This window comes from Micromonospora sp. NPDC023869, from assembly GCF_055559695.1.
On the sequence record NZ_JBVHKD010000006.1, the window covers coordinates 293,664 to 409,006 of the forward strand.

Annotated in this window: 98 protein-coding genes (1 of these 98 only partly in view); 27 read left to right on the forward strand and 71 right to left on the reverse strand. The window is 71.8% G+C overall.

The window, feature by feature from the left end; all coding sequences use genetic code 11:
* Window positions 1-131: 131 nt before the first annotated feature.
* The 6 genes from ACZ31C_RS19220 to ACZ31C_RS19245 form a co-directional block, all read right to left on the reverse strand.
* Complete coding sequence (locus ACZ31C_RS19220) at window positions 132-2,525, reverse strand: RICIN domain-containing protein (protein WP_465796443.1); 2,394 nt, start codon at window positions 2,523-2,525, stop codon at window positions 132-134.
* Between the two features lie 75 nt (window positions 2,526-2,600).
* Window positions 2,601-3,452, reverse strand: a complete 852-nt coding sequence (locus tag ACZ31C_RS19225) for a sugar phosphate isomerase/epimerase family protein (protein ID WP_465796444.1) — start codon at window positions 3,450-3,452, stop codon at window positions 2,601-2,603.
* Window positions 3,453-3,458: 6 nt separating this feature from the next.
* Window positions 3,459-4,643, reverse strand: coding sequence for a substrate-binding domain-containing protein (locus ACZ31C_RS19230; RefSeq protein WP_465796445.1), 1,185 nt, complete (start codon window positions 4,641-4,643; stop codon window positions 3,459-3,461).
* 11 nt (window positions 4,644-4,654) lie between these two features.
* A complete protein-coding gene (locus ACZ31C_RS19235; RefSeq protein WP_465796446.1) occupies window positions 4,655-5,638 on the reverse strand; it encodes an ABC transporter permease in 984 nt (327 codons plus the stop codon).
* Complete coding sequence (locus ACZ31C_RS19240; RefSeq protein WP_465796447.1) at window positions 5,635-6,609, reverse strand: ABC transporter permease; 975 nt, start codon at window positions 6,607-6,609, stop codon at window positions 5,635-5,637. The genes ACZ31C_RS19235 and ACZ31C_RS19240 overlap by 4 nt, the downstream gene beginning before the upstream one ends.
* Complete coding sequence (locus ACZ31C_RS19245; RefSeq protein ID WP_465796448.1) at window positions 6,606-8,117, reverse strand: sugar ABC transporter ATP-binding protein; 1,512 nt, start codon at window positions 8,115-8,117, stop codon at window positions 6,606-6,608. The genes ACZ31C_RS19240 and ACZ31C_RS19245 overlap by 4 nt, the downstream gene beginning before the upstream one ends.
* A 437-nt stretch (window positions 8,118-8,554) precedes the next feature.
* Between ACZ31C_RS19245 and ACZ31C_RS19250 the strand changes: the two genes are divergently transcribed.
* Window positions 8,555-12,100, forward strand: a complete 3,546-nt coding sequence (locus ACZ31C_RS19250) for a ThuA domain-containing protein (RefSeq protein ID WP_465796449.1) — start codon at window positions 8,555-8,557, stop codon at window positions 12,098-12,100.
* 210 nt (window positions 12,101-12,310) lie between these two features.
* On the opposite strand, the gene ACZ31C_RS19255 is transcribed toward ACZ31C_RS19250, so the two are convergent.
* Genes ACZ31C_RS19255 through ACZ31C_RS19270 form a run of 4 tightly spaced genes read right to left on the reverse strand, consistent with a single transcriptional unit; the run spans window position 12,311 to window position 16,640 of the window.
* The gene (locus ACZ31C_RS19255; RefSeq protein WP_465796450.1) at window positions 12,311-13,573 is read right to left on the reverse strand and encodes a mandelate racemase/muconate lactonizing enzyme family protein; all 1,263 of its coding nucleotides are present in this window, start codon (window positions 13,571-13,573) and stop codon (window positions 12,311-12,313) included.
* Window position 13,574: 1 nt separating this feature from the next.
* Entirely contained in the window at window positions 13,575-14,402 is an 828-nt protein-coding gene (locus tag ACZ31C_RS19260) for a carbohydrate ABC transporter permease (protein WP_131054886.1), read from the reverse strand.
* A complete protein-coding gene (locus ACZ31C_RS19265) occupies window positions 14,402-15,367 on the reverse strand; it encodes a carbohydrate ABC transporter permease (protein WP_465796451.1) in 966 nt (321 codons plus the stop codon). The genes ACZ31C_RS19260 and ACZ31C_RS19265 overlap by 1 nt, the downstream gene beginning before the upstream one ends.
* Window positions 15,368-15,371: 4 nt before the next feature.
* Entirely contained in the window at window positions 15,372-16,640 is a 1,269-nt protein-coding gene (locus ACZ31C_RS19270) for an ABC transporter substrate-binding protein (RefSeq protein ID WP_465796452.1), read from the reverse strand.
* Between the two features lie 146 nt (window positions 16,641-16,786).
* Between ACZ31C_RS19270 and ACZ31C_RS19275 the strand changes: the two genes are divergently transcribed.
* Window positions 16,787-17,557: a FadR/GntR family transcriptional regulator gene (locus tag ACZ31C_RS19275; RefSeq protein WP_465796453.1), complete on the forward strand. Its 771-nt coding sequence runs from the start codon at window positions 16,787-16,789 to the stop codon at window positions 17,555-17,557.
* An 85-nt stretch (window positions 17,558-17,642) separates the two neighbouring features.
* Here ACZ31C_RS19275 and ACZ31C_RS19280 read toward each other — a convergent pair whose 3' ends face one another.
* The gene (locus tag ACZ31C_RS19280; protein WP_465796454.1) at window positions 17,643-19,034 is read right to left on the reverse strand and encodes an RICIN domain-containing protein; all 1,392 of its coding nucleotides are present in this window, start codon (window positions 19,032-19,034) and stop codon (window positions 17,643-17,645) included.
* 308 nt (window positions 19,035-19,342) lie between these two features.
* Here ACZ31C_RS19280 and ACZ31C_RS19285 point away from each other — a divergent pair, with 308 nt between their 5' ends.
* Window positions 19,343-19,804, forward strand: coding sequence for a GNAT family N-acetyltransferase (locus ACZ31C_RS19285; protein WP_465796455.1), 462 nt, complete (start codon window positions 19,343-19,345; stop codon window positions 19,802-19,804).
* Window positions 19,805-20,273: 469 nt separating this feature from the next.
* Here ACZ31C_RS19285 and ACZ31C_RS19290 read toward each other — a convergent pair whose 3' ends face one another.
* The 3 genes from ACZ31C_RS19290 to ACZ31C_RS19300 all read right to left on the reverse strand — a co-directional run bounded on the left by ACZ31C_RS19290 (window position 20,274) and on the right by ACZ31C_RS19300 (window position 22,945).
* Window positions 20,274-21,464, reverse strand: a complete 1,191-nt coding sequence (locus ACZ31C_RS19290; protein WP_465796456.1) for a helix-turn-helix domain-containing protein — start codon at window positions 21,462-21,464, stop codon at window positions 20,274-20,276.
* Window positions 21,454-21,612 (reverse strand): hypothetical protein, encoded by a 159-nt coding sequence (locus tag ACZ31C_RS19295; protein WP_254876825.1) that lies wholly within the window; start codon window positions 21,610-21,612, stop codon window positions 21,454-21,456. The genes ACZ31C_RS19290 and ACZ31C_RS19295 overlap by 11 nt, the downstream gene beginning before the upstream one ends.
* A 187-nt stretch (window positions 21,613-21,799) precedes the next feature.
* A complete protein-coding gene (locus ACZ31C_RS19300; protein ID WP_465796544.1) occupies window positions 21,800-22,945 on the reverse strand; it encodes a helix-turn-helix domain-containing protein in 1,146 nt (381 codons plus the stop codon).
* Between the two features lie 461 nt (window positions 22,946-23,406).
* Here ACZ31C_RS19300 and ACZ31C_RS19305 point away from each other — a divergent pair, with 461 nt between their 5' ends.
* Entirely contained in the window at window positions 23,407-24,357 is a 951-nt protein-coding gene (locus ACZ31C_RS19305; protein ID WP_465796457.1) for a hypothetical protein, read from the forward strand.
* A 227-nt stretch (window positions 24,358-24,584) separates the two neighbouring features.
* On the opposite strand, the gene ACZ31C_RS19310 is transcribed toward ACZ31C_RS19305, so the two are convergent.
* The 4 genes from ACZ31C_RS19310 to ACZ31C_RS19325 all read right to left on the reverse strand — a co-directional run bounded on the left by ACZ31C_RS19310 (window position 24,585) and on the right by ACZ31C_RS19325 (window position 28,551).
* Entirely contained in the window at window positions 24,585-25,037 is a 453-nt protein-coding gene (locus tag ACZ31C_RS19310; RefSeq protein ID WP_465796458.1) for a hypothetical protein, read from the reverse strand.
* A gap of 639 nt (window positions 25,038-25,676) precedes the next feature.
* A protein-coding gene (locus ACZ31C_RS19315; RefSeq protein WP_465796459.1) for an IS3 family transposase occupies window positions 25,677-26,845 on the reverse strand; the annotation gives its coding sequence in 2 pieces (ribosomal slippage) (window positions 25,677-26,558 and window positions 26,561-26,845; 1,167 coding nt in all).
* Window positions 26,846-26,926: 81 nt separating this feature from the next.
* Window positions 26,927-27,844: a hypothetical protein gene (locus ACZ31C_RS19320; protein ID WP_465796460.1), complete on the reverse strand. Its 918-nt coding sequence runs from the start codon at window positions 27,842-27,844 to the stop codon at window positions 26,927-26,929.
* Complete coding sequence (locus ACZ31C_RS19325) at window positions 27,841-28,551, reverse strand: TauD/TfdA family dioxygenase (RefSeq protein ID WP_465796461.1); 711 nt, start codon at window positions 28,549-28,551, stop codon at window positions 27,841-27,843. The genes ACZ31C_RS19320 and ACZ31C_RS19325 overlap by 4 nt, the downstream gene beginning before the upstream one ends.
* A gap of 1,459 nt (window positions 28,552-30,010) precedes the next feature.
* On the opposite strand from ACZ31C_RS19325, the gene ACZ31C_RS19330 reads away from it, so the two are divergent.
* From ACZ31C_RS19330 to ACZ31C_RS19380, 11 genes are read left to right on the forward strand one after another with little or no spacing between them, the layout of a single operon-like run.
* On the forward strand, window positions 30,011-31,309 hold the full coding sequence (locus tag ACZ31C_RS19330; RefSeq protein ID WP_465796462.1) for an ATP-grasp domain-containing protein: 1,299 nt from the start codon (window positions 30,011-30,013) through the stop codon (window positions 31,307-31,309).
* Window positions 31,306-32,133 (forward strand): Rossmann-like domain-containing protein, encoded by an 828-nt coding sequence (locus ACZ31C_RS19335; RefSeq protein WP_465796463.1) that lies wholly within the window; start codon window positions 31,306-31,308, stop codon window positions 32,131-32,133. Before ACZ31C_RS19330 ends, ACZ31C_RS19335 begins: the two co-directional genes overlap by 4 nt.
* Window positions 32,130-33,185 carry a PLP-dependent cysteine synthase family protein gene (locus ACZ31C_RS19340; RefSeq protein WP_465796464.1) on the forward strand — a complete coding sequence of 352 codons (1,056 nt, stop codon included), beginning with the start codon at window positions 32,130-32,132 and terminating at the stop codon, window positions 33,183-33,185. The genes ACZ31C_RS19335 and ACZ31C_RS19340 overlap by 4 nt, the downstream gene beginning before the upstream one ends.
* On the forward strand, window positions 33,182-34,210 hold the full coding sequence (locus tag ACZ31C_RS19345; RefSeq protein ID WP_465796465.1) for a dipeptide epimerase: 1,029 nt from the start codon (window positions 33,182-33,184) through the stop codon (window positions 34,208-34,210). Before ACZ31C_RS19340 ends, ACZ31C_RS19345 begins: the two co-directional genes overlap by 4 nt.
* Window positions 34,207-35,511 carry an MFS transporter gene (locus ACZ31C_RS19350; protein ID WP_465796466.1) on the forward strand — a complete coding sequence of 435 codons (1,305 nt, stop codon included), beginning with the start codon at window positions 34,207-34,209 and terminating at the stop codon, window positions 35,509-35,511. The genes ACZ31C_RS19345 and ACZ31C_RS19350 overlap by 4 nt, the downstream gene beginning before the upstream one ends.
* Before the next feature lie 29 nt (window positions 35,512-35,540).
* Window positions 35,541-37,088 carry an ABC transporter substrate-binding protein gene (locus ACZ31C_RS19355; RefSeq protein ID WP_465796467.1) on the forward strand — a complete coding sequence of 516 codons (1,548 nt, stop codon included), beginning with the start codon at window positions 35,541-35,543 and terminating at the stop codon, window positions 37,086-37,088.
* Entirely contained in the window at window positions 37,085-38,029 is a 945-nt protein-coding gene (locus tag ACZ31C_RS19360; RefSeq protein ID WP_465796468.1) for an ABC transporter permease, read from the forward strand. Before ACZ31C_RS19355 ends, ACZ31C_RS19360 begins: the two co-directional genes overlap by 4 nt.
* Window positions 38,026-38,859 carry an ABC transporter permease subunit gene (locus ACZ31C_RS19365; RefSeq protein WP_465796469.1) on the forward strand — a complete coding sequence of 278 codons (834 nt, stop codon included), beginning with the start codon at window positions 38,026-38,028 and terminating at the stop codon, window positions 38,857-38,859. Before ACZ31C_RS19360 ends, ACZ31C_RS19365 begins: the two co-directional genes overlap by 4 nt.
* On the forward strand, window positions 38,856-40,436 hold the full coding sequence (locus ACZ31C_RS19370) for an ABC transporter ATP-binding protein (RefSeq protein WP_465796470.1): 1,581 nt from the start codon (window positions 38,856-38,858) through the stop codon (window positions 40,434-40,436). The genes ACZ31C_RS19365 and ACZ31C_RS19370 overlap by 4 nt, the downstream gene beginning before the upstream one ends.
* On the forward strand, window positions 40,433-41,056 hold the full coding sequence (locus tag ACZ31C_RS19375) for a GNAT family N-acetyltransferase (protein ID WP_465796471.1): 624 nt from the start codon (window positions 40,433-40,435) through the stop codon (window positions 41,054-41,056). The genes ACZ31C_RS19370 and ACZ31C_RS19375 overlap by 4 nt, the downstream gene beginning before the upstream one ends.
* Window positions 41,057-41,107: 51 nt before the next feature.
* Window positions 41,108-41,752 (forward strand): helix-turn-helix domain-containing protein, encoded by a 645-nt coding sequence (locus ACZ31C_RS19380; protein ID WP_465796472.1) that lies wholly within the window; start codon window positions 41,108-41,110, stop codon window positions 41,750-41,752.
* A gap of 54 nt (window positions 41,753-41,806) precedes the next feature.
* On the opposite strand, the gene ACZ31C_RS19385 is transcribed toward ACZ31C_RS19380, so the two are convergent.
* Genes ACZ31C_RS19385 through ACZ31C_RS19445 form a run of 13 tightly spaced genes read right to left on the reverse strand, consistent with a single transcriptional unit; the run spans window position 41,807 to window position 57,904 of the window.
* Entirely contained in the window at window positions 41,807-42,901 is a 1,095-nt protein-coding gene (locus ACZ31C_RS19385) for an alpha/beta hydrolase family protein (RefSeq protein ID WP_465796473.1), read from the reverse strand.
* An 11-nt stretch (window positions 42,902-42,912) separates the two neighbouring features.
* Complete coding sequence (locus tag ACZ31C_RS19390; RefSeq protein ID WP_465796474.1) at window positions 42,913-43,911, reverse strand: LLM class flavin-dependent oxidoreductase; 999 nt, start codon at window positions 43,909-43,911, stop codon at window positions 42,913-42,915.
* Window positions 43,911-44,240: a TIGR04076 family protein gene (locus tag ACZ31C_RS19395; RefSeq protein ID WP_465796475.1), complete on the reverse strand. Its 330-nt coding sequence runs from the start codon at window positions 44,238-44,240 to the stop codon at window positions 43,911-43,913. Before ACZ31C_RS19395 ends, ACZ31C_RS19390 begins: the two co-directional genes overlap by 1 nt.
* On the reverse strand, window positions 44,237-45,241 hold the full coding sequence (locus ACZ31C_RS19400) for a zinc-binding dehydrogenase (protein WP_465796476.1): 1,005 nt from the start codon (window positions 45,239-45,241) through the stop codon (window positions 44,237-44,239). The genes ACZ31C_RS19395 and ACZ31C_RS19400 overlap by 4 nt, the downstream gene beginning before the upstream one ends.
* Window positions 45,238-45,651: a nuclear transport factor 2 family protein gene (locus ACZ31C_RS19405; RefSeq protein ID WP_465796477.1), complete on the reverse strand. Its 414-nt coding sequence runs from the start codon at window positions 45,649-45,651 to the stop codon at window positions 45,238-45,240. Before ACZ31C_RS19405 ends, ACZ31C_RS19400 begins: the two co-directional genes overlap by 4 nt.
* Window positions 45,648-46,895, reverse strand: a complete 1,248-nt coding sequence (locus tag ACZ31C_RS19410; protein WP_465796478.1) for an amidohydrolase family protein — start codon at window positions 46,893-46,895, stop codon at window positions 45,648-45,650. Before ACZ31C_RS19410 ends, ACZ31C_RS19405 begins: the two co-directional genes overlap by 4 nt.
* Window positions 46,892-48,562 carry a hydantoinase B/oxoprolinase family protein gene (locus ACZ31C_RS19415; protein WP_465796479.1) on the reverse strand — a complete coding sequence of 557 codons (1,671 nt, stop codon included), beginning with the start codon at window positions 48,560-48,562 and terminating at the stop codon, window positions 46,892-46,894. Before ACZ31C_RS19415 ends, ACZ31C_RS19410 begins: the two co-directional genes overlap by 4 nt.
* On the reverse strand, window positions 48,555-50,249 hold the full coding sequence (locus ACZ31C_RS19420) for a hydantoinase B/oxoprolinase family protein (protein WP_465796480.1): 1,695 nt from the start codon (window positions 50,247-50,249) through the stop codon (window positions 48,555-48,557). Before ACZ31C_RS19420 ends, ACZ31C_RS19415 begins: the two co-directional genes overlap by 8 nt.
* Window positions 50,246-52,297: a hydantoinase/oxoprolinase family protein gene (locus ACZ31C_RS19425; RefSeq protein ID WP_465796481.1), complete on the reverse strand. Its 2,052-nt coding sequence runs from the start codon at window positions 52,295-52,297 to the stop codon at window positions 50,246-50,248. Before ACZ31C_RS19425 ends, ACZ31C_RS19420 begins: the two co-directional genes overlap by 4 nt.
* Window positions 52,294-54,333: a dipeptide ABC transporter ATP-binding protein gene (locus tag ACZ31C_RS19430; protein ID WP_465796482.1), complete on the reverse strand. Its 2,040-nt coding sequence runs from the start codon at window positions 54,331-54,333 to the stop codon at window positions 52,294-52,296. The genes ACZ31C_RS19425 and ACZ31C_RS19430 overlap by 4 nt, the downstream gene beginning before the upstream one ends.
* Before the next feature lie 2 nt (window positions 54,334-54,335).
* Window positions 54,336-55,220, reverse strand: coding sequence for an ABC transporter permease (locus tag ACZ31C_RS19435; protein ID WP_131054862.1), 885 nt, complete (start codon window positions 55,218-55,220; stop codon window positions 54,336-54,338).
* The gene (locus ACZ31C_RS19440) at window positions 55,220-56,230 is read right to left on the reverse strand and encodes an ABC transporter permease (protein ID WP_465796483.1); all 1,011 of its coding nucleotides are present in this window, start codon (window positions 56,228-56,230) and stop codon (window positions 55,220-55,222) included. The genes ACZ31C_RS19435 and ACZ31C_RS19440 overlap by 1 nt, the downstream gene beginning before the upstream one ends.
* Window positions 56,231-56,248: 18 nt before the next feature.
* Window positions 56,249-57,904: an ABC transporter substrate-binding protein gene (locus tag ACZ31C_RS19445; RefSeq protein WP_465796484.1), complete on the reverse strand. Its 1,656-nt coding sequence runs from the start codon at window positions 57,902-57,904 to the stop codon at window positions 56,249-56,251.
* 312 nt (window positions 57,905-58,216) lie between these two features.
* On the opposite strand from ACZ31C_RS19445, the gene ACZ31C_RS19450 reads away from it, so the two are divergent.
* On the forward strand, window positions 58,217-59,332 hold the full coding sequence (locus tag ACZ31C_RS19450) for an alkene reductase (protein ID WP_465796485.1): 1,116 nt from the start codon (window positions 58,217-58,219) through the stop codon (window positions 59,330-59,332).
* The gene (locus ACZ31C_RS19455) at window positions 59,302-59,607 is read left to right on the forward strand and encodes an antibiotic biosynthesis monooxygenase family protein (RefSeq protein ID WP_131054866.1); all 306 of its coding nucleotides are present in this window, start codon (window positions 59,302-59,304) and stop codon (window positions 59,605-59,607) included. The genes ACZ31C_RS19450 and ACZ31C_RS19455 overlap by 31 nt, the downstream gene beginning before the upstream one ends.
* A 49-nt stretch (window positions 59,608-59,656) precedes the next feature.
* Here ACZ31C_RS19455 and ACZ31C_RS19460 read toward each other — a convergent pair whose 3' ends face one another.
* Together ACZ31C_RS19460 and ACZ31C_RS19465 are read right to left on the reverse strand one after the other, a co-directional pair.
* Complete coding sequence (locus ACZ31C_RS19460; RefSeq protein ID WP_465796486.1) at window positions 59,657-60,445, reverse strand: SDR family NAD(P)-dependent oxidoreductase; 789 nt, start codon at window positions 60,443-60,445, stop codon at window positions 59,657-59,659.
* Window positions 60,446-60,470: 25 nt separating this feature from the next.
* Window positions 60,471-61,391 carry a zinc-binding dehydrogenase gene (locus ACZ31C_RS19465; RefSeq protein ID WP_465796487.1) on the reverse strand — a complete coding sequence of 307 codons (921 nt, stop codon included), beginning with the start codon at window positions 61,389-61,391 and terminating at the stop codon, window positions 60,471-60,473.
* A gap of 198 nt (window positions 61,392-61,589) precedes the next feature.
* Between ACZ31C_RS19465 and ACZ31C_RS19470 the strand changes: the two genes are divergently transcribed.
* The gene (locus ACZ31C_RS19470) at window positions 61,590-62,972 is read left to right on the forward strand and encodes an AfsR/SARP family transcriptional regulator (protein ID WP_465796488.1); all 1,383 of its coding nucleotides are present in this window, start codon (window positions 61,590-61,592) and stop codon (window positions 62,970-62,972) included.
* On the opposite strand, the gene ACZ31C_RS19475 is transcribed toward ACZ31C_RS19470, so the two are convergent.
* The 3 genes from ACZ31C_RS19475 to ACZ31C_RS19485 form a co-directional block, all read right to left on the reverse strand.
* Window positions 62,949-64,562: an FAD-dependent oxidoreductase gene (locus ACZ31C_RS19475; RefSeq protein ID WP_465796489.1), complete on the reverse strand. Its 1,614-nt coding sequence runs from the start codon at window positions 64,560-64,562 to the stop codon at window positions 62,949-62,951. The two genes, ACZ31C_RS19470 and ACZ31C_RS19475, sit on opposite strands and share 24 nt — an antisense overlap.
* On the reverse strand, window positions 64,559-65,536 hold the full coding sequence (locus tag ACZ31C_RS19480) for a quinone oxidoreductase family protein (RefSeq protein WP_465796490.1): 978 nt from the start codon (window positions 65,534-65,536) through the stop codon (window positions 64,559-64,561). The genes ACZ31C_RS19475 and ACZ31C_RS19480 overlap by 4 nt, the downstream gene beginning before the upstream one ends.
* A 94-nt stretch (window positions 65,537-65,630) precedes the next feature.
* Window positions 65,631-67,127, reverse strand: a complete 1,497-nt coding sequence (locus tag ACZ31C_RS19485; RefSeq protein ID WP_465796491.1) for a DHA2 family efflux MFS transporter permease subunit — start codon at window positions 67,125-67,127, stop codon at window positions 65,631-65,633.
* 199 nt (window positions 67,128-67,326) lie between these two features.
* On the opposite strand from ACZ31C_RS19485, the gene ACZ31C_RS19490 reads away from it, so the two are divergent.
* The 5 genes from ACZ31C_RS19490 (at window position 67,327) to ACZ31C_RS19510 (ending at window position 74,245) form a co-directional block, all read left to right on the forward strand.
* Entirely contained in the window at window positions 67,327-67,785 is a 459-nt protein-coding gene (locus ACZ31C_RS19490) for a MarR family winged helix-turn-helix transcriptional regulator (RefSeq protein WP_396750823.1), read from the forward strand.
* A 16-nt stretch (window positions 67,786-67,801) separates the two neighbouring features.
* Window positions 67,802-68,833: an LLM class flavin-dependent oxidoreductase gene (locus tag ACZ31C_RS19495; RefSeq protein ID WP_465796492.1), complete on the forward strand. Its 1,032-nt coding sequence runs from the start codon at window positions 67,802-67,804 to the stop codon at window positions 68,831-68,833.
* Between the two features lie 77 nt (window positions 68,834-68,910).
* The gene (locus ACZ31C_RS19500) at window positions 68,911-72,003 is read left to right on the forward strand and encodes an AfsR/SARP family transcriptional regulator (RefSeq protein WP_465796493.1); all 3,093 of its coding nucleotides are present in this window, start codon (window positions 68,911-68,913) and stop codon (window positions 72,001-72,003) included.
* A 42-nt stretch (window positions 72,004-72,045) separates the two neighbouring features.
* Window positions 72,046-73,209: an amidohydrolase family protein gene (locus ACZ31C_RS19505; protein WP_465796494.1), complete on the forward strand. Its 1,164-nt coding sequence runs from the start codon at window positions 72,046-72,048 to the stop codon at window positions 73,207-73,209.
* A gap of 85 nt (window positions 73,210-73,294) precedes the next feature.
* Complete coding sequence (locus tag ACZ31C_RS19510; protein WP_465796495.1) at window positions 73,295-74,245, forward strand: aromatase/cyclase; 951 nt, start codon at window positions 73,295-73,297, stop codon at window positions 74,243-74,245.
* Between the two features lie 46 nt (window positions 74,246-74,291).
* On the opposite strand, the gene ACZ31C_RS19515 is transcribed toward ACZ31C_RS19510, so the two are convergent.
* From ACZ31C_RS19515 to ACZ31C_RS19530, 4 genes are read right to left on the reverse strand one after another with little or no spacing between them, the layout of a single operon-like run.
* Window positions 74,292-74,555, reverse strand: a complete 264-nt coding sequence (locus tag ACZ31C_RS19515; RefSeq protein WP_465796496.1) for an acyl carrier protein — start codon at window positions 74,553-74,555, stop codon at window positions 74,292-74,294.
* Window positions 74,556-74,586: 31 nt separating this feature from the next.
* Window positions 74,587-75,798: a ketosynthase chain-length factor gene (locus ACZ31C_RS19520; protein WP_465796497.1), complete on the reverse strand. Its 1,212-nt coding sequence runs from the start codon at window positions 75,796-75,798 to the stop codon at window positions 74,587-74,589.
* Window positions 75,795-77,063, reverse strand: a complete 1,269-nt coding sequence (locus ACZ31C_RS19525; RefSeq protein ID WP_465796498.1) for a beta-ketoacyl-[acyl-carrier-protein] synthase family protein — start codon at window positions 77,061-77,063, stop codon at window positions 75,795-75,797. Before ACZ31C_RS19525 ends, ACZ31C_RS19520 begins: the two co-directional genes overlap by 4 nt.
* A gap of 23 nt (window positions 77,064-77,086) precedes the next feature.
* Complete coding sequence (locus tag ACZ31C_RS19530; protein WP_465796499.1) at window positions 77,087-78,091, reverse strand: acyltransferase domain-containing protein; 1,005 nt, start codon at window positions 78,089-78,091, stop codon at window positions 77,087-77,089.
* 262 nt (window positions 78,092-78,353) lie between these two features.
* Here ACZ31C_RS19530 and ACZ31C_RS19535 point away from each other — a divergent pair, with 262 nt between their 5' ends.
* On the forward strand, window positions 78,354-79,385 hold the full coding sequence (locus ACZ31C_RS19535; RefSeq protein ID WP_465796500.1) for a ketoacyl-ACP synthase III family protein: 1,032 nt from the start codon (window positions 78,354-78,356) through the stop codon (window positions 79,383-79,385).
* A gap of 13 nt (window positions 79,386-79,398) precedes the next feature.
* Here ACZ31C_RS19535 and ACZ31C_RS19540 read toward each other — a convergent pair whose 3' ends face one another.
* From ACZ31C_RS19540 to ACZ31C_RS19570, 7 genes are all read right to left on the reverse strand, one after another.
* On the reverse strand, window positions 79,399-80,325 hold the full coding sequence (locus ACZ31C_RS19540) for an ABC transporter substrate-binding protein (protein WP_465796501.1): 927 nt from the start codon (window positions 80,323-80,325) through the stop codon (window positions 79,399-79,401).
* Window positions 80,326-80,336: 11 nt separating this feature from the next.
* Entirely contained in the window at window positions 80,337-81,095 is a 759-nt protein-coding gene (locus ACZ31C_RS19545; RefSeq protein ID WP_465796545.1) for an amino acid ABC transporter ATP-binding protein, read from the reverse strand.
* 35 nt (window positions 81,096-81,130) lie between these two features.
* Window positions 81,131-82,048, reverse strand: coding sequence for an amino acid ABC transporter permease (locus ACZ31C_RS19550; RefSeq protein WP_465796502.1), 918 nt, complete (start codon window positions 82,046-82,048; stop codon window positions 81,131-81,133).
* Window positions 82,049-82,057: 9 nt separating this feature from the next.
* Complete coding sequence (locus tag ACZ31C_RS19555; protein ID WP_465796503.1) at window positions 82,058-83,110, reverse strand: LLM class flavin-dependent oxidoreductase; 1,053 nt, start codon at window positions 83,108-83,110, stop codon at window positions 82,058-82,060.
* Window positions 83,107-83,640: a flavin reductase family protein gene (locus tag ACZ31C_RS19560; RefSeq protein ID WP_396753033.1), complete on the reverse strand. Its 534-nt coding sequence runs from the start codon at window positions 83,638-83,640 to the stop codon at window positions 83,107-83,109. The genes ACZ31C_RS19555 and ACZ31C_RS19560 overlap by 4 nt, the downstream gene beginning before the upstream one ends.
* A gap of 67 nt (window positions 83,641-83,707) precedes the next feature.
* A complete protein-coding gene (locus ACZ31C_RS19565; protein WP_465796504.1) occupies window positions 83,708-84,781 on the reverse strand; it encodes a phosphotransferase family protein in 1,074 nt (357 codons plus the stop codon).
* A gap of 14 nt (window positions 84,782-84,795) precedes the next feature.
* Window positions 84,796-85,650 (reverse strand): AfsR/SARP family transcriptional regulator, encoded by an 855-nt coding sequence (locus tag ACZ31C_RS19570; protein WP_465796505.1) that lies wholly within the window; start codon window positions 85,648-85,650, stop codon window positions 84,796-84,798.
* 95 nt (window positions 85,651-85,745) lie between these two features.
* Between ACZ31C_RS19570 and ACZ31C_RS19575 the strand changes: the two genes are divergently transcribed.
* Together ACZ31C_RS19575 and ACZ31C_RS19580 are read left to right on the forward strand one after the other, a co-directional pair.
* Window positions 85,746-86,657 (forward strand): MBL fold metallo-hydrolase, encoded by a 912-nt coding sequence (locus ACZ31C_RS19575; protein ID WP_465796506.1) that lies wholly within the window; start codon window positions 85,746-85,748, stop codon window positions 86,655-86,657.
* Window positions 86,658-86,739: 82 nt separating this feature from the next.
* Window positions 86,740-87,447, forward strand: a complete 708-nt coding sequence (locus ACZ31C_RS19580) for an SDR family NAD(P)-dependent oxidoreductase (RefSeq protein WP_465796507.1) — start codon at window positions 86,740-86,742, stop codon at window positions 87,445-87,447.
* A gap of 46 nt (window positions 87,448-87,493) precedes the next feature.
* On the opposite strand, the gene ACZ31C_RS19585 is transcribed toward ACZ31C_RS19580, so the two are convergent.
* The 17 genes from ACZ31C_RS19585 to ACZ31C_RS19665 all read right to left on the reverse strand — a co-directional run bounded on the left by ACZ31C_RS19585 (window position 87,494) and on the right by ACZ31C_RS19665 (window position 106,716).
* Window positions 87,494-87,946, reverse strand: a complete 453-nt coding sequence (locus tag ACZ31C_RS19585; protein ID WP_465796508.1) for a nuclear transport factor 2 family protein — start codon at window positions 87,944-87,946, stop codon at window positions 87,494-87,496.
* A 35-nt stretch (window positions 87,947-87,981) separates the two neighbouring features.
* A complete protein-coding gene (locus ACZ31C_RS19590) occupies window positions 87,982-88,785 on the reverse strand; it encodes an AfsR/SARP family transcriptional regulator (protein WP_465796509.1) in 804 nt (267 codons plus the stop codon).
* Between the two features lie 202 nt (window positions 88,786-88,987).
* Window positions 88,988-89,740 (reverse strand): ABC transporter ATP-binding protein, encoded by a 753-nt coding sequence (locus ACZ31C_RS19595; RefSeq protein ID WP_465796510.1) that lies wholly within the window; start codon window positions 89,738-89,740, stop codon window positions 88,988-88,990.
* A gap of 3 nt (window positions 89,741-89,743) precedes the next feature.
* Window positions 89,744-91,726, reverse strand: coding sequence for a dipeptide/oligopeptide/nickel ABC transporter permease/ATP-binding protein (locus ACZ31C_RS19600; RefSeq protein WP_465796511.1), 1,983 nt, complete (start codon window positions 91,724-91,726; stop codon window positions 89,744-89,746).
* Entirely contained in the window at window positions 91,723-92,772 is a 1,050-nt protein-coding gene (locus ACZ31C_RS19605) for an ABC transporter permease (protein ID WP_465796512.1), read from the reverse strand. The genes ACZ31C_RS19600 and ACZ31C_RS19605 overlap by 4 nt, the downstream gene beginning before the upstream one ends.
* Complete coding sequence (locus ACZ31C_RS19610) at window positions 92,769-94,325, reverse strand: ABC transporter substrate-binding protein (RefSeq protein ID WP_465796513.1); 1,557 nt, start codon at window positions 94,323-94,325, stop codon at window positions 92,769-92,771. Before ACZ31C_RS19610 ends, ACZ31C_RS19605 begins: the two co-directional genes overlap by 4 nt.
* An 88-nt stretch (window positions 94,326-94,413) precedes the next feature.
* Entirely contained in the window at window positions 94,414-95,622 is a 1,209-nt protein-coding gene (locus tag ACZ31C_RS19615; protein WP_465796514.1) for an MFS transporter, read from the reverse strand.
* Between the two features lie 301 nt (window positions 95,623-95,923).
* Window positions 95,924-96,259: a VOC family protein gene (locus ACZ31C_RS19620; protein ID WP_465796515.1), complete on the reverse strand. Its 336-nt coding sequence runs from the start codon at window positions 96,257-96,259 to the stop codon at window positions 95,924-95,926.
* On the reverse strand, window positions 96,256-97,239 hold the full coding sequence (locus tag ACZ31C_RS19625; protein WP_465796516.1) for an LLM class flavin-dependent oxidoreductase: 984 nt from the start codon (window positions 97,237-97,239) through the stop codon (window positions 96,256-96,258). Before ACZ31C_RS19625 ends, ACZ31C_RS19620 begins: the two co-directional genes overlap by 4 nt.
* Window positions 97,240-97,246: 7 nt before the next feature.
* A complete protein-coding gene (locus ACZ31C_RS19630; RefSeq protein ID WP_449954286.1) occupies window positions 97,247-98,218 on the reverse strand; it encodes an enoyl-CoA hydratase/isomerase family protein in 972 nt (323 codons plus the stop codon).
* Window positions 98,219-98,227: 9 nt separating this feature from the next.
* Window positions 98,228-99,226 carry an LLM class flavin-dependent oxidoreductase gene (locus ACZ31C_RS19635; RefSeq protein WP_465796517.1) on the reverse strand — a complete coding sequence of 333 codons (999 nt, stop codon included), beginning with the start codon at window positions 99,224-99,226 and terminating at the stop codon, window positions 98,228-98,230.
* The gene (locus ACZ31C_RS19640) at window positions 99,226-100,773 is read right to left on the reverse strand and encodes a class I adenylate-forming enzyme family protein (protein WP_465796518.1); all 1,548 of its coding nucleotides are present in this window, start codon (window positions 100,771-100,773) and stop codon (window positions 99,226-99,228) included. Before ACZ31C_RS19640 ends, ACZ31C_RS19635 begins: the two co-directional genes overlap by 1 nt.
* Window positions 100,770-101,774, reverse strand: a complete 1,005-nt coding sequence (locus tag ACZ31C_RS19645) for an LLM class flavin-dependent oxidoreductase (protein ID WP_465796519.1) — start codon at window positions 101,772-101,774, stop codon at window positions 100,770-100,772. The genes ACZ31C_RS19640 and ACZ31C_RS19645 overlap by 4 nt, the downstream gene beginning before the upstream one ends.
* Window positions 101,771-102,871, reverse strand: a complete 1,101-nt coding sequence (locus ACZ31C_RS19650; RefSeq protein WP_465796520.1) for an LLM class flavin-dependent oxidoreductase — start codon at window positions 102,869-102,871, stop codon at window positions 101,771-101,773. Before ACZ31C_RS19650 ends, ACZ31C_RS19645 begins: the two co-directional genes overlap by 4 nt.
* Before the next feature lie 73 nt (window positions 102,872-102,944).
* Window positions 102,945-103,973, reverse strand: coding sequence for an acyl-CoA dehydrogenase family protein (locus ACZ31C_RS19655; RefSeq protein WP_465796521.1), 1,029 nt, complete (start codon window positions 103,971-103,973; stop codon window positions 102,945-102,947).
* Window positions 103,974-103,986: 13 nt separating this feature from the next.
* Window positions 103,987-105,138: an acyl-CoA dehydrogenase family protein gene (locus ACZ31C_RS19660; protein WP_465796522.1), complete on the reverse strand. Its 1,152-nt coding sequence runs from the start codon at window positions 105,136-105,138 to the stop codon at window positions 103,987-103,989.
* A gap of 30 nt (window positions 105,139-105,168) precedes the next feature.
* Window positions 105,169-106,716 carry an AMP-binding protein gene (locus ACZ31C_RS19665; protein ID WP_465796523.1) on the reverse strand — a complete coding sequence of 516 codons (1,548 nt, stop codon included), beginning with the start codon at window positions 106,714-106,716 and terminating at the stop codon, window positions 105,169-105,171.
* A gap of 70 nt (window positions 106,717-106,786) precedes the next feature.
* Between ACZ31C_RS19665 and ACZ31C_RS19670 the strand changes: the two genes are divergently transcribed.
* On the forward strand, window positions 106,787-107,770 hold the full coding sequence (locus ACZ31C_RS19670) for an MBL fold metallo-hydrolase (protein ID WP_465796524.1): 984 nt from the start codon (window positions 106,787-106,789) through the stop codon (window positions 107,768-107,770).
* Window positions 107,771-107,773: 3 nt separating this feature from the next.
* On the opposite strand, the gene ACZ31C_RS19675 is transcribed toward ACZ31C_RS19670, so the two are convergent.
* The 7 genes in view from ACZ31C_RS19675 to ACZ31C_RS19705 are tightly spaced (at most 1 nt apart) and all read right to left on the reverse strand, a layout consistent with a single transcriptional unit that may run on beyond the window.
* Complete coding sequence (locus tag ACZ31C_RS19675) at window positions 107,774-109,330, reverse strand: class I adenylate-forming enzyme family protein (RefSeq protein WP_465796525.1); 1,557 nt, start codon at window positions 109,328-109,330, stop codon at window positions 107,774-107,776.
* On the reverse strand, window positions 109,327-110,850 hold the full coding sequence (locus ACZ31C_RS19680) for a class I adenylate-forming enzyme family protein (RefSeq protein WP_465796526.1): 1,524 nt from the start codon (window positions 110,848-110,850) through the stop codon (window positions 109,327-109,329). The genes ACZ31C_RS19675 and ACZ31C_RS19680 overlap by 4 nt, the downstream gene beginning before the upstream one ends.
* Window positions 110,850-111,344 carry a VOC family protein gene (locus ACZ31C_RS19685; RefSeq protein ID WP_465796527.1) on the reverse strand — a complete coding sequence of 165 codons (495 nt, stop codon included), beginning with the start codon at window positions 111,342-111,344 and terminating at the stop codon, window positions 110,850-110,852. Before ACZ31C_RS19685 ends, ACZ31C_RS19680 begins: the two co-directional genes overlap by 1 nt.
* Before the next feature lies 1 nt (window position 111,345).
* Window positions 111,346-112,269, reverse strand: a complete 924-nt coding sequence (locus tag ACZ31C_RS19690) for an SDR family NAD(P)-dependent oxidoreductase (RefSeq protein ID WP_465796528.1) — start codon at window positions 112,267-112,269, stop codon at window positions 111,346-111,348.
* Complete coding sequence (locus tag ACZ31C_RS19695) at window positions 112,266-113,450, reverse strand: acetyl-CoA acetyltransferase (protein ID WP_465796529.1); 1,185 nt, start codon at window positions 113,448-113,450, stop codon at window positions 112,266-112,268. Before ACZ31C_RS19695 ends, ACZ31C_RS19690 begins: the two co-directional genes overlap by 4 nt.
* A complete protein-coding gene (locus tag ACZ31C_RS19700) occupies window positions 113,440-114,870 on the reverse strand; it encodes a zinc ribbon domain-containing protein (RefSeq protein ID WP_465796530.1) in 1,431 nt (476 codons plus the stop codon). Before ACZ31C_RS19700 ends, ACZ31C_RS19695 begins: the two co-directional genes overlap by 11 nt.
* Window positions 114,861-115,343, reverse strand: the 3' portion of a protein-coding gene (locus tag ACZ31C_RS19705; RefSeq protein WP_465796531.1) for an ABC transporter ATP-binding protein. The gene runs 309 nt beyond the window's last position; the window shows 483 of its 792 coding nt (coding positions 310-792); its start codon lies beyond the right edge, outside the window; its stop codon occupies window positions 114,861-114,863. Before ACZ31C_RS19705 ends, ACZ31C_RS19700 begins: the two co-directional genes overlap by 10 nt.

Below are 115,343 nucleotides of genomic sequence, written 5' to 3' on the forward strand. Positions count from 1 at the left end.
CCCCTTCCCCGCTTTTCCGAGCCTAGTCGTGGCGAGCACAGCCCCCTGGCCGCTGGCCCGGCGGGCATTGGCCGCCCGCCCCCCGCGGGGGGCGGGGGGGCCGGGGGCCGGACCCGTCCCACCCGACGTCTTCAGCTACGCAGGTTCCACTGCTGGTTCGTGCCGCCGTGGCAGGCCCAGAGGTGCACCTTCGTGCCGTTCGCGGTGCCGTTCCCGCTGGCGTCGAGACAGAGCCCGGACTGGGCGCCGGTGATCGTGCCGTTCGGGTTGACCGTCCACTGCTGGTTGACCTGCCCGTTGCAGTCCCAGATGATCGCCAGGGTGCCGTTCGCGGTGCCCTGGCCGGACGCGTCGAGGCACTTGGTGCCGTACACCACGAGTTGCCGGGCGGCGGTGTACGTCCAGCGCTGGTTGGTGCCGCCTAGACAGTCCCAGAGCTGGGCCTGCGTGCCGTTGGTGGTGCTCGATCCGCCGATCTCGAGGCAGCGGCCGGACTGTCCGCCGACCAGTTGGACGTTCTGCTGGCCGCCGCCGCTCTGCGGACCGGCCGCCGCCATCACCGCCTGCGCCCCGGCGGGCCAGTTGTTGTTGCTCACCGTCACGTTGCCGTTGACCACGTTGCCGCGATCGCCGTTGGTGACGTTGCTGCTGCCGTTGGTCGACCAGTTGTTGGTGACGGTGAAGTTGCCCATGTTCTCGGCGTACCAGTAGTTGGCGGTGGCCCAGGTGCCGGTCGACGAGAAGACGTTGTTGCGGGCGGTGAAGTAGCGGGAGCCCTCGTCGAAATAGAGCCCGAAGTGGCCGTTGGTCCGCAGGCAGTAGTTGTCGCTGATCAGTCCGCCCGGATTCGCGGACAGGGTGTAGATGCAGCCGCCGTCGTTCATCTGCTGCATGACGTCGTGCACGTAGTTGCCGACGAGCCGGTTGTTGGACGCGGTGGTGGCGGTGCTGTAGCGCGGCTGGTAGTTGTACAGCCCCCGGTCGGCGTAGTGGTTGCTGCCCCCGGCGTCGTTGGAGCCCCAGCCGTACCCGATCGACATGCCGGTGTACGGCATGTTGTAGACCTCGTTGTACGAGACGGTGGCGTTGGTGACGTAGGTGGTCAGCACCGAGACGATGCCCCGGTACTCGATGCCCAGGTCGTGCAGCCGGTTGTTGCTGATGGTGATGTCCCGGTTGACCATGCGCTGGTCGCTGGGGTGGTGGGCGTCGGCGCGTACGCCACCGACGACGATGCCACCGGCCACGTTGCGGGCGATCTCGGACCGGGTGATGGTGATGTTGCTGGCCCCGAGGCCGACGCCGCTGCCGTGGGCGTTGGCGTCGTTGCCGATCCCGATGGCGGTCTGACCGAGGTTGACGAACGAGGAGTCGCTGAAGGTGACGTTGTTGGCGGCCGAGATCTGCACGGCGGCCGGCATCTGCTGCCAGTTCGGGCGGGTGGCCTCGAACTGCGGGCAGCCGTTGTGGCAGGAGGTGAAGGCGGGCCAGCTCCAGTTGCCGGCGATGTACGCGCCGGTCTGCTGGTCGACGTAGCCCTGGGCGCTGCTGGCACCGAGCCAGCTCGTGCCGGTGACGGTCACCCCGCTGAACGTGATGTGGTGGGCCGGGGCCGCGTACGTGCCGCCGATCTGGATCAGGGACTGCACCGTCGGCAGCTCCACCCGGGCGCTGCTCATGTTCTGCCCGGCCAGCGGGATGTAGGACAGCGCACCGCTTCCCGGGTCCAGATACCACTCCCCCGGCGCGTCCAGGAACTCGTAGGCGTTGCTCAGGTACAGCGGCCCGGCCCGGTGCGGGCTGGTGAAGGTGTCGTACCCGAAGTTGTTGTTGCTCCAGCCGGGTTGCTGCATCCGGATCTGGTTGCCGCTGATGCTCTGCACCGAGACGTACCGGTCGGTGAACGAGTTGACGCTCTCCATCTGGATGCGGCTCTGGTTGGCCAGGTTGTTCAGGTAGCCCAACGCGCTGCTGGTGAACCGCATCCCGGTGCTGTCGGCGGTGAAGTCGGCCCGGTTGACCTGGGTACGCGCCCGGGTCGCCACGGCACCGTCGACGTAGAGCTGCCGGCTGTCCTGCCCGGCGCCGACGTTGGCCCGCCAGATGTTGCGTCCGGCGTCCACGAGGGACCAGCCGGTCACCGCGCGGGCGCCGCTGATCACCGGCCGGGCCGACGGGGCGGCCTGCCACAGCACGCGGTATCCGTTGGTGCCGGAGTCGGCGGCGGTGAAGCGCAGCGGCGCGGTGAGCCGGTAGGTCCCGTCGGCGAGTTGCACCACGATGTCGCCGGACATCGCGCTGTTCAGGGCGCGGACGGCGGTCTGCGCGCCGGTCAACGAACACGGCGCGGCGGCGCTGCACGTGCTGCCGCTGCCCGTCGGCGAGGCGTAGAGGGTGGTGGTGGCCGCGAGGGCCGGGGCGGCGGAGGTGGCCACGACGGTGGCGGTGAGCACGCTGGTGAGCGCCACCGTGGTCACCGCGGCCAGCACCCGTCTGGGTGCGGAGGGACGAGGCGGTCCGGACACGGGAGGTCTCCTTCGGCTGGGACGGGTGGTGGTGTTCGTGCGGCGGTAGTGGCCGTGCGAGGGGTGGTGGCCGGCTCAGCCCAGGAGTCCGCGCAGGTAGGCCAGCCCGTCGAGGGCGAGCCGGTCCGGCGACGGGGCGAGGGGCCGCCAGATGGACGCGGCGGTGGCGATCGTCTCGTTCTCGGCGGTGAACGACTCGATGCAGACCGCGCCCCGGTAGCCGGTGCCCGCCAGCACGGCGAAGAGGCGGGGCCAGTCCAGGTGGTCGCTGCCGGGAGCACCCCGGTTGGTGCCACTGACCTGGACGTGCTTGATGTACGGGCCGGCGACGGCGAGCGCGGCGTACGGGTCGGTCTCCTCGATGTTCATGTGGTACGTGTCGATCATCAGGCCGACGTTCGACGGCAGACCGTCGATCAGGTCCACCGCCTGGTCGATCGTGTTGACCACGCTCGTCTCGTACCGGTTGAGCGCCTCCACTCCGATGGAGACGCCCCGCGTACCGGCGTACTCGGCGACCGGGGCCAGGGCCCGGCGGAAGTCCGCGTAGCAGGCGGCCCGCTCGGCCGCCGTCATCCGCCAGGTCCGGCCCACCGAGGCGTAGACCGGGCCGCCGACGCTCGGCGCGCCGACGGCCGCCGCGCTGTCCACACAGCCCTTCAGGTACGTCACGGTGGCCTCGACCACCCTCGGTGCGGCGTCGACGAGGTCCCGGCCGGGCGGGGTGACCGCGCAGACGCCGGCCGCGCTCAGCCCGTGTGCCGCGAGCAGGTCCCGGGTCCGGACCGGATCCCAGTCCCCGGGCTGCTCGATCGGCAGCTCGACCGTGTCGAAGCCGAAGCCGGCGATCCGGGGCACCAGCTCGGCCAGCGCCGCGTCGTCGACCGGTGAGGTCCACACCCAGGGGTTGACGCCGATCTCGTACACCGGGGCCTACTTCCAGCGCTGGGGGTACCCGGGCAGGTCGGTGCAGCCGCACATCGCGTAGTGCAGCGGCGGCATGTCCGGGTCGAGGTAGCTGTCCAGGTTCTCCTGGGTGATGGTCGGCTGCGGCAGCTTCCACGGGTTGGAGACCTGCTCACCGTCGAGGATCCGCAGGGCGGCGATGATCGGCGTACGCCACTGGTAGGTCGGGTAGGTCGGCGCGATGGCGGTGAGCCCGGCCTCCTTCCACACCTTGAGGAAGTCGAGCTGGTCCTCGCCGTTGATCGGCGGCACCGGCTTGCCGGCGTCCTGGAACGCCTCCACCGCCGCGACGGCGACCGCACCGGCGTCCATCCAGACGCCGTCGATGGTGCCGTACCGCTGGAGGTAGTCGTCGACGATCTTCTTGGTCTTGGCCGGGTCGCCGTCGGTGAACTCGACGCCGACGACGTCGACGCCCGCCTTGTCGAACGCGACCTTCGCCGCCGCCCAGCGCGTCTCCAGCACGTCGACGCCGGGCAGGATGCGCAACGCGAGCAGCTTGCCGCCGGGCTTCATCCGCTGGCTGACGAACTCGGCGCCCACGTGACCGAAGCCGTACCCGCCGATGGGGTTGATGAAGGTCACCGGGCAGTCCGTGTCGACACCACGGTCGAAGACGATCACCGGCAGGCCGGTGCGGCAGGCGGCCTCCACCGCCGGGGTGAGGGTGGCGGTGGTGTTCGGCGAGACGATCAGGGCGTCGCAGTCGCGGCCGAGCAGGTCGTTGATGTCGGCGATCTGCTTCTGGTCCTTGCCCTCGGCCTCCACGTGCACGAACTCGGCGATCCGGTCTCCCTGTGCGGCCACCTCGGCCTGCATGGTCTTGTAGCCGACCTGACGCCAGGGGTTGTTCAGCGCGGCGTTGGAGAAGCAGATCCGGTGGGGCCCGGCCTTCTTGTAGGAGGCGGTGTCCACCATCGCCGGGTCGAGCGCCTGCTCCCACGGTTTGTCCGCCGGGCCGGTCGGCGTGGCCTGCAACAGGGCCAGCTCGGCGTCGTAGGCGGACTGCTCGAAGAAGGAGGACTGTTCGCCGGTGCCGGCCCCGGCGGGCGCGGACGAGGCACCGGACGGGTTCGCGACCGGTTGGTCGGTGGCGCAGCCGGCGAGGGCCAACAGTGTCACCGCGCCGAGCGCGGCCAGAGAGCGTTTCATCGGGATCCCCTTTATCTGGACGTGGAACGTCGGGCCGCGACCGCCACGGCGACCAGGATGATGACGCCCTGGACCGCCGGTCGGAGCGCGCCCGAGATGCCGTAGAAGTTCATGAGCGCGAAGAGCAGTTCGAGGGTGGTGGCGCCGAGCATCGCGCCGACGACCGAGCCCCGGCCGCCACCCAGCGCCACACCGCCGAGGACCACGGCGGTGATGGCACCGAACTCCAGGCCAGCCCCGGCCTGGAAGGAGACCCCGCTGTAGCCGCCGATCAGGATGGCCGCGACCGCCGCCGCGAGGCCGCTGAGGACGAAGGCGGCGGTGCGGGTACGCCACACGCGTACCCCGCTGAGCCCGGCGGTGCGCGGGTTGTCGCCGACGGCGACCAGGATCCGCCCGAAGTCGGCGCGGGTCAGCAGCACCGCCACCGTGGCGACGACCGCGAGGATCACCAGCGCGTACGGGACGCGGCCGAGCAGCGGCACGTCCTCGAAGGCGCGCCGGCCGTACTGCCGGAACTCCTCGGTGAGCCCGCCCTTCGGCGCCCCGTCGGACCAGAGGTAGACCGCGCCGACGAGGATCAGGAACATGCCGAGGGTGGTGACGAACGAGGGCACCCCGAGCCGCGTGGTGACCAGGCCGTTGACCAAGCCGACGAGCGCGCCGCCGACGAGCAGCACCAGCACCACCGGCCAGGTCCGCGTCGGGTCGCTGTCGATCAGCCGGGCGGCCACCACCACCTGCGCGGTGACCAGGGCGCCGACGGAGAGGTCGAACTCGCCGCAGACGATCACGAAGTACTGCCCGGCGGCGAGCAGGATGATCGGCGCCGAGCGCCCGAGGAACGACATCAGCGACGGCGGGCTGAGGAAGTCGGGCTGGCGGACGGTGATCAGGACCAGCAGCACCACCAGGATCGCCAGGATCGGTGCCAGGCCACCGGGTCGGGTCCACTGCGCCGGTCGGAGCCGACGCCGGAGGGTCTGCGTGCTCACCCGGCCGCCTTCCGCATGGTCCGACGGGCGTAGACGGCCACCGCCGCGATGATGATCACGCCCCGGACCACCTGTTTGGCGAACGCGTCGACGGCGAGCTGGTTGAAGACGGCGTCGATGGTGGCGAGCAGCAGCACGCCGCCGACCGTGCCGATCACGCCGCCCCGGCCGCCGGCCAGCGCGGTGCCGCCGATCACCACGGCGGCGATCGACTCCAGGTCGTAGAGGCCCTCCGAGCCGACCCGGGGCGCGCCCGAGCCGAGCCGGCTGGCGAGGTAGATGCCGGCGATCCCGGCGCAGAGCGAGCAGAGCACGTGCGCGGTGACCCGCACCCGGTCGGTGCGTACCCCGGAGAGCCGGGCGACCTCCTCGTCACCGCCGACGGCGAGCAGATGGTGGCCGAACCTGGTCCGGGCGAGCGCGAACCAGGCCGCCCCGGCCACCAGGAGCAGCAGCAGGAAGGCCACCGGCACCGGCCCGACGCGCTGGTAGCCGAGGGTCTGCACGAGGGTCGGTGAGGTGGTGCCGGCCGGGCCGGCGTACCCGTTGTCGAGATATCCCTTGAGCAGCAACCCGACGCCGAGCGTCGCGATGAACGCGTTGATCCGCCCGGCGGTGACGAGCAGGCCGTTGAGCAGCCCGATCCCGGCGCAGACCAGCAGCGTCAGGCCGATCGCGGGCAGCATCGCGCTGTCCCGGCCGGCCATCGTCTCGGCGGCGACCAACGTGCTCAGGCTGACCACGTACGCGACCGACAGGTCGAGCGAGCCGCCGAGGATGACCAGGGTCTGCCCGACGGCGACGAAGCCCAGGCCGGCGGCGACGTGCAGCAGGCTCACCGTGGTCGACTGGTTGACGAGTTGACCGCCGTCGAGCAGGACGACGAGCCAGCCGATGGTGAGGGTGAGGGCCAGGGCCACGAACACCCCGGGCACCGGGCGTCGGGCGGGCAGCAGCGCACGGGTGGTCACGCGGCGGTCTCCCGTACCGTGCCGAGGGCGAGCCCGACCACGTCCTCCTCGCGGCTGCCGGCGGGCAGTTCGCCCACGATCCGGCCGTCGCGCATGACGATGATCCGGTCGCTCATGCCGATCAGCTCGGGCAGGTCGGACGAGATCATCAGCACGGCCGCGCCCTCGGCGGCGAGGCGGCGGACCAGGTCGTGGATCGCCGACTTCGCGCCCACGTCGATGCCTCGGGTGGGTTCGTCGAAGAGCAGGACCCGGGGCTTCAGGGCGAGCCACCGCGCCAGCACGACCTTCTGCTGGTTGCCGCCGGAGAGGAAGCGGATCTCCTGGTGGTCACCGGCGGCGCGGACCTCGACGGCGGCGAGCAGTTCCCGGACCCGGGCGGTACGCACGGCCCGGCCGGAGCGGATCGGGAAGGCGGCGCGGCCGGCGAGCAACGCGTTGTCGAGCACCGACTGGCGGCCGATCGTGCCCTCGCCCTTGCGGTCCTCGGTGACGTAGGCGATCCCGGCCCGCATCGCCGCACGCGGGGAGCGCAACCGGACCGGCCTGCCGTCGAGGCCGACCTCGCCGGTGGTGAACGGGGCGGCCCCGAACAGGGCTCGGGCCAGGGCGGAGCGGCCGGAGCCCTGGAGACCGCCGATGCCGAGCACCTCGCCCGCGCGCAGGTCCAGGTCGATGTCGCGCAGTCTGCGGTTCCCGCCGCGACGCACGGTGAGCCGGACCGCGCCGACGTCGGCCGGGGCGGCGCGCGGCGGGTAGTAGTGCGACAGTTCGCGGCCGACCATGTGCCGGACGAGGTCGTCGGCGCTGGTGTCGGCGGTGTCCGTGGTGGTCACCCGGCGGCCGTCCTTGAGGACGGTGATCCGGTCGGAGAGGTCGAAGACCTCGGCGAGCCGGTGTGAGACATAGAGGATGCCGATGCCCTGTTCCTGGAGCCGGCGCACCAGGGCGTAGAGCAGGGTCACCTCGTGGTCGGCCAGTGCGGCGGTGGGCTCGTCCATGATGATCAGCCGGGCGTCCAGGGCGAGTGCCTTGGCGATCTCGACGACCTGCTGTTGCGCGACGCTGAGCCGCCCCACCGGAGCGTCGGCGGGCAGGACGGTCTCCCCGACCGAGGCCAGGAGCTGCCGGGTGCGTTCGCGCATCCGACGACGGTCGACCAGGCCACGGCGGGTCGGCTCGTGGCCCAGGAACACGTTCTCCGCGACGGTGCGTTCCGGCAGCAGGTTGAACTCCTGGTGGATGATGCCGATGCCGGCCCGTTGGGCGTCGCGGGGGCCGCCGAAGGCGCGCGGCTCGCCGTCGAGTTCGACGGTGCCCGCGTCCGGGGCGTACCCGCCGGAGACGATCTTCATCAGGGTGGACTTGCCGGCACCGTTCTCACCGACGACGGCGTGCACCTCGCCCGCCGCGACGTCGAGCCCCACCCCGTCGAGGACGCGGACGCCGAGGAAGGCCTTGCTGATTCTCCGCAGCGCGAGCAGGGGCGCCGGACGCCGGTCTGACATCGTCGAAGATCCTCACGATCAGTAGCCAAGATCGGGTGCCGTCCGACGCCGGAGATCCTCCAACATGGACGGTCGATACTGTTTTGTCATCCAGATGCGGCACTTCGTGTTGTCGTGCGCAAACTTTCGCTTGACACGACCGAAACATCACACGTATGAAGATAGATGTTCGGGTATGAGTTCGCAATCCCCCGCCCGCCAGGGACTTTCGGGCACCGTCCCGTCGGTGCGGACCGGGAAAGACACACCTGCGCGAGAGCCAGCACCGGCACGGAGACACCGTCCATGGCGTCGTTAACATCCGGCGACATCGATGGACGGTGTGCTCCGGCTCCCCACCCCCACGGGACGGCACCTCAGTCCGACATGACGGTGAGTCACCACCGGAAGCGTTGGCGCGCCACCCGTATCCCCCGCCCGTCCAACGAGGAGACGCCATGCGTCGCACGACATCCATCATCGGAGTGATCGCGGGTCTGTTACTGACCTTCGCGGTCGTGAACCCGGCGGCGGCGGCTCCCGCCTTCCGGGCCCTGGTGTTCACCAAGACCGCCGGTTACCGGCACGACTCCATCCCGGCCGGCGTCACGATGTTCCAGCAGCAGGCGGCGGCCAACAACTTCGAGGTGGTGCACAGCGAGGACTCGGCCGTGTTCACCCCGGCCAACCTCGCCACCTTCGACGTCCTCGTGATGTTCCAGACCTCTGGCATGGTCTGGACCTCGGCCGCCCAGCGTCAGGCGGTGGAGGGTTTCCTCGCCTCCGGCAAGGGCATCGTCGCGGTCCACAACGCCACCGACATGGGCATCGAGGGTGAGTACCCGTGGTGGGACCAGACCGTCAACGGCGGCGCGCACATGCCGGAACACTCCCCCGGCGTCCTGCCCGGCACCGCGATCGTGGCCGACAAGAAGCACCCCTCCACGGCCACCCTGCCGGACCGCTGGAACCGCAGCGAGGAGTGGTACAACTTCGACAAGAACCCGCGCGGTGACGTACACGTGCTGGTCACGGCCGACGAACGGACGTACAACCCCGGTTCCCGGGCGATGGGTCCGGACCACCCGATCTCCTGGTGCCGTGCCGTCGGTGGCGGTCGGGTCTGGGCCACCGCGATGGGCCACGCCATCGAGTCCTACAGCGAGACCCACTTCCGCAACCACGTGCTCGGCGGGGTGAAGTGGGCCGCCGGCAACGAGCCCGGCGACTGTGGCGGCACGGTCTGGGGCAACTTCGAGAAGCGCTCGCTGGACACCAACACCGTCGACCCGATGGCCCTGGCGGTGACCCCCGACGGCCGGGTGATCTACGTCCAGCGCGGCGGCCAGATCAAGATCTTCAAGCCGAGTACGAGCAGCACCGTCACCGCCGGCACGCTCAGCGTCTACACCGGCGGCGAGGACGGCCTCACCGGGCTGGCGCTGGACCCGAACTTCGCCACCAACGGGTACGTCTACCTGTACCACTCCCCCGCCAGCAGCTCCACCGACGTCAACCGGGTCTCCCGCTACACGTTGAGCGGTGACACGTTGAACATGTCCAGCGGGGTCACCGTCATCGACATCCCCGCGTACCGCGACCGCACGTACCCGGAGCCGGGACACACCGGTGGGTACATGGACTTCGGGCCGGACGGCAACCTCTACATCGGCACCGGCGACGACGTGCCGCCGAACCTCGACCCCAACTGGCAGGGCTACGCGCCGCTGGACTGGCGCTCGGGCAAGCACATGCTCGACGCGGCCCGGACCGCCGGCAACACCAACGACCTGCGCGGCAAGCTGCTGCGCATCCGGCCCTCGGCGAGCGGCGGTTACACCATCCCGTCGGGCAACCTCTATCCGCAGGGGACGGCGCAGACCCGGCCCGAGGTCTACGCGATGGGCTTCCGCAACCCGTTCCGCTTCTCCATCGACCCGGCCAACGGCTGGGTCTACCTGGCCGACTACGGGCCCGACCGGAACCCGCCGACCACCAACCGCGGCCCCGAGGGTCTCGTCGAACTGAACGTGATCAAGGCACCGGGCAACTACGGCTGGCCCTTCTGCCACGGCGACAACCAGCCGTACGCGCCGTACAACCCGGACACCGGTGCGGTCGGCGCCAAGTTCAACTGCTCCTCCCCGGTCAACAACTCCCCCAACAACACCGGCCTGACCAGCCTGCGCCCGGTGGTCGCGCCGAACATGTGGTACGGCTACGGCACCTCGACCACCTTCCCGGAGCTGGGCTCCGGCGGCTCGGGACCGATGGGCGGCCCGGTCTACCGCTACAACGCGGCGAACCCGTCGCAGACGAAGTTCCCGCCGTACTACGACGGGGTGCACTTCTTCTATGAGTGGTCGCGCAGCTACCTCAAGGAGGTGCACTTCGACTCGGCGACGGCGGTCACCCGGACCAACGCGTTCCTGCCCAGCACGCGGTTCAACAAGCCGATGGACATGGAGTTCGGCCCGGACGGATCGCTCTACCTGCTGGAGTGGGGCACCAACTTCGGCGGCGGCAACAGCGACTCGGGTCTCTACCGCATCGACTACGTCCAGGGCGGACGATCTCCGATCGCCAAGGCCACCGGCACGCCCACCAGCGGCAACGCCCCGCTGACCGTGCAGTTCTCCAGCGCCGGGTCGGCGGACCCCGACCCCGGTGACACGATCAGCTACCAGTGGACCTTCGGTGACGGCACCACGTCGACGGCGACCAACCCGTCGCACGTCTACACCGCCAACGGCAACTACACCGCCCAGCTCAGGGTCACCGACAGCACCGGCAAGACCGGCTTCGCCAACGTGGCGATCACCGTCGGCAACACCGCTCCGGTGGTCACCATCACCACCCCGGCGCACGGCGGCATGCTCACCTTCGGTGACCGAGTCTCCTACCAGATCAGCGTCTCCGACCCGGGTGGGGCGGCGATCGACTGCGCCAAGGTGATCCTCAACCCGGCGCTGGGGCACGACGACCACGCGCACGAGACCACGGACCTGCCCGGCTGCTCCGGCACCATCCCCACCGACCTGCTCGGTGGGCATCCGGACGGCGCGAACCTGTTCTATGTGCTCAACGCGCGCTACACCGACAACGGCGGGGCGGGCGGGGCCGCGCCGCTGACCGGGCACGCCCAGGTGATCCTCCAGCCCAAGCACAAGCAGGCCGAGTACTACAGCAGCCAGTCCGGCACCCGGGTGGTCGACCAGGCCGGCGCGGAGAGCGGCAAGCGGGTCGGCGACATCTCCAACAACGACTGGGTGGCCTTCACCCCGATGAGCCTCTCCGGCATCAGCACGGTCAGCTACCGGCTGTCGTCACCGTCCGGCGGCGGCACCATCGAGCTGCGGGCCGGCTCCCCCACCGGCACGCTGCTGGCCACCACGCCGGTGCCGGCCACCGGCGGCTGGGACAACTACCAGTCGACGCCCCCGGTGAACGTCACGGCCCTGGCCGGTACGCACACCCTGTACCTGGTCTTCAAGGGCAGCGGCAACAACTGGTTCGACCTCGACTCGCACACGTTCGGCGGTGCGGGGGTCGGTGTCGGCGGCACCGGTGGGGTGGCCGGGCGGACCTGGACCCTCACCGCCCAGCACAGCGGCAAGGTGATGGACGTCAACGGGGTCTCCACCGCCGACGGCGCCCAGATCCACCAGTGGGCCGCCAGCGGTGGGAACAACCAGAAGTGGCAGGCGGTCGACGCCGGCAACGGTGCCGTCACTCTCAAGGCGGTGCACAGCGGCAAGTGCGCGGAGATCGTCGGCTCGTCCACCAGCGCGGGTGCCTTCCTCCAGCAGGCCACCTGCGGCACCGGCAACCAGCAGAAGTTCACCGTCACGGCGACCGGCACCAGCGGCGTCTACACGGTCCGCAGCGTGCTGAGCGGCCTGTGCCTGGACGTCAACGGCGGCGCCACCACCGACGGCGCCCGGCTGGTGCAGTGGACCTGCCACGGCGGCACCAACCAGCAGTGGCGGTTCGGCGCGGCCTGAAGACCGCGACGCTGACCCGCCGATGACAGCGGTCGGGACCGGCCCCCGCACCACGGGAGCCGGTCCCGATCGCCGTGCGCGGACCCGATCAGCGTGCGCGGACCCGGGCGGGTCGCGCGGACCCGGGGCGACGTGCGCGAACCCGGGGTGACGTGCGCGGACCGGGGGCCGCCTGGGCGGCCCTGGACGGCGTGCGCAGACCCGGTCGGGTCAGTGGCCGTCGGACTCGGCAAGCGGTGCCTCGGCCCGCCCGCCGTGGCCGTTCAGGGCGGTGCCGCCGACCGTCGCGCCGGTCGGCAGGTACGCCGTCCGGGCCGGTGCCGGAGTGTCGTACTCCGGCAGCAGCCGCCGTCCCGCCGACACGGGCCGGACGTCGGGCCCCTCGGTGCTGCGGGCCGCCGGACGGCGCACGGAGGCGGTGATCGCCCGTTCGTCGACGCGGACGCCGAGGCCGGGCGCGTCGCCGAGGACGAAGGCACCGTCCTCGACGTGAAGGTCGAGCGTGACGCCGGCAGGTGGACGCAGGTTCTGCAACTCGCTGGTCAGGTGGTTGGGCACCGACGTCGCCGCGTGCAGCAGCCCGACCGGACTGTTGCCGATCGGGCTGACCGGCAGGTCGTGGGCGTGCGCCAGGGCCGACGTGCGCAGGAAGTGGGTGACGCCCCAGACGGCGGCGGCCTGGACGATGTCGACCGCCCCGGCGGCGATCAGCGGGCGGTACTGTTCCAGCCCGGTCAGGTTCTCGCCGGTGGCGACGGAGGCCCGCACGCCCCGGCCGACGGCGGCCAGGCCCTCGGCGTCCCAGCGGCGGACGGGCTCCTCGATCCAGATGAGATCGAGGGTGCGTTCGAGTTCGCCGACGTGGCGGACGGCCTGCTTGCGCGTCCACGCCTCGTTGACGTCGAGCATCAGACCGGGGCGGCGTCCGTGCCCGGCCTCGGTCAGCACCTCCCCGACCAGGCCCAGGCGATGCCGGTCGCGGGCGATGTCCAGACCGCCCTTGAGCTTGGCGGCACGCAGGCCGTGCGCGGCGTACGCGCGGTAGGTGTCGACCAGCTCGTCGTCGGTCAGGCCGATGTCCAGGCCGGAGGCGTACGCGGGCACCCGCCGGTCGCGTCCGCCCAGCAGCCGCCAGAGTGGCTGGCCGGCGGCCTGCGCCTTGATGTCCCAGAGGGCGGTGTCGAGCGCGCCGATGGTGCCGAAGACGGAGCCCCCGTGTCCGGCCTTGAAGCTGTGGCGCAGCATCCGGTCGTAGAGCGTCGTGACGGCGCGCGGGTCCTCGCCGTCGAGGGCCGCGAAGATCCGTTCGATCTCCACGTGCGGGCCGAGGCCGACTCCGGAGATCCCCTCGTCGGTGTCGACGACGACGATCGACACCGGGACCACCCCGTCGGCGAAGACGCCGTTGGCGTCACCGACCGGGCGTCCCCATTCCTGCACCGTGGTGAGCGTCCGATATCCGGTGATCCGCATGTCAGCCCTTCGTGGAGCCGGCGGCGACGCCGTCGGCGATCTGGCGCTGGAGGAAGAGGTAGACCAGCAGGACGGGGAGCGCAGCGATCAGCACCCCGGAGGCGAAGGTCGGGATGTCGTCGGAGTACTGCCCGCGCAGCGAGGTCACGCCCACCATCAGGGTGCGCTGGTCGGCCGAGGGCATCATGACCAGCGACATCAGGACGTCGTTCCAGCAGAACAGGGCGTTGAGGATGCCGACGGAGAGCAGCGCCGGGGTGCCCAGCGGCAGCATGATCCGGCGGTACACGCCGTAGAGGCTGTTGCCGTCGATCCGGGCCGCGTCGATGATCTCCGGCGGGATCGACCGGTAGTAGCTGGTCATCAGGAAGACGGTGAAGGGCAGGAACTGGGCGACGTAGACGAGGATCAACCCGGGGTACGTGTCGATGAGCGCCGTGTCGGCCATGATCCGGGCCAGCGGCACCATGATCACCTGGAACGGTACGAAGAGACCCGCGAGGCAGCCGAGGAAGAGCGCCCGCGACCCGCGGAACCGCACCTGGCTGAGGGCGAAGCCGGCCATCGAACCGAGCAGCAACAGCAGGAGCACCGACGACGACACCACGATCACCGAGTTGACGAAGTATCGGCTCATACCGACGCTGCTCCACGCCGTCTCGATGTTGTCCCAGCGCAGCTTGTCGGTCAGGGCGAAGCGGTCGAGGATGTAGTCGCGCCGGGTCTTCATCGCGACGTTCGCGGTGAACAGCAGGGGGTAGATCGTCGCCAGGGCGAGCACCAGCATCGGGACGGCGATCAACCACCGCCCCGGCCGCAGGCGTGACATCAGTTCTCCCTTCCGGCCCGGCTGAGCAGTTTGATCTGCACCAGCCCCACCACGAGCATGATCACGAAGAGGACCGTCGAGGCGGCCGAGGCGAGGGCGGGACGGTTCATCTGGCCCTGCTGGATCCAGATGTAGTACTCCGGGAGGTAGGTGGACCCCTCCGGGCCGCCGCTGGTCATCACGAACAGCAGGCCGAACATCGAGGTCAACATGCCGATCAACGTGGTCACGAAGACGAACTGGATGGTCCGGGACAGCCCCGGGACGATCACGTGCCGGATGACCTGGGGCAGCGAGGCGCCGTCCACCCGGGCGGCGTCCAGCAGGGCGGCGTCGAGGGTCGCGAAACCGGCGAGGAAGACCACCAGGGACATCCCGAAGGTGGCCCAGACGTGCACGCCGACCACCACGAACATCGCGATGTCCGGGTCGCCGAGCCAGTCGATCGGGCCGACACCGGCCGGGCCGAGCAGGGAGTTGAGGGGGCCGTCCACCGCGAGCAGCAGGTTGAAGATCGCGCCGACGATGACCGGGGAGAGCACGGCGGGGAAGAAGTAGACGCTGCGGTAGAGCCGGTGCCCGGGGACCCGGAGGTAGATGAAGGTCGCCAGCAGGCCGGGGATCGCCACCGCCACCGGCAGCAGCAGCACCAGCCACCCGACGTTGCCCAGCGCGGTCCGGAACAGCGGGTCGGCCAGCAGCTCCCGGTAGTTGTCGACGCCCACCGCCGTGCCGTCGCGGGCCCCGTCCCCGGTGAACGAGAAGTTGACGCCGAGCAGCAGCGGATACAGCCGCAGCACCACGATGATCAGCACGGCGGGGGCGACCAGGACGTACGGTGCGAGGCGCTCGGAGCGCAGGCGGCCGGCGGCCCGCGTCGCACCGGTCCGGCGACGGTCGGCCGCCGCGTCGGTCCGTCCGGCCGGAGCCGGACGGACCGACGACTGTGCGTTCCCGATCGGCACGAACTCAGCCCGCCTGGTCGGAGGCGGCCAGTTGCCGCACCACCTCGTCGACGTCGGCCGAGCCGCTGAGCAGTTGCTGGGACAGTCGGCCCATCAGGTCCAGGGTCTTCGAGGAGAGCGCCACGTGCAGGGCCGGCTTGCCGTCCGCGGTCTCGGCCACGATGCCCGCCACCGCCGGGCCGCCCTGCGACACGTCGATCGTGGTGTCGGCGGCGATCGCGCCCGCGTCGGCGTAGAAGGCCTTGAGCGCCTCGGTCGAGGTGAGCGAGCGGACCAGGTCGGCGGCGACCTTCGGGTCCTTGGTCCACTTGGCCACGCCGTAGCCGATCCCACCGTCGAAGGGCAGGCTCGGGGTGGTGCCCTCGGTGACCACCGGGGCGTTCATCACGCCGAGCTTCTCCGGCGTCAGGAACTCGTTGAAGTCCTTCCAGTGCCCGACGTCCGACATCAGGCCGATGACGTGGGCGGCCTTGCCGGACTGGAAGAGGGCGAACCCGTCGTTGAACATCGCGGTGGAGTTGGCGCCGTCGGTGTTCAGCCCGGCGTCGCCGGCCTCCTGCCAGAGCTGGAAGACCCGCTTGACGTGGGGCGAGTTCCAGTCGCGCTTGCCGGCGATCCAGTCGTCGTACTCCTGCGCGGTGAGCGTGGCGGAGCCCAGTGCGGAGAGCCAGAACTGGATGCCCGCGCCCTCCTTGTTGCCCAGCGCGAAGCACTTGGCGCCGGCCTTGGCGATGGCGGCGCAGTCGCTGAGGAACTCGGTCCAGGTGGTGGCCGGGGCGTCGGGGTCGAGCCCGGCCTTCTCGTACACCGCCTTGTTGTAGTAGATGGGGTGGCCCTGCAACGTCACCGGGCCGGCGTAGGTGCGGCCCTCCTCGGTGAAGGCGTCCCAGCCGGCCAGGCGCTCCCGGTCCTCGGCGAGGTACTCGTCCAGCGGCACCAGCGCGTCGACCCGGTCCCGGATCTGACCGCCACCGTTGAAGAGCATGACGTCCGGGCCCTTGCCGGTCTGGATCGCCGCGCCCAGCAGGGTGTAGTACTGGTCGAACGGCTGCGCGACGAACTCGACCGTCACGTCCGGGTGCTTCGTGGCGAAGTCCGCCTTGGCCTTGTCGAGGTACGCAGCGGCGGACGGCTCACCGGACTTCCAGTCCCACACCACCAGCTTGCCCTCCGCGCCACCGGCGGACCCGCCCGATCCGGTGGCGCTTCCACAGCCGGCCATCGCTACCAGTCCCACAACGAGGACGGCGGACCATATTGCGCGCTGTTTCATCGTTGTTCACCTCTGAACGGCAATGGCCGACGGCTCCACCGCAGGCCAACAATGTGCGAAAACGTAACTCGTATGACGTGTGACGTCAACGGTCGGACGTACACTGACCACCGGACGTCGTGCCACGCAAGCAAATCGGAGGGGACATGACGCCATCGCAGGAGACGACCGTGGATGCCACGGCCGCCCCGGCCTGGACCCGCCGGCCGCAGAACCTCGCGCGCGCCGTCACCGCCGAGCTGGTGCAGCGGATCGTGCGCGGGATGCACCCGTCCGGGTCTCCCCTGCCCCCCGAGCCCGTGCTCTGCGAGACCTTCTCGGTCAGCCGGACCGTGGTCCGGGAGGCGGTGAAGGTCCTCCAGGAGAAGGGCCTGGTGCAGGTACGCCAGGGTGCCGGCACCACGGTCACCGAGCCCTCGAACTGGGACATGCTCGACGAACTCGTCCTCGCCGCCACCATCGCCGAGGACGACAGCCTCGCCATCCTGGACGACCTGGTGGTCACCCGACGGCTGCTCGAATCGGACATGGCGCACGTCGCCGCCCGGCAGGCCGACGCCGAGACCATCGAGCGCCTGCGGGCGCTGGTCGACCGGATGGACGAACTCGTCGACGACACTGCCGCCTACCACGAGCACGACCGGGCCTTCCACGACACGGTGATGCAGGCGTCCGGCAACCGGATCGCCCGTGGGGTGGTCCGCTCGCTGGAGAGCCAGGTCGCCAACACCGCGCGGTACATGGGCCGCACCCAGCGCTCGCTCTGCGTGGCGTCCAATCGGGGACACCGCCGCATCTACGAGCGGATCGCCGCCCGCGACCCGGCCGGTGCCGCCGAGGCGATGTTCACCCACATCACCGAGGCGTGGCTGGTCCGCCGCAAGGGCTCCGGCAAGCCGACCCGACTGCAACGCTGACACCGCCCCTCCATTCGCCGCCGGCAGCCGTCACCGGTCGTCGACCGGTGACGGCTGCCGTGGTGATCCCGCTGTCCCGCGAAGGTCAGGAGAACTGCGCGAAGAACCGCCAGATCTCACCCTTGGTCCAGGTCGTGATGCCGCTCTCGCCGTACGTCCCGTCCACCGGGCCGGGCATGTGCCCGTTGTCGAAGGCGGCCCACTGCACCGGGTAGCCCGACCGGCAGCCGGAGTACGCGGTGGTGATGTGGGTGCGGCTGCCGCCACCGGGCTCGGGCGGGTTCTGCGCCGCGCACCCGTTGTTGCGGACGAACGTGTCGCGCAGCGCGCGCCCCTGACCGATGTTGAGCACGTTGTCCGTGATGCCGTGCAGCCCGAAGTACGCGATCGGCTGGGTGCCGCCGGAGCAGCCGCTGATCTGGGCACCGGCGATCACCGCGACGGCCCGGAACACGTCGGCCCGCGCGCAGGCCAGGGCGTAGCTCATGCCGCCGCCCCAACTGAAGCCGGTGGCGAAGCGCTGCCTCGGGTTGACGCAGAGGTCGCTCTCGATCCGCCGGATCATGTCGTCCACGAACGTGACGTCCTCGCCACCGGCGTTGCCCCAGCCGTTGCCGAGCCCCTGCGGCGCGACCAGGATCGCGCTGTTGTTGGACTGCTCCTGCTGGCCGTAGTACGACCAGGCGGTCCCGCTGGTGCCGCCGTTGGAGATCTCCTGCATGGTGCCGCCCCGCCAGTGGAAGGCGAAGATCAGCCGGTACGGGTTGTTCGGCTGGTAGTTGGCGGGTACGCGCAGGATGAACGACCGGCTCTTGCCGCCGCTCTGGATCGTGTGCGTGCCGCTGGTCAGGGTGGGCGTACGGCCGCATCCGGTGCCGCCCGTCGGCGGCGGGGTGGGGTTGCTCCCGTCGACGCGGACGAGCTGCCACTGCTGGTTGCCGCCGTTCCAGTCGGCGTACTGGACGATGTTCGCCCCGTCGGCGGTCGACGCGCCCTGGACCTCGACGACCTTGCCGCTGTGCCGGCTGACCAGCCGGACGTGGCCGCCGTCCGAGTCGGCCAACCGGAACTGCTGGTTGGCCCCGTTGTTGTCCGACCAGGCGACGATCGGGGCACCGTCGGCGGTGGACTGGTTCTGCACGTCGAGGACCTTGCCGGAGTGCCGGGACTTGAGCCGATAGAAGCCGCCGCCGGAGTCGACGAACTGCCACTGCTGGTTCGCGCCGTTGTTCCGCGTCCACTGACTGATCCGCGCGCCGTCGTTGGTGGCCAAGGCGTACAGGTCCAGCGCCTTGCCGCTGGTCCGGTTCACCAGGACGTACCACGCGGTGGTGTCGACCGTCGCGGCGGACGCGGGCGCGGCGTTCACCGCCACGACCGTGCCGGCCGTCATGACCACGGCGAGCGCGGCGGCCAGTCCGGATCGTCGACCGCGTCTCGGCGGGGAGGCGGGACGGGCCTCGCCGATGACTGTCATGGTCCACTCCTTCGGTCGGGGTCGCCTGCGGGCGGGACCGCCCGCACGCGCCCGGCTGGGGGTGCCGGCGTCGGGTGGTGGCGTCAGCACGTCGGTGTGTCGTGGGGATGCCCGGACGGCGGCGCCCGATCCGGCGACACGAGCCCACGAGGGAGCGGTCCACCAGGTCGGGGCGTGGTGTCGACGCCGGACGACCGGACCGCTCGCTCATCGAAATCTAACGATGCAGACGTCATACGTCAAACGACAGATGTAGGGCTGGCCCGAAAGTGGCTGCGCCGCGCTGCGCGGTGCAGCAGAATGGCGCGGTGCGGATCACGGAGATCAACCCCGGCGCGGACGAGACCCTGGCCGGGACGCTGCTGTCGATCCAGCACGCGGCGTACGCAGTGGAGGCGTCCCTCATCGGCGACGACCGCATCCCGCCCCTGCACGAGACGCTCGACGCGCTGCGCGCCGCGCCGCTGCGGTGGCTCGGCGCCCACCACGACGGACGGCTGGTCGGCGCGGTGGCCTGGTCGGAGAGCCTTACCGAGCTGGACATCGACCGGCTCGTGGTGGACCCGACGGCCCACCGTCGCGGCACCGGCACCGCCCTGGTGCGGACGCTCCTCGCCTCGGCCGGCGACCGGCGGACCGTGGTCGCCACGGGCGCGGCGAACCTCCCGGCCCGCCGGCTCTACGAGCGTCTCGACTTCCGCCTGATCGGCGAGCGCGAGGTCGTCCCCGGCCTCCGGATCGCCGAGTACGTCCGCGAACCGGCGACCTGAGCCACCCTTCGGTCGGCTCGGTGCGAACCGTTGCCCGGGACGCTCCTATGCCAGGGTCGCCTGGGTGGTTGTCGAGCGCCATGGACATGTCATTTTTGGCGCTCGGTGTGCGGTGTCGCCGAGATCATGGACAGTTTCCGTTAGCGCGAAACGGAAACTGTCCATGATCTCGCGTCGGCCACGAGTCGTGCGTCCGAGCGAGGTCGCCGAGCCCGTGCCGTCCTGAGGCACTCGCGGAGTCCCGCGAACTGCCGGGCAGGATGGAGATCCGCCACACGTGGGCACCGGTGCTCTGTGAGAAGCTGCGGCTGGAGAACTAAGACAGCGGTTTTCGGGCGAGCAGGAGAGCTAAGGAACAAAGCTTTGACGCTCTGGTACAGCGAATGTTTCGTCTCCGAATGAGCTTGCGGGAACGTACCAAGCGGCGTTGACAACGATCTACCGGGCTTCGTCGCTAGGCCGCAGCGGTTCAGACCAGTCCGAGGCTGATGGCGAGTTGGGTGATCGTCGTCGACGCGTCCTGGTCGCGGGCGACGTGGGCGACCATCTCTCGTACCGCCGGTCGGTGCCGGATCTCGGCGGGCGCAGTGGCATCGGCCTGGATCAGCACTCGGGCCGCGTTGGTGACGTCGTCGGTGTCCAGGTAGGCGCGAGCCGCGTCGACGAGATGCGCGGCGCGATGCTCGACGGGGAGCCACCGCCACTCGTCGCGCCCGATCGCCTTCTCGTGCCGTGCGACGGCCTCCGAGGTGTCGCCGAGTTCGATGGCGGCGGTGACCCGGGCCAGTTCGACGGCGGTCGGGCCGAACGCCGTGCGGTGGTGGTCGTGTCCCTCGCCGACCCGGGCGGCCATCTCGGCGGCTTCGTCCAGCAGGTCAGCGGCGGCGCGGTCGTTGCCGCAGGTCGCGGCGATGAGGGCGGCCTGCACGAGCAGGCTGCCGCAGAGCGACACCTCCGGCGGTTCGCCGGTGTCGGGGTCGGGTGGGGCGATCTGGTAGGCGGCGGCCAGCATCACCGAGCGCGCCCGCGCCGACGTCCGGAGCACCTGCCCGAGTTGCACCGACGCGCACGCCAACAACAGCCGGTCGCCGGTGGCGGCGGACATGGCCCGGTCGGCGGCCAGCCAGGCAAGCTGATGCTCGTCCAGCTTGACCAGCAGCGCCGTGGTGACCCGGTACGCCTCCACCACCAACGGCCGACCCGCCTCCGGGTCCTGGGCGTACGTCCGATGCACGGTGGTCAACAGCCCCGGCAGCAGGTCGATCAGGTGCGGGTATCGGGCGTGCTGGTAAGTGGTCCACGCGTGCGCGACCTCCCGCGCCACCCGCTCCGGCGGCATCACCTCGCCGCGCGCCGACGGTCGACCGAGGGCCATCTCGTACGTCGACATCGCCGCCCTGATCCGCGCGACACCCTCATGACGCTCAACCGCATCAGCAGGCTCGACGTCACGACCGAGCAGAGTCGCCGCATCCACCCGCAGCACGGTGGCGATGTCCCGGATGACCGACAGGCGCTCCAACGACCGCACACCACGTTCGACCTTGTCCACCCAACTCTTCGACTTGCCCAGGCGGTCGGCGAACGTCTGCTGCGACAGGTTCCGCCGCGCCCGCAGGTAGGCGACCCGCCGCCCGATCGGAACCGGGTCACCGGGCACGACGCCACCGCCGATCCGGCACCGCCCGGGTCGTCTCCTCGACCGGTATCCGCTCCGCCTCAGCCTGCGCCAGGATGCGTTGCTTCGCGGCCTCCCGCTCCGCTGCTTCCGCCTGCTCGCCACGGCTGTGCCCTCGTTCGTGTTCCACGCCGCCCACGTACGACCCCTCATCGGACAGGGCGCGGCGGTGTGGGTACTCGGGAAGATGTGGCCACCGCCGCGCCGGTTCAGAGGCGCGACCGCAGCACATCGAAGAAGGACGAACATGCGGACCGCGCTGTAATCGGGACGCTACGGAACGCACACTTGCTAGCTGGAACGCTTACGCACCACCACTACGCGGCCAGGCTCATCCGCTCGCACAGCCCCCGCAACTCCGGCGAGGTCGCACCCTTACGCAGCAACGACCGTGCCGTCTCCCGCGCCGACACCGACGAGCGGGCGTGCTGCGACCCGACCCGCTCCGCAGCAAGCAGCATCCGCACCGCATCCCGGTCCCGACCGACAGCCTCAGCGGCACGGCCCATGTCGAGCCAGAAATACACCTGCCGCACCGCAGGCAGGCCCGCCAACTCCACACCCGCCGCCGTCTGCAACGCCGCCTCCGGACGACCCGTGTCCAGCAGGTACGCCATCAACCACAACGCCACGTTCCGTGGTCCCCAGGCGAGGTCCCACCTGTCGGTCTCCCCGGTGTGCGCCGCGATCCGCCCCGCCTCGGCAAGATGCTCCTTCGCACCCGCCTGATCCCGCAGCCCAGCGAGGTGATGCGCCCGCGCCAGGTGCAGGAATCCCAACACGTCCAACGCCCCATCAGCGCTGCTGCCCGAAAGATCGCCAGCCGCGACGTCACACAGCGCCCGCGCCGGACCGTACGCCCCCGAGTAGGCCGACACCCGCGCCCGGTTCGCCGCCGCGACCCCGGCCGCCACCGGGTCATCGAGCAACTCGGCCGCCTCGGCGCACCGCTCTGCCGCCAGCCACGCATGCGCCGGGTAGCTGACGTTCAGCAACGACCCCATCGCCACGCCGTACACCGGCACCATCTCCGCCAACGCCACCCGCCGATCGGTGAGTCCGTGCATCGCCGGCACCAGGTCGACAAGCCGCCGCAACGCGCCCGCGTAGTCACACCGCCCATACAGGCCACGCACGAGCGCCGCCTCTCGGCGTACCTGCTCGACCGTCGCCACCGCATCGGAACGCTTGGTCATCGGCGTGTCCATCATGATCCGCCACACCCGCTCCGCGTCGATGCGCGCCGCGTCGAGCTGCCGATCAGCCGGTGTGTACGCCTGCCCGGTCAGGTCCACTACCGAGCATTCGAGGGCCGCCGCCAGATCCACCACCATGTACCGGTCGGTGCGCTGCTGGCCACGCTCAATCCGCGACCACGAGGTGTGAGAGATGCCCGCTCGACTGGCCGCGTAGCGCACACTCCAACCACGCAACTCCCGACGAGCACGAATACGATCACCGATCGAGGGATCAACAGGTATCGGCCGACGAGCCATCAGCGGCACTCCCAGTCATACGAGAACCCCTGCCGATCGTCCCCGGCAGGCTGCCACTCCGGACGGTACACCGACCAGCACCGACAGCACCCGCACTTGCTTGATCATCAAGAAAGCCGTCAAAGGTTGAACGGACCTTCGAGTCCCCACCACCAGCGGGAACGTTGCTCACAAACATCATCTCAGGATCGGATTCGTCAACCGTCGTCGCGTTCCTCACGATCACGTACGCCGTGCAGTCCCTACCTAGACTCCTGCGCGTACCGCTCGCGTTCGGCTCGCTGACTGACAGAGGGTGGTGACAGAAGGAATAAGATCGACGTGCTTGTGCAAATCACTGCAGGAGGTGGGTTCCCGATGCCCGAGGAAAACCCAGCTATCCCGACACGACTCGAAAGAGACCTCCACGATCGACGGGAGCGCCAGGCATGCGTTTCAGGGAACGCGAACTAAGTCGCGAACAGCTCATAAGTCTAGTCGAAAGAGTTCTCAGCAAAAGACAAGATGTGCGCCTCATCAACCCCTTGCATTTTTGGGGGCCTCGGCCCAAACACATCCCCGACATTATGTTCGAACAGTTGGATACGGTCTACTCAGTCATCGCTCTTAGCGAAGCGCCGCGCACGAGGTCCAGGTTCAGCGGAACTTTCGACTACCTGGTCGAATTGAGTAAATCGCTACGGAATGTTCGACCGGGAATCAGCAGCAGGCTCGTGATCGCCATACCTGATGCAGTAACTCATCAGTTGCTAGATATCCTCACTGATCTCGACGTCGACATCTGGGACCAAAACTGGTTTAGAGACCAGGCCGCCTTTAGCGGGGACTTGGAGGCGGTAGAAATCCTCCCGCTTTCCGTCGGCCAACTTATCATGAACCTAGAGGCCACTCCCAGAGGCCGTTCAGCCTGGTTGGCATATCAGAAGCTCTGCGGAAGAATCCTAACTTTGGCCTTCTGTCCACCCTTGGAAGATCCGATCATAGAACTATCAAACGCCAGCAAGGCGAATCGCAGAGATTTCATCCTTCCGAACTATGCTGACCACGGATTCTGGAAGTTTATGCGCAATCAGTACAAGGCGGACTATGTTGTCATCGACGCCAAAAATTACGCCGACCCGGTTGACAAGTCCTGCATCCTTCAGGTAGGGAACTACCTGTCGGCCGCTGGCTTGGGGCTATTCGGCATGCTGCTTACGAGAAGCGGAATGAATTCTTCCGCCGAGCAAGTCAGGCGAGATCTGTGGGTGAACGACAGGAAGTTGATTATCGTATTAGACGATGATGATGTGCGGCTGCTGCTCGACATGTGCGCCACCAATAAAGAGCCTTCGGGCCTTGTCAGGCAGAAAATCGAGGACTTCCGCCTAGCTCTGTAGCTTACAGTCTCGCTTCTCTTCCCAAGGACAGTGCTTCTATGCATATCAGGCCCGCCAGCCACCACCTCACCGACGAAGCTCGACTCTTCAATCCGAAGGAACCAGCCTTGACAAGGTGTTTCATCGGCAGACCCAGGAGTGCTATGGGCCACCAGGGTCCGTAGAAATACAGCGCCGCACGGCCTATTGTCACTCAGTTTGGGACTACTGCGCCATACTGCTGTTATTCAGTGCTGCAACCTGCGGCGTGGGCGGAAGAGGCGCTCACTCTTGACCGCTGCGGCACGCCGACGTTCGATCGTCGCCCGGAATCGCGGCTCCTCTTCCTCGGGTAGTTCCCAACTCCTGAGAAGCCACTGGCGGACCTCGGGCACGTACCGCTCAATCGCAGCGAGTGCCTCCTTGGCGCTCGCTGTTGTATCGACGTAGTAATTAAATCCTTTCTCGCTAATTCTCAGATTCAGTTCATGATGCTTGTCAGTTGTATAACCGGATGGCTGCTGAGCCACACCTGTTGGACTGTGACGGGCTGTCTGAACCAGCAGCAGCCCTGCGATAGCGGCGTCAAACTTGTCATGAATAGCTTGGCGGCGCGCCCGCAGAGAGGTCACAGTTGGTGTTAGGAACGCAACCACGATCGCAACTGACGCCGCGATGATGGCCGAACTGATTTGAACCACCGATGAAGTGTCGACTACCCCAGGCACCCTGCACAAGCACCGCTCGGCATACTGCTTCCTTGTCGCCATCCCGCTTTTCGCCGACCCGCCTCACTGGGGAGCGGGCGGCCTCTCGGTCCGCCACGTCAAGCGGGACTTTGACGCGAGGTCGGACGCTAGCGGGTCGGGCAGAGGCCTGCTCGGATCGCCTGGGTCGTCGGCTAGCGGGATGGCCCTACGCAACGACGCCCGACCGTCGAGACGCCGACGTAGCCCCGTCATCCTGGAGTCGTTTGCGCCCCCGACTTGGGCGCAGTAACAGCGACCCGTTCGCCATCCGTAACCCGCCAGGTGGACTCGGCGTTCCCTTCCCTGCGCCACGTCGCTCGGGGCGTGGCTCGGCCGGGGTGCCGGCGACAGACCTTCGCCACTTCACACCCGATTCGTCTGCGGCGGCCCCGGGCTTTCCGCTCTGCGCGCCAGCTCCCCGGTTTGTTGCGTGGCCGAAGTCGGAACGTCAGACACGCGCCGTGGCGGCGGCGCGCGTGCGGCCCGTTCAGGTCCGCCTCGATGGACGTATAGAAGGTTCTCGCACCCCGGCCGGTAGCCGGGCTCCATAAACGTCGTGGGGTCTGCTGCACCGATAGGTGACAGTTTCAGTCACGCGGGCTGACTGGCCGGTGGGGTCATGATCGTCTCGTACTCGACGGGGGTCAACCGGGACAACGACCGCTGTCGTCGGCGGCGGTGGTAGGTGCGTTCGATCCAGGTCACGATCGCGGTCCGGAGTTGCTGTCGGGTGGTCCAGGTCCGGCGGTCGAGGACGTTGTTCTGGAGCAGGCCGAAGAACGACTCCATGGCGGCGTTGTCGCCGGCCGCGCCGACTCTGCCCATCGACCCGATCATCTGGTGTTGGTGCAGGGCGTGGACGAACCTCCTTGATCGAAATTGGGCGCCGCGGTCGGTGTGCAGCACGCAGCCGGCCACGTCACCGCGGCGGGCGGCGGCGTTGTGCAGGGCGTTGACGGCCAGCCTCGATTTCATGCGTGAGTCGATGGAGTAGCCGACGATCCGGTGGGACCACACGTCCTTGATCGCGCAGAGGTAGAGCTTGCCCTCGACGGTGTGGTGTTCGGTGATGTCGGCCAGCCACAGACGGTTTGGGCCGTCGGCGGTGAAGTCCCGCTGGACCAGGTCGTCGTGCACCGGTGGTCCGACCTTGCCGCCCTTGCCCCGACGCTTGCGCTTGCTGAACGCGCTCCACCAGCCCATGCCGGAGCAGATTCTCCAGGCGGTGCGCTCGACCATCGGCTGTCCAGCGGCGCGGGCCTCATCGGCCAGGAACCGGTAGCCGAACTCCGGATCGTCACGGTGGGCGTCGAACAACGCGTTGGCCCGATACGCCGCCACGAGGTCAGCGTCGGTGACACGGCGGGCCAGCCACCGGTAGTAGGGCTGACGAGCGATCTTCAACACCCGGCACGTCACCGCCACGCCGATCCCGTCAGCGGCCAGCTCGCTCACGAGCGGGTAGAACCTTTTCCCGGCAGATGCGCCTGCGACAGATACGCCGCAGCCCGACGCAGGACCTCGTTCTCCTGCTCCAACAACCTGATCCGCTTACGAGCCTCCCGCAACTCCGCTGACTCACCGCTGGTCGTGCCGGACGTGGTCCCCGCGTCGATATCGGCCTGACGCAACCACTTGAACAACGTCATCGGATGGACACCGAAGTCCTTCGCGATCTGCTCGACCGTCACGCCTGGCTCACGGTCACGAGCCACCCGCACGACGTCATCACGGAACTCTCGGGGGTAGGGCTTGGGCACAGCAACATCCTTCCAGCTCACCGTCAGGGCAAGCCATCTCAGATGTCACCTATCGGTGCAGCAGACCCGTGATCGGCCGGCTCAATCGTTGCCGTAGTCCTCCTGCACATAGTCGCTATAGTCTCCTTGACCTGAGAAGTATGTTGGGAGACACGCTGCTTCAATAAGCTCCGTGCCACTTAGAACTAGCCGACAAGTCTCACAACTGAAGTAATCGGAGATCACGGTAAGATCAACCCATACGTCATAGTCGTCTTCGGATAGCCGCTCGGCCCGGATCTCGCTACTCTCGACTGTGTCGCCTTCCAACCAGCCACTTGAGCCACAAGCTGGACAAGCTTCACTTGCACTGTGCCCAAGACTTATGGTCAGGTCGGTTGGGTTCGTGAACTCTTTCGCAATCCTTGCCGGAAGGTTACCCGCTCTGAACTGGGCTAGCCGCTGCTTAGCTCGCCCAATTAGCATCTCGACCCGGTGCTCTAGATTCTTCTTGTTCTGCGCTAGATGGCCCTCAACTATGGGGACGCGGTCGAGTCCAACCAGTTCCTCTAAGGTTTTGTCCTGAGCGTTCACTAAGATCACCGATTGCGCCCAGTACCGGGGCCACCAAGCGGCGGGAGGAATGGGGGAAAAGCTGGCTGCACCCCCATGAAGATACGCATTCCTGGCCCAAGTGATCTGCTGGGCATCTTTTTCACTGAAAGGACGGAACGCCTTGTGACATCGACTATAGAGTGTGTGCGCTTTGACCGATGTAAACCGACCCTCCCCTTCCACGAGACCACTTGCTATTAAGAGATTTGAACCGTCCTCAGTTGGAGATGCGATTAGGAGCGGAGAAACGCGAGCCAAGGCGGCCTTCGCAAGAAGCTCTAACGCTAGAGACGCCCAGAGCGCACGTTCATCGAAAGCCCGGGGTTCGGCGTCATCCATCGCATGGTTAAGGAAGAGCTTCGCCTTCAACCACAGCGCTTCTTCATCGTAATCTGAGGCAGTCATTTCTCTTCCCCGATGCAGAACGCGACTCTACGTAAGACTCTGGCCTCGTCTCCGGGCTCAACAGCAGCCCGACCATGAAGTGTCCTGCGATTGTCAATGATTAGCAAGCGGTCTGCCGATGACCATTCATGACGATACGCGTTCGCTTTGGCCGTGTCTTCAATGAAGTCGACGACCTCCCGGGAGCGCTGATCGGAAGGAGTCATACATCCCGGGTCATACCGCCAACCTCTACCGTGCGAATAAGCAGAGGAAAGGAAGTGCTCCTTGCCATCGCCAACTACGAACAACCCCTCGGTTACGCACGCCGGCCGCCTGATTAACGGATATTCGGGATTACAGTGCTTTGATTCAAGGCACCACAGCATGGTCGGCGTCTTATTAGGCCGTTCAGCCGCCAGGATTACCACGTCTGGCGGACGCCTGAGGTGCGAACCGTCCGTATGTAGAGGCTGAGCATCCATACCATGAATGGCGCTAAGCGAATTCGGATGAGCCTCTCTTCGGCTCGCGGGACGCAGCTCAACTGCCGTCGGTTCACCTTTCCGGGTCGCCACTTCTTGCCAATTAAGCAATTGAGCGCCGAGTCGCACGGACTCAAAGCTCCCGGAAGCAGCCACCCAGCCCCACCTACGGGCTTCCATCCTTAACTTCTTCAAATCCAACGCCACGGCATTGCTCCACTTGTGCAGGGCTGACACCGGCATCACTCATCGATCGCCACTCGAAGGCGGGCGCAGAGAACAACTCTTGCACCGCGCCTTACCACCAAGTGGAGATCCAAGCACACGTCCTTGTCGGCAGCACCCCACCCCCTCTTCCTACAATTTATGCACCTTAGCTATTTTATCAATTTTCAACAATTAGATCACGAGATCTCAACTTACAATAGTTTCTTTCATTGCATAAACAGCCCCTCCCAGAATCCGAGGATTCCAGATAGCGCAGCACCCAACACTCCAGCGACGAGCGCCACCAACAAGTTCCGTCTTGTTTCTCGACTGTATGTACGGCCGTCATGACTATTATGTGCGACGACTCGGGTCGACCCGAGGCTACGGGACAGCATGTAACCCACAAAGATATTGGCAGTTACCGCCACGAACCCCAGTGCAAGAATCACAATTAGGCCAGCAGTCAAATGAGATCGCGCAAGTATTGCGGAGGTGGCGATTACTGCCCCGCCAGCCCCGCCAAGGAAAGTATACGAAGGCCGAGCCACGAAGCCACTCAAATAGCTTCGTCGATCGTTGACGAATCGCTGGATATCTTCGGCCATCCTGCCACCCTCAACGTCAGAGGAGTCCACTCGGACATAAGAGTGATGACGTCCAAGGCGAACGATCACAGGCCGACTCGACTTGAAGTTCATAAGCGATATGTCGTCAAGTTCATGACGGCTTGCTTTCGCTAGATCTTGAATGCTGTCGGCTTCCGCCTCGCCTGCCCGAATAACTAGGCTCCCCTCCCAGCGACCTAGCGAGTCGCTCTCGGAAGGCTCTAGATCGCTGACTGCTCGCCATATTTCTTCCACGTCATCCAGATAAAGGCGAGCCGGTCCAAGCCGCAAGATTCGTTCGGTCCTGCCGCGGCGGACGTTCCTTCTGAGTGGACTCATCGCCTGGTTAACCCCCCGCAACAAAGCCGATGCCCACAGTGGCACGTTAGGTGACGCAGGCTACACCTAACGTCCGACGCCTGATGCCACCCGCCTACGGCAGACCCGCCCCTGCTGGGGAGCAGGCCCCCGCCCGGCCCGCGACCTCAAGCCACCCCGGACCGCGACCCGCCGACCGAGCCCCGGCCATCCTGGAGTCGTTGCGCCCTACCGGAGGCGCAGTAGCCGCGACCAGTTCGCCACCCGTAACCTGCCGCGCGGACCCCGGCTTGCCCTTCCCTGCGCCACGTCGCGCCGACCCGGCACGGCCGGCTGCCAGCGACAAACCGCCACCTTCCCGGCCACGCCGGTCACCCTGGCAACCGTCCGCCGACGACGCGGCAAGTCATGTCCAAGCGACGAAGCCCGCCGGTTCCTCGAATCTTTCCACGCCGACGCCGACCTGCTCTACGCCCCGTCCGTCTGACACGCCACGCCACACCCCCCTTCCTCCCGCAAATGAAAACCGTTACCATTGCCATCGCCTGTTGCCGAGTGGGGAGGCGCCGATGGCGCACGTGTTGTTGGTGGAGAGCTGGGTCGGGGCGATGAGCCACCTCCTGCCGCGAGCGGTGTTGGAGGCCGGGCACCGGTTCTCGTTCCTGACCCGGGACCTGCACCATTACCTGCGCGGTGCGCCGCCCGGCGGCACACATTCGCTGCTGGCCGCGCAGAACGTGTTGACCGTCGACACCAACGACGTACCCGCGCTGTTGGAGCAGGCCGGGCGGCTGCACGCGGCGTTGCGCTTCGACGGCGTACTCACCTCGTGCGACTACTACCTGGACACGGTCGCGCAGGTGGCCGCGCACCTCGGGCTGCCCGGTGCGGACCCGGTGGCGGTGCGGCGGGCGTACCGCAAGGATCTGGCCCGCACGGCGATGGCCCGCGCCGGTGTGCCGCAACCCAGGTTCGCGCTCGCGGACGGCTGGGCGGCCACCGCGCAGGCCGCGCGCGAGCTGGGGTATCCGCTGGTGCTGAAGCCGGTGGACCTGTGCGCCGGCATGTACGTGCGGCAGGTGGCGGACCCGGCCGAGCTGCGCGCCGCGTTCGACGCCCTCGCCGCGTTCCCGGTGAATGCCCGGCGGCAGCCGAGGGTGCCGGTGGTGCTGCTGGAGGAGCTGCTGACCGGCCCGGAGGTGAGCGTGGAGACGGTCACCGTCGACGGTGTGACCACGGTCGTCGGGATCACCGACAAGAGTCTCGGCGGTGCCTCCGGCTTCGTCGAGACCGGTCACATGTTCCCGGCGGTGCTGGACCCGGCGACCCGTGAGCGGATCGGCGAGGTGGCGGTGGCCGCCCTGGAGGCGGTCGGGTTGGACCGCGCGGTCGGGCACACCGAGCTGCGGCTGACGCCTACCGGGCCGCGCGTGGTGGAGGTCAACCCCCGGCCCGCCGGCAACCAGATCACCGAGCTGGTGCGCCGGGTCACCGGCGTGGATCTTCCGATGGTGTACGCGCAGCTCGCGCTCGGCGAACACCCGGACCTCACCCCGGCCGACACCGGCGTACGCAGTGCCGCGATCGCGTTCGTGCTGCCGCCGCGACCCGGTTCCGTGGCGCGGATCGACGGCACCGTGGCCTGGTCGACGGATCCTCGGGTGGTCGACTGGTCGGTGAAGCCGGACGGTCACCGGGCCGGGGACGCCAGCAGCAACAACGACTACCTGGGGCACGTGATGGTGGTCGACACCGCCGGTGCCGGTGCGCGGACGGTCGCCGACCGGCTCGCCGGGCAGGCCCGGGTCGGGTACCTCGACGAGAGCGTTCCGGCCGGTGCCGACGCCCGGGTCGGGGTCGGGGCGTGACCGCCACCTCGCCGGCCCGTCCGGCGTTCCGGTCGATGTCGGAGCTGGTGGAGGCGGTGCGCGCGGGACGGCTCGGGGCCGATCCGGCGCGGGCCACGGTCAGCGTTGGGTTCGTCACCCGGCAGGGTGTGCGGCACGCCTCGCGGGCGCACGGCTACCGCAACCACGTGCTGAGTCTGCGGGTCGACGCGGCGGTCGGGTCGTGCGCGATCGAGCCGGGTGCGCTGCCCGACGAGACCGCGTACGACTGTGTCGGCGCGTCCGTGGCGGAGCTGCTCACCCACCCGCTGCTGCCGGTGCGGGTGGCCGCGCTGGACGCCTACCTGATGTCGGTGCGTCCGCACGCCGAGGCGGCGGACGCGACGGTCAGCGTGCCCGGTGGCGGGTCGCTGGCGAAGTCGCGGGCGCGGGCCGAGGCGGTGGTGGACCTGCTGCCCGCCAGCAGCCGCACGGTGCTGGTCGTCGGGGTGGTCAACTCCCTGTTGGAACGGCTGCGGGCGACCGGCCGTCGGTATCTGCCGTGCGACCTGGCCGGGGGCCGCACCGAGTGGGACGAGCCGCACCTGCCCGACGCGACGGCGGTGCTGGACCGCTGCGACGCGATCCTGGCCTCCGGCATGACCCTCGGCAACGACACGTTCGCGCCGCTGCTGGCGCACGCCGCCGCCGAGCGGAAACCGTTCGTGGCGTTCGCGCAGACCGGCAGCGCGGTGCTGCCGTGGTTCCTGGGTGCCGGGCTGACCGCCGTGTCGGCCGAGCCGTACCCGTTCTTCTGGCTCGACGGCGGGCCGACGACCCTCTACCGCTACGGGGTGTCCGGATGAACGCGCCGCAACTGTTGAACCTGGTCGGACACACCCCGCTGGTGTACGTCGACGCGCCGCTGCCGCACCCGCACGGCGGCTTCTGGGCGAAGGTCGAGTGTGCCGCGCCGGGTGGCATGAAGGCCCGCGCGGCGGTCACCATGCTGGCCGGTGCGCGGCGTCGGGGCGAGTTGCGTGACGGCGCGCCGGTGGTGGAGTCGACGAGCGGCACGCTGGGGATCGGACTGGCCTTCGCCGGGCACGCCTTCGGGCACCCGGTGGTGCTGGTGGTGGACCGCGAGTTGGAGCCGTCGATGCGGGCGCTGCTGCGCGCGTACGGGGCCCGGTTGGAGGTGGTCGACCGGCCGCATCCGACCGGCGGGTGGCAGCAGGCCCGGCGGGACCGGTTGACCGAACTGCTGGCGGCGCTGCCGGGGGCGTACTGGCCGGATCAATACCACAACCCCGACAACGTGGCCGGGTACGCGAGCCTCGGTGACGAGATCGCCACCCAGGTCGACGCGGTGGACGTGCTGGTGTGCAGTGTGGGCACCGGTGGGCACAGCGCCGGGCTGGCGCGGGCGTTGCGGCGGTCCTGGCCCGACCTGCGGCTGATCGGCGTGGACACGGTCGGGTCGAGGATCTTCGGTCAGCCGGCCCGTCCCCGGCTGATGCGCGGCCTGGGCAGCAGCATCCATCCGGACAACGTGGACTATCCGGCCTTCGACGAGGTGCACTGGGTCGGTCCGGCGGAGGCGGTGGACACCTGCCGGCGGTTGGCGCGGACCGGCTTCGTCACCGGGGGGTGGAGCACCGGGGCGGTGGCCCGGGTCGCCGCCTGGGCCGCCCGGACCCGGCCGGACGCCCGGGTGGTGACGGTCTTCCCGGACGGCCCGCACCGCTATCTCGACAGCATCTTCGACGACGGCTGGTGTGCTCGGAACGGGCTGCTCGACTCCGGACACGGGTACCCGGTGGAGATCCCGCACCCCGGCGCGGTGGAGGTCACCCGGTGGAGCCGGTGCCGGACGGTGACCGATCCGGTGCCCGGCCGGGGGCGGGTGCCGGCATGAGGCTGACCTGGCAGGCGTACCCGCTGGTGCTGCGGGAGCCGCTGCGCATCTCCCGGTCGGTGATGGTCCGTCGGGGGGCGGTGCGCCTCACCGTCACACACGACGGTGTCACCGGGCACGGCGAGGTCGTCACCAGCCACTATCTCGGACTCGACCGGGCGGCGATCGAGGCGTGCTGCGCCGGGTGGGCGGAGCGGGTGGCCGGCTGCCCGGACCCGGAGACGCTCCGGGCCGACCTGGGCTCGTATCCGGGGCCGCCGGGGGTGCGCGGGGCGCTCGACGCGGCCGTGCACGACCTGCTCGGGCACGCCCGGGGCGTACCCGTGCACCGGCTGGTGGGGGCGCCGCAGCCGACGCCGGTGGCGACCGCGTACACCATCGGGCTGGTGCCGGTGCCGGAGGCGGCGGCGACCGCCCGACGCCTGGTCGCCGCCGGGTTCTCGGTGCTCAAGGTGAAGGCCGGCGACGCGGACGACCTGGCCCGGGTGGCGGCGGTCCGCGCCGCCGCGCCGGACGCCCGGCTGCTGCTCGACCCCAACGGCGGCTGGTCCGCCGAGCAGGCCGTACGACAGCTCGACGCGCTCGCGCCGCACCGGCTGGACGCGGTGGAACAGCCCATCCCGCCGGGTCGCCCCGACCTGCTGGCCTGGGTGGGTGCCCGCAGCGGCACGCCCGTCGTCGCCGACGAGGACGCCGCCGGTCCGGCCGACCTGGACCGGCTGGCGGGCGCGGTCGCCGGGGTGAACGTGAAGCTGGCCCGGTGCGGCGGCATCACCGCCGCCGGGGACATGATCGAGGCGGCCCGGCAACGGGACCTGGACGTGATGCTCGGCTGCCTGGTGGCCAGCTCGCTCGGCATCGCCCCGGCGGTGCACCTGGCCGGTCTGGCCCGCTGGGTGGACCTGGACGGCCACCTGCTGCTCGCCGACGACCCGTGGACCGGCCTCGGTGGCCGGGACGGTGTGCTGCGCCTGTCGGGGGCGGCCGGGCTCGGCGTGGCACCGGCGGCGGAGGCACCCCGGTGAGGGCCACCTGGGCGTCGTGGCGCGGCTTCCCGGTGCCGATCCGGCTGCTGGTGGTCAACCAGCTCGGCGTCAACGTCGGCTTCTACATGCTGCTGCCCTTCCTGGCCGGCTATCTCACCGACCAGATCGGGCTCTCGGCCGCCCTGGTCGGCCTGGTCCTCGGGGTGCGCAACCTGAGCCAACAGGGACTGTTCCTGCTCGGTGGTTCGGCGGCGGACCGGCTCGGCGCGCGCGGGGTGATCATCGCCGGGTGCGGGCTGCGGGCGGTCGGCTTCGCGGTGTTCGCGGTCGGCGGGTCGCTGGCGGCGCTGCTGGTCGCCTCGGTGCTGACCGGTCTGGCCGGTGCCCTGTTCAACCCGGCCGTCCGCGCCTATCTGGCCCAGGCCGCCCCGGACCGGCGGGCCGAGGCGTTCGCCCTGTTCAACGTGTTCGCCAGCGCGGGGGCGTTGATCGGGCCGCTGGTCGGCAGCGCGCTGCTGCTGGTGGACTTCCGGGCGGCGGCGACCGGGGCCGCGCTGGTGTTCGCCGCGTTGACCGTGGCGCAGGCGCTGGTGCTGCCGGCCCAGCCGGTGACGGCCAGCGGGCAGAGCGTCGGCCGGGACTGGCGGGAGTCGCTGACCGACGGCCGGTTCCTGGCGTTCACGGTGGCGTTGAGCGCGCTCTTTGCGTTGCAGACCCAGCTCTATCTGGTGCTGCCGGTGCAGGCGGAGGCGGTCACCGGCACGCCGCTGGCGGTCGCCGCACTCTTCGTCGTCTCCACCGTGGTCACCGTGGCGGGGCAGGTCCGCATCACCGCGCGGCTGCGTCGCCGCGTCGAGCGGGGCACCGCGATCGCCGCCGGGATGGCGGTGACCGGCGCCGGCTTCCTGGTGCCGCTGCTGCCGCTGGGCGGTCCCCCGGCGGTACGCGTCCTGCCGGTGCTCGTCACCACGCTGGCGCTGGCGGTGGGGGTGATGGTGGCGCAGCCGTTCGTGCTGGAACTGCTGCCCGGATTCGCCCGCACCGGACTGACCGGCACCTACTTCGGCGTCTTCTATCTCGCCTCGGGCGTGGTCGCGGCGCTCGCCACCACCGCCGTCGGAGGGCTCATGCAGACCGGGTCAGGCGGCGTGGCCGAGCGGGTCCCGGCCGGGGCGTGGCTGCTCTGCGCCGCCCTCGGACTGGCCTCGGCCGCGGCGGTGCGGGTGCTGCACCGCCGGAACCTGCTCGGCCCCCGACCGGCCGCCGACACCACACCGGACACCGTCCCGGGCGACGCGCGGATGCCCGCCGTCACCCCTCGCCGCCCCGGCGCGGCCTGAACACCGCAACACCTTCGAGAGGAACCCCCATGTCGATCCACCTGTCCCGCCGTACGCTGCTCGGCGGCGGGGCCGCCCTGGCCACCGCCCTGCTCACCGGCTGCGGCGGCGACTCCACCGGCGGCCCCGGTGCCGGTGACACCCCGAGGCGGGGCGGCCGGTTGCGGGTCGCGTTCGCCGGTGGCGGTGCCACCGAGACGCTCGACCCGCACCTGGCGAACCTGTTCAACGAGGCGTCGCGAGCCAAGGCCATCTTCGACAAGCTGGCCGACTACGGCCCCGACGTGTCGATCCAGCCCCGGCTGGCGCTGAGCTGGGAACCGAACGCGGACCTGACCCGCTGGCGGGTGGCGTTGCGCGAGGCCACCTTCCACGACGGTCGGCCGGTCCGCGCCGCCGACGTGCTGGCCAGCTACGCCCGCATCGTCGACCCGGACCGGGCGTTCCGGGCCCGCGCCAGCCTCGCCCTGATCGACCTGCGGGCCAGCCGGGCGGTGGACGACCGCACCGTCGAGTTCGCCCTGAACCGGCCGTTCGCCGAGTTCGGCAACGTCCTCGCCGCGTTCGGCGCGTACATCGTGCCGGAGGGCACCGAGTCGTTCGACCGGCCGATCGGCTCCGGCCCGTTCACCGTCAGCAGCTTTACCCCCGGCCGCTCGCTGCTGCTGGCCCGCTACCCGGATTACTGGGAGGGTGCCGCGCACCTCGACGAGCTGGAGTACGTGATCGCCAACGAGGAGTCGGCCCGGATCAACGCGCTCCTCGGCGGGCAGGTCGACTACGCGCACGACGTCAGCCCGACCACCGCGCGGACGCACACCGGCAACGACCGGGTCGCCATCACCCGGATGCCGAACAGCAACCTGCTCGGCTTCACGATGAAGGTGGACCGTCCCCCGTTCGACAACCGGGACCTGCGCGAGGCGATGTTCCTGCTCACCGACCGCGAGCAGCTCGTCGAGACGGTGCTCTCCGGCACCGGGCAGGTCGGCAACGACCTGTTCGGCAAGGGCTTCCAGTACTACGCCGACGACATCCCGCAGCGCACCCGCGACCTCGACCGGGCCCGCGCGCTGGTGGACCGGGCCGGTGCGCGCGGGCTGCGCATCCCGCTGGACACCGCGCCGGTCGCCGCCGGTTTCGTCGAGGCCGCCAGCGTCTTCGCCGACCAGGCCCGTCAGGTCGGGCTCACCGTCGAGCCGGTGCAGCGCAACAAGGACACCTACTGGCGGGACGTGCTCGACGGCGGCGTGATGGCCACCTTCCGCAGCGGCGCCATGCCGATCGAGACGCACATCTCGCAGCGGCTGCTGACCACCTCCACCACGAACGCCACCCGCTGGACGCGGCCCGAGTTCGACGCGCTCTACGGCACCGCCGTCTCCACCCCCGACGAGGCGGGTCGCCGCCGCGCGTACGGGGACATGCAGCGGATGCTGCACGCCGAGGGCGGGCTGCTGGTGTGGGGGTTCGCCGACTTCCTGGTGGCCACCAGCCCCCAGGTGCGCGGGGTGTCCGCCGAGGCGCCCGCGAACACCCTGGACTGGGCCCGCTTCGACAAGGTGTGGCTGGCTTGAGTCTGACCCGCTACACCGTGCAGCGGCTGCTGCTCGGCGTCGGGCAGGTCGCCGGCATCACCACCGTCGTGTTCGTCCTCACCGAGGCGCTGCCCGGGGACGCGGCCGTGGTGATCGCCGGTGACCATCCCGACCCGGAGCGGATCGCGCTGATCCGCGCGCAGCTCGACCTCGACCAGCCGGCCTGGTGGCGCTTCCTGGACTGGCTGGTCGGGCTGCTGCACGGCGACCTCGGTGCCTCGCTGATCTCGCAGCGGCCGGTGCTGGACCTGATCGTCGGCGGGGCCGCCGCGACCCTGCTGCTCGCGGTCGCCACGCTGGTCCTGCTGGTGCCGCTCGCCGTCGGGCTCGGCATGCTCGCCGCCCGACGCGAGGGAGGCCGGCTCGACCGGACACTCACCACCCTCGCGGTCGGACTGTACGCGGTACCCGAGTTCGCCCTGGCCATCCTGTTGGTGGCGGTCTTCGGCGTCCGGCTGGGCTGGTTCCCGCCCACCGCCGTCGGCGCCGACCTGCTCGCCCAGCCGGGGGTGCTGGTGCTGCCGCTGCTGGTGCTGCTGGCCCGGCCGATCTGCTCGATCAGCCGGCTGACCCGCGCCGGCATGGTGGACGCCCTGCGCGCGGAGTACGTCCAGCACGCCCGACGTCTCGGTCTCTCCACCCGGCGGCGCTGGCTGGCGCACGCGCTGCCGACCGCCGCCGCGCCGGTCGTGCAGCAGGTCGCCCGCACCACCGACTGGCTGCTCGGCGGCGTCATCGTGGTCGAGGCGGTCTTCGTCATCCCCGGGCTGGGCACCGCCCTGGTCGACGCGGTCGCCGCCCGGGACGTACCCACCATCCAGGGGCTCTGTGTGGTCGTGGCGGTCACCACCGTGCTGGTCAACCTGGTCGCGGACCTGGTGGCGTTCCGGCTCGCCCCGCGTACGGTCGGTGTCCGGTGACGGCCCGACGGCGGAGACCCCGGACGGTCGTCGGGATCGTGCTGCTGGCCGTGCCGCTGCTGCTCGCGGTCGCCGGACCGGTGCTGGTCACCGAGTCCGACGCGCGGACCCGACCGTTCGACGGCGCGGGTCTGCTCGGCACCGACTTCGTCGGCCGGGACGTGGTCGCGCAGGTGCTGCTCGGCGGGTGGTCCGTCGTCGCGGTCGCGGTCGCCGCCACCGCCCTGGCCTATCTGCTGGGCGTGCCGCTCGGCCTGGTCGCCGCCCTCACCCGGCACCGTCGACTGGACGAGGCGCTGATGCGCCCGCTGGACCTGCTGCTCGCCATCCCGTCGTTGCTGCTGCTCATCCTGCTGGCCGCCACCGCGCCACGCGGGCCGCTGACCCTGGTGGTGATCGTCGCGATCGTCACCCTGCCGGAGGTCGCGCGGATCACCCGCGCCGCCGCGTTGCCGCTGGCCCACGGCACCGTGATGGAGGCGATGCGGCTCTACCGGGAGACCTGGTGGCGGCGGGCGGTGGGCTACGTCGCGCGGGGCATCCGCCGGTTACTGCTCGCCGACGGCGGGGTGCGGTTCATCGGCGCGGTCTATCTCGTCGCGACGGCCAGCTTCCTCGGCATCGGGGTCGCCCCGGACGCCGCCGACTGGGCGGTCATGGTCGACCGCAACCGGGGCGGGATCTTCCTGCAACCGTGGGCGGTCGTCGTACCCGCCGCGCTGCTCGTCGCGCTCGCCGTCGGCGTCAACCTGGTCACCGACGCGTTGTTGACCGGCCGGGAGCCGGTGGCGGAGCCGGACGGCGCGCGTGTCCGGGAGGAGGTCCGATGATCCGGGTCGACGGGCTGGGTGCCGTCGCCGACGGACACCGGCTGCTGCGGGAGGTGTCGTTCACGGTGCCGGCCGGTGGGGTGCTCGCCGTCGTCGGTCCGTCCGGCAGCGGCAAGTCCACCCTCGGGCGGGCCCTGCTCGGCGAGGTCGGTCCCGGCGTACGCCTCACCGGCCGGGTCGAGATCGACGGTCGGGTGGTCGGCCCCGGAACACCGGCACCCGGTGGGCTCGTCGGGTACGTCCCGCAGCAGCCCTCGGCCGCGCTCACCCCGGTACGCCGCATCGGCCCCGTGCTGCACGAGATCGCCCGTCGGCACAGTCCGGTCTTCGGTCGCCGGGCCCGCCGCGCGGCCGCCCGGGAGGCGGTCCGGGCGGTGCTGACCCGGGTGGGGCTGCCCGCCGACGCCGACACGCTGCGGCGCTATCCGCACCAGCTCTCCGGCGGACAGCAGCAACGGCTGGTGATCGGGCACGCCCTGCTGGCCGGGGCCCGCGTCCTGGTCGCCGACGAGCCGACCACCGGGCAGGACGGCCTACACCGCCGCGAGGTGGCCGCCGAACTGCACCGCCTGGCCGCCACCGGGGTCACCGTCGTCCTGCTCAGCCACGACCTGCACTTGGTCCGCGCGATCGCCGACGACGCGATCGTCCTGGACCGGGGCGTGGTCGTCGCCGCTGGTCCGTCGCACACGGTCATCGCGGAGCCCACCCGATCCGCTCCGGCAACCCGTCCCGTCGCCGGGTCCCCACCGGTCGAGGCGCTGCTGCGGGCCGAGGAACTGACCACCACCGCGTTGCTGCGGGCCGAGGGCCTGACCGCCGCGCACCGGGGCGCCACCGTCCTGCACGGCGTCGACGTGACGCTGGGCGACGCGCAGTGCCTCGCGCTGATCGGTTGCTCCGGCAGCGGGAAGACCACCCTCGCCCGCTGTCTGGCCGGGCTGCACCAGCCGGACACCGGCACCGTCACCCTCGACGGCCGCCGGCTGGCCGCCTCCCTGGACCGACGGGACCCGGCCGACCTCGCCGCCGTGCAGTACGTCTTCCAGGACCCCCGGGCCAGCTTCCACCCGTACGCGCCGGTGCTGGCGCAGGTGACGCGGCCCGCCGTACGGCTGGGGAGGCAGGGACCCGCCGACGTGCTGCCGAAGGCGCGTGCGCTGCTCGATCAGGTCGGCCTCGACCGTGACCTGGTCACCCGTCGGCCGGACCGGCTCTCCGGGGGCGAACTGCAACGCGCCGCCCTGGTGCGGGCCCTGCTGACCCGGCCGCGCCTGCTCGTCTGCGACGAGATCACCTCCGGGCTGGACGGCGTCAACCGGGACCGGATCCTCACCCTGCTGGACGAGCTGCGACAGGCGCACCGCCTGGCGTTGCTGGTCATCACGCACGACCCGGAGGTCGTCGTCCGGCTCGCCGACCGGGTGGTCGTGCTCGACCACGGTCGGGTCGTCGAGCACGGGCCGGTTGCCGAGTTGCCCGCCGGTGCCCGGTCGCCGCTGACCCGCGCGCTACTGGATCCGACGATCGCGCTACCCGCAACCACACCCGACACCGAGGAGATGAGCAGGACATGACCGACGAGACGACCGGACCGTACGACATCCGCACCGCAGGGCCGCAGCACCTCGACGGTGCCCGCAGCGTCATGCTCGACACCTTCTACCAGGTCTTCGGGTACGGCTACCAGCCGCGCTGGCACGCCGACGTCATCGACCTGGCCGACACCTACCTACGCCCGGAGCAGCACGCCCTGTTCGTCGCCACCAAGGGCGACGAGGTGGTCGCCACCACCGCCGTCCGCGCCGCCGCGCCGAACAGCCCGCCGCATCCGCGCTGGCTGGCGGAGCGCTACCCGGCGGCGAGCACGGCGCAGCTCTTCCGGGTGTACGTGCGTCCCGAGCACCGGCGCAACGGGCTCGCCCGGGCCCTCGTGCGGCGTGCCGTAGCGTTCGCCGCCGGACAACCCGACTACCGGGTGGTCTATCTGCACACCGACACCCGGGTGCCCGGCGCGGAGGCGTTCTGGCGTGGGGTGGCCGACCTGGTGCACGATCCGCGCGACGGTGATCCCCATGCCTCCCCCACCGTCCACTTCGAGATCCTGCTCCCCGGCCGCAGACCGGTGCACGGGGACCAGATCGCCGCCGATTCGGCACGGTCGGGGGCTTCCCCAAGGGCCACCTCCGTTCGATAGCATCGAACACGGGTGTCGGACGGGTTCCGGCCAGCGCGACAGGAGGTCCCCATGCGGTCCACCGGCAGTCATCCGGTCCCGGAGCAGGCCCGCCCCGACCACGGGAGCAACGGCCACACCCCGGCCGACCTGGTCGGAGCCCGGATCCGCCAGTACCGCAAGGAACGCGGGCTGACCCTGCGCGGCCTCGCGTCCCGCTCCGGGCTGTCGATCGGCTTCCTGTCCCAGGTCGAGCGCGGCATCTCGTCGATCGGGCTGACCGCGCTCGGCAGCGTGGCCAAGGCGCTGGACCGGACGGTGGGTGACTTCTTCGACGCCAGCACCGCGCCGGTCGGGGGCACCGTCACCACACTGCCCCACCACTTCTCGCTGACCAGGGCGGAGACCACCGCCACGCAGTACGTCTCCGGCCAGCAGACCTATCGGATGCTCTCCGAGCGCGGGCCGGACCTGCTGCTCGAACCGATGCTGGTGCACATCGCCCCCGGCGGCCGGCGGGAGAACGCGTACGGCCACGCGGGCGAGGAGTTCGCCTACGTCATCTCCGGCGAGCTGCTCTACGAGGTCAACGGCGTCGAGCACCGGCTGCATCCGGGCGACAGCGTGCACCTGCGCTCCACGGTGCCGCACGCGATGTACAACGACACCGACGCGGTGACCACCGTGGTCTCGGTCGTCACGCCCCGACTGTTCTGACGGCGACCCCGGCTTGTTCACTGTGATGAAACAAGTCGGCAACTCCGGGCGGGCTCATCGCCCCAGGTTGCGTCCCACCTGCTCCATGGTGGCCTGCCAGATCGCCGAGCCGGGACCGATCACGTCGAAGTGGTCGCCGGGCAGTTCGAGGTGGGTCAGCTCGTCACCGGCCGCCCGCGCCGCCACCGCGTACCGGCGGTTGATGTCGACCAGGTCCGGGCTGTCGCCGGCCCCCTGCACCAGCAACGTGGGCACCCCGATCGGCAGTCGCGCCATCGGGTCACCGGCCGCGTACCGCTCGGGGACGGTCGTCGGGGTGCCGCCGAGAGCGGCGCTGACCGCGCCGTCACCGAGCTGACGGCCGTCGGCCTCGGCCAGGTCCAGCACACCGGCCAGCGACACCGCCAGGGCGACCCGTGGCCCCTGAGCGAGGTCGGCCGCCAGGTCCGCCGCCGCCCGCAGGGCAAGTTGCCCACCGGCCGAGTGGCCGAACACGGCGATCCGGTCCAGGTCCAGCACACCGGCGTCGGCCACGTCGGGCAGCACCGCCAGCGCGGCGGCCACGTCGGTGGTGGTGGCGTCCCAGCCGTGCCGGTCCGGCCGCCGGTACTCCACGTTCCACGCCGCGTAGCCGCGTGCGGCCAGGTCCACGGCGAGCGCGTCCATCAGGTCGGCTCCCCAGTACGACCGCCAGAAGCCGCCGTGCAGCAGCACCGCGACCGGCACCGGGCGTGCCGTGTCCGCCGTGGGCAGTCGCAGCTCACCCCACTGGTCGGCGTGCGCGCCGTAGGGAACCCGGAGCGCCGGGGACCGGTGCTGGTGCACCGCATGGCGGATCGCCCAGGCCAACCCCCACACGCCCCGGCCGGAGAGGTGGCGGGCACCGGCGACGGCCGTGGCCACGGTGAGGTCGTACCAGACGACGTGCGGGGCGGCCCCGGTCATCAGGGCCCGCGCGGGCGCCGTCGGGCCGGGCAGCACCACCACCGGCGCGGCGGTGGCCGCCAGCGCTGATTCCAGCGCGGCGGCCGAGTCGGCGGCCACCAGGCGACCGGTGCCGCCGAGGTCGGCGGCGGTGGCCGTGGTGAGCGACTCCAGCAGGGCGAGATCGGCGACGAGGTCCGGGCCGACCAGCACGGTGACGTCCATGCGGCTCTCCTTCAGCGACGCAGCAGGGGCAGGACGGCGGTGCCGAGCAGGTCGACGCCCCGGTCGTCGGTCAGGCCGTGCGGGGTGCCGAACTCCACCCGCCGCACCCCGGCGTCGATGAGCTGCTGCGCCTGGGCGGCGACCTGCTCGGGGGTGCCGGAGAAGGCGAAACGGTCGAGCACCTCGTCCGGGATCAGCCGACCGGCGGCGTCGTGCTCGCCCGCGTCGACCAGTTCCCCGACGCGCGCCACCAGGCCGTCCGGCAGGGTTACCGTCGGGTCCAGGTCGGCGACCACGGCGAGGTACATGGCGACCTCGGTGCGGGCCTTGGCGCGCGCCGCCTCGCCGTCGGTGTCCACCACCGTCACCGCGCCGAGGACGATGCCGACCTCGTCCACGTCGCGTCCGGCGGCAAGAGCGCCGACCCGGAGCCGGTCCCGGACGACCGGCACCATGTCGGGGTTCGCGCTGCCGCCCACCTTGATCTCGTCGGCGATCCGACCGGCCAGGGCCGCGCCCTTCGGTCCCCACGCGCCGATCAGCAGCGGCGGATCGGGGCGCTGCACGGCGTAGCGCAGCGCGGTCTCCGGGGCCAGCGTGAAGACCTGTCCCCGGTAGCCCTCCCGGTCACCGCGCAGCAGGCGGTAGACGACCGCCGCCGCCTCCTCGATGGTGGCCAGCGGCTTCGGTTGGGGCAGACCGACCGCGCCGAGCCAGGTGCCGCGCGCCAACCCCAGGTAGGCCCGTCCGGCCGAGGCCAGGTCGAGGGCGGCGAGCTGACCGGCGATCTCGTACGGCGCCAGGCTGTACGGGTTCAGGCAGGCCGGGCCGAGGCGTACCCGGCTGGTGGCCTGGGCCATCTCCAGCAGCGGGAAGATCGGCGGCTGGTACATCAGGTCACCGAAGACGGTCAGCACGTCGAATCCGTGCGACTCGGCGGCACGGGCCAGCCGGGCGTACGCGCCGGCCGGTTTGTCGCTCTGCAGACCGAGTCCGATCTCGACCGCCATCAGGTGAGGTCCGCCGAGTTCATCCGGCGGCGGCAGGTGCGTTCCACCTTCATGATCAGCCGCTCCTCCGGGTCCGGGCAGGCGAACAGCGAGTCCTGGTCGAGCCAGTCCCCGGCGGCCAGGTCCCGCTGCTTGGCGGCGAGGAAGGGCAGCACGGCGGCGAGGGCGTAGACGCAGAAGTGCTTGCCGTCGGGCAGCTTCAGGTGGGCACTGTTGACCAGGTCGAACGAGTCGCCGACGGCCATGCCGCAGACCGAGCGCCCCTCGATGCGGTCCACGCTCACCCGCAGGTCGTAGATCTCCATGTCGCCGTCCGGGCTGTCGGTCATCCTCGCTCCTCCTCGTCGAGCCGTACGATGATCTTGCCGGTGGTCCGTCGGGCGGCCAGGTCGTCCAGGGCCGCCGGGGTCTGTGCCAGCGGCACCACCCGGCTGACCGGGGGCCGTACCGCGCCGGAGTCGCAGAGGTCGAACAGCGCCCGGTAGGCGGCGGCGACCGCCTCGGGGCGACGCCACGGGTACTGCGAGCCCCAGGAGAGTCCGATCAGGTCGGCGTTCGCCGCGATCAGTCGGGCCGGGTCGACCGGCGGTGGCGGGCCACCGGCCGCGCCGACACTGACCAGCCGACCCTCGAAGGCCAGGCAGTCCAGCGAGCGGGCGAGCAGGTCGCCGCCGACCGGGTCGACGACCACGTCCACGCCCTGCCCGTCGGTGGCCTCCCGGACCGCCGCCACGAAGTCCTCGCCGGTGTAGTCGATCGCCACGGAGGCACCCTGGGCCCGACACACCTCGGTCTTCGCCGGGCCACCGGCGGTCGCGACCACCCGGGCGCCCCGCGCGACGGCGAGTTGGGTGACCGCGATGCCGACCCCACCGGCACCGGCGTGCACCAGCACCGTCTTCCCGGCGGTGACCCCGGCACGCTCCAGCGCGAACCAGGCGGTCTGGTAGGTGACCGGCAGGGCCGCCGCAGTCGTCGGGTCGACGGTGGAGGGGCGGGGCACCACCACGGTCGCGTCGACCGTCACGGTGTCGCCGAGGGCGCCGCGCGGCAGCGCCGGGCAGGCGATGACCTCCTGACCCAGCAGGTGCTCGGCACCGGCACCGGCCGCCACCACCCGGCCGGCCGCCTCGACGCCCGGGGTCATCGGGGGCTCCGGCCGCACCGGATACTCGCCCCGGCAGAGCGAGACGTCGAGGTAGTTCAGTCCCACGGTGCGGACCGCGAGCTGGACCTCGCCGGGGCCGGGCGCGGGGTCGTCGGGCCGCTCGGCCACCGACAGCACCCGACCGGGCTCACCGGTGTCGTACGCGACCAGCCGCCGGATCATCGCGCCGCCACCGGCTCGCTGAGCGACTCGGAGTGGTGGTGCACGATCTGCCACCGGCCGTCGACGCGACGCAGCACGTCGGTGACGCGGGCGGACGACGGCGGCTCCTCGGCTTCGGCCCGCGCGATCAGCAGGTAGCGGGCCAGGCCCACGTCGCCCCACACGTCGATGCGCTTGTCCTGCGCCGCGAGCACCGCCAACTGCGGTCGCTGACCGGCGGCGTCGCGCTGGTCGCGGTAGGCGTCCAGCTCCGCCCGCGTCCGCAGCGGACCGGGCAGGTGGGTCTCCCAGGTGGTCACGTCGGCGTGCAGGTGCCCGTCGAAGCGCTGCCGGTCCCCGGCGAGGAAGGCCGCGTACAGGTCGTCGATGAGCGCGGCGATGTGTGCCGCGTCGGTTGCCACGATCGTCATGCCGTCTCCGTCCGGTCGTCCCGGGCGATCCGTCCGCCCTTCATCACCCAGCGCACACCCCGGAACGCCGAGGTGGCGGCGAGCGGGTCCTCGTCCATCGCGATCAGGTCGGCCAGCTTGCCGACCTCGACCGTGCCCCGGTCCTCCTCGACGCCCAGCCAGCGCACCGGGCCTCGGGTGCCGGCGTGCAACGCCCGCGCCGGGCCGATCCGCTCGGCCATGTACTCCAGCTCCCGGACCGTGGCGTTGGTGCCCTCGAAGTGCCAGAACGGCGGCATGTCGCTGCCGAGCAGCACCTCCACTCCGGCGTCGACGGCCATCGCGAAGCTCTCCAGGTGCCGGGGCCCGGCCCCCAGCGAGCGGCACTGCATCCACTCCGGTACGCCGAGTTCGTCGAAGAACTCCTTGCAGCGGGTCACCAGCAGCGTCGGCACCAGGGCGGTGCCCTGCTCCGCCATCCGCGCCACCACCTCCGGGGTGAGCTGGTAGCCGTGCTCCACACAGTCCAGTCCCAGCTCCACCGCCGCGCCGATCACCTCGGCCGGTCCGGCGTGCGCGGTCACCTTGCGACCCCAGGCGTGTGCCGTCTCCAGCACCGCGGCCAGCTCGTCGGCGAACAACTGCGGGGTGTTGATGCGCTCGTGCTCCCCGGCGATGCCGCCGGAGATCATCACCTTGATCAGGTCCGCGCCGGCCTTGACCTGGCTGCGTACGCCGTGGCGGAACCCGACCGGTCCGTCGCACTCCAGGGTGTCGCTGCTCTCGTGGCCGTGCCCGCCGGTGCAGACCAGCGCCCGCCCGGCGGTGTGGATACGGGGACCCTGGGCCCGACCGGCGGCGATCGCACGGCGCAACGCGAAGTCGGCGTGGTCCTTCTCGGCGACACAACGCACCGTGGTCACGCCGCAGTGCAGCGTGCGCCGGGCCCCGTCGGCCATGTAGTACGCCAGGTCGTGCGGCCCCATCGTCTTCACGTCGTCGCCGCCGGCACCGGGCAGCGACAGCGAGAAGTGGGTGTGCATGTTGGCCAGACCGGGTGTCAGGTACGCCCCGTCCAGGTCCACCTCGCGGACCGCACCGGCGGCCTGCGCCTGCGCCGCCACCTCGGCGTACGGGCCGACGGCGGCGATCCGGTCGCCGCGTACCCAGACGGCGGCGTCCGGGATCGGGTCCACGCCGTCCACCACGCGGGCGTCCAGCACGGTGCAGTGGGCCAGCAACAGGTTCGGCTCGACGGCGCTCATGCGTTCACTCCATAGGTCTCACGGGCGGCGTCGGCGGAGACGTACCCCTCCGCCACGTCACGGCGTACCGCCTCCGGATCCCGCAGACCCGGATCACCATGACCACCACCACCAGCGGTCAACAACGACACCCGATCACCCGACACCACCGCAGTCCGACGCGTACTCACCCGCGCCTCACGATCCGTCCCCGGAAACACCACCACCTGATTCGGCTCCGGCGACAACCCACCCGCCAACGCCCACGGCGCACTCCGCGTCTTCTTGATCACCGACAGGAACTCCCCCGACGACACGAAACGAATATCCCGCCGCAACCCACACCCACCCCGGAACCGCCCCGCACCACCCGAATCCGTCCGAATCTCCACCCGCTCGAAGAACATCCCGGTCTTGGCCTCCAGGACTTCGACGGGGGTGTTGCGGGCCTGGGTCTGGCACAGGTGGTTCGCCGGGCCGATGCCGTCGTGGTCGACGGTGCCTCCCCAGCCCACCGGGTCGTTGTTGCTCACCGCGAAGATCTGACCGGTCTCCGGGTGCGCGCCGACCATCATGAACCCGGGCACGTCACCACCACTTGACGCGGGCAGCCGCTCCGGCATCCCCTGCGCCAACGCCTTGTAGATCAGTTCCAGGGCGACCGTCCCGGTCCACTGGGTGAAGGTCGCCGCCGGGTACACCGCGTGGAACAGCGTGCCGGGCTCGGCGCGTACCCGCAGCGGGGCGAAGTGCCCGGCGTTGCTCTGCTCGGTGGGGGTGGTGATCGCCTTGAAGGCGACCCGGCAGGTGGCGATCGTGGCGCCCAGCGGCAGGTTCACCGGGCCCGGCACCGCCGGTGAGGAACCGGCGAAGTCCACGGTGAACGTGCCGTCGGCGACGGTCACCGTGGCCCGCATCAGGATCGGCTCGTCGGTGACGCCGTCGTCGTCGAGCCAGTCCTCGGCCGTCCAGGTGCCCTGCGGCAGGGCGGCGACCGCCTCGGCGGCGGACTCGGCGGCCGTGGCGATGAGCCGTTCGACCACGGCGTCCACGGTGGCCGTGCCGTGCCGGCGGTACACCTCGGTGAGTCGGCGCTCGCCGGTGCGCAGCGCGGCGATCTGCGCGTGCAGGTCACCCAGCACCGCGTCCGGCATCCGCGAGTTGAACCGGATCAACTCGTGGATCTCGCGCACCGGTTCTCCCCGGGACACCACCTTCGTCCCCGGGAAGATCAACCCTTCCTGGTGCATGTCCGTCGAGTCCAGCACGTACCCGGGATCCTTCGCCCCGAGGTCCATCCAGTGCGCCCGGATGCAGAGGAAACCGATCAGCCCCTCCCCGTCGGGCTGGAAGACCGGGGCGAACAGGGTGGCGTCGTAGCTGTGCGCGGCGTTCCAGTACGGGTAGTTGAGCAGCACCACGTCGCCCGGGTGCAGGTTCTCCCGACCCACGTACTCCACGCCCCTGGCCAATGAGTAGTCGTTCGCGCCGAGGAACCGGGACAGCCCGGTCGACTCCGCGACCAGCCGCAGGTGCCGGTCGTAGACGGAGATGCCGAAGTCGTGCACCTCGTAGATGACCGGGTTGAACGCGGTACGCACCAGCGTCACCCGCATCTCCTCGGCGGCGGAGGTGAGGTAGCTGCCGATCACCTCGACGGTCGCGCCGTCGACCGGTGGCTCACCCATCGACGTCCACCCCGTAGACCTCACGGGCGGCCTCGGCGGAGACGTACCCCTCCGCCACGTCACGACGTACCGCCTCCGGATCCCGCAGACCAGGATCACCATGACCACCACCACCAGCGGTCAACAACGACACCCGATCCCCCGCCACCACCGCAGTCCGACGCGTACTCACCCGCGCCTCACGACCCGTCCCCGGAAACACCACCACCTGATTCGGCTCCGGCGACAACCCACCCGCCAACGCCCACGGCGCACTCCGCGTCTTCTTGATCACCGACAGGAACTCCCCCGACGACACGAAACGAATATCCCGCCGCAACCCACACCCACCCCGGAACCGCCCCGCACCACCCGAATCCGTCCGAATCTCCACCCGCTCGAAGAACATCCCGGTGCGGGCCTCCATCACCTCGATCGGGGTGCCCCGCCCGGTGCTGCCGGAGACGTGGGTGGCGGCCTCCATGCCGTCGTGCTCGGGGGTACCGCCCCAGCCGACCAGGTCGTTGTTGCTGACCGCGAAGATCTGACCCGTCTCGGGGTTCGCGCCGACCATCATGAACCCCGGCACGTCACCACCACTTGATGCGGGTAGCCGCTCCGGCATCCCCTGCGCCAACGCCTTGAGGATCAACTCGACGGCGACGATGCCGGTCCAGAGCGTGAAGGTCGGCTGCGGGTAGACCGCGTGGAACAGGGTGCCCGGCTCGGCGCGTACCTCCAGCGGGGCGACGGTCCCGGCGTTCGACGGCTCGTCCGGTGAGGTCAACGACTTGAGGACGACCTTGCAGATCGCTTCGGTCGCGCCGAACGGCATGTTGATCGGCCCTCGGGTGGCCGGTGCCGAGCCGTCGAAGTCCACCACGAAGCGTTCGTCGCTGACGGTGACCGTGACCCGCATCTTGACCGGGTCGTCGGTGATGCCGTCGTCGTCGACCCAGTCCTCGGCCGTCCAGGTGCCCTGCGGGAGGGTGGCCAGCGCGGCCCGGGTGCGGGCCTCGCCGTCGGCGATGATGTGGTCGACGGCGGTGGAGACGGTGTCGCGGCCGAACTTCTCGATGATCTCCAGCAGTCGGCGCTCGCCGGTGCGCAGCGCGGCGATCTGCGCGTGCAGGTCACCCAGCACCGCGTCCGGCATCCGCGAGTTGAACCGGATCAACTCGTGGATCTCGCGCACCGGCACACCCCGGGACACCACCTTCGTCCCCGGGAAGATCAACCCCTCCTGGTGCATGTCCGTCGAGTCCAGCACGTACCCCGGGTCCTTCGCCCCCAGGTCCATCCAGTGCGCCCGGACACAGAGGAAGCCCACCAGGTCGCCGTCGGCGTCGGCGTCGGCGTCCGCCGGGTCGGGCCGGAACACCGGCGCGAACAGGGTCGCGTCGTACGCGTGCGCGGCGTTCCAGTACGGGTAGTTGAGCAGCACCACGTCGCCCCGGTGCAGGTTCTCCCGACCCACGTACTCCACGCCCTTGGCCAGCGAGAAGTCGTTCGCGCCGAGGAAGAAGGTCAGCCCGGTGGCCTCGGCGACCAGGCGCAGGTCGGCGTCGTAGATCGACAGGCCGAAGTCGTGCACCTCGTAGATGACCGGGTTGAACGAGGTCCGGATCAGGGTGGCCCGCATCTCCTCGGCCGCAGACAGCAGATAGCTGCGGACGACCTCGACCTGGGCTCCGTCCAGTGTGGTCATGCCGACTCCTCCAGGGTGACCAGCAGGTAGCGGTGGTCGTCGACGGTGACGCGCTGGCCACTGGGCACGACCGTGGTGGAGGTGCCCTCGTCGACCAGGGCCGGACCGGCGAACGTGTCGCCCGGCTCCAGCGCGGCCCGGTCGTACACCGCGAACGGGACCACGGCGCGCGAGCCGAAGTCGTACGCGTCGCGGTGGGTGAGCAGCGCCCGGGACGGGTCACCGTCGCCGCGCGGGTGGATGCCCAGCTCCGGGCGGGTGGTCCGGCCGATGCCCCGGACCCGCAGGTTGAGCAGTTGCAGCGGATTGTCCATGGTGTGGCCGTAGCGGGCCCGGTGCACCTCGTCGAAGGCGCCGCGCACCGCGTCACGGTCCAGCGTCGACCCGACGGTCACCATCAGGCTGTGCTCCTGGCCCAGGTAGCGCACCTCGAACTGGCGCTCCAACACGGCCTGGTCGGCCGGCACGCCCTGGTCGACCAGCGAGGCGACCGCCTCCGCCTCGACGGCCTTGAACAGCTCCTCCAGCTCGTCCAGCCCCACCTCGTCCAGGCCGGCCATCACCGTCCGGCTGAAGTCGTTGACGATGTCCGCCGACAGCATGCCCCAGGCGGAGAAGCCGGACGGCGCGAACGGCACGACGACCTCGCCGATGCCCATCTCGCGGGCCAGCAACGGGGCCAGCAGGGGCCCGGCACCGCCGAAGGCCAGCAGCGAGAAGTGCCGGGGGTCGTGCCCCCGCTCCACGGTGATCTGACGGACCGCGCCGACCGTGCGGGCCAGCAGCACGTCGAAGACACCTGCGGCGGCGGAGGTGGCGTCCAGCCCGAGCGGCTGCGCCAGTTGCTCGTCGATCGCCGCCCGCGCGGCCTGGTCGTGCAGGCCCATGGTGCCGGCGAGGAACCGGTCCGGGTCCATGTAGCCGAGCACCACCGCCGCGTCGGTGACGGTCGGTCGGGTGCCGCCCCGGCCGTAGCAGACCGGTCCCGGGTCGGCCCCGGCGCTCTGCGGGCCCACCTTGAGCAGCCCCCGGTCCAGCCAGGCGATCGAGCCGCCACCGGCACCGATGGTCCGGATGTCGTACGTCGGGATCAGCAGCGGGAAGTGCTCCAACTGCGCCTCGTACGCCGCGACCGCGGTGCCGCTCTCGATGACGCAGGCGTCCAGCGAGGTGCCGCCGATGTCGAACGTCAGCAGCCGCTCCCGGCCCAGCTCCGAGGCGAGGTACGCGGCACCCACGATGCCACCGGCCGGACCGGACAGCACGGTGTGCGTCGGTGACGTCTTCGCCACCGCGCTGGTCATCGAGCCACCACCGGACCGCATGATCAGGAACTGTCCGGTGAAGCCCCGCTCGGCCAGACCGGACTCCAACTCGTCGACGTACCGCTCGAAGATCGGCCGGATGTACGCCTCCAGCACGGTGGTGCTGGTCCGCTCGTACTCGCGGTACTCGCGCACGATGTCGGTGGAGAGCGAGAGGCTGACCTCGGGGAACTCCTCGCGGATCAGCCGGGCCGCCTCGCGCTCGTGGGTGGGGTCCAGGAACGAGTGCAGGAAGCAGATGGCGATCGAGGTCACCTGCTGGTCCACCACCAGCGTGCGGGCGGCGGCGCGGACGCTCTCCGGGTCCAGCTCCTCCACCACCCGGCCCCGGTGGTCGAGGCGACCGCGTACCCCGGCGGTGAAGCGGCGCTGCACCAGGCTCGGCGGGCGCTGGTACTGGAAGTCGTACATGTGGTCCGACGGCACGTTGCCCCGGCCGATCAGGAAGATGTCGCGGAAGCCCTCGTTGGTGATGATCCCGGTCCGGCCGCCGCGCCGCTCCAGCACCGCGTTGAGTCCCAGCGTGGTGCCGTGCGTGAACAGCTCCACCTCGGACAGGTCGGTGCCGAGCGCCTCGATGGCGGCGAGCACCCCGTCAGCCGGACGGGCCGGCGTGGTGGACGCCTTGCGGAAACGCACCCGGTTGGTGCGGGTATCCAGTTCCATCGCGTCGACGAAGGTGCCGCCGATGTCGACGGCCAGCCGGATGGGGCGACGGGTCATGGCGTGTCGGCCTGCTTTCCGATCAGGGCGGGAAGTTCCGGGACGCGCCAGCAGGCGGCCCGGCTCGCGCCGTACGACTGAAGTTCCTGCGGCTCGGAGCGACAGGTGTCGGTGACGAAGGGGCACCGGGCGGCGAGCGCGCAGCCGGTGGCCGCGTCGGTCTCCTCCAGGTCCTTGACCAGCTCCACCCCCGCGACGGACGCGGGCGGCGCGCCGAGGCGTGGTGCGCTGGCCAGCAGTGCCCGGGTGTAGGGGTGGCGAGGGTTGTCGAACACGACGTCGACGGGCCCCTCCTCGACCACGCGACCGAGATAGAGCACCGCCACCCGGTCGGCGAAGCCCCGGACAGTCGCCAGGTCGTGCGAGATGAAGACCGAGGCCCGGTCGGTGTCGGCGGTGACGTCGGCGATCACGTCGAGGATCTGGGCCTGCACGGTGACGTCGAGGGCCGAGGTGGGCTCGTCGAAGACGATCAGGTCGGGCTCGCCGACCAACGCGCGGGCGATGCCGATGCGCTGGGCCTGACCGCCGGAGAGCTCGTGCGGGTAGCGCCGCAGGATGGACCGGTCGAGTTCCATCCGGTCCAGCACCGCCGCGACCCGGGCCTCCCGCTGGGCGGCGGGCAGGCCGGCGGCCCGCAGCGGCTCGGCGATGGAGTCGCCGACGGTACGCCTCGGGCTCAGCGACCCGATCGGGTCCTGGAAGACGAGCTGGGCGCGGGTCCGCAGCCGGCGCAGTTTCCGGCCCCGGGGCGCGGGACGGCCCGGCTGCCGGACCAGGTGCTGCCCGGCGACGGCGACGGAGCCGGAGGAGGGTGCGACCAGCCCCATGATGAGTTTGGCGAGGGTGCTCTTGCCGCAGCCGCTCTCGCCGACCACCCCGAGCGTCTCGCCGGGTGCCAGGCGCAGACTCACGCCGCGCAGCGCGTGGTGTCCGCCGGAACCGAAGCGGCTGCGGTAGACCACGTGCGCGTCCTCGATCTCCAGCACGGCGGACCCGGACTCCGTCGCGTCGGGTGCGACGGCCGGGCTGGATGCCGCCTCGTCGGTGGCGATCGCCCCGGTCTGCGGGTGGTAGCAGGCCAGCGACCAGTCGGCGGCGGGCGCGTCCGTCCCACCGGCCGGCGCGTCCATCGGGGTGGTGGGCGGACGGCTGGTGGTGCAGGTGTCGTCGGCGTGCGGGCAGCGGGCCGCGAACGGGCACTGGTGCGGTGCCTCGCGCAGCAGCGGCATGGCGCCGGGGGTAGCGACCACCGGTCGGCCGCCGACGTCGGGCACCGAGCGCAGCAGCGCCCGCGTGTAGGGGTGCGCCGGTTCCCGGAAGACCTGCTCGGCCGGTCCGCTCTCGACCACGGTGCCCGCGTAGAGCACCACCACCCGGTCGCAGACCTCGGCGATCGACGCGAGGTCGTGCGAGATCAGCAGGACACTACGGCCGTCCACCTCGGCGGCGTGCCGGAACTGGCGCAGGATCTCCCGGGTGAGCGTCACGTCCAGGCCGGTGGTCGGCTCGTCGGCGATCAGCAGGCCGGGGGCGCAGCCGGTGGCCAGCGAGATCATCACCCGCTGGGCCATGCCGCCGGACAGCTCGTGCGGGTACGCCTCCAGGCGGCGTTGCGGGTTGCGGATGCCGACCGCCTCGAACAGCTCCCGCGCGGCCTCGCGGGCCCGTTCGGCGGACATGTCCTGGTGGGTGACGAGCCGGTCGGTGAGCTGGCGTCCGACGGTACGGGTGGGGCTGAGCGCCCCACGCGGGTTCTGGAAGCAGATCGCCGCGCCACGTCCCCGGTGGGCGGCGAGCGCCGTCTCGTCCATCCGCAACACGTCCGCGTCGTCGAAGCGGACCCGCCCGCTGGCGTGCGCGCCGCTGGGCAGCAGGCCGACCACCGCGCGGGCCACCATGCTCTTGCCGCCGCCGCTCTCGCCGACCAGGCCGACCACCTCGCCGGGCCGGACGGTGAGGCTGACGTCGCTGAGGGCGGCCACCTGCCGGCCGGCACGGTGGATGACCACGGAGAGGTTCTCGATGGAGAGCATGGTTACCGCCGCTTCGCGTTCGCGCGTTCCTGCAGGCCCTCGCCGAGCAGGCTGAACCCCAGCACGGAGACGAACAAGGCCAGGCCGGGCGGCACGCTGGTCCACCATCGACCACCGACCACGTCCGGGGCACCGAGGCTGATCATGGCGCCCCACTCGGCCTCCGGGATGCTGACGCCCAGCCCGAGGAAGGAGAGCCCGGCCAGGGTGAGCATCGCCCAGCCGCAGTTCAGTGGCGCGATCGTCCGGACCGGGGTGAGGCTGTTGGGCAGCAGGTGCCGCCAGAGGATGCCGGTCGTCGAGGCCCCGGAGGTCACCGCGGCGTCGACGAAGGGCAACTCCCGCTGGGTGCGTACCTCGGCGCGGACCAGTCGGGCGTACGCGGGGGCGTTCACCGCCGCGATGGTGATGATCAGGTTGACCGTGCCGTTGCCGAGCAGGGCCGCCACCGCCAGGGCCAGGATGAAAGTGGGGAACGCCTGGAAGATGTCGACGACCCGCATGAGCACGTCGTCGATCCAGCCGCCCCGGTAGCCGGCCACCAGGCCGAGCAGCGTGCCGACCACCACCGCCAGGGCCACCGCGGCGACCGCGATGCCCAGGTCCAGCCGGGCCGCGTGCAGCACCCGGCTCCAGATGTCCATGCCGTTGGTGTCGGTGCCGAGCAGGTGCGCGCCGCCCGGGGCGGCCAGGGTGGCGTTCGGGTCGACCTCGGTCGCGCCCCACGAGGAGAGCAGCGGCGCGGCCAGGGCGGCCAGTGCGACCACGGCCAGGATGGTCGCGCCGGTGATGATCAGGATGCGGGAGAAGCGGTCGTCCCGACTGCCGGTGACGATCACCGCGTCGGCGCCGGCGTCCCCGGGGCCGACACCGCGCAGGTCTGCCATCAGATCCTCACTCTCGGGTCGAGGATCGCGTGGACCACGTCGGCGATGAGGAACACCAGCACGTAGCAGAGCGCGATCACCACAACGGACGCCTGCACCACCGGGTAGTCCCGGTACAGCAGGCCGCGCAGCGCCCACTGGCCGAAGCCCTGCCAGGAGAAGACGTACTCGACCAGGACGGTCGAGCCGATGGCGGTGCCGAAGACCAACGCGGCCAGGGCCGGCAGCCGCAGCAGCGTGGAGCGCAGCAGGTAGCCGTAGAGCAGGGTCCGTTGCGGCAGCCCGTGCGCCGCCGCCGCGGTGTACGCCTCGGAGTTGAGCACCTCCAGCGCCGACGCCCGGACGCTGCGCAGCAGCGGTGCCATCACGCCGACGACCAGGGTGAACACCGGCAGCGCCAGGTACGCGGCGGCGCTGGCCAGCGCCGGCCCGTTGCCGGTGAGCGCGGCGTCGACGAGGCCGGCGCCGGTCAGCGGGGTCAGGTTCGTGTCCGGGTCGACCCGTCCGCTGGGTGCCGGGAACCAGCCCAGCATGCTGTAGCCCACCAGCACGAGCACCAGGCCCAGCCAGAACTCCGGGACGGAGTTGCCGACCAGGGCGAAGATCCGGACGCCGTGGTCGCCGACGCTGTTGGCGCGCCGGGCCGACCAGACGCCCAGCACGGTGGCCACCACCAGCGCGATGGAGACCGCGATGACCACCAGTTCCAGGGTGGGTCCGATCCGCAGGGCCATCTCCGCGCCGACCGGGCCGCCGCTCTGGATGGACGTGCCGAAGTCGCCGGTGACCAGCCCGCCGAGGTAGTCGAGGAACTGCCGCCACAGCGGCTGGTCCAGGCCGAACCGGGCGCGGGCCGCCTCGACGTCGGCCTCGGTGGCGCTCTGGCCGAGGATGCTGCGGACCGGGTCGCCGGGCAGCACCCGGACGATGAGGAAGGTCAGGACGACCACCCCGAGCAACACCGGGATGAGCTGGAGCAGCCGCCTGACGACGAAACGAAGGATTCGCATGAAGGGAGCCGGCCGCGCCTAGGCCGACCTGGTCAGGTAGCGCAACCGGGCGAGGCCGTCCATCGGCTGCACCCAGCCGGCCACCGCCTCGCGGACCGGGAGGTTGAAGTTGGGCTGGCAGATCACCACCCACGGCACGTCCTCGGCGAGGATCTGCTGGACCCGCTGCCACAGCGCGGTGCGGTCCGCCTCGTCGACGGTGGTGTGCGACCGCTCGTAGATCTGCTCGATCTCGGCGTTGGTGTAGTTCGAGTAGTTCAGGTTCGCGCCCTTGACGAAGCTCGTCGCGAGCATGTACTCGACGTCGTTGACCCAGAGCTGCCCGGAGGTGAGCTGGAGCGGGATGTTCTTGCGGGTCCGCCGCTCACCGAGGGTCGCCGGGTCCAGCGGGGTCAGCTTGAGGTTGATGCCGGCCTTCGCCGCCTCGCTCTGCACCTGCACCGCGATGCGCTGCTGCTCCTCGTTGTCGGCCTCGAAGACCAGTTCCGACTCGACCGAGGCACGGCCGGCGGCGTTCAACGCGGCACGGGCCCGGTCCACATCGTGGGTGAACGGGTAGCCGCTCTCGTCGTACCCGGGCATGTCCAGCGGCACCGGGCTCTTGGCGGCACGGGCGTCGCCGCCGTACACGTTGTTGATGATCTGCTCGTACGGCACCGCGTAGGCCAGGGCCTTGCGGACGTCGACGTTGTCGAACGGCGCCGAGGTGACCGACATCTGGATCGCGACCTGGCGGTTGCTGGCCGCCGAGATCACCTTGACGCCGTCGGTGCTGCGCAGGTCCTCGATGTCGCGCTGGCTGACGCCGAGGGCGACGTCGATGTCACCGGCCTGGAGTTGCAGCCGCTGGTTCGAGGCGGCGGGCACCACGGAGATCCGGATCGTCGGCGTCTTGGGCGCGTCCGGACCCGGGTAGCCGGTGTTGGCCGCCAGCTCGATCTCCTGACCCTGGGTGGCCTTGGTGACGTTGTAGTAGCCGCCGGTGGGGGCGTTCTTGGCGAACCACTCCTTGGCCCACGGGTCGTCGGCGGTGGCGTGCTTCTTGGCCTCCTCCGAGTCGAAGACGTACAGCGAGATCGCCTGGATCTGCCGGGTCAGCGCGCTCGGGAACGCCTGGTGGAACTCGACGGTGTAGTCGTCGACGACCTTGACCTGGTCGGCTTCGGTCAGGCCGATGGTGCGATAGACGCCGGCCACGTTCGCCTGGGCGGCGAAGGCGCGGTCCTTGGACCACTTCACGTCGGCGGCGGTCATCTCGTTGCCGCTGGCGAACGTGACGCCCCGGCGCAGCTTCAACGTCCACACCTTCTGCTCGGCGTCCGGCTCGAAGGACTCGGCGAAGGTCGGGGTGATGTTCTGGGTGTCGAGGATCTGGCTGTCACCGGCGGTGGTGACGCCGTAGTCGATCATGTAGGGGAAGACGTTCTTGAACATCATCAGCGCGGTCAGGTCGAAGCCGACGAAGTCCTGATCCCAGCTGGACAGGTAGCTCGACACCGCGATCCGCAGCGTGCTGGCGGTCTGGCCGCCGGACGTTCCGTCGTCCGAGTTCGAGCCGCTGTTCGCGGCGCAGGCGCCCGTGGTGAGCAGGAGCGCGAAACTGCCGCCCAGTTGCAGCACCCCGCGTCGGGAGATGGCGGGCGAGGAGGGGCCCACACCAGGTGTACGTGCCATGAAGTAGTCCTCCTAGAACTACGAGGCGGACGGGCCGCGCAGCGGACCCACTCGTGTTCTATCGGATTAGGTGGAGGTGAACAAGACCCCAACCCTTGTTCACAGCGGAAGTCCCGAAATTGTCACCCTGACCCGGCCGAACGGCTGATGAAGTGCGGCGCAAGTGTTCACACAAGTTCACACAACTGATACGTACGGCTGTTCACCAGACCCTCGCCCGCCGGCGGGCGGGCCCGACCTGTAGCCAGGCTCCACGGGCCCTTGAGAATCCCGGGCGAGCATCAGGCACCACCCAGCGAGGAGGTTGCCCCGATGCCGACGCTCTTCGATCCGGTCCGACTGGGTCGCCTGCGGCTGCCCAGCCGGATCGTGATGGCCCCGATGGGCCGCGGCCGCGCCACCCGGGACGGGACTCCCCTGCCGTACGTGGCCGACTACTACGCCCAGCGGGCCGACGCCGGGCTCATCGTCAGCGAGGCGACCAACCCGGCACCCCGGGCGGTGGGCCACGCGTACAGCGTGCAGTGGCACACCCCCGCGCAGGCCCAGGCGTGGACGGCGGTGGCCCGGGCCGTCCACGACGCCGGTGGCCGCATCGTGCTCCAGATCATGCACGCCGGACGAATCGGTCATCCGGCCCTGTACGGTCACCGGCCGCTGGCGCCGTCGCCGGTGCCGGCGGCCGGGCTGGCCCGTACGTTCGACGGGCCGAAGGAACACCCCGAGCCGCAGGAGATGACGCCGGCCGACATCACCGACGCGATCGAGGACGTCGTGCGGTGCGCCGAGACGGCCGTCGCCGCCGGCTTCGACGGCGTGGAGCTGCACGGCGCCAACGGCTACCTGGTCCACCAGTTCCTGTCGGCGGTCACCAACCGCCGCACCGACGAGTACGGCGGCGCACCGCACCGACGGGTGCGCTTCGCCGTGGAGTTGGTGGAAGCGGTCGGCGCGGCGGTGGGCGCGGACCGGGTCGGGCTACGGCTGTCGCCCGGGTTCGGGCTCAACGACATGACCGAGCCGGACGCCGCCGAGGTGTACCCCGCCCTGCTCCAGGCACTGCGCCCGCTCGACCTGGCATACCTGCACCTGGTGCACGGCTCCGACCGGGAGCTGACCCGGGTCGTCCGGGCCCGCTGGGACGGGGCGGTGGTGCTCAACCCGGGCACCGGGCACCTCGGGCCGGAGGCCACCCGGGCCGCGGTGGCGGACGCGCTGGCCGCCGGGTTCGACGCGCTCGCCTTCGGCAAACAGTTCCTCGCCAACCCCGACCTGCCCCGCCGCCTGGCCGACGGCACCGAGTTCAACCCGCCGGACCCGACGACCTTCTATCAGGGCGGTCGCCGGGGCTATCTCGACTACCCCCGCACCGACGACACGGAAGGGAACACCGCGTCATGGTCGTATTCGTCAACAAGCTCACGCTGATCGGCGCCGCCGAGGACCTCGAACGCCACTACGCCAGCGTGGCCGAGTACATGCAGACCCGACCGGGGCTGATCCGGTACGTGCTGAGCCGGTCACAGAAGGATCCGTCGACGTACTACAACATCGCCGAGTGGACCGACGAGGAGTCCTTCCGCACCGCGCTGCACGAGCCGGAGTTCCGGACCCGGCTGGACCGGTTGACCGGCATCATCAAGGGCGAACCGCACCTGACCGAGCCGGTCTTCCAGTACGAGGCCGACCGCGTCACCGGTTGATGCACCAGTCCACGGCCGCCGGAGCGCGCTCCGGCGGCCGTCGCCTGTGTCAGTAGTTCCCGAGACCGCCGCAGACGTTGAGCGCCTGCCCGGTGAGCGAGGCGGCCGTGTCGGTGACCAGGTAGCCGACCAGCCCGGCGACCTCCTCCGGCGTCGAGTACCGACCCAGCGGGATCTTCGCCTCGAACCGCTGCCGCACCGCGTCCTCGGTGGTCTGCCAGTGTGCCGCGTACCCCTGGCGCACCCGGACCGCCATCGGCGTCTCCACGTACCCGGGGCACACCGCGTTGACGGTGACGCCGGTGCCGGCCAGCTCGAACCCGACCGCCTTGGTGAAGCCGACCACCCCGTGCTTGGAGGCGGTGTACGGCGCCGCGAGCGCGACGCCCTGCTTACCGGCGGTCGAGGCGATGTTGACGATGCGGCCCCACCCGGCCTCGCGCATGCCACCGGCGCGCAGCACCTCACGGGTCACCCGGAACACCGAGGTGAGGTTGGTGGCGAGCACGTCCTCCCAGAGCGCGTCGTCCAATTCGGCGGTGACTCCGCCGCCGGACCGGCCGGCATTGTTCACCAGCACCGTCACCGGGCCGAACCGCTGCACCGCACTGGCGACCAGCCGGACCACGTCGTCCGGGGACCGCACGTCGGCCGCGCTCCCGTCGACCTCCAGGCCGCGCCCGCGCAGCTTGTCGACGACGGTGGCCACCTGTGCCGCGTCGCGGGCACAGAAGTAGACCGGGAAGCCCTGCTCGGCCAGCGTCTCCACGACGGCCAGCCCGATCCCGCTCGTACCGCCGGTCACCAGCGCCGCGCCGGGACGTTTCGGTGTCGTCATCTCCGTTGTCCTCCTCGATCGTCGATCACAGGGTGAGTACGACGCGGCCGGTGACCCGGCGCTCCAGCAGGGCCCGCACCGCCGTGGCGGCATCGGTCCAGTCCGCGTGCAGCCCGACGTGCGGACGCAGCCGCCCGTCGACCACGAGCCCGAACAGCGTCGCCAGGTCCTCGTCGGCCCGGTGGCGTTCCAGCTCGTCGAGCAGGAACAGGTGCTCCAGGCGTACCCCGGCGCGGGCGTGTCCCCAGTCCGGCGGCAGGACCAGCTCGGCGCGCACGGTGTTGCCGAACACCACCGCCATCCCGCCCCGGCGCAACCGCACGAACGCCTCCCGGAACACCGTCCCGCCGACGCTGTCCACGACGACGTCCACCGGATCCTGCGGCGCTGTCGCGTAGCCGGCGTGCACCCGGTGGCCCCGCTCGGTCAGGTGCCGGCCGCGTTCCGGGGCGCCCACCCAACCGAGAACGGTGGCGCCGCCGGCCGCCGCCAGGTCCGCCACGAAACCGCCGACGCCACCGCTGGCACCGGTCACCAGCAGCGAGCGACCCAGCAGCCACCCGGCGCGCCGCAGCGCGTACAGAGCGGTCAGTCCGGCCACCGGCACCGCCGCCGCGACGGCCGGTTCCACGCCGGACGGTATGGCGGCGAGCCGGTCGGTCCGCACGGCCGCGAGCTGCGCCCATCCGGTCGACGCCGCCACGCCCGCGACGGGTGTGCCGATCGGTGGCCCGGTGCCATCGTCGGCGGCGCGGACCACCGTGCCGGCGACGTCCAGCCCGAGCCGGGCGCCGGGCGGTTGCCGGGCGGCGAGCAGGAGGTCCGCGCGGTTCACCGCGACGGCGTGCACCTCGACGAGCGCCTCGCCGGGTGCCGGGCGTGGCTCGGGTACGGACTCCAGGCGGAGTCCGTCGGGTTCGTCCGCAGACGTGACCAGTGCTTTCACATCGACCTCCACCGGTGCGACAGGTTCCCGCCCTTCGTACCGACGGGTGCTGGAGTCCTGGTGGAGGGTCGCCGGTGAGATGGGCGTCACTGGGATACGCGTTGCCGGTGCCGCCCGACCCGAGCACGATGTCCGAGGCGGGGTGACGGTAGTCGCCCTGACACTGTGCGTGCATTCCGCCGCTCGACGGGGGACTCGGTGACCGACTTTCGCATTCTCGGGCCGCTGCAGGTCACGATCGACGGGCGACCGGTGCTCATCGGCGCCCCGAAGCAACAGGCCCTCCTGGTGACCCTGCTGGTGCGGGTCAACGAGGAGGTGCCGCTGGACGAGCTCTATCCCCGGTTGTGGGGTGACCGCCCACCGGCCCGACCCGCCGCCGCACTGCACGTGCACGTGGCCCGGCTGCGCGCGGTGCTCGGCGACCGCCCCGGTACACCGACGACCTCGCCCCGTCCCCGGGTGCGTTCCCTCGGCGGCGGCTACGCGTTGCGCACCCCACCGGAGACCGTGGACCTGCACCGGTTCCGCGCGTCCGCCCGTCGGGCGGAGCAGGCCCGACGCGGCGACGACCCGGCCGGCGAACTCACCCACGTCCGGGCGGCGTTGGCGCAGTGGCACGCGGATTCGGCGCGACCGGCCACAGTGGCGTCCCTCGCGGTGGTGCCGTCGCTCGCCGAGGAGGTCACTCCGGTGCTGGTCGAGGAGCGGTTACGGCTGCTCGAACGACGCTACGAACTGGAGCTGGCCACCCGCCCGCCCGGTGAGCTGGTGACCGAGTTGCGGGCCCTGGTCGTCGCGTACCCGGTGTGCGAGCGGCTGTGGTGTCTGCTGGTCACCGCGCTGCAACGCGCCGGTGACCGGGCGGCGGCCCTGGCCGCGTACGAGCGGGCCCGCGCGACGCTGCGGACCCGACTCGGTCTGACGCCCGGGCCGGAGCTGGAGGCGGTGCACCGGCGGATCGCCGGGGACGGCTGGCACACCCGCACCGACCTGCCGCCGGTCGACGCCGACCGGCAGCCGCGCGGACCCGGATGGCCGGCCGTCGCCGCCGCGCTGGCCGGCCGGGACGCCGGCACCGCGCTGCCCCTGGTGTGTCTCGCCGGTCCGCCCGGCCCGGACCGCACCGCAGACGTGGTGGCGCTGGCCCGCCGGCTGCGCGCGGCGTTCCCGGACGGGCAGTGGTACGTGCGGCTGACCGACCCCGCCGGTCGACCGCGTGACCCGGTCGAGGTGCTCGCCGGGCTGCTGCGGCGATCCGGTGTGGCCGCCGACGCGGTGCCCCTGCGCCGCCGGGAACTGGTCACCGCGTACCGGGCCCGGCTCGCCGACCGGCGCGTGCTGCTGGTGCTCGACGACGTCCGCGACGCCGAGCAGGTGCACGACCTGCTGCCGGGCACCTCCCGGTGCGCGGTGCTGACCGTCGGCGACGCGGTGGTGCCGGAGCTGGTGGCGCTGCACGGTGCCCGACCGTTCGCGCCGCAGGCGTGGGACGGTGACCCGCACGCCCTGCGACACCACGGGACCGGGGAGCCTCCGGCCGCCACCGCGCGCCTCTCATCGACGCAACAGGGTCCGTAGCACCTGCTCCAGCCGGGTCTCGGGATCGGGCAGCGGACCGACCGATCGCCAGGCCACGAACCGGTCCGGCCGCACCAGCGTGGCACCGTCGGGCTCGATGCCGTAGCGGGCGCCGAACCGGCCGTCCCGGTCGACGTACTCCCCCGTCGAGCCGATCGTGTGCACGACCAGGGGCACGCCGAGCCGCTCGGCGACGCGTACGGCCGGTTCCGCCCAGGCGGCCCCCGCCGACCCGGTCAGCAGCACGAAGCCCGTGCCGAACAACGCCGTCGTGGAGGTGTCGGCGCCGTCCTGGCCGGTGAGCGGCAGGAAGGGCGCCCGCGAACCGGGCCGACCGGTGGCCGTGGTCGGGTCCTCCACGAGCGCTCCGTCGTCGCCGGGTTCGAGCAGGACGGCACCGGCCGGGTACCGGTAGCCGAAGGTGAGCACGGCCGGGGGCAGCGGAGCGGGCACCTCGTCGTCGCGCAGCTCCGGCGCGATCCGTTCGACCAGGTTGGCGAACTGCTGTTCGACGAGCAGCCGGGCGTACGGCCCCCGCTCGGCCTGGTACGTCGACAACAGGTCGGGCCCCGCCCACCCCTGGATCACCGCGGCGAGCCGCCAGCCCAGGTACCACCCGTCCATGATCGCCGTGTTGCCGCCCAGCCCACCGGTCGGCGGCATCACGTGGGCGGCGTCGCCGGCCAGCAGCACCCGCTCCACCTGGAATCGTTCGGCGACCGCGCAGGCGATCGAGGTCTCGCCGTACTCGGTGATGTCCATCGGCAGGTCCGGTTCGAGTCCCAGGTCGACGGTGATCTGCCGGGCGATCGCCTCCCGGGACCGGTGCCAGCCCTCCGGCAACTCCGGGGTGAGGTTGCGGAAGTAGCCGTACAGGCCGGGGATCTCGGTGTTGAACAGCACCGCCCGGTCGACGTGGAAGGCCGCGAACCGGGAGCCGTCGGCGGCACCGGGCGTGTGCGCCAGCGGCTCGCTGAGGTCGGCCTTGAACAGCACCCGCAGGACCTGCCCCACCACGCCCCGACCCCGCAGGGGTACGCCGAGCGACTCCCGCACCGGGCTGCGCCACCCGTCGGCCGCGACCAGGTACGACGCCCGCACCCGATGGCGCGTACCGGTCTCGGTCTCCTCCAGGAACGCGGTGACACCGTCCTCGTCCTGCGCGAACCCGAGCAGCCGGGTGCCGAAGCGCACCTCGGCGCCGAGCCCTCGGGCCCGCTCGGCGAGGGCCGCCTCCGCACCGGACTGGCTGGCCGTCCCCCAGTCCTCGGGCGACACGTGTCGCATGGTCAGCTCCCGGCCGCTGACCAGCGTCCGGGTGACCGGCCCACCCAGCCGGGGCGCGAGCACCATCGAGAACTCGGTGCGGTCCGGACGGCTCAGGTCACGGATCCGGTCCACCAGACCGGCCACCCGCAACGCCTCCATGGTGTGCGGGTACTGGCCGGTGGCCTTGACCCCGGTCGACGTGCCGGCCCGGCGCTCCACGACCAGCGGGCGCACCCCGTGCAGGCCGGCGAAGATGGCGGTGCTCAGACCGGCCGGACCGGCACCGACCACCACCAGCGGCCGGTGTTCGACGGCGGTCACGGGACCAGCACCACACGGCCGAGCTGGCGGCGGTCCTCGATGAGCCGGTGGGCCTGCGCCGCCTCCTCCAGGGGCAGGACCGCGTGCACCGCCACCCGCAGCCGACCGTCGCGGACCAGTTCGGTCAGTTCCCGCTGATGGCGGTGCGCCTCCTCGGGCGCGGCGGCGAGCCAGGCGTCGAACGCGGTGCCCACGATGCTCTTGAGACCGAGCAGGTCGGTCAGGGCGACCCGCGCCACGTCGCCGTCGGCGCCCGCGAATCCGTAGTAGACCAAGCGGCCGAGCGGCTTCAGCAGCGCGAGGCTGGGCGCGAAGACCGGCCCTTCGACGCTGTCCAGGACCACGTCCACCCCGGCGCCGCCGGTCGCCGCCCGCACCTGCTCGGCCCAGTCGGGTGCGGTGTAGTCGACCACGACGTCGGCACCGTGGTCGCGGACGAACGCCGCCTTCTCCGGCGAGCCGACCGTGCCGATCACGGTGCCGGCGCCGCGCAGCTTCGCCAACTGGGTCACCAGATGCCCGATCGCCCCGGCGGCGGCGTGCACGAGCACCGACTCGCCGGGGGCGAGCCGACCGACGCTGAGCACGTTCGCGGCGACCTGGGCGGTCGAGGCGAGCGCGGTGGCGACCGGCGCCGACACGTCGTCGGGTACGACGACGGCCTGCCCGTCGGTGACGAGGACCTGGTCGGCGTACGCGTCGGCCACGCCCCAGGCGGCCAGCCGGTCACCGACGGCGAAGCGGTGCTCGCCCGGTCCGACCGCCTCCACCCGGCCCACCACGTCCCCGCGCGGGGCGCTGGGCACCGACGACGGGAACGGCGCGGTGCCGGAGCGTAGCTGGGTCTCGATGAAATTGACGCCCACGGCCTCCACGCGGACGCGCACCTGGCCCTCGCCGGGCTCCGGCACCGGCACCTTGTCGACGGTCAGCACCTCGGGACCGCCGTGCTCGGAGTAACGGATGACGCGCATGCGGGGGCTCCCCTTCCGTCGACCGACGGCGCGGTGCCGCCACCGCCGGTTCTAGCCGCAGGCGCTCGCGGCCGGGTCGAGGACGCCCCCAGCGTCACGCGGGTTGTCGTGGCGCGCGCAGCGGCCCGGGCACGAATGCGGCGGCCAGACCGGCCACGAGCGCGAACCCGACCACGAACCAGTACGTCCGGCCGTACGCGTCGGGGGCGAAGGTGCCGGCCGCCGCGAGACGGTCCTGGAGGGCCACCGCCACCACGGCGATGCCCAGCGCACCGCCGATCTGGTTGAGGATGAACAGCGCGCTGGTGGCCCGGGGCGCGTCGACGTCACCGACGGCGAGGTACATGAACGCCATCACGCCCGGCACCGTGAACCCGATGCCGAACCCGCCGACGCCGAACGCGACGGCGGTCACCGTCTGCGACGTGTCGGGGCCGACGCCGGAGAGCACCACTGCGGCGAGGGCGGCGAGCAGCATGCCGATCGGTGCGGTGGCCCGCGCGGTCAGGCGGGCACCGGCCTTGCCGACGGCGATGGCACCAGCGGCGCCGAGGATGCCGGAGGGGACCATCAGCAGACCGGCGTGCAGTGCCCCGAACCCGCGTGCCTGCTGGTAGTAGAGCGGCGTGAGGAACAGCAGCGCGTTGGCGACCGCGCCGACGAGCAGCATGGTGACCACCGACATGGTGAACCCGCGCTTCGAGAACAGCCGTACGTCGATCAGCGGTGCGCTGGTACGCAGGGAGTGCAGCACGTACGCCACGAGCAGGGCCGCGCCGACCACGAACGCGGTGACCGCGCGCCTGTCACCGAAGTCGCCGCGGTGCGCGGCGGTGACCAGGCCGTAGATCAGCGCGGCGAACCCGGGTGAGAGCAGGGCCAGGCCGAGCAGGTCCAGTTTCGGTGCGGCGGTGTCCCCGGTGGGACCGTCGGCGGGCAGCACGCGCAGAGCGAGCACCAGCGCGACCACGCCGACCGGCAGGTTGATGAAGAACATCCACCGCCAGCTGATGTCGTCGACGAAGAAGCCGCCGAGGATCGGGCCGAGCACCGGGCCGACGGTGAGCGGGATCGAGATGAGGCCCATCGCCTTGGTGACGCGGGCGGGGCCGGCGGCCCGGGCGATCAGCGCCTGCACGACCGGGAAGATCATTCCTCCGCCGATCCCCTGGACCACGCGGAACGCGATCAGGCTCTCGGCTGACCAGGCCAGGCCGGACAGCAGGGAGCCGAGGGTGAACAGCACGACGGCGAAGATCCACACTCGTCGGCCGCCGAACCGGTCCACTCCCCATCCGGCGACCGGGGTGGCCATCGCGACGGCGAGCAGGTAGACCGCGGTGACCCACTGGATGGTCGACAGGGGCGCGTCGAAGACGGCGGTCAGGCGGGGCACCGCGACGTTGACGATCGTCTCGTCGAGGAGCGCCATGAGCAGGGCCAGCAGCAGGACGCCGGCCATCTTGAGGAAGGCCGGGTCGAGACGGTCGTCGGTGACCGGGGTCGCGCCGGTGGGATCGGGCGCGTCGTCGGGTGCCCGCCGCGATGCGGCCCCCTCGGTTGCGGCCAGGGACGGCGTGTCACTGGACATGATGTGGACCTCCGAGCCGGGTGATCGGGGATTGACGCAGGGATACTACATGCATGTGCACACACATTTTGTCGCACACGAGCGCCAGACGCGCGGGTTTCCCTGCTCGAACTTGTGGTCAGAGGCGAATAAAAGATGCTGTTACATTGAATGAGCAGCGACATGTAGGGTAGGGCGTCAGCAGACGAATGGGGGCGCGATGGCGGAGCGACGCGACGGACAGCCCGACCTGCTCGCCCTGTGGCGGCAGCTGACCGTCCTCACCGGCCGACTCGGGCAGACGCTGGACCGGCGACTCACCCGCGACTTCGACCTGACCCTCACCGAGCTGCTCGTGCTCGACGAACTGACCCGGGGCAACCCCCGTGGCATGCGCATCCAGGACCTCAGCGACGCGGTCGCCCTCGACCAGTCCTCGATGAGCCGCCTGGTCACCCGCCTGACCGCCAAGCAGCTCGCGGCCCGGGTGAGCTGCGCACACGACCGCCGTGGGGTCTACTGCCAGATCACCGAGCCCGGCGTGGAACGGCACGCCCTGGCCGCACAGGCATGCCGGGCGGAGCTGGCCACCGCACTGGACGCCGCCGCCTTCGACGAGCGCCTGGCCTCCGTCGTCGCGCGGCTCACCCGCCCCGTCGGCCTGCCCGCCGACGCCTGACACACAGGGAGCACCCGTGCAGCTGTCGATCCTCGACCAGTCGATGATCCCCGAGGGGTCCACCCCGACCCAGGCCCTGCACCACACTCTCGACCTGGCCCGCGCAGCCGACGCGCTCGGCTATCACCGCTACTGGCTCGCCGAGCACCACGCCACGCCGTCGTTCGCGAGCCCCTCCCCCGAGGTCATGGTGGCCCGGCTCAGCGGCGAGACGAGCGGGATCCGCATCGGCAGCGGCGGCGTGCTGCTGCCGTACTACAGCCCCTTCAAGGTCGCCGAGACCTTCCGGGTGCTCCAGGCTCTCGCGCCGGGCCGGGTCGACCTCGGCATCGGACGTGGCGCCGGGGCCAGTTCCCGCGACGCCCGGCTGCTCAACCCGCACCTCTACACCTCCTCCGACGACGCGTTCGGCGAGCAGGTCGACGCGGTGCGCGCGTTCCTCGGCACCCCCGGCGACCAGGGCGGCATCATGCCGTCGGTGGACGGCACACCCCAGGTCTGGCTGCTCGGCGCGAGTCCGCCCAGCGCGGCCCTGGCCGGTCGACTCGGGCTGCCGTACTCGTTCGCGCACTTCGGCCGCCCGGAGCTGGTCACCGAGGCGGTGCAGACCTACCGGCGGCATTTCGACCCGCGCACCGGCGGCACCCCTCGGGTGATGGTCGGCATCGGCGTCTACTGTGCGCCGACGCGCGAGGAGGCGGAGCACGTCTTCGCCAGCCAGCGCCTGTTCCGGCACCGGATGTCCCGTGGCGACCTGCGGCCGGTGCCGCCCGCCGAGGTGGCGCTCGCCCAGTTGCCCGGTCTCGGCGAGGACCTGCTGACCGAGCGCACCGAGTGGCCGCGCTACCTGGTCGACTCCCCCGGCGAGGTGGCCCGGCAGCTCGCCGCGATGAGCGAGGCGGTGGGCGTGGACGAGTTCGTCGTCCTCTCCACGATCCACGACCACCAGGCGCGGGTGCGCTCGTACGCGCTGCTGGCCGAGGCGTGCGGCCTGCGCCCGCGCGACGTCCCGCAACGGTCGGCGCTCACCACCCTGCTACCCACATGACGGATGTGACCGGCACGCATTTCCCGTCTGGAAACATCGAGGCGCGACGATAAGAGGCCCACCGTCCAGGAGGCCGCGTGACCGCGACAGCCGGAAGCGGGCAGACCGCCGACGACGAGTACCGGGTCCTGGGACCCCTGGTCGCGACGCTCTCCGGCCACCCGGTGCCGGTCACCGCCCCGAAGCAACGCGTCTTCCTCGCGGCGCTGCTGCTGCGGGCGAACACCTGGGTCGGCGCGCCGGAACTGGTCGGCGCGGCGTGGCACGACCGGCCGCCGGAGAACCCCCGGGCCGCCCTCCACGTGCACCTCTCCCGGCTGCGGTCCCTGTTCGCCGGGATCCGCCCCGAGGTGCCCGCGCCGATCGAGACCCGGCCCGGCGCGTACCGCATCGTCGTGCCGCCCGGATCACTGGACCTGCACCGCTACCGCGAGGCGGCGACCCGGGCCCGGGAGGCACGACGGGCCGGACGGCCGGACGCCGAGGTGCACTGGGTACGGCAGGCGCTGGCCGAGTGGCGCGGGGAACCGCTCGCCCTGGTGCCGTCGGTACGCATCCGGCAAGAGGTGGTCACCGGCCTGGTGGCGGACCTGCTGCACCTGACGGAACGGCGCTTCGAACTCGAACTGGCCCTGGGCCGGCACGCCGAGGTCGTCGGGGAACTCCGCACCGCCGTCGTCGCCCACCCGCAGCGGGAACGCCTGTGGGCACAGCTCATGGAGGCGCTTGCCGGCAGCGGTGACCGGGCCGCCGCGCTCGCCGCGTACCACCGGGCCCGGGACCGGCTGCGCGAGGAGTTCGGCGCGACGCCCGGCCTGGAGTTGCGGCAGCGATACCGCCGGCTGCTCGCCGAGACCGGCGACACCGCGCGACCTCGGACGCCGCAGGGTCGGGCGGACCCGCCCGTGGTGGCCGCCCGCACCGGCTGGCGGGCACAGTGCCAACTGCCGCCGGACGTCGCCGACTTCACCGGTCGGGCCGACCTCCTGGCGGAGCTGCACGCGGCGCTGCGGTCGACGCCGGACGGTCCACCGGTGGTCTGCCTGACCGGGGCGCCCGGCGTCGGCAAGTCGGCGCTGGCGGTCCGCACCGCACACCGCCTGCGGGACCGGTTCCCCGACGGCCAGTGGTACGTGCACGCCAGCGAGGCCGACGGCGCCGGCCGTGACTGGTCGCAGCTCCTCGCCGAGCTGCTGACCGCCGCCGGGGAGGACCGTCCACCGGCTACCACCGCCGCCGGTGCCCGCGCGTTGCAGCGCCGCCTCGCCGGCCGCCGGGTCCTCATCGTCATCGACGACCTGCACGACGCCTCGGCACTGCGCGGCCTGTTCCCGCTCGCCGCCGACTGCGCGGTCCTCGTCACGCATCGCGGCCGGCCGGAGGCGCTCGTCGCGTGTCCCGGCGTCCGGGTCGTCGCCCTCGACGTGCTCTCCCCCGCCGAGGCGGTGACGCTGCTGACCGTCATGATCGGCCCGGACCGGGTCGAGCGGGAACGCGCGGCGCTGGACGCGCTCGTCGCCCACTGCGACCGGCTGCCGCTGGCGCTACGGATCGCCGGTGCCCACCTCGCCACCCATCCGACCCAGGGCATCGGCGAGTTCGTCGAGCTGCTCGGCGCCAATCCGCTCGACGCGCTGAGTCTGCCCGGCAGCCGGCGCGCGGCGGTACGGACCGCGTTCCACCTCGCGTACACCGCGCTGCCGGCGCGTACCCGGCGGATCTTCCGGCTGCTGGCGCTCGTGCCGGGAGTGTCGCACCGCGCCGAGACCGTCGCGGAGCTGGCCGGTCTGCCGGTCGCCACCGCGGCGCAGGGGCTGGACGAGCTGGTCCGCGCCCAACTCGTCGAGCAGGGCCGCGACGGTGCGGTACGGCTGCACAGCCTGATGGCGCGCTACGCCGCCGAGCGGGGACGCGCCGAGGACGCACCCGCGTACCGCCGGGCGGCGCTGCGCCGGTTGGGCGAGTGGTATCTGCGCACGGCCGACGAGGCGGTGCGGCTCTGCCACCCGGACGTGGTGCGGGTGCCCGCCGCCCATCGGACGTCGACGTTCGGCGGGCGGCGGGCGGCCCGGGGCTGGCTGGCCCGGGAACGGCGCAACCTGGTTGCGGTCGCGGTGCACGCCGCGTCCACGGGTCTGGCGCCGCTGGCGGTCCGGCTGACAGACGCGCTGCGGGGCCCGTGCGGAGCCGACCGGCACCACGCCGACTGGCGGCTGGCCGCCGAGGCCGCGGTCGACGCGACCGATCCGGCCCGCGAGCCGGTGCACGCCGCGATCGCCCGGCTCAACCTCGGCCTGGCGTTGCAGGGCCTGCACGACCTGGCCGCCGCCGAACCGCACCTGCGGCACGCCCGCGACCGGTTGCACCGGCACGGTCCCGCACCGCTGGAGATGGTCGCGGTCACCGCGCTGGCCATGCATCGGCTCCAGCGCCCCCGGAAACGGTTCGACGAGGCCATCCGCCTGCTGCACCGTGGCCTGCGGCTGTGCCGGCGACTCGGCCTGCGCCAGGCGCAGGCGCGCTGCCTGCTGCACCTCGGGATGGCCCACCACGGGCGCGGTGACCTGCGGCTGGCTCGCCGACACCTGATGACGGCGGCGCGCATCGGCGACCGCCTCGGTTCCTGCTCGGCCCAGCCGGAGATCCTGGCCCGACTCGGCACGGTCTGCGGCGACCTGGGCGCGCACCGGGAGGCGGTCCGGTGGCTGCGGGAGGCGTTGCGGCTCGGGCGGTGCGCCCGGTCGGCACACTCCGTGGCGCTCGCCTCCTACGGCCTGGCCCGGGTCGGTCGGGCCACCGGGCACCGGGACCGGGCGCACCGGCACGTCGGTCGGGCGATGGCCTTCGCCGAGGAGGGCGGCTACGTGGCGCTGCTGGTCAACGCCCGCAACCTGCTGGCCGCGTTGCACCAGGACGAGGGCCGGGCGGATCTGGCGGAGCCGGAGTACCGGCGGGCGTTGCGCGAGGCCGAGCGCATCGGACACCCGCAGGCGCGATGCGAGGCGCTGACCGGGCTGGCCGTGCTGGCGCAGCGGCGCGGCCACCACCGGGAGGCACGCGACCACGTCCGAGAGGCGGCCGGTGCGGCCCGGGCCGCCGCCTCGGTGCGTCTACAGGCGCACGTCCGGCAGGTCGGCGCCGGGCTCCGGCGAACCTCTAGCGCGAGCTGACACGCTGCCCCGGAAACGACCGGCGGCACGCGGAGGGGGCACATGCTCGCGCTACGGACACGGCGACTGTTCGACGGGGTCCGCCCGGTGCCGATGGCGCGGCCCACCGTGCTCCTCTCCGGCGGCGTGATCGAGGCGGTCCTGGACGGTCCGCCGCCGCGCGACGCCGAGCTGGTCGACCTGGGCGACACGACGCTGCTGCCCGGGCTCGTCGACGCCCACGTCCACCTGGCCTTCGACGCGACGCCGGACACCATGGGCAGTCTCGCCGTCGCCGACGACGACACCCTGCTGACCCGGATGCGGACCGCCGCCACGGCGACGCTCGACGCCGGTGTCACCACCGCGCGTGACCTCGGCGACCGGGGTTACCTGGGGCTCCGGGTCCGGGCCGAGACCGCCGACACGCCACACCGTGGGCCCCGGCTGCTCGTCGCCGGACCACCGATCACGTCGTACGGCGGACACTGCTGGTTCCTCGGCGGCGAGGTCGACGGTGTCGACGCGATCCGCGCCGCGGTGCGCCACCGGGCCGAACGCGGGGTCGACGTGGTGAAGGTCGTGGTGACCGGCGGCCAGCTCACCCCGGGTTCGCTGCCGCACGAGATGCAGTTCGGTCCGGTGGAGTTGGCCGCGGTCGTGCGCGAGGCGCACCGGTACGGGCTGCCGGTCACCGGCCACTGCCACGCCGCCGACGGCATCGCCGCCGCGGTCACGGCCGGCTTCGACGGCATCGAACACTGCACCTTCGTCACCGCCGACGGCGTGCGCGCGGACCCGCCGCTGCTGGCCCGGATGGCGGCGGCCGGGACCCGGATCACGCTCACCCTCGGCACCGCCGGACACGGTGGCGGCGGTGGCAGCGGTGACCCGCGCCGAGCGGCGGTGCACTCGGCCCTGCGCCGGGTGGCCGATTCCGGTGTCCCCGTCGCGTGCGCCAGCGACGCCGGCTGCGGGCCGGGCAAGCCGCACGGGTCGCTGGCGTACGGGGTCGAGGCGATGGTGGGTCTCGGCGTCCCGCCCACGGCCGCGCTGCGGGCGGTGACCTCCGGGGCCGCGCAGGTCTGCGGACTCGCCGACCGGATCGGCCGGATCGCACCGGGGTACGACGCCGACCTGCTCGCGGTGCACGGGGACCCAACCGTCGAGCCCGGTGCGCTGCGGCGCGTCGCCGCCGTCCTGCGCGCCGGACAGCGGGTGCGGTAGCTCCTCCAACGGTGCTGGATCGGACGTCGATCGGCGCGCGGGAGGCTCGGCGGGTATCCCGACCGAGCCGGCAGGAGGTCCCCCCGTGCCCGATCCCACCGTCCACACCACACGCCACACCGTCGACGTGAGCGCACCCGTCGACGCGGTGTACCCGATCATCGCCGACGTCACCCGCTGGCCGTACACGTTCGCCCCCACCGTCCACGTGGACCTGATCGAGCGGGAGGCCGACGGGCCGCAGCACCGCGAACGCCTACGGCTGTGGGCCACCGCCAACGGCGTGGTGCGCTCCTGGGTCTCCCGGCGCACGCTGACGCCCGCCGAGGGCCGGATCACGTTCCGGCAGGAGGTGTCGGCAGCGCCGGTGGCCTCGATGGGCGGCGAGTGGCGGCTCGAACCGACCGACGGCGGCACCCGGGTCGTCCTGCTGCACGACTACTCCGTGGTGGACGACGACCCCGAGGCCGCCGAGTGGGTGGCGCGGGCCGTCGAGCACAACAGCACCGCCGAGCTGGCGGCGCTGCGCGCGGCGGCGGAGTCCGCCGAGGACGGCACCCTGCTCTCCTTCGCCGACGAGGTGTACGTGGCCGCCCCGGCGCAGGACGTGTACGACTTCCTCTACCACGCCGACCGGTGGCGGGAACGGCTGCCGCACGTGGCCCGGGTGGAGCTGACCGAGGACGAGCCCGGCGTACAGATCCTGGAGATGGACACCGTCGCGCCGGACGACAGCGTGCACACCACCAGGTCGGTACGGGTCTGCTTCCCCGCCGACCGGATCGTCTACAAGCAGACGGTGCTGCCGCCGCTGCTCGCGGCGCACACCGGCACCTGGACGCTGCGCCCCGACCGGGAGGGCGTGGTCGCCACGTCGCAGCACACGGTGGTGCTGCGCCCGGATCGGGTGACCGCGTTGCTCGGCGACTCGGCGACCCTCGCCGACGCCCGGGACCTGGTCCGCCGCTCGCTGGGCACCAACAGTCGTCGCACGCTGGAGCAGGCGCGGCGACACCTGCAACCGGTCGCCGACTGAGAGCGGGCGCGGCGGGCCGACCGGCCCGCCGCGCCCGTCACGCTGCTCAGACCCCGGTCGCCGTCCGGTTGACGTAGTCCAGCAGCGACCGTGGCGTGTCGCAGCTCTCGACCACCTCGTCCGGCAGCGTCACGGCGTACTCGCGCGAGATCCGGGAGACCGTCTCCAGCAGGGCGAGCGAGTCGAAACCCAGCTCGACGAAGGGGGTGTCCAGGATCTCGCGATCCAGGTCGACGGAGTCGTCCTCGCCGGCCGAGGCGCGCAGGATGCGGCGCAGGTCGTCGAGGTGGAGCGGCTGGTCGGCGGTCATGGGCGTCCTTTCGGGTCGGTGTCGGTCCGGGTCACGGGGCGACGCGGCGGAGCACGGCGGCGGCGTTGAAGCCGCCCCGGCCCCGGGCCACCACCAGCACGTGGTGCAGCGGCAGCGACCGGGGCTCGCCGGTGACCAGGTCGATCGGGCAGTCGGGGGCGGGAGCGTCCACACCGACGGTGTGCGGCGCGACGCCGTCGCGGATGGCGAGCAGCGCGGTGGCGAGATCCAGTGCGGCGGCACCGGCCTGGAGCCGGCCCACCGTGCTCTTGGGCGCGGTGACCGGCACCCGCCGTGGCCCGAACACCTCCGCCAGGTCGGCCGCCTCGGTCCGGTCGGCCGCGCGGTCACCGGCGCCGTCGGCGAAGACCAGGTCCACGTCTGCGGGCGTGATGCCGGCGTCGCGCAACGCGCCGGTGACCGCCCGGCGCAGCCCGGTCGCGGGCACACCAGCCGGGTCGAACGTCGCGGCGTAGCCGGCCAGGTCGCCGTAGATCCGGGCGCCCCGGGCCCGCGCGGATTCCGCGTCCTCCAACACCAGGTGCGCGCCCCCCTCGCCGGGCACGGCACCGTCGGCGTCCGCGTCGAACGGCAGGTACGCCCGTCGCGGGTCGGTGCGGGTGCTGAACCCGCCGGTGCTGAGCCAACCGGCGAGGCCGAGCGGGCAGAGTGCGCCGTCGACGCCGCCGGTGAGCACCACCGGGGTGCCCCGACGGATCTGCCGTCGCGCGTGCCCGATCGCGTCGAGCCCGCCCGCGTGGTCGGTCACCAGGGCGGCACCTGGCCCCCGCAGGTTGTGCCGGATCGAGATCTGGCCCGAGTTGACCGCATAGAACCAGGCGAAGGACTGGTAGGCGCTGACGTGGCTGCCGCCCTTGCTCCAGAGGTTCTCCAGTTCCCGCTGCCCGAACTCGAAGCCGCCCATCGAGGAGGCGGTGGCCACGCCGACGTCGTACCGGACGCCCTCGACCGCCGGCACCCCGGCGTCGGTCAGGGCCTGCTCGGCCGCGTACAGGCTGAGTCGGGTCATCCGGTCGGTCTGGGGCAGCAGCCGGCCCGGCAGGTGCTCCTCGGCGACGAAGTCGGGCACCTCACCGGCGACCCGCAGCGGGTAGCCGGTGGCGTCGAAGCGGGTGATCGACCGGATGCCGCTGCGCCCCTGCACGGTGGCCCGCCAGTACGCCTCGACGTCGAGACCGGTGGGCGCGGCCACGCCGAGTCCGGTCACAACCGGGGCGTTCACGCCGCCCGCCGATCGGGCCGGGCCAGCACCACCGCGCTCTGGAAGCCGCCGAATCCACTGCCGACGCTCAGCACCGTGTCGGTGCGGTGTTCGCGGGCGACGTTCGGCACGTAGTCGAGGTCGCACTCGGGGTCGGGGACGTGCAGGTTGGCCGTGGGCGGCACCAGGTGGTGCTCCATCGCCAGCGCACAGGCCACCAGCTCCAGCGCACCGATCGCGCCGAGCGAGTGCCCGATCATGGACTTGATCGAGCTGACCGGTACCCGGTAGGCGTGCTCGCCGAGGCTGCGTTTGAAGGCCGCCGTCTCGTGCCGGTCGTTCTGCTTGGTGCTGGACCCGTGGGCGTTGACGTAGTCGACCTGCTCGGGTGCCAGGTGCGCCTCGGTCAACGCCACCCGGATCGCCTCGGCCATCTCCACGCCGTCGGCGCGCAGGCCGGTCATGTGGTAGCCGTTGCAGCGGCTGCCGAAGCCGGCGACCTCGGCGTACACCGGTGCCCCCCGGCGGCGGGCGTGCTCCAGCTCCTCCAGGACCAGCACCCCGGCGCCCTCGCCGAGCACCAGGCCGTTGCGGGTGGAGTCGAAGGGACGCGACGCGTGCTCCGGATCGTCGTTGCGCGGGCTGGTGGCCTTGATCGCGTCGAAGCAGGCCAGGGTGATCGGTGAGATCGGCGCGTCGGTGCCGCCGGTGACCACCACGTCGGCGCTGCCCTCGCGGATCAGCTCGGCGCCGTGCCCGACCGCGTCGAGGCCGGAGGTGCAGCCGTCGGAGACCAGGGCGACCGGTCCCTGCGCGCCGACGACGTGTGCCACCTCGGCCGCCACCGCGCTGGGCACGAACCAGTCGTAGAGCTGCGGTACCGCGTACGTCGGGTCGACCAGCCAGGACCGGCCGCCGTCGCTGAGCACGACGTACTCCCGCTCCATGCTGGTGGTGCAGCCGACCGCGCAGCCCAGCGACACCGCCACCCGGTGGCCCTGTTCGCCCGGCAGGTCGAGTCCGCTGTCCGCGACCGCCTCCCGGGCGGCGACCACGGCGAACTGCGTGGCCCGGTCCATCCGCCGGGCCTCCTGTGGGCCGAGCCCGGCCTCGACCGGGTCGAAGTCGCACTCGGCGGCGATGCGCGAGCGGTAGGGCGACGGGTCGAAGGCGGTGATGCCCCGGGTTGCGGTGCGGCCTGAGGAGAGCAGGTCCCAGAACTGCTTGACGTTGCTACCACCCGGGGCGACGGCCCCGAGTCCGGTGACGACCACGCGACGGCTCATGCTCCGACGGTCGCAGCCGGTGCTCAAGCGACGGTCGAGCCCTCCTGGAAACGGAGGCCGCCCACGGCGGTGTGAGCCGTGGCGACGGCGGCCAGGTCCGCGTCGCGGCTGCCGGCGTGGGCCGGGAGCGCGGCCAGCGCCACGCACCGGCCCTGCCGCACCGCCGGGTGGCGGCGGGCCAGCGCGGTGAGCCCGTGCGGCGCACCGGCCTCGACGAGCACCTGCGGCGCCGTGGCCAGCAGGGCGTCCAGCGCGGCGCCGAACTGGACCGGTGCGGCCGGTTGGGCGGCCCAGTAGGCCGGGTCGGTGGCCACCTCGGCGGTCATCAGGCGGCCGGTGTAGCAGGAGTACAGCGGCAGGCGCGGCGGGCGCAGCGGCAGCGAACGCAGCAGCGGTTCGGCGCGCGCGGCGGCGACGGCGAGCGACGGACTGTGGAACGCGGTGGTCGACCGGGCCCGGCGGCAGGTCACGGCGTCGGCGCGCAGTCGCTGCTCGACGTGGGTCAGGGGCGTCTCCGGGCCGGCGAGCAGCAGTTGCCCCGGCCCGTTGACCGCGCCGACGACCACCCCGTCACCGAGGTACGGCCGCACCTGGTCGGGGGTGGCCGCGACGGCGAGCATGCCGCCGGGCGGCGCGTCGGCGAGGTGCCCGAGCCGGTCGCGGAGCACGCGTGCCGCGTCGGGCAGGCTCAGCACGTCGGCGAGCGTCGCCGCCACCATCTCGCCGACGCTGTGGCCGAGCAGGGCCACCGGCTCCGGGCCGTCGTCGAGCAGCGTCCGCCCGAGTCCCCAGCCGATCGCGAAGAGCAGCGGCTGCGCGCGACGCAGGTCGTCCAGGGGTACGGCCGGGTGGTCGGTGAGCCAGTCGGCGCGGATCGCGTCGCCCTCCGGACCCCAGAGCGCGAACACCTCGTCGGCGTGGCGGCGGAAGCCCGGGTGTCCGTGATAGAGGCCGACCGCCATGCCGGGTCGTTGGGCGCCCTGGCCGGGGAGGAGCAGGGCCACGCGTCGGGTCGTGGGTGCGGACATGCCCCGACCGTCGCACCTGTCACTTGAGGGCGGCTCAAGGCGTACCCGCTCGACGGGTTCTCGAGTCCCGGCCGAGCACGGCGCGCGACCGTGGCGGTACGCGACGGCGGTGCCGAGGCGAACCCCCGGCGCGCTCCGCGCCATCGCCCGCCCCACGACCGGCCGGCGATCCGCCGCCGGACCGACGCCACGAGCGACGATCCGGCGGCGGTGGACGCGCGGCGCCCGTCGCGATCCGGTGATCCGAGGGAGCGGCAGACAGATGCGATTCGACGGAATCCGGGTGGCCGGCGTGGCCGCGTACGTGCCGGGGCGGACGCGGGTCGTCGACGCGGTCGCCGACGGCCGGTGCAGCCAGCGGCTCGCGACGCAGACCGGCCTGGACGCGGTGAGCGTGTCGACCGAGGAGTCCGGGCCGGAGCTGGCGGTACGCGCCGCCGAGCTGGCCGTCAAGCGCTCCGGGCACACCCCGGACGAGGTGGCGCTGCTGCTGCACGCCACCGTCTACCACCAGGGACACGACGTGTGGGCGCCAGCGTCCTACATCCAGCGGATGGTGCTCGGCAACCGCTGTCCGGCGATGGAGGTCCGCCAGCTCTCCAACGGTGGACTCGCCGCCCTCGACCTCGCGGCGGCGTACCTCACCGCCGCGCCGCGACGGGCCGCGGCGCTGCTCACCACCGGGGACCGCTTCTGCCCACCGGGCTTCGACAGGTGGAACAGCGACCCCGGCACCGTGTACGGCGACGCCGGTACGGCCCTGGTGCTCTCCCGGCACACCGGGTTCGCGCGCCTGCTGAGTCTGGTGACGGTCTCCGAGCCGGACCTGGAGGGTCTGCACCGTGGCGACGACCCGTTCGGCGCCGCGCCGCTGGCCCAGCGACAGCCGGTGGACCTGGACGCGGTCAAGAAGGCGTTCGTCGCCCGCACCGGGGTGTCGTACAGCATCAGTCGGGTGGTGGCCGGTCAGTCGGAGGCGGTGGACCGGGCACTCGCCGAGGCGGGACTGCGCTTCGCCGACGTGGACCGGTACGTGTTGCCGCACTTCGGGTTGCGCCGGCTCACCTCGTCGTACCTGCGGCCGTGGCAGGTGGACCGGGCCGTCACCACCTGGGCCTGGGCCAGCACGGTTGGCCACCTCGGGGCCGGCGACCAGTTCAGCGGGCTCGCGCATCTGGTGGAGACCGGGACGCTGCGCCCCGGCGAGCGGGTGCTGCTCGCCGGGGTCGGAGCGGGATACACGTGGACCTGCGCGGTGCTGGAGATCGACGAGGTGCCGGGATGGGCGGGGTGAGTCGCGGTACGCCTCAGGCCGCCGCCGGGTTGACCGTGGACCGGTCGACCCCGCTGGACTCCAGGTGCCACTTGGTCAGGATCCGGCGGTACGTGCCGTCGGCGATCAGCCGGTCCACCGCGGCCCGCAGCGGTTCGGCGAGACCGGCGCCCTTGCTGGTGGCCAGGCCCACGTCGCGGCGGCCCAGTTCGCCGACGAAACGCAGCCCGGGCTGCTGGCTCGCGGCGTAGCGCAGCACGCTGGAGGTGCTGACCAGGATGTCGACGTGGCCCTCCCGCAGGGCCAGGAAGTGCGCGGCGGCGTCGCTGTAGGTGCTGATCTTGTACGGTTTGCCGGCGTCGACGCACACCCGCTCCCGCTGGCGCAGGTCCTGCTCGAAGGTGCTGCCCACGCCGGTGCCGATGGTCAGCCCGCACAACTGGGACACGTCGGTGACCTCGCGCAACGAGCTGTCGTCGCGGACCATGAAGCCGGTGCCGTCGGTGAGGTAGACGGTGAAGTCCAGCACCTTCTTGCGTTCCTCGGTGACCGCGAAGTTCGCGGTGCCGACGTCGAACCGGCCGGCGGTCAGCCCGGTCAGCAGCGACGCGCCGCTGACCTGCTCGCGGCTGACGGTCAGGCCGAGGACCCGGGCGGCGGCGTCGGCGATGTCGATGTCGACGCCGCGCGGCGGGCCGCCGTCCTGAGGGTGGAAGGCGATCGGCGGGGTGCCCACCGCCGAGCCGACGGTCAGCCGACCCCGCTCACGGATCTCGGCCGGCAGCAGCGCCGCGATGTCCGGTGCGGCCTGCACCTGCGACACCACGTCCTGGGCACCGAGGTCGGCGGGGGCCTCCCCACCGGTGGGGGCCGGCGCGGCGTGGACGCACCCGGTCAGCAGGCCGAGCACGGCGGTCGCCGTCACGGCGACCATCCAGCGGGTGTGACGCGACAAATGCACCTTCGTCTCCTTCAACGGTTGAGGATGGTGGCGAAGAACCGCGCGGTGCGCTCCTCACGAGGGCGGTCGAGCATCGTGGCGGGCGGCCCCTGCTCGACGATGCGACCGCGGTCCATGACGACGATCTCGTCGGCGACCTCGGCGGCGAAGCGCAGTTCGTGGGTGACGATCAGCATCGTCATGCCGCCCGACGCGAGGTCGCGGACCACCGAGAGCACCTCGCCGATGAGTTCCGGATCCAGCGCGCTGGTCGGCTCGTCGAAGAGCATGACCTTGGGACGCAGCGCCAGGGCGCGGGCGATGGCGACGCGTTGCTGTTCACCGCCGGACAGCTCGCGCGGGTAGGCACGCTCCTTGTGCGCCAGGCCGACCCGGTCCAGCAACTCGCGGGCGCGGGCGACGGCCGCGTCGCGGGGCAGCCGCTGCACCGCGATGGGCGCCTCCACGAGGTTCTGGACGACGGTGAGGTGCGGGAACAGGTTCAGCGCCTGGAACACCATCCCGACCTCGGTACGGTGCCGGGCCAGCAGCCGTGGCGACGCCTCGACCAGTCGGCCGCGTCGCAGCACGTGGCCGACCGGACGGCCGTCGACCAGGACCATGCCGGCGTCGGCGCGTTCGAGACGGTTGACGCAGCGCAGCAACGTGCTCTTGCCCGAGCCGGACGGGCCGACGACGCAGGTGACGGTCCCCCGGTCGACGGTGAGGTCCACGCCGTCGAGCACGGTGGTGGCGCCGAACGCCTTGCGGACGCCGACGAGCTGCACCATCGGCCGGAGCGGGTCGTCGTCGTGCACCGTGGCGCTCACCGTTGCGCTCCGTCGGCCAGGGCACGCAGGCGGGCGCGCAGGGGCAGGCCGTTCCGGCCGCTGCCGCGTCCGAAGTAGCGTTCGAGGAGATACTGAAGTCCACTGAGGATGGTGGTGAACAGCAGATACCACAGCGTCGCCACCAGCAGCAGCGGAATCACCAGGTAGTTGCGGTTGTAGATCAGCTGGACGGAGAAGAGCAGGTCCTGTCCGGCGATCACGCTCACCACCGAGGTGCCCTTGAGCAGCGCGGCGGCCTGGTTCGCCGAGGGCGGCACGATGGCCCGCATCGCCGGTGGCAGCACGATGCGCCACAACGTCCGCGTCCGCGACAGTCCCAGCGCCTGGGCCGCCTCGGTCTGCGATTTGTCCACCGACAACAGGCCGGCGCGCACGATCTCGCTGGCGTGCGCCGCCTCGTGCAGGGTCAGCCCGATGACCGCGGCGAGGAAGCCGTTGATCAGACCTCGGGTCTGCACGTCCAGCAGGGTCGGGCCGAACGGCACCTCGACGGTGATGCGAGGGTAGAGCAGCGAGATGTTGTACCAGAACAACAGCTGCACCAGGATCGGCACGGACCGGAACAGCCAGGTGTACCCCCAGCTCACCGACGACAGCAGCAGGCTGCCGGAGAGCCGCATGACCGCCAGCAGCGTACCCAGGGCGAAGCCGCCGACCAGCGCGATCGCGGTGAGCAGGAGGGTGATCCGGAGCCCGTCGAGGATCACGTCGGCGGTGAGGTACTGGGCCACCACGTCCCACTGGAGTGCGGGGTTGCGGGCCAGGTTCTGGAGTGCGAACAGCAGCACCACCAGTCCGGCCAGCGCGGCGACCCGGCGGCTGCGCCGGTACGCGGGTGGGGCGGGCGGGGCGGTGAGGTAGGTGTCGGTCGGTACGACCGTGTGGGTGGCCACCGGTGGCCGTCAGAACCGGGGCAGCACGTGCGTGGCGAACAGCCGCAGGGAGCGGGCGGCCTGCTCGTACGGGACGTTGCCGGACACCACCTGCAGGCTCAGCGTCACGTCGCCGAACCACTCGCGGATGTTCTCCACCGCCGCGATCACCTGCTCCGGTGAGCCGACGAGGGCCTTGCCGGCGGCGACCTGCCGGTCGAAGTCGCCCTTGCCGACCCGCTCCACGATCTTCTCGTAGCCCGGGTAGTCGGTGCTGCGGGTGTGCGCCCAGGCCGACACCGCGTCGGCGAGCGTCCGGTGGGACTGTTCGGAGTAGCCGCGCCCGAGCCTGCGCGCCTCGTCGGGATCCTCGGCCAGGAACGCGTTGTAGCTCATGTGGACGTCCTCGTCGGTCGGGGTGAAACCGTTCGCCGCCGCGGCCTTGCGGTACAGCGCCAACACGTCCTGCACCTGTTCGCGCGAGTTGATCGAGGGCACCAGCATCACGCCGTGGCCGTTGCGGCCGGCGGCCTCGGCCGACTCCGGCGACTTGGCGGTGGCCACCAGGATCCGGGGGTGCGGCTGCTGCACCGGCCGGGGCAGCAGGGTGACCGGGCCGAAGCGGTGGAACCGGCCCTCCCACACCGCGTTCTCGGTGGTCCAGAGCAGCGTGCAGGCGGCCACCCCCTCATCGAAGCGGGCCCGGCTCTCGTCCAGCGGTATCCCGAACGCGTGGAACTCGTCGGGCAGGAACGCCCGGCCGAAGCCGACGTCGAGCCGTCCACCGGAGATGCCGTCGAGCATCGCGAGCTTGCCGGCGAGCTTGACCGGGTGCGTGAAGGCGGGCAGCACCGCGCCGGTGACCAGGCGTATCCGCTGGGTGCGGGCGGCCGCGGCGGCGAGGAAGGTGACCGGGTCCGGGCTGTAGCCGCCGTACGGGGAGAAGTAGTGCTCGACGGTCTTGACGTGGTGGAAGCCCAACTCGTCGGCCAGCTCCGCCAGCCGCAGGCTCTCGGAGAAGTACTGCCCGGCCGGTTTGTCCTGCGGGCCGACGGTCGGGAACAGGTTGATGCCGAACTTCATGCCAGCTCCCTCGGGTTCGGACGGGCCACGGCCGGTACGACCGTGGCGGCGTCGGACCAGGCGCGGTACGTCCCGCGCCGGTACAGCAGTGGGGCGTGCCCGGTCACCGTGACCGCCTCGACCAGGCCGACGACCACGGTGTGGTCGCCGAGCGGCACCGCGTGTCGCACGGTGCACTCGGCGTGGGCGGCGGACGCGTCGTCGAGGCGTGGCGCGCCCCGGGCTCCCGGCGACCCCGTCCAGGGCACGTCGGTGAACTTGTCCGCGCCGCTGCCGGCAAACCGGGCGGCGAGGTCACGCCGGTGCCCGGCGAGGTAGTTGACCGTGAAGGCGCCGCTACGCAGGATCCGGGGCAGGGTGCGGGACCGTTCGTCCAGGCAGACCAGCAGCAGCGGCGGGTCCAGCGACACCTCGCACACCGCGCTGGTGGTCAGCCCGGCCGGTTCGTCGCCGTCCAGGGTGGTCACCACCGCCACGACGCCGGGTACCGTGCCGAACAGCGCCCGGAACGTGGACGCGTCGACCGCCATGCGTACCCCTCCCACCCGCGCGCTGCTGCGCGGACGGCCCGCGCTCCGCCGACACTGGCGGTCCTCGCTAGAGGCCAGGTACACCGACGCTGGAGAGATCGACACCGGCCTCCGCGAGGCGGCGGCGCAGCAGTGCGGTCGCGTTGCGGTGCAGCGGGAAGTCCGCACCCGGCGGCAGGACGCCGCCTGCCTCCAGCAGCCGCACCACCCGGGCGGTGACGACGCAGAACCGGAACGCCGCGTCGACCTCGTGGTACGCCAGGTGTTCCAGCGGGCGGCCCAGCAGCCGGGCGTAGTACGCCACCGTCTCGGCGCGGGTCGGCAGGCCGGGCAGGCGCGCGGTGCCGATGCCGGCGCTCAGGAAGCGGTCCATGTGCAGGAACCAGGCCAGGTCGCTCTCGGGGCGGCCGACGTCGGTCAGCTCCCAGTCGAGCAGGGCGGCGGGCCGGTCTCCGGCGAAGACGACGTTGCCCAGACGGGCGTCACCCCACAGCGGCGCGGGCGCGGCCGGCGCCGGTGGCCGGTGGGCGCGCAGCCACGCCAACGCCGCCGCGACGGCCGGATTGCCGTCGGCGCCGAAGTGGTCCAGGTGTCCGGCATAGAACTCCGGGTCACCGGTGGGTGCGGCGGTGACCGGCAGGGTCGCCGGGTCGAGGCGGTGCAGCCGGCTCATCGCGGCGAGCGCCCGCCACCACACCGCCCGCTGCCGCGCGGGCGTCGCGTCGGCGAGCCAGCCCTGGCGGTGGTACGACGGCAGGTCCGCCGGCACCTCGCCGGCCACGCGGACCATCACCACGAACGGCGCGCCCAGCGGCTGCGGGTCGGGTTCGTGGCCGAGCACCGGGGCCACCGGTACGGCGGTGTCGGCGAGCGCCACCTGCATCGCGACCTGTTCCCGCCAGCGCAGGTCGGGAAAGATGCGGTGCCCGGTCGGTGCGACCCGAACCGCGAGCGGCACGGTGCGCTCCCGGCCGTGCGCACGCCACCTGGCGTCGCAGAGCAGGATCTCGGCGGAGAAGCCGGCGGTGCGCGGCACGGTCACCGGGCCCACCACCACGTCACGCACGGGCAGGGCGTCCCGCAGCCACTGCGCGAGCCGGGTACGGGTCAGTTCGGGGTCACGTTGCACGGGTATCGGCACGGGACCGCCTCCGATCAGGATGTGCCACCGGGTGGCGTGGGAACGAGGAAGGGCCGCCGACCGGCGTCGAGCGCGCAGAGCGCGTCCAGGCAGAGCACCGGCGCGGCGGGCGGGGGAGGGTCGAGCCAGGCCGCGCCCGTGCGGACGGCCTGGTGGAGTCGCCGCAGCGGCTCCGAGGGCGGGACACCGAGGTCGCGGCGCAGCGCGGCGGAGAGCCGTTCGTAGACCCGTACCGCGTCGGCCTGCCGGCCGCTGCGGTGCAGCGCGATGATCAGGCTCGCGTGGATCGGTTCGCTGAGCGGATGGCGGCCGGCCAGGGCGGTGGCCGTCGGCACCACCTGCCGGTGTCGGCCGCAACGCAGCTCCGCCTCCAGGTAGCGCTCCACCAGCAGCAGCCGCCACTGGTCGAGGTGACCGGCGATCTGCTGGGCGACGGGGCCGGTGCGGACGTCGGCCAGCACGGCACCGCGCCACAACGCGAGCGCTTTCCGCCACGACCGGGCGGCGCGGGTCGGGTCGCCGGCCGCGGCCCGCTCCTCGCCCTCACGCACCCGCGCACGGACCACGCCGAGGTCGGTGTCGAGCGGGTCGACCCGCAGCCGGTAGCCGCGCTCGCAGGTGACCACCCGCGCCGGCACGTCGGCGTGCGCCAGCACCCGGCGCAGGTGCATGACGTACGTCTGGAGGGTGGTCGCCGCGCTGCGGGGCGGTTGGTCGTGCCACAGCTCCCGCATGCAGGTGGTGGCCGGCACCACCTCGTCGGCCCGCAGCACCAGCAGACCGAGCAGTTGTCGTTGCTTGGGCGCGGTGGGTCCGGCGTCACCGCCGGGGCCACCTACCCGCAGGCCACCCAGGACGTCGATGGTCATCGCCGGACCTCCCGGTCGAGACGGTGGCTCCAGCCGGAACCGAGCCCGGTTGGGCTCACTGGGGGCGGTGACCCCGCCGTGCGACCGGAGGTGAGATGACGGACCAGCCAGGAGCCACGCTGGTGCCGGTGGCACCGGACGTGTACGCGTACGTGCAGCGGCCGGGCGGCTGGTGTGTCGGCAACGCGGGCATCGTCGTCGGCACCGACCGCGTCGTGGTGGTGGACACCGCCGCCACCCGGGACCGGGCCCTGGCGCTGCTCGCGCAGGTACGCCGGGTCGCACCGGACCGTCCACACGTGGTGGTGAACACCCACCATCACGGTGACCACGTCTTCGGCAACTGCGTCTTCCCGGCCGACGCCGAGATCGTGGCGCACGAGCAGGCGCACGCCGAGATGGCACGGACCGGGCTGGCCATGCGCGAACTCTGGCCCGACGTGGACTGGTCCGGGATCCGGCTGCGCCTGCCCGACGTGACGCTGCGCGAGCAGCTCACCCTGGACCCCGGCGGGGTACGCGTCGAGCTGATGCACGTGGGCCCCGCACACACCACGAACGACGTGGTGGTGTGGCTGCCGCAGCGTCGGGTGCTGTTCGCCGGTGACGTCGTCTTCTCCGGACGCACGCCCTTCGTGCTGATGGGATCGGTGACCGGGTCGCTGGACGCGCTGGCACGGATCCGGGCGCTGCGACCCCGCGTGGTGGTGTCCGGGCACGGTGAGGTGAGCGGGCCGGAGGTCCTCGACGCCACCGAGGCATACCTGCGCTGGCTGCGGGGCCTGGCCCGGCAGGGCGTCGCCGACCGGCTGCCCGCGTTGGCGGCGGCCCGGGGCGCCACCGGGCATCCGTTCGCCCAACTGCCGGAGGCGGAGCGGCTCGTCGCCAACCTGCACCGGGCGTACGCGGAGGAACGCGGCGAGCCGCCCGGGGCGTACCTGTCGTCGCGGCCGGTCGTCCGGGACATGGTCCACCTGCACGGCGGTCCGCTCGTCACGTCGGTGTAGCGGCGGGCGGCGACGGTCGGTGCGCGGCACCGGCCACGACACGGCCGGACCGGTGGTCCGGCAGACGCGGAAGGGAGTTCTCATGGTCCTCAAGGGAAAGGTCGCGGTGGTCACCGGCGGCACCGCCGGCCTGGGCAGGGTCATCGCGCGGGCGCTCACCGACGCCGGCGCCACGGTGGTGTCCGCGTCGCGTGGCGCACCGGAGGGCGGGGACCGGTTCCCGGTCGACGTCACCGACCGGGCCTCCGTCGACGCGCTGGTGGCCGGCGTGCAGGACCGGTACGGCGGGTTGGACATCCTGGTCGCCAACGCCGGGATCAGCCGACCCGGTCCGCTGGTCGGCCTGCCGGTGTCGCAGTGGGACGAGGTGCTCGCCACCAACCTGACCGGCGTGCTGCACTGCGTACAGGCCGCCGCGCCCCTGCTGCGGGCCTCCGGCGCCGGGCGGGTGGTCACGGTCTCCTCGTTGCTGGCCCGACGGCCGATCGTGGGGGCGGGCGCGTACAGCGTGTCGAAGGCGGCGATCGAGACGTTGACCCGGGTGCTCGCCGCCGAGCTGGGTGGCGACGGCGTCACCGTCAACGCCGTCGCACCCGGTGTGGTCGACGAGGGCATGGGTCGCCAGATCCTCGCCAACGACCGGCTCTGGGGTCGGCTGCGCGGTTCGCTGGCCTCGGGCCGGGCCGCGACCGGTGACGAGGTCGCCCGCGCGGTGCTCTTCCTCGCCTCGCCGGACAGCTCGTACGTCAACGGGCACGTGCTGCACGTCGACGGTGGCCTGGACTACTAGCCCGGATGCCGCGCGGCGGCGGTCCGGACCGGACCGCCGCCCCGGCTCAGGTGCCGTCATGGGCGACGTGGCGACGGCGGACGAACCAGCCGTCGCCACGCCGTTCCAGGACGTCCTCGGCGGTGGTGCTGAGGTATACCCGCGCCTCGCCACCGCCGCGCGAGGTCTCGAACACCGTCGCGTAGTAGCGGGTCCGCACCGTGTCCTCGCCCGCCGGTTCGGCCGTCACGGCGCCGTACCAGTGCCGGCGGACCAGCCCGCGCTCGGCGATGCTGTCGATCCCCCGGCGCATCGAGGCGGCGATCGCGGAGCGGCCCCGGCGCGGTTCGGGCTTCACGTTCTGCGCGAACTCGCCGTCCTCGGTGAACTGGTCCGCCCACTCCTCCGCCCGTCCCTCGTCCAGGAGCTGGAAGTGCCGGGCGTAGAACTGCAGGATCTCGGCGTACGTGCGGGCGTCGATGGCGGGCGGGCGGGTGCGGGCGGGCTCGGTGACCGGCATGGCTGCCTCCTTCGCGACGGTGACGGTGACGGTGGTCAGTTGACGAGCAGGTGGTGCACGCTGCGGTCGACGGACGACGCGGCGGGCAGGTCCAGCGCCGGTTCGGCGCGCAGCACGGCCCGTTCCAGGCGTTGCAGTCGCCGGGACGGCTCCAGCCCGAACCGCTCGCCGAGCGTGGTACGCAGCTGCCGCAGCACGGCCAGCGCCTCGGTGGTGCGACCACTGCGGTACAGCGCCAGCACCAGTTGGGCGCAGAGGTTCTCATGGGTGGGATGCCGGCGTACCAGCGTGCGCAGCTCGCCCAGCAGCTCGCGGTGCCGACCGATCCGCAGGTCGGCCTCGACCCGCTCCTCCTGCACCGCGAGGTGCACCTCGCGCAGCCCGTCGAGACGACCCCGCAGGATCGGACCGGCCTGCACGTCCACCAGGGCCGGGCCGCGCCACATGTCCAGCGCCGCGCGCAGCAGCCGGGCCGCCTCCGGGTACCGGCCGGCGGCGAGTGCCTCGCTGCCGTCGCCGGCCACCCGCTGGAAGTCCTCCAGGTCCAGCTCGCCCGGCTCCAGGTGCAGGGCGTAGCCGCGTTCCCGGGTGACGATGCGCCCGCCCCCCGGCGGCTCCGCCTCCAGGCGCAGCACCCGGCGCAGGTTCATCACGTACGTCTGGAGTGTCGAGTGCGCGCTGTGCGGCGGTTGCTCACCCCACAGCTCGTCGACACAGTCGTCGATGGTGACGACGGTGTTGGCGTGCAGGAGCAGGAGTGCGAGCAACTGCCGTTGCTTCGGCGCGCTGGGCAGTCGCCCCGGCATCATGGTCAACGGACCCAACACCTTGAACCGCATGTCTCCCCCTTGTCGCGCGTTGTCGCAGCGACCAGGACTATGCCGAGGAGCCCTTTCGATCCCCTTACCGCCGAACGGTCCCCAGCTCACTGACCTCCTAAAACCTATTGAAAAGATAGGCTTTACCTCCGGAGTGCCCCGAGCGTCGAGAGGTGAGGAGGGGTCCCCTGCTATACACCAGGCGTTAGCCGGGGACCCCTCCTTACATCCCAGCCGCCGCGAGCAGCATGCGGGTGTACGGGTGGTGGGGCGCGGTGGTGACCTGCGCGGTGGCGCCCTGCTCGACGATGCGGCCGTGGTGCATGACCGCGATCCGGTCGGCGAGCTGCCGGACGACGGCGAGGTCGTGGGAGATGAACAGGCAGGCCAGCCCTAGGTGGTCACGCAGGTCGCAGATCAGGTTGAGGACCTTCGCCTGCACCGAGACGTCGAGCGCGGTGACCGGTTCGTCGCAGACGAGCAGGCGGGGACCGAGCGCCAACGCCCGGGCGATCGCCACGCGTTGCCGCTGCCCGCCGGAGAGGTCGCGCGGCCGGCGATCACCCGCCTGTGGATCGAGTCCGACGAGGTCCAGCAGTTCGGCCACCCGCGCGGCCCGGGACCGGGCGTCGCCGATCCGGTGGATGTGCAGCGGCTCCGCCACGGCCTGCCGGGCCGTCTGGCGAGGGCTGAGGGTCAGGTAGGGGTCCTGGAAGACCATCTGGATCTGTCGCCGGTGCGCGCGCAGCTCCCGGCCGCGCAGACGGTGTACGTCCACATTGGCGAAACGGACCACACCCGAGTGCGGGCGGTGCAGCCCGGTGATCACGCGGGCGAGCGTCGTCTTGCCGCATCCCGACTCGCCGACGAGCCCGACGATCTCCCCCGCGTCGACCCGGAGCGTGACCTCCTCGACCACCCGAGGGACGTCGCGGGAGCCGGGATAGCCGGCACTGACCTGTTCCACCCGCAGCATCGCTCAGCCACCGTCCCGTTCACCGGCCGCAGCCGGCAGCTCGGTACGGCCCGGCGCCCGCAGGCACGCCGACCGGTGGCCGATCCGTAGGTCCACCGTCACCGGCACGGGTGTCTCGTGGGCGCAGGCGGGCACCGCGATCGGACACCGGGGCGCGAACGCACAGCCCGGCGCGTCGTCCGGGCCGGCACCGGAGTGCCCCGGCATGGTGCGGAAGCGGGTGCCGGGCGGCACCGCGGGGCGCGGTACGGCGTCGAGCAGGCCACGGGTGTACGGGTGGGCGGGATCGCCGAGCACGGCGTCGCGCGGTCCGGACTCGACGACCCGACCGGCGTACACGACCGCCACCCGGTCGGCCGACCGGGTCACCACGGCCAGGTCGTGACTGACGATGATCATGGACATGTCCAGCTCGTCGCGGAGACGGGCCAGTAGGTCGAGCAGGTGGGACTGCACGGTCACGTCCAGGGCGGAGGTGGGTTCGTCGGCGACCAGCAGGGCGGGCCGCCCGGCGAGCGCGACGGCGATCTGGGCGCGTTGCCGCATCCCGCCGGAGAGCTGGTGCGGGTAGCGCCGGGCGACCGTGGCCGGGTCGGCCAGTCCCGCCAGACGCAGCAGGTCCTCGGTGACGCGACGGGTCGCCGCCCGGCGGCCACCGCGACCGGCGTTGCGGACGGCCTCGTCGACGTGCGCGCCGATGGTCCGCAACGGGTTCAGGGTGGCGAGACTGTCCTGGAAGACCACGCCCACCCGGCGGCCGTTGAGCCGGCGGCGCTCCTGCGGGGCGAGGCCGACGAGGTCGTGGACGTCGGGTCCGATCCGCAGCGTCGCCGAGCCAGAGACGACGGCGCTGGGGTCCAGCAGGCCGAACGGGGCCAGGGCCGAGGTGGTCTTGCCGCTGCCGCTCTCGCCGACGATCGCCAGGGTCTCGCCCCGGGCCACCTCGTAGTCGACGCCCGCGACGACCCGTCGCCGCCCGCCGCCGCGCGGATAGCTGACCACGAGGTCACGGACGGACAGCACGGCGTCGTCCCGCTCGCCGTGAAGTGCGGTGTCGCCGGGAGCGGGAGCCCCGGCGGAGACGGCAGTCCCACCGGGAGCAGGGGACGCGTCGACCGTCGGCGGACGCCGGACGCGCGGGCGCGTGGGGAGCACCCACCGCAGGATCGAGGGGCGTTCGTCGCCGGCCGCCAGGCGTTCGCCGAGCAGGTTGCTCGCGAACACGATCGCGGTGATCGCGATGCCCGGCGGGTACGCCAACCACCAGGCCGAGCCGAGGTGCGGTCGCCCCTCGACGAGCATCTGGCCCCATTCGGCGTACGGTGGCGGGATGCCCAGGCCGAGGAAGCTGAGGGTGGCCACGCCGAGCACGATGGCGCCCACGTCGGTGCTGGCGTAGACCAGGCACGGGCCGAGCGCGGGCGGCAGCAGGTGCCGGCCGAGGATGCGGGCGGGTCCGGCCCCGAGCAGCCGCAGGGCGTCCAGGTGCGGGCTGTCGCGCAGACCGGCGACCCGGGCCCGGGCGATGCGGGCGTACGGGGACCAGGCCCACAGGGACATCGCGATGACGAGATTCTCCGTCCCCGCACCGCGTACGCCCACGACGGCCAGCGCCACCAGCATGCCCGGCAGCGAGACGGCCATGTCGACGACCCGGGCCACGATCCGGTCGACCCGTCCGCCGAGGTACCCGGCGACGGTGCCGACCACGACTCCGACGGTCACCGAGATCGCCAGGACCGCCGCGGTGACGGTCAGCGAGATCCGCGCGCCGTGCAGGAGCCGGCTGAGCTGGTCGCGCCCGAGCTGGTCGGTGCCGAGCAGGTGCTCCGCCGACGGGGGCAGCAGACTCGCCGCCAGGTCGTTGGCGCTCGGGTCGGCCGGGGCGATCACCGGCGCGAGCAGTCCGACGACCGAGAACACCAGCAGTGGCACCGCCACCAGCACGGTCCGCAGGTGACCGGTGATCCTCGGCAGGCGGCTCACGTCGGCTCCCCTCGGGCGGCCGGGACGCGACGCGTCGGATCTCGGCGAGCAGGCGACCGGAGGCCGGCGCGCTGCCCGCGCACGTCGCCGCTGCGCCGCGAGCGCGGGTCGACGAACGCCTGCACCACGTCGGCGAGCCGGTTGGCCAGGATGAACCCGCCGCCGAGCAGAAGCGCACTGGCCTGGAGGGCCGGTACGTCGCGGGCGGCGGCGGCCCGGACGAAGTAGGCGCCGAGGCCGGGCCAGCCGAAGATCTGCTCCACCACGACCGTGCCGACCAGCAGGGTGCCGACGGTGAACCCGGCGACCGACAGGATCGGCCCGGCGGCGTTGGGCAGGCCGTCCCGGAGCACGATGGACAGCGGTGAGCTTCCCCGGGCCTGCGCGGCGAGCACGTAGGGCCGGTCGAGCGCCTCGCGCAGCGTCACGGCCACCACCCGGCTGAGGGCACCGGCCGCGGGCAGGCCGAGCACCGCCATCGGCATCACCCAGGTCGCCGGGCCCGCCATGCCCGAGGTGGGCACCAGGCCCAGGCGCAACGCGAGCAGCAGCACGAGGAGGTAGCTGAGCCAGAACGCCGGTACGGAGGTGGCCAGCAGCGCCCCGACGCGCAGAGTGCCGCGCAGTGGGCCGCGACGCAGCACCGCCCCGGCGACACCGATCCCCACCCCCACCGTCAGGGCGACCACGGTGGACCCGGCCACCAGGCCGAGGGTCACGCCGATCCGGTCGGCGATCTCGGGTCCGATCGGTGTGTCGGTGCGCAGCGACACCCCGAAGTCCCCGGTGACGGCGTCGCGCAGCCACCGCAGGTACCGCATCGGGGCGGGGGCGTCCATGCCCAGTTCGACGCGGACCGCCTCGACCTGTTCGGGGGTGGCCGGGCGGCCGGCCCGGGTCGCGGCCAGCATCGCCGCCGCGTCCCCCCGGGCCAGCAGGACGAGGGCGAAGGTGCCGGCGGAGAGCGCGAGGAGTACGCCGACGGTGTCGACGGTCCACCGCGCGACCAGAGCACCGGCGCGGCGCAGCCACCCGGACTCGGTCACCCGAGGGTGACCCCGCTCAGTTCGAGGTCCACGTCGCTGGGCGGCACGGCGAAGCCCTGCACCCGGTCGCGTACCGCCCACAGGCGCGGCCGGTACGCCAACGGCACGAACCCGACGTCGGCGGCGACGGCGTCGTACAGGCTCTGGTGGGCCGCCGCGCGGGTCGCGGGGTCGCGGGCGTACAGCGCCTTGTCCACCAGGTCCTCGGTCTGCGGGGTGACCCACAGCGGGGCCCTCGCACCGCCGGTGAACAGCGACACGATCGAGCTGGACGGGTCGTACGGTGCGCCGAGGGTCTCGAAGAACGTCAGGTCGTAGCGGCCCTCGGCCCGCTCGTCGTAGTAGGTGGCGGCGTCCACCGGGACGATCTCCACGGTGATGCCCACCTCGGTGAGGGCGGCGGCGATCGCCGCGGCCATGGTGCGCGGGTCGAGTTGTCCCTCGGCCGGGGTGGTGGGGACGAGCAGCCGCAGCGCGAGCGGCGTGCCGTCCTTGACGCGGGTGTCGCCGTCGCGGACGTATCCGGCGGCGTCCAGGACCCGGTTCGCCGCCGCCGGGTCGAATCCGAGCGGCAGGTCGGTGCCGGAGTCCGGCACGTCGGGCGGGAACACCCGCCGGGCCGGCTCGGCATAGTCGAGCAGCAGCGTCCTCGCCAGGGCGGTGGTGTCGACGGCCCGGCTCACGGCCTCCCGGACGGCCCGGTCGCCGGCCGGACCGTCCGGGTTGAACCCGAGCATGATGGAGACGTCCGGTGCGCCGGTGAGCAGCGTGACGCCGTCGCGTTCGCCGAGCGACCTGGCCTCCACCGGGGTGATCGGCGCGAGGTAGGCGCCGCCGATCAGGTCGATCTCACCGTTGGTGAGGGCGTCGGCGCGCGCCTGGGAGTCCGGGATGACACGGAACTCCAGCCGCTCCACCTCGGGTCGGGTGCCCCAGTAGGCGTCGTTGCGGGTCAGCACCGCACCGGTGGCGCTGGTCGAGTCCAGTTTCCACGCGCCGGTGCCGACCGGCTGCCCGAACGTGCCGTCGGCGGCCGCCGACGCCGGGCTGAGCAGCCGGACCGGACGCACGATCGACAGTTCCTGGAGCAGCGGCTCGTACGGTTCGGCGAGGGTGAGGCGGACGGTGTCCGGGTCGGCGGCCTCGACCTCGGTGATCACCTGGGACGCGCGGAAGAAGGAGAACCGCTCGTTGCCCACCCAGCGGTCGAAGTTCCACTTGACGGCGGCGGCGTCGACCGGCGTTCCGTCGGTGAAGCGGACGCCGTCGCGCAGGTCGAACGTGACCTGCCGGCCGTCCTCGGCGACCGTCCAGGACTGCGCCAGCCCCGGTTCCAGGGTGCCGTCCCGGCCGTAGGTCACCAGCGGCTCGTAGAGCGCGTCGAGCAGCAGGAAGTTGCCGGTGAACGCGTGCGGGTCCAGCGCGCCGGACTCGGCGCTCAGGGCGATGCGCAGGGTGGTCGACGAGGCGGTGTCGTCGGCACCGGCACCGCAGGCGCTGGTCAGCGCCAGCGACACGGCGAGGGCGGCAACGAGCGGGCGGGGTCGCGGCACGAGTTCTCCCGGGGTACGTCAGCCGGCGGCAGTACGGTGCCGCTCGATAGGTCTAGTCGGCGGTGCGGCGTACCTGGTTCCCGCGACGTCACCGTGGGCCGGCGGCTCGGGACCCGGCCGTCGCGCCCCGGCGACGCCGGACCAGCGCGCGTCCGCCCAGCAGGAGCGGCGGAAGCAGTACGCACTGGGCCGCCACGGCCAGCCAGAACCCCGGCATCAGCCCGGCCGCCTCGAAGGCCCCGTACGCGGTGCCGCCGACCACTCCGCTGAGGAAGGATCCGACGCCGACGGCCAGCCGCTGCTGCCCGAAGACCACCGTGGCGGACCGGCGCGACCGGGCCAGCGCCTCCAGGTCGTTCTTGAGGAACAGCACGGCGTTGCCGAGGCTGATCACGGTCACCCCGACCAGGAGGCTCGACCAGTGGCCAGCGGCGAAGGCGACCATCCCGACCGCCAGGCAGCCGAAGCCGACGGCCATCGCCGGCCGGTACGCCATCCGCCCGACCCGCTCGGCCACCAGCGGTTGGGCGAGGGCCAGGCCGAGCGAATACCCCATCATGGCGGCACCGAAGACCAGAGTGGCCACGCGTCCCTGCGCATAGCTGGAGAGGTACTGATAGAACTGCATGTAGAGATAGATGGAGAGCGCGGTCACGGCGAACGGCATCACCGCCACACCGGACAGCACCCGCCGGAACGGCTCCACCGGCACGGTCGGTGCGCCCGACGGTTCGCGGGGCAGGAAGAGATGCCCCAGCGCCAGACCGGCGTAGAGCGTCGTGACGACGGTGAACATCGCGCCGGGATACCGGATGAGCAGGGCTCCGACCACCGGCCCGAGGGCGATGCCCAGGTTCCCGGCGGCGTTGCCGGCGGAGACCAGGCGGGGCCGGGCCTCCGGGCCGACACCGTGCACCAGATATCCCCGGTACGCCGGTGAGTAGAGCGAACCACCGGCCGAGATCAACACCAGACCGGCGACGGTGAGCCCCGGCCGCCCCTCCCCCGCCAGGAACCCGCATCCGCCCAGCGTGTACAGCACCGTCGCGCCGCGCAGGCACCGTTGCAGCCCGATCCGCTCGGCCAGTGCCGCGGTGACCGGTGCGCTGGCGAACTGCACCAGGGTCGCCACCCCGAGCAGTACGCCGATCTGCCCCATGCCCAGGCCCATCCGCTCGCGCAGCAGCACCGCGAGATACGGATAGATCGAGAACGAGCCGACGTTGACCAGCAGGCCGCTCACCAGCACCGCCCACTGGGCGCCGGTGAAGGAACGCGCCGCCCCGTTCCCGGGCATCCCGATCCCCACCTTCGCCGTCCGGCACACCGCGACCGCTGCCGATCGCCTCCACGTACCGCGTCGTCCGACGGGCCGGTCGAGTTCCCGGGGTTCCGTCCGGTGACAGTTAACCTCGGACCGTCCAGGTCGGCGTGAGCGCGAGCTGGTGCCACAGTGGATGGACGACGTACCTCCCGGCCAGAACACCGTCACGGTGTGTGGTTCCGGGGCTCGCCCGGCGGCTACGCACCGGCCAGCACGTGCGGTGACCAGCGCGCCGCACGGGTGGTCAGCGGCCGGTCATCACCGGTGGGTGCGTTCAGCCGAGCCGCTGGTAGACGACGAGCGGGTTGCCGCCCGGATCGACGACCACCGCCCGTCGCTCGTGCGGGCCCTCCACGGTGTCGCCCGCCGTGCCGCCGCCGGCCGTCACCTGCGCGAGGCAGGCGTCCAGGTCGTCGACCTGGACGCTGAGCAGGGTACGGCCGGCGACGGGTTGCTGCGACGCGTCGGCCAGTCCGACGGTCACCGTGCCGTCGGTGAGCGCGGCGTACCGGTCGCCGTCGCGGAAGCGGACGGTCAGCCCGAGGGCGGTGTAGAAGTCGAGCTGGGCGTCCAGCTCGTCGGCGGGGACGATCACGTGACCGATCTTCATGTGCGGAACCTCGGCATGACCTCGCGGGCGAAACGTTCGACGATCCGGATCGAGTCCTCGATGGGCAGGCCGAGCCACTGCGCGCGGAAGACGAAGTGGTTGAACCCGGCGTCGGCGAAGTCCTGGACCTTCGCCGCGATGTCGTCGGGGGACCCGAAGAAGAGGGCCCGCTCCTTGATGGCCTCCCACTGGGACTCGAAGAAGTCCATGCCGTACTGCACGTACTCGCCGTAGGAGCGGCGGACCGCGTCACCGGCGAGGGCGTACGCGTCGTCGAAGGAGTCGGCGACGCAGAGGTCACGGTGGATCGGGAAGACCGCGCCCTCCTCGCTGAAGCCGGCCGCCCGGCGCTGCTCCCGGTAGTCGGCGAGGTTGCCGACGGCCCAGTTGCGCCGGACGTTGGACGGGGCCAGCCAGGGCAGGCCCTGCCGGGCGATCCGGGCGATGCCGGTGGGGCCGTTGGCACCGACCCAGACCGGCGGGTGCGGCTGCTGGACGGGCAGCACGCTGCACCGTACGCCGTCGAGGGTGAAGTGTCGGCCCTCGTGGTGGACGGTCTCGCCGGTCCAGAGCCGCTGCATCACCGCGAGCGCCTCGTTCATCCGGGAGACCCGGGTGCGCCGGTCGACGCCGAAGGAGTCGAACTCCACCTCGCGGTAGCCGGCGCCGATGCCCAGGACGAAGCGACCGCCGGACATCTGGTCGATGGTGGCGATCTCCTCGGCCCAGTGCACCGGATGCCCCAGCGGCAGGATGAGGATGCCGGTGCCCAGCTCCATCGTGCCGGAGTGGTCGATCAGCCGGCTCAGCAGCGGCAACGGCTGCGGGGTGCGCAGCGACGACAGGTAGTGGTGGATGCCGTAGACCGAGTCGTAGCCCAGGTCGCGGATGTGTTGCACGTACTCGACGGTCTCGCCGAGGCGTCGACCCAGGTCGTCGTCGTACGCGTACTGATGGTCGAGCAGGACGCCGAACTTCATCGCGGGCCTACTTCTCGCGGGCCCGCGAGTCGCTGAGCCGGAAGTACGGCGCGACGAGCCGGTCCCGGTCGGCCAGCGCCTGCGCGATGCCCTTCTCCCGCCGCTCCTTGAGGAAGTTCCAGTCCCCCTCTTCGAAGCTGACGTTGGTGGCCCAGCCGTGGCCGACCCACCCGGTCATCGCGCCCAGGCCCTTGCCCCGGGCCTCCATCACCAGCTGCATCATCGACTTGCCCATCATCAGCGAGTCCAGCGGCATGACGGCGATCGCGTCGGCGTAGTCGTCCACCCACCGCGACAGTTCCTCGCGCTCGACGACCTTGGTGACCAGGCCCTTGCGTTCGCCCTCCTCGGCGCCGATGGCCCGCATGGTCAGCATGACGTCCTTCATCGTCGTCAGGCCGACCTTCTCGATCCAGTGGTACATGTCCTGCGGGGCCGGGCCGAGGTAGCGGAACGCCGGGTGGGTGAACCGGGCGTCGGGGCTGGCGATGACGATGTCGGCGGAGAGCGCGATCTGGAAGTGCCCGCCGTAGCAGTAGCCCTGCACCTGGCAGATGGTCGCCTTCAACGACTCGATGATGGGCCGGGTGAAGCCGGAGCTGAGCACGTTGCGGTCGGGCAGGATGCGCTGCCGCTGCGCCGGGCGACGGCGGGACGCCTTGTCGGTGCCGGTCTTGTAGCCGATGTAGTGGCCGAGTTCGGCGGCGTCGGCGCCGGTGCCGAAGTGGTCGCCCTCGCCCTTGAACACGATGACCTTCACCCGGTCGTCGGTCTCCGCCTCGCGGACCAGGTCACCGACGCGCTCGAAGGCGGCGACCGGGATGGCGTTGAGCCGGTCGGGGCGGTCGAAGGTGATCGTCGCGACGGAGCGCTCCTCGTCCACGTCGTACCGGACGTACGTCGCGAGGACCTCGGGGTCGACCTCCATGTTCTCGACGTCCCACTGGTCGGCGAGCAGCTCGGCTTCGGTCTTCTTCACGGCGGTTCCTTAGGGTCGGCTGGTGCGGAAGGCGGGGAACACCTCGGTGGCGAACAGTCGCAGCGAGGCGCGCAGTCGCTCGGTCGGCATGCCGAGCCATCCGGGACGGAAGATGAGATGGTCGAAGCCGAGGTCCCGCAGGGCGGAGATGCGTTCGATCAGGAACTCCGGCGAGCCCAACAACAGGGTGTTGCGGACCAGGTCGTCGAAGCGGTCGCGCTGCCAGCGCAGCGCCGGGTACTCGGCATAGGTGGAGTATTCGAGTCGCGCGTGCGGCAGCGCCTCTTCGACGGCCTGTTCGGTGGTGGGCGCGCAGTACAGCTCGACGCCGACCGGCCGCTGCACGGTGGCGGGGTCGCGACCGTACTCGGCCAGCGCCTCGTTGTAGACGGCGAGGTGCTCGGGCAGGAACCGGCGGCTCGGTGAGTTGCCCGGCGCGTACCAGGCGTCGCCGAGGCGGGCGGCGCGGCGGACGGCCTTGCGGCCGCCCGCGCCGATCCAGATCGGCGGGCCGCCCGGCGTCAGCGGCCGGATGCCGATGGTGGCGTCGACCTGCGGATAGAACTCACCGTCGTGGGTCACCGGTGTACCGCTCCAGAGGGCCCGGATCAGCCGCAGGCTCTCGTCGAAGCGACGGAACCGGGCCTGCGGGTCCAGGCCGAAGGCGGCGAACTCGTTCTCCCGGTAGCCGGCGCCGACACCGAGGATCACCCGTCCGCCGGAGAGGTGGTCCAGGGTCGCGAACTCCTCGGCGACGTGCACCGGGTGGAACATCGGCAGCAGCAGGATGCCGGTGCCGAGGGTCATCTCGCCGGAGCGCGGGATCAGGCTGGCCAGCATCGAGATGGGTTGTGGGGTGGCCAGGTTGGACTGGAAGTGGTTGATCGTCCAGACCGAGTCGTAGCCGAGTTCGGCGGCGAGTTCCACGGTGCCGAACAGGTCGCTCAGGTGCCGGCCGAGGTCGTCGCCGTGCGGGTACTGGTGCGACGCCATGATGCCGAACTTCATCAGCTCCGACCTCCCTCGACGGCGGGCGCCGCGACCCGGCTGGTCTTGCCGGTGGCGCTGCGTTCCAGGACGGGTACGAACTCGACGCGTCGGGGTGCCTTGAAGTGCGCCAGCCGGTCGCGGGCGAACGCGACGATGCCGTCGGCGAGGACCGCGTCGGGGATCGAGTCGTCGGTCTCGCGGACGACCAGGGCCACCGGGATCTCGCCCAGCCGGTCGTCGGGACGGCCGAGCACCCGTACGTCGTTGACCAGGGGGTGCTCGCGGAGTTCGTCCTCGATCTCCTCGGGCCACACCTGGAAGCCGCCGCACTTGATCATGTCTCGCTTCCGACCGACCAGGAACAGCACGCCGTCGTCGTCGACGTAGCCCATGTCGCCGGTGTGCACCCAGCCGTCGCGGACCAGCTCCCGGGAGGCGTCCGGGTCGTCGACGTACCCCTTGGTCAACGCGGAGCGGACCACCACCTCGCCCTCCGCGCCGGCCGGCAGCGCGGCACCGTCGTCGTCGCGGATCTCCAGCTCCACCCCGGGATAGACCCGGCCGGCCGAGCCGGGCTTCCACCGGCCGGCCTTCATGTCCCGGCCGTTCCATCCGGCGATGTGTCCGGCCTCGGTCGACCCGTAGTTGACCAGGATGGGCACGTGGTAGCGCTGCTCGAAGGCGCGCCGGACCGGCCACGAGATCGCCTGCCCGGCGACCAGGACCGACTTCACACCCTCGAAGGGCAGGTCCCGTTCGGTGTGCACGATGTCGAAGACCATGGTGGGCAGGAAGAAGAAATTGTCGAAGGCGAAGCGTCGCATCAGCCCGTCGAGCCGGTCGACACCGAACCGTTCCCAGACCACCGCGGCCCGGCCGACGAAGTACGCGAAGAGCAGTGAGTGCTGGCCACCGCTGTGGAACAGCGGCAGGGCGATCAGGTTGGGCTTCGCGTCGGCGGCCGCGCTGCCCTCGACGTCGGTGCCGGTGGCGACCCGGGCCAGGCGCATCAACGACTCCCGTGAGCCGCCGTGGGTCACGCTGACCGCCTTGGGCCGGCCGGTGGTGCCGCCGGTGAACAGGATGCACGCCTCGGCGTCCGGTGCGACGTCGACGGCGGGTACCCGGGTCGGGCGTCGCCAGGCCAGCGCCGGTACCCCGGCGACCGGTTCGGTGACCGAGCGGACCGGCAGGTCGGCGCCGGTCAGGAACTCGGCGATCACCTCGGGCCGACGGTCGTCGACGAGCAGCAGGCGCGGCGTGGTCTTGGCGACCGACTCGGCGAGTTCGGCGGCGTTGTACAGGCTGCTGACCGTCACCGGCACCGCGCCGATCTTCCAGGCGCCGAAGAGGAAGAACACGACCTCGGGGCCGTTGGTGAGGTAGCAGGCCACCCGGTCACCGACGCCGACGCCCTCGGCGCGCAGCGCGGCGGCGACGCCACCGGACAGCAGGTCGATCTCGTCGAAGGTCCACGACCGGCCGTCCTCGCCGTACAGGCCCGCCACGTCGGCCCGGTCAGTGCTGCGGCCGTGCAGGATCAGGGCGAGATTCGCGCCGCTCATCGTGTCGCCTCCTCGGTGTCCGGGGTGGCGACCCGGCTGACGACCTCGGCACCGAACCGGGCGAGCTGGTCCATCGCCTCCTCCTGGCTGGCGCCGACGAACTGGTGCCGCAGCGACACCTCGGTGATGCCGAGGTCGTTCTCCCAGCGGCGGAGCTTGTCGACGATCTCGTCGGCCGACCCGACCAGGCAGTCCTGGGCCAGGTACCGGTCCAGGTCCAGCGACTGGGCCTCGTCCCACGACTTGTAGCCCGCGTACTGGCGTTGCAGGTGCGGGCGGACCGCCGCGACGGCGCTGCGGTAGCTGTCACCGATGAACGCCTCGCGGCTCATCGGGTACTCGCGGGCCGGATCGAAGCCCCGTTCGGCGAGTTCGGCGCGGTAGATGCCGAGGAGTCGGGCGAGTTCGTCGTCGTCGCCCTTGGGGCCGATGAGCCAGGGGGCGTCGAGCCGGGCCGCGCGTCGGATGGCGGGTTCGGCGAACGCGCCGATCCAGATCGGCGGGCCGCCGGGCTGCACCGGGCGCAGCGGCAGGCTGGCCTGCGGCACCTCGCCCCAACTGCCGGCGGCGTCGATCGTCTCGCCGCGCCACAGGGCGCGCAGGATCGGGACGTACTCGCGCAGGCGGCGCAGCCGGTCCTCCCACGCCACGCCGAAGGCGGTGGTCTCCCGGCGTCGGTAGCCGGCGCCGATGCCGACGGTCAGCCGACCACGGGTCAGCACGTCGAGGGAGGACAGTTCCTCGGCGAGGGCGATCGGGTTCAGCAGGGGCGCCAGCAGGACACCGAAGCCGATACGGATGCGGCTGGTGGCGTGTCCCAGGTGACCGGCGAGCGGGATCGGCTGCACGAACGCCGACCGGGCCAGGTAGTGGTGTCCGAGGTAGACGGCGTGGAAGCCGGCCGCTTCGGCGGCGGCGGCCTGGGCCAGTACGCCGTCGATGCCCTCGGTGGCCGACGCCGCCGGGTCGAACTGGGCGCTGAGGAAGCAGCTGATCCTCACCCGACGACCGCCTGGGCGGCGGCGGGCGCGCTCACCGTGTCGTCCTTGGCGGCGGTGGCGCGGAAGTGCGGGATGACCTTCGCGGCGAACTCCTCCATCGACTTGAGCGCGGCCTTGCGGTCCAGCGACGGGATCCGCAGCCAGCCGATGTAGTGGTTGATGCCGAGCTGTTCGCGCAGCATCTCGATGGTCTCGATGACGCGGTCGGCGGAGCCGAAGTTGCCGCCGTGGGTCAGGGTCTGCTCCAGCGTCAGCAGCTCGATGTTCTTGGCCACCGCCGCGTAGTAGGCGCGTTCCTTGTCGATGGCCTCCTCCGAGCCGGGGATGACCTTGCCGACGGACTTGTAGTAGTTGAGGGCGGCCTGCGCGGCCGCGCGCAGTCCCTCGCTGCTGTCACCGCACCAGACCTGCTGCATGAAGGGCAGGTCGTAGGTGCTGATGTCGAATCCGTTCTCCCGCATGCTCTGCCGGTAGAGGTCGAAGTTGCGCTGCATCACGCCCAACGGCGTGAAGTTCGGCGAGGTGATGATCGATTCGCCGACGGCGCCGCGTTCGCGGAAGCTGTCCGGGGAGACGGTGCCCTGCAGGATCGGCGGGCCACCGGGCGTGTACGGCCGGGGGTAGGTCGTGACGTTGTCGTACTGGAAGATCTTGCCGTGGTAGGAGAAGTTCTCCTGCGACAACGCGAGTCGCAGCACCTCAAGCGTCTCCTGGTAGCGCTGCTTCGACTCCTCCAGCGGGATGCCGAAGCCGGCGAACTCGGCGGGCTGGTAGCCGCGGCCGACGCCGATGGAGACCCGGCCGCCACTGAGCACGTCGAGGGCGGCGATGTCCTCGGCCAGCCGCAGCGGATGGTGCAGCGGCAGCACGAGGACGGCGGTGCCGATGGTGATCTGTCGGGTCCGCTCGGCGACGGCCATGCCGAAGTTCACCGGGCTGCCGAGAATGCCGTACTTCGAGAAGTGGTGCTCGGCCAGCCAGATCGAGTCGAACCCGAGCTCGTCGGCCAGCTGGATCTCGTCGAGGGTCTCACGCAGCACCTGGTGATCGGATGTGCCGTCACTCACCGGGAACAGGTTCATGATTCCGAACTTCACGGCTTCTCCTCGTTTATTCCGACCAGCCGGTATGTTACCGCCGTAGGTATCCGGCCTGCAAGGGTTTCGCAGGTCAGTGGGGTTGCGACGAACGTCGGGCGGCGATCCGCAGCTCGCCGGCACGGCGGCGGTGCCAGGAACCGCGACCGAATCGGGCGTCGAGCACCAACGCCCGGCGTAGGAACAGGTGCGGCACCGCCTCCATGGTGATGCCCATGCCGCCGTGCACCTGGATGCACCGCTCGGCGGCGAAGACCGCCGCCGTCCCGGCCGCCGCCTTGGCCGCGTGCACCTGGATCTCGGCGTCCGGGCGTCCGTTGTCGACCGCCCAGGCGGCGTAGAGGGTCAGGTCCCAGGCGGCCTTGCGGGCCGTGGCGGCCTCGGCGAGCTGGAAGGCGACGCCCTGGAACGAGCCGATCACCCGACCGAACTGCTGACGGGTACGCGCCTGCTCGGCGGCCAGCTCGATGGCACCCTGCGCGACACCGCAGAGTTCGGCGGCGACCACCAGCGTGGCGCGTGCCGCCCCGGTGCCGGCCGGCACGATGTCCTGCGGATCGGGCAGCGTGACGTCCGACAGCGGCACCGACGGGTCGACCGACTCGCGCGCGGTCACCTCGACCGGCACGCTGGTCCACACGCCCTCGGCGGCACCCAGGGCGACCACTCCGTCCGCCTGTGCCGCGTACGGCACCAGGGTGCGGACCGCCGAGCGGGGCGACACCTGGTCCGCCCGCGCGGTGGCCCCCGGCACGTCCACCGCCGGGGTCAGCACCCGGCTGCCGTCGAGCACGTCCTCCGGCAGCGGCGTACCGTGCCCGCTGCCGCAGAGCAGTTGCACCGCCGCGGCATGCGCCGGGAACCGGCTCGCGACGAGCCGTTCGCCGAGCGCCTCGACGGCGACGAGCAGGTCGATCAGGCTCGACCCGATGCCGCCGACCTGCTCCGGCACCCCGAGGAGCCCGAAGTCGCGCAACAGCGTCGCGTCACCGGCGGGGGCCCGCCAGTGCGTCGGCAGCCCGCCCGTGGCGCGTTCCGCGTCGGCCAGCGCGCCGACGGTCTTGGCGATGTCCTGCTGTTCCTGGGTGAATGTTGCCCGCACGCGATGACTCCGCTCAGCGTGAGCGGGGCAGGTTCAGCACCCGCTCCGCCAGGATCGATTTCTGGACCTCCTCCGTGCCGCCCTCGATGGTGTGGGCACGGGCGCGCAGGTAGCGGCGCATCCGGGCGGCGGCGCCATCGCCGTCGACCAGCACCCCGCCCGCGTCGTCGAGCTGCACGGCGAGACGGTTGGCGCGCTGCACCACCCCGGCCCAGAGGCTCTTGAGGGCCGAGGTCTCCGGCCCGGGCACTCCCCCGGCGCGGCTCTCGCCGAGCATCCGCATCGACCCGATCCGCACCGCCTCGGCGTCGCACTGCAACGCGCCGACCGCGTCGACGAAGGCACTGTCGTCAGCGACCCCGCGCGCGATCCCGAGGTCGACGACCCGGTCCACCGCCTGGCGGGCCCACACCCACAGGTTCAGCGCCATGCTGCCGCGCTCGAAGGCGAGCGTGGTCAGGGCCACCCGCCAGCCGTTGCCGACCCCGCCGAGCACGTCGGCGTCGGGGACGAAGACGTCGTCGAGGAACATCTCGTTGAACTCGGTGTCCCCGTTGATCATCGTCAGCGGCCGGACGGTGAACCCGTCCATCGGGGCGAGGAAGTAGGTGATCCCCTGGTGCTTGGGCGCGTCGGCGTCGGTGCGGGCCAGCAGCAGGCACCGGGAGGCGTTGTGCGCGTTCGACGTCCAGATCTTGGCGCCGTTGATCAGCCACCCGCCGTCCACCTTCGTCGCGGCGGTCCGCAGACCGGCCAGGTCGGACCCGGCGCCGGGCTCGCTGAAGCCCTGACACCAGTACTCCTCGCCGCGCAGGATGCCAGGCAGGTGCCGGGCCTGCTGCTCGTCGGTGCCGTGCGCGATGACCGTCGGTCCGGCGAGCATCATGCCGACCCCGTTGAGCGGGTACGGCGCCCCGCGTACCGCGGCCTCCTCGTTGAAGATGGCCTGTGCCAGCGAGTCCAGTCCCCGGCCACCGTGCGCGACCGGCCACGACAGCCCGGCCCAGTTGCCGGCGCAGAGCCGGTGCTGCCACACCCGCGACCAGTTCTCGCGCTCGTCCTGCGACAACTCCTCCTGGTCGGGGACGTCGCGCAGCGCCTCGTCCAGCCAGGCGCCGACCTCGCGCCGGAACGTCAGGTCGGACGCGCTGTCATCGAAGTCCATCCGTCCCTCCCCTCGTGTCGTAGCGCCCGGTCACGCCGACACCTCACGGGTACGCCGCAGCCGGGCCTTGTAGAGCTTGCCGTTCGGATCGCGCGGCAGCGCGTCGCGCACCAGGTAGGAGACCGGACGCTTCGGCTTGGCCAGCCGGTCGGCGAGGTAGTCGCGCAGCCCGTCGACGGCGGCGTCGCCCTCGGGCGCGTCGTCGCGCAGGACGACGTGCGCCTGCGGCACCTCGCCGAACTCCGGGTCCGGTACGCCGATCACCCCGGCGTCGGCGACCCACTCGTGGGCCAGCAGCGCCGCCTCGATCTCGGCCGGGTAGACGTTCACGCCGCCGACCAGGATCAGCTCCGACACCCGGCCGGTGATGTAGAGGAACCCGTCGGCGTCGACGTGGCCGACGTCCCAGACGGTCATCAGGCCGTCGCGGCGGGCGCCCTCGGTCTTGCCGGGGTCGTTGTGGTACTCGACCCGGTCGTTGCCCTGGCGCATGTAGACGATGCCGGTCTGCCCCACTGGCACCTCCTCGCCCTGCTCGTCGAGGATCCGCAGGGTGGAGATGGACGCCGGGCGGCCGACCGTGCCGGGGTGCGCGAGCCACTCGTGCGGGCGGGCGATCGTGGTGCCGACCTCGGTGGAGCCGTAGTACTCGTAGACCACCGGCCCGAACCACTCCAGGATCCGCTGCTTGACCTCCAGCGGGCAGGGTGCCGCGCCGTGCAGCACGTAGCGCAGCGAGGAGACGTCGTAGTCGTCGCGTACCGACTCGGGAAGTTGGAGCAGCCGGTAGAAGTGCGTCGGCACCATGCTGGTGCCGGTGACCCGCTGCTCCTGGACGCGCCGCAGGAAGCCCTCCGGCGTCCAGCCGTCCATCAGCACCATGGTGCCGCCGGCGTGCAGCGCGCCCATCGCCGGGGTGATGTTGGCGGAGTGGTACATCGGCGCGGAGACCAGCCAGGACGCGAAGGCCGGGCGTTCCATGCCGAACTCGGCGAACAGCCACCGGTAGGTCAGCGCCCCGGCGTCGGCGTCGATGCCGCTCAGCGGACGCTTGACGCCCTTCGGGCGGCCGGTGGTGCCCGAGGTGTACATCATCAGCGAACCTGCGGGGACCTGCTCCGGACTCACCGCCGGCATGTCGGCGGTGAGTGCGGACAGCGGCTGCGCCCGGTCGGTCTGCGGGGTGCCGTCGACGAAGACCTGGATGCCGGGGGCGGCCTCGGCGGCGGAGACGACGACCTGCTCGACGCGCGCCGAACCGACCACCACCTTGGCGCCGCTGTCGGCCAGGACGTACGCGATCTCCGGCTCGGTGAGGTGGTAGTTGAGCGTGACCAGGTACAGGCCGGACTGCATCGCCGCGAGGTAGAGCGCGATCATCCCGGCGCTGTTGGTCATGACCGCGGCCACGGTGTCGCCGACCTGGAGCCCGGCCCGGGTACGCAGGCCGTGCGAGATCCGGTTCACCTCGGCGAACAGTTCCCCGTAGGAGATCCGGCGGTCGTCGGGGGTGACCACCGCGCACAGGTCGGGCGCTGCGGTCGCCCACAGCCGAAAGCCGGTCCGCTCCTCGCTCATCGGACTCCTTGAGTTAAATTCCGACCATCCGGTATGTTGTGTTGTCCCACCGTAAGGGAGCCGAGCGACGATGTCCATACCCGCGATCGACGCCCACGCCGCCAGCTACCGCGCCCGTGAGGTGCCCGCACCCGCCCAGGTCGTGGACGGTGTCTGGGCCGTGCCCGTCCCCCTCCCCGGCAGCGCCCTGCGCTACGTCACGGTCTATCTCCTGGAGACCGCCGACGGGCTCGTCCTCGTCGACGCCGGCTACGACCACCCGGCCTGCTGGCGTGCGTTCACGCAGTCCGTGGAGTCCCTCGGGCACCGGGTCGAGGCGATCGGCACCGTCCTGCTCACCCACAACCACCCCGACCACGTCGGCTTCGCCGCCCGGCTCCAGACGGTCGCCGGGGCCCGCATCGTGATCGGCCGACCCGACGACTTCGCCACCATGCACCGCACCCGGGGCACGTTCCTCGCACAACTGCGCGCCGCGCTCGACCTCACCGGCGCCCCCGCCGACGTGGTCGAGTCGATGTACGCCGACGCCGTCGACGTCGCCGTGCACCACGAGAGCCTGCGGCCGGACGTGACCGTCACCGACGAGACCGAGTTCCGCTTCGGCGACGTGACCGTACGCGCCGTCCCCACCCCGGGGCACACGTACGGCCACACCGTCTATCTCGACACCCGGGGGCTGGTCTTCACCGGCGACACCATGATGGCCGAAGGCCCCACCCAGCTCGCCATCGTCAGCCGCCCCGAGGACGACCCGGCCGCCGACCTGTTCGGCAGCCTGGCCCGCATCCGCGCGCTCGACGCGACGGTGGCCTGCCCGGCCCACCAGTTCCCGTACCGGGACGTCGCCGCCCGGGTCGACGAGCTGAGCGCGTACCACCGCGACGAGGTCGACGCGGTACGGGACCTGACCGTGCTCGGCGACGACGCGTGGACGCTGGCCCGGCGGATGACCTGGCAGAAGCCGTGGGACGAGTTGGGTCGGGGCACACGACGCTTCCACCTCGTGCACGCCCTCGCCCTGCTGCGGACGGCGACCGCCACCGACGAGTGACGCTCAGCCAGGCCGCTGGTCGCCGTACGTCCAGTCCGGCCGCAACGTCGGCCGCAGCTCCCGCAGGCTGCGCTTGAGCACCTTGCCGGACGGGTTGGTGGGCAGCTCGGTCACCAGGTAGACCTCCTTGGGCACCTTGAACCCGCCGAGCCGCTCCCGGGCGTACGCGATCAGCTCCTCGGCGTCCAGCCCCGGGCGGCCCACCACGAACGCCACCGGCACCTCCACCCACACCGGGTGCGGTGCCGCCACCACCGAGACGGCCAGCACCAGCGGATGACCGGCCAGGACGTTCTCGATCTCGGCGCTGGACATGTTCTCCCCGCCGCTGCGGATCATGTCCTTGAGGCGGTCCCGGATGTAGAGGTAGCCGTCGGCGTCGAAACAGCCCACGTCACCGGTGTGGAACCAGCCGTCGCGGAAGGCGGCACGGGTCGCCTCCGGGTCGTCGAGATAGCCGGGGCTCACCTTCGGCCCGCGCGCGATCACCTCGCCGTTCTCCCCCACCGGCACGTCGTCGCCGTTCGCGTCGACCACCCGCACCTGGACCCACGGCGCGGGGATGCCGACCGAGCCCTGCTTGCTCTGCGCGTGGGCGGCGTCCAGGTAGGTCAACCCGCTGCACGTCTCGGTGAGCCCGTAGCCCTCGATCAGCCGCGCGTTCGGGAACAGGGTGCGCGCCACCGTGTACAGGGCCGCGCTCACCTGGGAGTAGATCACCCAGCGCACCGAGGACAGGTCGGCGTCCACCGTGTTCTCGCTCTCGCGCCGGAGCATGTCGAGCATCGTCGCGGCCATCACCATCCCGGTGATCCGTTCCGTGTCGATCGCCTCCCGCACGGCCGCCGGGGCGAAGCGTCGCTGGAGCACCATGCAGCCGCCGACGTGCCAGATGCCGTACCCGGGCAGGTCGGTGCCGCCGACGTGATAGAGCGGCGCGAAGTTGAGTACCCGGTCGCCCGGCCCCAGCCCGAGTTCGACGATCTGAGCGTGCATGTTCATGTTCACGTTGCCGTGGGTGAGCAGCACGCCCTTGGGCAGGCTGGTGGTGCCGGAGGTGTAGACGATCCGTTGCAGCGCGTCCGGATCGAGGTCGGCGTCGGGCACCCGGGTGCCACGGTGGGCCTCGATCAACGCCCGCAGGTCGCTCCAGCCGTCGCCGATCGGTTCCAGCGCGAACCGGCGTACCTGTGGCAGGCGGGCGGTGGCCAGGTCGGTCAGCCCGGCGAACTCGGGGACGGTCGCGACCGCGCACACGTCGGCGTGCCCGAGCAGCCGTTCGATCTCGCCGGGGGTCAGCCGGTAGTTCAGCGGCACGAAGACCGCGCCGAGCTTGGCCGCCGCCAACGACAGGATGAGGAACTCGGGCACGTTATTCGCCACGATCGCGATCCGGTCGTCCCGGCCCAGCCCCTCGGCGGCGAGACCGGCCGCGAGGGCGTTGACGTCCTGGTCGAGCTGCCGGTGGGTCCACCGTCGTCCCTCGAAGACCAGCGCGTCGTCGTCGCCGAAGCGCCGTGCGTTGCGGCCCAGCATGGCGGCCAGGTTGGCGGTGCTCACCGGGCCGCCTCGATCTCGCGCAGCCCCTTCTTGAGCACCTTGCCGGAGTCGTTGCGCGGCAGCGCGGTGACCACCTGCACGTACTTCGGGACCTTGTACCGGGCCAGCTCGGCCCGGCAGTGCTCGCGCAGGTCCTCACCGGAGACGGTGGCGCCGTCGCGCAGGATGACGAACGCCTTCGGCACCTCGTCCCACGTCGGGTCCGGTACGCCGATGACGGCGACCTCGGCGACGTCCGGATGCTGCGCCAGGACCCGCTCGATCTCGGCGCTGGCGATGTTCTCCCCACCGGACTTGATCAGGTCGGCGCGCCGGTCGACGAACCACAGGTAGCCGTCGGCGTCGATCCGGCCCACGTCGCCGGTGAGGAACCAGCCGTCGCGGCGGGTCCGCCGGTTGGCCTCGTCGTCGTTCCAGTAGCCGGGCGAGACCTTCTCGCCCCGGACCACGATCTCCCCCTCCACCCCCGGGGGCACCGGCTGGAACCGCTCGTCGACGATCTCGATCCGGACGCCCGGGAACGGTGCGCCGAGCGCGCCGAGCTTGCTCTGCTCGTGGGCGGCGTCGAGGTAGCAGGCACCGTTGCACAGCTCGGTCATGCCGAACGTGTCGACCAGGCGTACGTGCGGCAGCCGCCGTTTCACCTCCTGCCGCACGCGCGGCGCGACCCCGGCGAACAGCAGGTAGCGCAGCGACCGCAGGTCCGGCGGCTCGGCCAGGTCGAGCATGCCGAAGAGGATCTGGGCGGCGAGGACCATGCCGGTGACGTGTTCCTCGGCGGCGACGCGGGCGATGTCGGCCGCCTTGAACGTCGGCGTCAACACCATCGTCGCGCCCGCCACGAAGGTGGCCAGGCCGGGTGCCTCCAGACCGCTGACGTGGAACAGCGGCGCGGAGACCAGGATCCGGTCCTGCGGGGTGAGTTCCAGTTCGAGCAGTTGGGCGAGGTGGTTGGCGGTCAGGTTGCCGTAGGTGTGGATCACCCCCTTGGGGCGGGCCGTGGTGCCCGAGGTGTAGAGCAGGCGGTGCACGTCGCCGGGCTCCTTGGCCGCGTCCGGGACCCGGACGCCCGCCGGTTGCCCGGCCAGCAGCGCGGCCAGCCGCCGGGCGTCGCCGACCACCCGTTCGCCGTTGGCCACGGCGGTCCGCAGGCCGGTACCGGCCAGCAGCCGGCCCGCGTCGTCGGCGAAGTCGTCGTCGTAGAGCAACGCGGTGATGCCGGCCTGGTCAATGACGTACGCCTGCTCGTTCGGGTGCAGCCGCCAGTTCAACGGGACCGAGATCGCGCCGATCCGGCTCAGGGCGAGCAGTTCGAGGACGTACGTGGCGGTGTTGCGCCCCAGCACGCCGACCAGTTCACCGGGGCGCAGCCCGGCCGCGAGTAACGCCGCCGCGTGCCGGTCGACGTCGGCGTCCAGTTCGGCGTACGTCCAGCGGGCCGCACCGTCGACCAGGGCCTCCCGGTCGGCGCGGCGCAGGGCCTGCCGGCGCAGCGTCAGCGAGAAGTTGCTGCCGGCCATCAGCCGTCCGCCTCCCGCCGCCGGGCGAGGATCTCCTCCCGCGACGGCAGCGACACGAACTCCAACAGGTTGCCGTCGAGGTCGCGGGCCGCGAACGCGGTGATGTACCCGTAGTTCTCCAGAAGCACCCGGTTCGGCGAGGTCAGGCACTCGGCGCCGAGCGACACGAGCCGGGCGTGCAGGTCGTCCATCTCGTCCACCGGCACCGCGAAGCTGAGCAGGAAGGGGCCCAGTTCCAGGTGCCCGCCGATGGCGGTCCGGGTCGGGGTGCCGTTCCACTCGATGAGTTCGAGCTGACCGATCTGGCTCGGCCCCTGGAGGTACTGCACCCGGCCGGTGGTGCCAGCGGGCAGCCCGAGCGACACCTCGATGCCCGGCCCGCCGACATCGGTACGCAGCGTCCGGCGGTAACCGAGCGCCTTCTCGTAGAAGTCGGCGGCCCGGTCGACGTCGGAGACGGTCACCGCCACGTGGTGCACTTCGCTGACCGGCATGTCACTCGCCTTCCGTACGGTCCGACGGGCCGGACAGGGCCTGCTGGATCAGGGCAACCTCATCGGCGCCACTGTCCGGCACGATGAAGTCGTCCAGCCGGCAGATGTCGTCGATCGAGTCGAGGATGTCGTCGGGCGAGGCCGGGGCGACGCCGCCGTACCAGCCGGGCGTGACGCCCAGGAAGATCCGCCCGACCCGGCCGCCGCCGACGGTGAGGATGTGCCGGTTGAGCTGGCACTGTTCGGAGGCGAGGAAGGTGGCCACCGACGCGACGTGCTGCGGGTCGAACCGGTCGGTCAGGTCACCGAGGAGGTTCTCGGTCATCCGGGTCGCGGCGGTGGGGGCGATCGCGTTGACCAGGACGCCCCGGCGGGCGCCCTCCAACGCGAGCACGTTCATCAGGCCGATCAGGCCGGCCTTGGCCGCGCCGTAGTTGGCCTGCCCGAAGTTGCCGAACAGCCCGGACGACGAACTGGTCAGCACGATCCGGCCGTAACCCTGCCCGATCAGGTGCGGCCAGGCGGACCGCAGCACGTGGAACGCGCCGGCCAGGTGCACGTCCAGGACGGCGCTGACGTCCTCCTCGGCCATCTTGGCCAGGGTGCGGTCGCGCAGGATGCCGGCGTTGTGGATGACGGCGTCCACCCGCCCGTACGCGTCGATGGCGCGGCCGACCAGGTCGGCGCCGCCGGCCGCGGTGGCCACCGAGTCGGTGGACGCGACGGCGGTGCCACCGGCCGCATGGATCTCGTCGACGACCGTCTGCGCGGCGCCGGAGGAGCCGGAGCCGTCGACCGCGCCGCCGAGGTCGTTGACGACCACCCGGGCACCGCGTGCGGCGAGGGTGTGGGCGTGCGCCCGACCGATGCCGTTGCCCGCGCCGGTGACGATGACGACCCGGCCGTCCAGGCTGACCCGGCTCATCGCTCGCTCCCCAGGACCGCGACGAACGCCACGCAGGAACCCGGCTGGCCGCCGAGGTTCTGGGCGAGGGCCACCCGGGCGTCGGGCACCTGCCGCGCACCGGCCTCACCGCGTAGTTGGGTGAAGCACTCGAAGACCATCCGCAGCCCGGTGGCGCCGATCGGGTGGCCGAACGACTTCAGCCCGCCGTCGGTGTTGACCGGCAGCGCGCCACCAAGGTCGTACCGGCCGTCGAGGATGTCCCGCCAGCCCTTGCCGCGCGCCGAGAATCCCAGGTCCTCCATCAACACCACCTCCGTGGGGGTGAAACAGTCGTGCACCTCGGCCAGCGAGATCTCGGTGGCCGGGTCGGTGATCCCCGCCTGCTCGTACGCCTGCCGCGCCGCCTCGACCACCTCGGGGAAGGTGGTGAAGTCGTAGCCGTCGGCGGCCAGCCCGGCACCGGAGCCAGCGACGAAGCCCATCCCGCGCAGGAAGATCGGCTTGTCGGTGTACCGGTAGGCGTCCTCGGCACGGACCAGGACCGCCGCCGCCGCGCCGTCGGAGACGCCGGAGCAGTCCAGCACGCCGAGGTCCCCGGCGATCCGGGGCGAACGCTCCACGGCCTCGGCGGAGACCGCCTTGCGGAACTGGGCGCGCTCGTTCAACGCGCCGTTGGCGTGGTTCTTCGTCGCGACCTTCGTCAGCGCGCTGCGCATGTCCCGGGCGTCGACCCCGTACGCGCGCTGATAGGCGGGCGCGAGCAGGGAGAACCCGGCCGGCGCGGTCCAGTCGACGTCGGTGCCGTCGGCCGGTGGGAAGACCGCCGACAGGCCGGAGTACGACGAGTCCTTCAGCTTCTCCACGCCGGTCGCCATCACCATGTCGTACGCGCCGGAGGCCACCGCGAACGCGGCGTTGCGCAACGCCTCCGAGCCGGTGGCGCAGTAGTTCTCCACCCGCGTGACGGGCTTACCGACCAGCCGCAACGGGCGGGCCAGCGTCTGCCCGGACATGCCCGAGCCCTGGGTACCGACCCAGAACGCGTCGACGTCGTCGAGGGTCAGGCGGGGTTGGGACGCCACGCACTCGCGGACCGCGTCGACCAGCAGGTCGTCGGCGGAGGAGTGCCAGTGGTCCCGGAACGGGGTGCAGCCCATCGCGACGATCGCGACATCGTGGGCCAATCGCCTACTGGCCATCGAGGGTGTCCTTCCTCGGGCGGAGTTTCCAGAAGTAGTTGTGGATCGCGTCGGTGGTCCACAGTCGCCGGAAGGTGGGCGTCATCGACATCCCGACGGCCACGTCGGCAGGGTCGACGTCGGTCGCGTACGCGCTGAGCCGACCACCGCCGGCCACGTCGGCGACGACGATCGCCACCTCCGGTTCCGGCATGGTCGTCAGGTGGTCCCGGGTCGACGAGACGACCTGGGCGGTGCGGTCGCGCAGGGAGACCGTGGTGGTGGGCTCCGCCGAGGCGGCGACGACGCCGCAGCGGGCGCAGACGCGGCTGGGCGGCGTGGTGACCGTGTCGCAGGCGGTGCAGCGGCTGCCCTCCAGCCGGTACTTCCAGCCGGCGCGGCGGTGCATCGGCGGGGCCGCCGGTGCCGGTGCCGCCGGCCGGGCCGGGCCCTGCACGTCCAGCAGTCCCCGCCAGCGCAGGTAGCGGCCGTAGCCGAGGCGGTGCCGCGCGTCGAGCTGGGCGCGGACGGACGGTCCGCCGCGCGCCGCGCGGACCTGGTCGCCCACCCGCAGGACGAACGCGTCGGCGCCCTCGGTGACCGACAGCAGCAGGATGTGCTGGCCGGGTTCCGCCTCGTCCAGCGTCGCGGCGAGCAGCAGACCCGGGTGGGCGGCGCCGGTGAAGCCGGTGAGCCGCTCGACCGCCGCGTCCTGCCCCGCGCCGCCGAGCGCACGTCGCAGCACCGCCGCGCACCGGGGGTTGGACGACGACACGACCACGTGGTCGACGCCGTCGCGGCCCGCCTCGGCCAGGGCCCGTCGGGCCACGTCGAGTCCCGCCTCGGCCAGGACTTCCGCGGTGAACCGCTCGTCCCAGACCCGGTCGTGACGCTCCCCCGGCAGCCGCCACCGTTCCAGCAGTTCGGTGGTGCGGCCGGCGCGGGCGAGCAGGACGGCGGCGCGGGTGCCGCCGCCCACGTACGCGGTGGCGGCGTCGCCCTGGGCCAGTTCGTCGGGCGCACCCGGGCGGGTGGTCCGTACGTCGGCCAGGGCGGCCACCGCGCCGGTCCGCAGGACCGTGTCGAGCGCGACCGCGCCGGACCGGTGGCCGTGCAGGTCGACCGCGCTGATCCCAGGGTCCAGGCCGACGGCCTCGTGCACCACCGTGGCGGAGGTCTTCCCCTGGTAGGGGGCGCTCGTGGTGGCCAGCAGCAGGTGCCGGTCGGTCGGGGCGCCGGTGGCGATGTGCCGCAGCGCCTCGACGGCCATGGTGATGCTGTCCTCGTCGAAGGCGGCGACGCCGCGTACCGGCCCGCCGGTGCGGGGCGGCCCGGTCGCGTCGATCCTGTTGTCGTCGAGCGCGTACGCCGGAACGTATGCCGCGTACGCGTCGATGCCGTGCTGCTCGTGCATGGGTGCCGGGTTCTCCTTCAGCTCCACGAGGGGATGGCGGCGAGCAGTCGCCGTGTGTAGTCCTGCTCCGGCCGGTCCAGTACGCGTTCGGCGTCTCCCTCCTCGACGACCCGTCCCCCGCTCATCACCGCGATGCGGTCGCACAGGTCACTGGCGAGCATCAGGTCGTGGGTGACGAACAGCAGGCCGATGCCGAGTTCGTCGACCAGGGTGCGGAACAGCTCGACGACCTTGGTCTGGGTGGTGACGTCGAGGGCGGTGGTGCACTCGTCGGCGATCACCAGCGAGGGGCGGGTGACGACGGCGAGGCCGATGGCGACCCGCTGCTTCAGCCCGCCGGAGAGCTGGTGGGGATAGCTGTCCAGCACCCGGGTGGGATCGGTGATGCGCATCTGTTCCAGCACCTGCACCGAACGGCGGTCGATCTCGGCCCGGGTGATGCCGGGGACGTGTCGTCGCAGCACCTCGGCGAGGTGGACGCGGACCTTCATCAGCGGGTT

Coding starts and splice junctions, on each gene's coding strand:
- ACZ31C_RS19435 (WP_131054862.1), bottom strand. CDS start 55,220: ATGGCAGACCTGCGCGGTGTCGGCCCCGGGGACGCCGGCGCCGACGCG.
- ACZ31C_RS19250 (WP_465796449.1), top strand. CDS start 8,555: ATGCGTCGCACGACATCCATCATCGGAGTGATCGCGGGTCTGTTACTG.
- ACZ31C_RS19685 (WP_465796527.1), bottom strand. CDS start 111,344: ATGCCGGTCAGCGAAGTGCACCACGTGGCGGTGACCGTCTCCGACGTC.
- ACZ31C_RS19580 (WP_465796507.1), top strand. CDS start 86,740: ATGGTCCTCAAGGGAAAGGTCGCGGTGGTCACCGGCGGCACCGCCGGC.
- ACZ31C_RS19355 (WP_465796467.1), top strand. CDS start 35,541: ATGTCGATCCACCTGTCCCGCCGTACGCTGCTCGGCGGCGGGGCCGCC.
- ACZ31C_RS19695 (WP_465796529.1), bottom strand. CDS start 113,450: ATGGCCAGTAGGCGATTGGCCCACGATGTCGCGATCGTCGCGATGGGC.
- ACZ31C_RS19595 (WP_465796510.1), bottom strand. CDS start 89,740: ATGCTGCGGGTGGAACAGGTCAGTGCCGGCTATCCCGGCTCCCGCGAC.
- ACZ31C_RS19280 (WP_465796454.1), bottom strand. CDS start 19,034: ATGACAGTCATCGGCGAGGCCCGTCCCGCCTCCCCGCCGAGACGCGGT.
- ACZ31C_RS19390 (WP_465796474.1), bottom strand. CDS start 43,911: ATGGCGGTCGAGATCGGACTCGGTCTGCAGAGCGACAAACCGGCCGGC.
- ACZ31C_RS19480 (WP_465796490.1), bottom strand. CDS start 65,536: ATGCGCGTCATCCGTTACTCCGAGCACGGCGGTCCCGAGGTGCTGACC.
- ACZ31C_RS19570 (WP_465796505.1), bottom strand. CDS start 85,650: ATGACCATCGACGTCCTGGGTGGCCTGCGGGTAGGTGGCCCCGGCGGT.
- ACZ31C_RS19455 (WP_131054866.1), top strand. CDS start 59,302: ATGGTCGTATTCGTCAACAAGCTCACGCTGATCGGCGCCGCCGAGGAC.
- ACZ31C_RS19660 (WP_465796522.1), bottom strand. CDS start 105,138: ATGGACTTCGATGACAGCGCGTCCGACCTGACGTTCCGGCGCGAGGTC.
- ACZ31C_RS19450 (WP_465796485.1), top strand. CDS start 58,217: ATGCCGACGCTCTTCGATCCGGTCCGACTGGGTCGCCTGCGGCTGCCC.
- ACZ31C_RS19535 (WP_465796500.1), top strand. CDS start 78,354: ATGCGATTCGACGGAATCCGGGTGGCCGGCGTGGCCGCGTACGTGCCG.
- ACZ31C_RS19590 (WP_465796509.1), bottom strand. CDS start 88,785: ATGCGGTTCAAGGTGTTGGGTCCGTTGACCATGATGCCGGGGCGACTG.
- ACZ31C_RS19430 (WP_465796482.1), bottom strand. CDS start 54,333: ATGCTCTCCATCGAGAACCTCTCCGTGGTCATCCACCGTGCCGGCCGG.
- ACZ31C_RS19260 (WP_131054886.1), bottom strand. CDS start 14,402: ATGTCACGCCTGCGGCCGGGGCGGTGGTTGATCGCCGTCCCGATGCTG.
- ACZ31C_RS19370 (WP_465796470.1), top strand. CDS start 38,856: ATGATCCGGGTCGACGGGCTGGGTGCCGTCGCCGACGGACACCGGCTG.
- ACZ31C_RS19375 (WP_465796471.1), top strand. CDS start 40,433: ATGACCGACGAGACGACCGGACCGTACGACATCCGCACCGCAGGGCCG.
- ACZ31C_RS19460 (WP_465796486.1), bottom strand. CDS start 60,445: ATGACGACACCGAAACGTCCCGGCGCGGCGCTGGTGACCGGCGGTACG.
- ACZ31C_RS19405 (WP_465796477.1), bottom strand. CDS start 45,651: ATGACGATCGTGGCAACCGACGCGGCACACATCGCCGCGCTCATCGAC.
- ACZ31C_RS19415 (WP_465796479.1), bottom strand. CDS start 48,562: ATGGGTGAGCCACCGGTCGACGGCGCGACCGTCGAGGTGATCGGCAGC.
- ACZ31C_RS19445 (WP_465796484.1), bottom strand. CDS start 57,904: ATGGCACGTACACCTGGTGTGGGCCCCTCCTCGCCCGCCATCTCCCGA.
- ACZ31C_RS19665 (WP_465796523.1), bottom strand. CDS start 106,716: ATGAGCGAGGAGCGGACCGGCTTTCGGCTGTGGGCGACCGCAGCGCCC.
- ACZ31C_RS19230 (WP_465796445.1), bottom strand. CDS start 4,643: ATGAAACGCTCTCTGGCCGCGCTCGGCGCGGTGACACTGTTGGCCCTC.
- ACZ31C_RS19410 (WP_465796478.1), bottom strand. CDS start 46,895: ATGAGCGCCGTCGAGCCGAACCTGTTGCTGGCCCACTGCACCGTGCTG.
- ACZ31C_RS19400 (WP_465796476.1), bottom strand. CDS start 45,241: ATGATCCGGCGGCTGGTCGCGTACGACACCGGTGAGCCCGGTCGGGTG.
- ACZ31C_RS19380 (WP_465796472.1), top strand. CDS start 41,108: ATGCGGTCCACCGGCAGTCATCCGGTCCCGGAGCAGGCCCGCCCCGAC.
- ACZ31C_RS19270 (WP_465796452.1), bottom strand. CDS start 16,640: ATGAAACAGCGCGCAATATGGTCCGCCGTCCTCGTTGTGGGACTGGTA.
- ACZ31C_RS19345 (WP_465796465.1), top strand. CDS start 33,182: ATGAGGCTGACCTGGCAGGCGTACCCGCTGGTGCTGCGGGAGCCGCTG.
- ACZ31C_RS19505 (WP_465796494.1), top strand. CDS start 72,046: ATGCTCGCGCTACGGACACGGCGACTGTTCGACGGGGTCCGCCCGGTG.
- ACZ31C_RS19525 (WP_465796498.1), bottom strand. CDS start 77,063: ATGAGCCGTCGCGTGGTCGTCACCGGACTCGGGGCCGTCGCCCCGGGT.
- ACZ31C_RS19575 (WP_465796506.1), top strand. CDS start 85,746: ATGACGGACCAGCCAGGAGCCACGCTGGTGCCGGTGGCACCGGACGTG.
- ACZ31C_RS19680 (WP_465796526.1), bottom strand. CDS start 110,850: ATGGCCGGCAGCAACTTCTCGCTGACGCTGCGCCGGCAGGCCCTGCGC.
- ACZ31C_RS19555 (WP_465796503.1), bottom strand. CDS start 83,110: ATGAAGTTCGGCATCAACCTGTTCCCGACCGTCGGCCCGCAGGACAAA.
- ACZ31C_RS19255 (WP_465796450.1), bottom strand. CDS start 13,573: ATGCGGATCACCGGATATCGGACGCTCACCACGGTGCAGGAATGGGGA.
- ACZ31C_RS19690 (WP_465796528.1), bottom strand. CDS start 112,269: ATGAGCCGGGTCAGCCTGGACGGCCGGGTCGTCATCGTCACCGGCGCG.
- ACZ31C_RS19625 (WP_465796516.1), bottom strand. CDS start 97,239: ATGAAGTTCGGCGTCCTGCTCGACCATCAGTACGCGTACGACGACGAC.
- ACZ31C_RS19420 (WP_465796480.1), bottom strand. CDS start 50,249: ATGACCACACTGGACGGAGCCCAGGTCGAGGTCGTCCGCAGCTATCTG.
- ACZ31C_RS19615 (WP_465796514.1), bottom strand. CDS start 95,622: ATGCCCGGGAACGGGGCGGCGCGTTCCTTCACCGGCGCCCAGTGGGCG.
- ACZ31C_RS19325 (WP_465796461.1), bottom strand. CDS start 28,551: ATGCCGGTGTCAGCCCTGCACAAGTGGAGCAATGCCGTGGCGTTGGAT.
- ACZ31C_RS19635 (WP_465796517.1), bottom strand. CDS start 99,226: ATGAAGTTCGGCATCATGGCGTCGCACCAGTACCCGCACGGCGACGAC.
- ACZ31C_RS19440 (WP_465796483.1), bottom strand. CDS start 56,230: ATGCGAATCCTTCGTTTCGTCGTCAGGCGGCTGCTCCAGCTCATCCCG.
- ACZ31C_RS19395 (WP_465796475.1), bottom strand. CDS start 44,240: ATGACCGACAGCCCGGACGGCGACATGGAGATCTACGACCTGCGGGTG.
- ACZ31C_RS19245 (WP_465796448.1), bottom strand. CDS start 8,117: ATGTCAGACCGGCGTCCGGCGCCCCTGCTCGCGCTGCGGAGAATCAGC.
- ACZ31C_RS19585 (WP_465796508.1), bottom strand. CDS start 87,946: ATGCCGGTCACCGAGCCCGCCCGCACCCGCCCGCCCGCCATCGACGCC.
- ACZ31C_RS19640 (WP_465796518.1), bottom strand. CDS start 100,773: ATGAGCGGCGCGAATCTCGCCCTGATCCTGCACGGCCGCAGCACTGAC.
- ACZ31C_RS19530 (WP_465796499.1), bottom strand. CDS start 78,091: ATGTCCGCACCCACGACCCGACGCGTGGCCCTGCTCCTCCCCGGCCAG.
- ACZ31C_RS19340 (WP_465796464.1), top strand. CDS start 32,130: ATGAACGCGCCGCAACTGTTGAACCTGGTCGGACACACCCCGCTGGTG.
- ACZ31C_RS19545 (WP_465796545.1), bottom strand. CDS start 81,095: ATGGTGCAGCTCGTCGGCGTCCGCAAGGCGTTCGGCGCCACCACCGTG.
- ACZ31C_RS19515 (WP_465796496.1), bottom strand. CDS start 74,555: ATGACCGCCGACCAGCCGCTCCACCTCGACGACCTGCGCCGCATCCTG.
- ACZ31C_RS19275 (WP_465796453.1), top strand. CDS start 16,787: ATGACGCCATCGCAGGAGACGACCGTGGATGCCACGGCCGCCCCGGCC.
- ACZ31C_RS19320 (WP_465796460.1), bottom strand. CDS start 27,844: ATGACTGCCTCAGATTACGATGAAGAAGCGCTGTGGTTGAAGGCGAAG.
- ACZ31C_RS19305 (WP_465796457.1), top strand. CDS start 23,407: ATGCGTTTCAGGGAACGCGAACTAAGTCGCGAACAGCTCATAAGTCTA.
- ACZ31C_RS19560 (WP_396753033.1), bottom strand. CDS start 83,640: ATGGCGGTCGACGCGTCCACGTTCCGGGCGCTGTTCGGCACGGTACCC.
- ACZ31C_RS19425 (WP_465796481.1), bottom strand. CDS start 52,297: ATGACCCGTCGCCCCATCCGGCTGGCCGTCGACATCGGCGGCACCTTC.
- ACZ31C_RS19670 (WP_465796524.1), top strand. CDS start 106,787: ATGTCCATACCCGCGATCGACGCCCACGCCGCCAGCTACCGCGCCCGT.
- ACZ31C_RS19620 (WP_465796515.1), bottom strand. CDS start 96,259: ATGAAGATCGGTCACGTGATCGTCCCCGCCGACGAGCTGGACGCCCAG.
- ACZ31C_RS19485 (WP_465796491.1), bottom strand. CDS start 67,127: ATGTCCAGTGACACGCCGTCCCTGGCCGCAACCGAGGGGGCCGCATCG.
- ACZ31C_RS19330 (WP_465796462.1), top strand. CDS start 30,011: ATGGCGCACGTGTTGTTGGTGGAGAGCTGGGTCGGGGCGATGAGCCAC.
- ACZ31C_RS19385 (WP_465796473.1), bottom strand. CDS start 42,901: ATGGACGTCACCGTGCTGGTCGGCCCGGACCTCGTCGCCGATCTCGCC.
- ACZ31C_RS19490 (WP_396750823.1), top strand. CDS start 67,327: ATGGCGGAGCGACGCGACGGACAGCCCGACCTGCTCGCCCTGTGGCGG.